This is a genomic window from Achromobacter sp. HNDS-1 (assembly GCF_040084795.1).
GTDB classification, from domain to species: domain Bacteria; phylum Pseudomonadota; class Gammaproteobacteria; order Burkholderiales; family Burkholderiaceae_B; genus Achromobacter; species Achromobacter ruhlandii.
In genome coordinates, this window is the sequence record NZ_CP157584.1 from 4,850,558 (window position 1) to 4,961,126 (window position 110,569).

General features: G+C 67.1%; 104 protein-coding genes and 4 tRNA genes (2 of these 108 cut by a window edge). 71 read left to right on the forward strand and 37 right to left on the reverse strand.

What is annotated here, in order from left to right:
* From paaN to paaK, 4 genes are all read left to right on the forward strand, one after another.
* Positions 1–1,111, forward strand: the 3' portion of a protein-coding gene (gene paaN, locus ABFG95_RS22370; RefSeq protein WP_054416865.1) for a phenylacetic acid degradation protein PaaN. 554 nt of this gene lie to the left of the window's left edge; 1,111 of the gene's 1,665 nt are visible here — the last part of the coding sequence; its start codon lies beyond the left edge, outside the window; the stop codon is at positions 1,109–1,111.
* A gap of 14 nt (positions 1,112–1,125) precedes the next feature.
* Positions 1,126–1,914, forward strand: a complete 789-nt coding sequence (paaG, locus tag ABFG95_RS22375) for a 2-(1,2-epoxy-1,2-dihydrophenyl)acetyl-CoA isomerase PaaG (protein WP_049072391.1) — start codon at positions 1,126–1,128, stop codon at positions 1,912–1,914.
* On the forward strand, positions 1,914–2,387 hold the full coding sequence (paaI, locus tag ABFG95_RS22380) for a hydroxyphenylacetyl-CoA thioesterase PaaI (protein ID WP_049072392.1): 474 nt from the start codon (positions 1,914–1,916) through the stop codon (positions 2,385–2,387). The genes paaG and paaI overlap by 1 nt, the downstream gene beginning before the upstream one ends.
* A 93-nt stretch (positions 2,388–2,480) precedes the next feature.
* Positions 2,481–3,797, forward strand: a complete 1,317-nt coding sequence (gene paaK / locus ABFG95_RS22385) for a phenylacetate--CoA ligase PaaK (RefSeq protein WP_049072393.1) — start codon at positions 2,481–2,483, stop codon at positions 3,795–3,797.
* A 115-nt stretch (positions 3,798–3,912) separates the two neighbouring features.
* Here paaK and ABFG95_RS22390 read toward each other — a convergent pair whose 3' ends face one another.
* From ABFG95_RS22390 to radC, 7 genes are all read right to left on the reverse strand, one after another.
* Positions 3,913–5,319: an MATE family efflux transporter gene (locus tag ABFG95_RS22390; RefSeq protein WP_049072394.1), complete on the reverse strand. Its 1,407-nt coding sequence runs from the start codon at positions 5,317–5,319 to the stop codon at positions 3,913–3,915.
* Positions 5,316–7,046, reverse strand: a complete 1,731-nt coding sequence (locus ABFG95_RS22395) for a hypothetical protein (protein WP_063581892.1) — start codon at positions 7,044–7,046, stop codon at positions 5,316–5,318. Before ABFG95_RS22395 ends, ABFG95_RS22390 begins: the two co-directional genes overlap by 4 nt.
* A gap of 124 nt (positions 7,047–7,170) precedes the next feature.
* Positions 7,171–7,437 (reverse strand): type B 50S ribosomal protein L31, encoded by a 267-nt coding sequence (locus ABFG95_RS22400; protein ID WP_006388310.1) that lies wholly within the window; start codon positions 7,435–7,437, stop codon positions 7,171–7,173.
* 197 nt (positions 7,438–7,634) lie between these two features.
* Positions 7,635–8,483: a tryptophan 2,3-dioxygenase gene (gene kynA, locus ABFG95_RS22405; RefSeq protein WP_054501427.1), complete on the reverse strand. Its 849-nt coding sequence runs from the start codon at positions 8,481–8,483 to the stop codon at positions 7,635–7,637.
* On the reverse strand, positions 8,480–8,602 hold the full coding sequence (locus tag ABFG95_RS22410; protein ID WP_257721421.1) for a hypothetical protein: 123 nt from the start codon (positions 8,600–8,602) through the stop codon (positions 8,480–8,482). Before ABFG95_RS22410 ends, kynA begins: the two co-directional genes overlap by 4 nt.
* A gap of 84 nt (positions 8,603–8,686) precedes the next feature.
* A complete protein-coding gene (gene kynB, locus ABFG95_RS22415; RefSeq protein WP_348994948.1) occupies positions 8,687–9,316 on the reverse strand; it encodes an arylformamidase in 630 nt (209 codons plus the stop codon).
* 90 nt (positions 9,317–9,406) lie between these two features.
* Complete coding sequence (gene radC / locus ABFG95_RS22420) at positions 9,407–10,084, reverse strand: DNA repair protein RadC (RefSeq protein WP_175144369.1); 678 nt, start codon at positions 10,082–10,084, stop codon at positions 9,407–9,409.
* A gap of 51 nt (positions 10,085–10,135) precedes the next feature.
* On the opposite strand from radC, the gene ABFG95_RS22425 reads away from it, so the two are divergent.
* Genes ABFG95_RS22425 through maiA form a run of 3 tightly spaced genes read left to right on the forward strand, consistent with a single transcriptional unit; the run spans position 10,136 to position 12,291 of the window.
* On the forward strand, positions 10,136–10,612 hold the full coding sequence (locus tag ABFG95_RS22425; protein ID WP_080977348.1) for a peptidylprolyl isomerase: 477 nt from the start codon (positions 10,136–10,138) through the stop codon (positions 10,610–10,612).
* A complete protein-coding gene (ispH, locus tag ABFG95_RS22430; protein ID WP_059269614.1) occupies positions 10,612–11,595 on the forward strand; it encodes a 4-hydroxy-3-methylbut-2-enyl diphosphate reductase in 984 nt (327 codons plus the stop codon). Before ABFG95_RS22425 ends, ispH begins: the two co-directional genes overlap by 1 nt.
* 51 nt (positions 11,596–11,646) lie before the next feature.
* Positions 11,647–12,291 (forward strand): maleylacetoacetate isomerase, encoded by a 645-nt coding sequence (gene maiA / locus ABFG95_RS22435; RefSeq protein WP_049072401.1) that lies wholly within the window; start codon positions 11,647–11,649, stop codon positions 12,289–12,291.
* A 58-nt stretch (positions 12,292–12,349) separates the two neighbouring features.
* Here the strand turns inward: maiA and ABFG95_RS22440 are convergent, their stop codons facing one another.
* The 4 genes from ABFG95_RS22440 to ABFG95_RS22455 all read right to left on the reverse strand — a co-directional run bounded on the left by ABFG95_RS22440 (position 12,350) and on the right by ABFG95_RS22455 (position 16,131).
* Positions 12,350–13,804: a DegQ family serine endoprotease gene (locus ABFG95_RS22440; protein ID WP_348994949.1), complete on the reverse strand. Its 1,455-nt coding sequence runs from the start codon at positions 13,802–13,804 to the stop codon at positions 12,350–12,352.
* A gap of 64 nt (positions 13,805–13,868) precedes the next feature.
* Positions 13,869–15,203, reverse strand: a complete 1,335-nt coding sequence (locus ABFG95_RS22445) for an ATP-binding protein (protein ID WP_059269617.1) — start codon at positions 15,201–15,203, stop codon at positions 13,869–13,871.
* A complete protein-coding gene (locus tag ABFG95_RS22450; protein WP_049077578.1) occupies positions 15,200–15,859 on the reverse strand; it encodes a response regulator in 660 nt (219 codons plus the stop codon). Before ABFG95_RS22450 ends, ABFG95_RS22445 begins: the two co-directional genes overlap by 4 nt.
* Before the next feature lie 196 nt (positions 15,860–16,055).
* A tRNA-Thr gene (locus tag ABFG95_RS22455) sits at positions 16,056–16,131 on the reverse strand.
* A gap of 211 nt (positions 16,132–16,342) precedes the next feature.
* Here ABFG95_RS22455 and ABFG95_RS22460 point away from each other — a divergent pair.
* The 4 genes from ABFG95_RS22460 (at position 16,343) to ABFG95_RS22475 (ending at position 20,078) form a co-directional block, all read left to right on the forward strand.
* Positions 16,343–16,418, forward strand: a tRNA-Asn gene (locus ABFG95_RS22460).
* Between the two features lie 341 nt (positions 16,419–16,759).
* Positions 16,760–18,031, forward strand: a complete 1,272-nt coding sequence (gene zigA / locus ABFG95_RS22465; protein WP_269888804.1) for a zinc metallochaperone GTPase ZigA — start codon at positions 16,760–16,762, stop codon at positions 18,029–18,031.
* 29 nt (positions 18,032–18,060) lie between these two features.
* Positions 18,061–19,068 (forward strand): GTP-binding protein, encoded by a 1,008-nt coding sequence (locus ABFG95_RS22470; RefSeq protein WP_049072408.1) that lies wholly within the window; start codon positions 18,061–18,063, stop codon positions 19,066–19,068.
* A gap of 110 nt (positions 19,069–19,178) precedes the next feature.
* A complete protein-coding gene (locus tag ABFG95_RS22475; protein WP_100504087.1) occupies positions 19,179–20,078 on the forward strand; it encodes a LysR family transcriptional regulator in 900 nt (299 codons plus the stop codon).
* Positions 20,079–20,310: 232 nt separating this feature from the next.
* On the opposite strand, the gene ABFG95_RS22480 is transcribed toward ABFG95_RS22475, so the two are convergent.
* On the reverse strand, positions 20,311–20,511 hold the full coding sequence (locus ABFG95_RS22480) for a hypothetical protein (RefSeq protein WP_348994950.1): 201 nt from the start codon (positions 20,509–20,511) through the stop codon (positions 20,311–20,313).
* Between the two features lie 476 nt (positions 20,512–20,987).
* Positions 20,988–21,064: transfer RNA gene (locus ABFG95_RS22485), tRNA-Met, on the reverse strand.
* A 63-nt stretch (positions 21,065–21,127) separates the two neighbouring features.
* Here ABFG95_RS22485 and scpB point away from each other — a divergent pair.
* The 8 genes from scpB (at position 21,128) to typA (ending at position 32,686) form a co-directional block, all read left to right on the forward strand.
* Positions 21,128–22,330: an SMC-Scp complex subunit ScpB gene (gene scpB / locus ABFG95_RS22490; protein WP_278992621.1), complete on the forward strand. Its 1,203-nt coding sequence runs from the start codon at positions 21,128–21,130 to the stop codon at positions 22,328–22,330.
* 35 nt (positions 22,331–22,365) lie between these two features.
* Positions 22,366–24,123, forward strand: coding sequence for a 23S rRNA pseudouridine(2605) synthase RluB (gene rluB, locus ABFG95_RS22495; RefSeq protein WP_059269620.1), 1,758 nt, complete (start codon positions 22,366–22,368; stop codon positions 24,121–24,123).
* Between the two features lie 404 nt (positions 24,124–24,527).
* Entirely contained in the window at positions 24,528–25,031 is a 504-nt protein-coding gene (rimP, locus tag ABFG95_RS22500; RefSeq protein WP_049072412.1) for a ribosome maturation factor RimP, read from the forward strand.
* On the forward strand, positions 25,028–26,506 hold the full coding sequence (gene nusA / locus ABFG95_RS22505) for a transcription termination factor NusA (protein ID WP_006388330.1): 1,479 nt from the start codon (positions 25,028–25,030) through the stop codon (positions 26,504–26,506). The genes rimP and nusA overlap by 4 nt, the downstream gene beginning before the upstream one ends.
* 92 nt (positions 26,507–26,598) lie before the next feature.
* A complete protein-coding gene (gene infB, locus ABFG95_RS22510; protein WP_054495808.1) occupies positions 26,599–29,652 on the forward strand; it encodes a translation initiation factor IF-2 in 3,054 nt (1,017 codons plus the stop codon).
* A gap of 23 nt (positions 29,653–29,675) precedes the next feature.
* The gene (gene rbfA / locus ABFG95_RS22515; protein ID WP_006388333.1) at positions 29,676–30,077 is read left to right on the forward strand and encodes a 30S ribosome-binding factor RbfA; all 402 of its coding nucleotides are present in this window, start codon (positions 29,676–29,678) and stop codon (positions 30,075–30,077) included.
* Positions 30,078–30,116: 39 nt separating this feature from the next.
* Positions 30,117–30,866, forward strand: coding sequence for a tRNA pseudouridine(55) synthase TruB (gene truB / locus ABFG95_RS22520; protein WP_049072414.1), 750 nt, complete (start codon positions 30,117–30,119; stop codon positions 30,864–30,866).
* The gene (gene typA / locus ABFG95_RS22525; protein WP_049072415.1) at positions 30,863–32,686 is read left to right on the forward strand and encodes a translational GTPase TypA; all 1,824 of its coding nucleotides are present in this window, start codon (positions 30,863–30,865) and stop codon (positions 32,684–32,686) included. Before truB ends, typA begins: the two co-directional genes overlap by 4 nt.
* Before the next feature lie 181 nt (positions 32,687–32,867).
* Here typA and ABFG95_RS22530 read toward each other — a convergent pair whose 3' ends face one another.
* Complete coding sequence (locus ABFG95_RS22530) at positions 32,868–33,260, reverse strand: 4-oxalocrotonate tautomerase (RefSeq protein WP_049072416.1); 393 nt, start codon at positions 33,258–33,260, stop codon at positions 32,868–32,870.
* A gap of 105 nt (positions 33,261–33,365) precedes the next feature.
* On the opposite strand from ABFG95_RS22530, the gene ABFG95_RS22535 reads away from it, so the two are divergent.
* Positions 33,366–34,226 (forward strand): LysR family transcriptional regulator, encoded by an 861-nt coding sequence (locus ABFG95_RS22535; RefSeq protein WP_054419932.1) that lies wholly within the window; start codon positions 33,366–33,368, stop codon positions 34,224–34,226.
* Positions 34,227–34,245: 19 nt separating this feature from the next.
* Here the strand turns inward: ABFG95_RS22535 and ABFG95_RS22540 are convergent, their stop codons facing one another.
* A complete protein-coding gene (locus ABFG95_RS22540) occupies positions 34,246–35,190 on the reverse strand; it encodes a LysR substrate-binding domain-containing protein (protein ID WP_068950444.1) in 945 nt (314 codons plus the stop codon).
* A gap of 127 nt (positions 35,191–35,317) precedes the next feature.
* Between ABFG95_RS22540 and ABFG95_RS22545 the strand changes: the two genes are divergently transcribed.
* Together ABFG95_RS22545 and ABFG95_RS22550 are read left to right on the forward strand one after the other, a co-directional pair.
* Positions 35,318–36,301: a tripartite tricarboxylate transporter substrate-binding protein gene (locus tag ABFG95_RS22545; RefSeq protein ID WP_054419928.1), complete on the forward strand. Its 984-nt coding sequence runs from the start codon at positions 35,318–35,320 to the stop codon at positions 36,299–36,301.
* Between the two features lie 83 nt (positions 36,302–36,384).
* The gene (locus ABFG95_RS22550) at positions 36,385–37,809 is read left to right on the forward strand and encodes a M20 family metallopeptidase (protein WP_278992622.1); all 1,425 of its coding nucleotides are present in this window, start codon (positions 36,385–36,387) and stop codon (positions 37,807–37,809) included.
* A 69-nt stretch (positions 37,810–37,878) separates the two neighbouring features.
* Here ABFG95_RS22550 and ABFG95_RS22555 read toward each other — a convergent pair whose 3' ends face one another.
* Positions 37,879–38,505, reverse strand: a complete 627-nt coding sequence (locus ABFG95_RS22555) for a TIGR00730 family Rossman fold protein (protein ID WP_026383125.1) — start codon at positions 38,503–38,505, stop codon at positions 37,879–37,881.
* A 76-nt stretch (positions 38,506–38,581) separates the two neighbouring features.
* Between ABFG95_RS22555 and polA the strand changes: the two genes are divergently transcribed.
* The 3 genes from polA to ABFG95_RS22570 all read left to right on the forward strand — a co-directional run bounded on the left by polA (position 38,582) and on the right by ABFG95_RS22570 (position 43,156).
* Positions 38,582–41,299, forward strand: coding sequence for a DNA polymerase I (polA, locus tag ABFG95_RS22560; protein WP_278992623.1), 2,718 nt, complete (start codon positions 38,582–38,584; stop codon positions 41,297–41,299).
* 117 nt (positions 41,300–41,416) lie between these two features.
* Positions 41,417–42,256, forward strand: coding sequence for a ZIP family metal transporter (locus ABFG95_RS22565; protein WP_049072423.1), 840 nt, complete (start codon positions 41,417–41,419; stop codon positions 42,254–42,256).
* 111 nt (positions 42,257–42,367) lie between these two features.
* The gene (locus ABFG95_RS22570; RefSeq protein ID WP_059269626.1) at positions 42,368–43,156 is read left to right on the forward strand and encodes a dienelactone hydrolase family protein; all 789 of its coding nucleotides are present in this window, start codon (positions 42,368–42,370) and stop codon (positions 43,154–43,156) included.
* An 847-nt stretch (positions 43,157–44,003) separates the two neighbouring features.
* Here ABFG95_RS22570 and ABFG95_RS22575 read toward each other — a convergent pair.
* A complete protein-coding gene (locus tag ABFG95_RS22575) occupies positions 44,004–45,665 on the reverse strand; it encodes a Na/Pi cotransporter family protein (RefSeq protein ID WP_059269627.1) in 1,662 nt (553 codons plus the stop codon).
* A 175-nt stretch (positions 45,666–45,840) separates the two neighbouring features.
* Between ABFG95_RS22575 and ABFG95_RS22580 the strand changes: the two genes are divergently transcribed.
* Entirely contained in the window at positions 45,841–47,232 is a 1,392-nt protein-coding gene (locus ABFG95_RS22580; protein WP_020924538.1) for an L-serine ammonia-lyase, read from the forward strand.
* 140 nt (positions 47,233–47,372) lie between these two features.
* Here ABFG95_RS22580 and htpX read toward each other — a convergent pair whose 3' ends face one another.
* Positions 47,373–48,254: a protease HtpX gene (htpX, locus tag ABFG95_RS22585; protein WP_006388347.1), complete on the reverse strand. Its 882-nt coding sequence runs from the start codon at positions 48,252–48,254 to the stop codon at positions 47,373–47,375.
* A 153-nt stretch (positions 48,255–48,407) separates the two neighbouring features.
* Between htpX and ABFG95_RS22590 the strand changes: the two genes are divergently transcribed.
* Both ABFG95_RS22590 and ABFG95_RS22595 read left to right on the forward strand, forming a co-directional pair.
* Positions 48,408–49,262, forward strand: a complete 855-nt coding sequence (locus ABFG95_RS22590) for a DMT family transporter (RefSeq protein ID WP_049072427.1) — start codon at positions 48,408–48,410, stop codon at positions 49,260–49,262.
* A 36-nt stretch (positions 49,263–49,298) separates the two neighbouring features.
* Positions 49,299–50,150 (forward strand): sulfurtransferase, encoded by an 852-nt coding sequence (locus tag ABFG95_RS22595; protein ID WP_059269628.1) that lies wholly within the window; start codon positions 49,299–49,301, stop codon positions 50,148–50,150.
* A 72-nt stretch (positions 50,151–50,222) separates the two neighbouring features.
* On the opposite strand, the gene ABFG95_RS22600 is transcribed toward ABFG95_RS22595, so the two are convergent.
* Together ABFG95_RS22600 and ABFG95_RS22605 are read right to left on the reverse strand one after the other, a co-directional pair.
* Positions 50,223–50,792 (reverse strand): phosphonate degradation HD-domain oxygenase, encoded by a 570-nt coding sequence (locus ABFG95_RS22600; RefSeq protein ID WP_059269629.1) that lies wholly within the window; start codon positions 50,790–50,792, stop codon positions 50,223–50,225.
* Positions 50,793–50,845: 53 nt separating this feature from the next.
* A complete protein-coding gene (locus ABFG95_RS22605; RefSeq protein ID WP_006388352.1) occupies positions 50,846–51,709 on the reverse strand; it encodes a LysR family transcriptional regulator in 864 nt (287 codons plus the stop codon).
* Positions 51,710–51,869: 160 nt separating this feature from the next.
* Between ABFG95_RS22605 and ABFG95_RS22610 the strand changes: the two genes are divergently transcribed.
* From ABFG95_RS22610 to ABFG95_RS22630, 5 genes are all read left to right on the forward strand, one after another.
* Positions 51,870–53,000: a putative 2-aminoethylphosphonate ABC transporter ATP-binding protein gene (locus ABFG95_RS22610; protein WP_049072431.1), complete on the forward strand. Its 1,131-nt coding sequence runs from the start codon at positions 51,870–51,872 to the stop codon at positions 52,998–53,000.
* On the forward strand, positions 52,978–54,771 hold the full coding sequence (locus ABFG95_RS22615) for a putative 2-aminoethylphosphonate ABC transporter permease subunit (RefSeq protein WP_278992906.1): 1,794 nt from the start codon (positions 52,978–52,980) through the stop codon (positions 54,769–54,771). Before ABFG95_RS22610 ends, ABFG95_RS22615 begins: the two co-directional genes overlap by 23 nt.
* Positions 54,772–54,798: 27 nt before the next feature.
* Complete coding sequence (gene phnX, locus ABFG95_RS22620) at positions 54,799–55,620, forward strand: phosphonoacetaldehyde hydrolase (protein WP_100507349.1); 822 nt, start codon at positions 54,799–54,801, stop codon at positions 55,618–55,620.
* 114 nt (positions 55,621–55,734) lie between these two features.
* Positions 55,735–56,757: a putative 2-aminoethylphosphonate ABC transporter substrate-binding protein gene (locus ABFG95_RS22625; RefSeq protein WP_059269632.1), complete on the forward strand. Its 1,023-nt coding sequence runs from the start codon at positions 55,735–55,737 to the stop codon at positions 56,755–56,757.
* Positions 56,758–56,844: 87 nt separating this feature from the next.
* Complete coding sequence (locus tag ABFG95_RS22630) at positions 56,845–57,975, forward strand: TIGR03364 family FAD-dependent oxidoreductase (protein WP_278992907.1); 1,131 nt, start codon at positions 56,845–56,847, stop codon at positions 57,973–57,975.
* Between the two features lie 66 nt (positions 57,976–58,041).
* Here the strand turns inward: ABFG95_RS22630 and ABFG95_RS22635 are convergent, their stop codons facing one another.
* From ABFG95_RS22635 to ABFG95_RS22645, 3 genes are all read right to left on the reverse strand, one after another.
* Complete coding sequence (locus ABFG95_RS22635) at positions 58,042–59,190, reverse strand: aromatic ring-hydroxylating dioxygenase subunit alpha (protein WP_175145927.1); 1,149 nt, start codon at positions 59,188–59,190, stop codon at positions 58,042–58,044.
* A gap of 375 nt (positions 59,191–59,565) precedes the next feature.
* A complete protein-coding gene (locus ABFG95_RS22640; protein ID WP_049072436.1) occupies positions 59,566–60,576 on the reverse strand; it encodes an acyltransferase family protein in 1,011 nt (336 codons plus the stop codon).
* 216 nt (positions 60,577–60,792) lie between these two features.
* A complete protein-coding gene (locus ABFG95_RS22645) occupies positions 60,793–61,761 on the reverse strand; it encodes a tripartite tricarboxylate transporter substrate binding protein (protein WP_049072437.1) in 969 nt (322 codons plus the stop codon).
* 175 nt (positions 61,762–61,936) lie between these two features.
* On the opposite strand from ABFG95_RS22645, the gene ABFG95_RS22650 reads away from it, so the two are divergent.
* The 12 genes from ABFG95_RS22650 to ABFG95_RS22705 all read left to right on the forward strand — a co-directional run bounded on the left by ABFG95_RS22650 (position 61,937) and on the right by ABFG95_RS22705 (position 72,083).
* Positions 61,937–62,791, forward strand: coding sequence for an IclR family transcriptional regulator (locus tag ABFG95_RS22650; RefSeq protein ID WP_049072438.1), 855 nt, complete (start codon positions 61,937–61,939; stop codon positions 62,789–62,791).
* Between the two features lie 82 nt (positions 62,792–62,873).
* The gene (locus tag ABFG95_RS22655; RefSeq protein WP_049072439.1) at positions 62,874–63,140 is read left to right on the forward strand and encodes an exodeoxyribonuclease VII small subunit; all 267 of its coding nucleotides are present in this window, start codon (positions 62,874–62,876) and stop codon (positions 63,138–63,140) included.
* A 7-nt stretch (positions 63,141–63,147) separates the two neighbouring features.
* The gene (locus ABFG95_RS22660) at positions 63,148–64,059 is read left to right on the forward strand and encodes a polyprenyl synthetase family protein (protein ID WP_049072440.1); all 912 of its coding nucleotides are present in this window, start codon (positions 63,148–63,150) and stop codon (positions 64,057–64,059) included.
* Between the two features lie 52 nt (positions 64,060–64,111).
* Positions 64,112–65,974 (forward strand): 1-deoxy-D-xylulose-5-phosphate synthase, encoded by a 1,863-nt coding sequence (gene dxs / locus ABFG95_RS22665; protein WP_049072441.1) that lies wholly within the window; start codon positions 64,112–64,114, stop codon positions 65,972–65,974.
* Between the two features lie 190 nt (positions 65,975–66,164).
* A complete protein-coding gene (folE2, locus tag ABFG95_RS22670) occupies positions 66,165–66,962 on the forward strand; it encodes a GTP cyclohydrolase FolE2 (protein ID WP_006388366.1) in 798 nt (265 codons plus the stop codon).
* Positions 66,963–66,969: 7 nt separating this feature from the next.
* Positions 66,970–67,884 carry a DUF817 domain-containing protein gene (locus ABFG95_RS22675; protein ID WP_100507353.1) on the forward strand — a complete coding sequence of 305 codons (915 nt, stop codon included), beginning with the start codon at positions 66,970–66,972 and terminating at the stop codon, positions 67,882–67,884.
* A gap of 234 nt (positions 67,885–68,118) precedes the next feature.
* Complete coding sequence (gene rpsF, locus ABFG95_RS22680; RefSeq protein WP_020924524.1) at positions 68,119–68,493, forward strand: 30S ribosomal protein S6; 375 nt, start codon at positions 68,119–68,121, stop codon at positions 68,491–68,493.
* Positions 68,494–68,544: 51 nt separating this feature from the next.
* Positions 68,545–68,868, forward strand: a complete 324-nt coding sequence (priB, locus tag ABFG95_RS22685; protein ID WP_006388369.1) for a primosomal replication protein N — start codon at positions 68,545–68,547, stop codon at positions 68,866–68,868.
* 107 nt (positions 68,869–68,975) lie between these two features.
* On the forward strand, positions 68,976–69,248 hold the full coding sequence (gene rpsR, locus ABFG95_RS22690; protein WP_006218308.1) for a 30S ribosomal protein S18: 273 nt from the start codon (positions 68,976–68,978) through the stop codon (positions 69,246–69,248).
* 14 nt (positions 69,249–69,262) lie between these two features.
* On the forward strand, positions 69,263–69,718 hold the full coding sequence (gene rplI, locus ABFG95_RS22695; RefSeq protein ID WP_020924523.1) for a 50S ribosomal protein L9: 456 nt from the start codon (positions 69,263–69,265) through the stop codon (positions 69,716–69,718).
* A gap of 146 nt (positions 69,719–69,864) precedes the next feature.
* The gene (locus ABFG95_RS22700; protein WP_049072444.1) at positions 69,865–70,704 is read left to right on the forward strand and encodes an RIO1 family regulatory kinase/ATPase; all 840 of its coding nucleotides are present in this window, start codon (positions 69,865–69,867) and stop codon (positions 70,702–70,704) included.
* Entirely contained in the window at positions 70,701–72,083 is a 1,383-nt protein-coding gene (locus ABFG95_RS22705; protein WP_006388372.1) for a replicative DNA helicase, read from the forward strand. Before ABFG95_RS22700 ends, ABFG95_RS22705 begins: the two co-directional genes overlap by 4 nt.
* Positions 72,084–72,155: 72 nt before the next feature.
* Here ABFG95_RS22705 and ABFG95_RS22710 read toward each other — a convergent pair whose 3' ends face one another.
* From ABFG95_RS22710 to ABFG95_RS22730, 5 genes are all read right to left on the reverse strand, one after another.
* Complete coding sequence (locus ABFG95_RS22710; RefSeq protein ID WP_049072445.1) at positions 72,156–73,133, reverse strand: bile acid:sodium symporter family protein; 978 nt, start codon at positions 73,131–73,133, stop codon at positions 72,156–72,158.
* A 134-nt stretch (positions 73,134–73,267) separates the two neighbouring features.
* Positions 73,268–74,248 (reverse strand): 4-hydroxythreonine-4-phosphate dehydrogenase PdxA, encoded by a 981-nt coding sequence (gene pdxA, locus ABFG95_RS22715; RefSeq protein WP_278992912.1) that lies wholly within the window; start codon positions 74,246–74,248, stop codon positions 73,268–73,270.
* Between the two features lie 14 nt (positions 74,249–74,262).
* Positions 74,263–74,571, reverse strand: a complete 309-nt coding sequence (locus tag ABFG95_RS22720) for a hypothetical protein (protein ID WP_068980150.1) — start codon at positions 74,569–74,571, stop codon at positions 74,263–74,265.
* Positions 74,572–74,676: 105 nt separating this feature from the next.
* The gene (locus tag ABFG95_RS22725) at positions 74,677–75,135 is read right to left on the reverse strand and encodes an Lrp/AsnC family transcriptional regulator (protein ID WP_025140268.1); all 459 of its coding nucleotides are present in this window, start codon (positions 75,133–75,135) and stop codon (positions 74,677–74,679) included.
* A gap of 45 nt (positions 75,136–75,180) precedes the next feature.
* Positions 75,181–75,786 (reverse strand): hypothetical protein, encoded by a 606-nt coding sequence (locus ABFG95_RS22730; RefSeq protein ID WP_278992911.1) that lies wholly within the window; start codon positions 75,784–75,786, stop codon positions 75,181–75,183.
* Between the two features lie 137 nt (positions 75,787–75,923).
* Here ABFG95_RS22730 and ABFG95_RS22735 point away from each other — a divergent pair, with 137 nt between their 5' ends.
* Both ABFG95_RS22735 and ABFG95_RS22740 read left to right on the forward strand, forming a co-directional pair.
* A complete protein-coding gene (locus ABFG95_RS22735) occupies positions 75,924–76,169 on the forward strand; it encodes a hypothetical protein (protein WP_006388378.1) in 246 nt (81 codons plus the stop codon).
* Between the two features lie 232 nt (positions 76,170–76,401).
* Entirely contained in the window at positions 76,402–76,632 is a 231-nt protein-coding gene (locus ABFG95_RS22740) for a hypothetical protein (protein ID WP_231891642.1), read from the forward strand.
* A gap of 14 nt (positions 76,633–76,646) precedes the next feature.
* Here ABFG95_RS22740 and ABFG95_RS22745 read toward each other — a convergent pair whose 3' ends face one another.
* Together ABFG95_RS22745 and ABFG95_RS22750 are read right to left on the reverse strand one after the other, a co-directional pair.
* Positions 76,647–77,210, reverse strand: coding sequence for a DedA family protein (locus ABFG95_RS22745; RefSeq protein WP_278992910.1), 564 nt, complete (start codon positions 77,208–77,210; stop codon positions 76,647–76,649).
* Positions 77,207–78,646, reverse strand: a complete 1,440-nt coding sequence (locus tag ABFG95_RS22750; RefSeq protein ID WP_049072449.1) for a PLP-dependent aminotransferase family protein — start codon at positions 78,644–78,646, stop codon at positions 77,207–77,209. The genes ABFG95_RS22745 and ABFG95_RS22750 overlap by 4 nt, the downstream gene beginning before the upstream one ends.
* Before the next feature lie 168 nt (positions 78,647–78,814).
* On the opposite strand from ABFG95_RS22750, the gene ABFG95_RS22755 reads away from it, so the two are divergent.
* From ABFG95_RS22755 to ABFG95_RS22770, 4 genes are all read left to right on the forward strand, one after another.
* Positions 78,815–79,195: a hypothetical protein gene (locus tag ABFG95_RS22755; protein WP_175203617.1), complete on the forward strand. Its 381-nt coding sequence runs from the start codon at positions 78,815–78,817 to the stop codon at positions 79,193–79,195.
* 20 nt (positions 79,196–79,215) lie between these two features.
* Positions 79,216–79,292 (forward strand) — tRNA-Met (locus tag ABFG95_RS22760).
* Positions 79,293–79,518: 226 nt separating this feature from the next.
* Positions 79,519–79,863 carry a hypothetical protein gene (locus ABFG95_RS22765; protein ID WP_049072452.1) on the forward strand — a complete coding sequence of 115 codons (345 nt, stop codon included), beginning with the start codon at positions 79,519–79,521 and terminating at the stop codon, positions 79,861–79,863.
* A 236-nt stretch (positions 79,864–80,099) separates the two neighbouring features.
* The gene (locus ABFG95_RS22770; protein WP_175145921.1) at positions 80,100–81,383 is read left to right on the forward strand and encodes a TIGR03862 family flavoprotein; all 1,284 of its coding nucleotides are present in this window, start codon (positions 80,100–80,102) and stop codon (positions 81,381–81,383) included.
* A 6-nt stretch (positions 81,384–81,389) separates the two neighbouring features.
* Here the strand turns inward: ABFG95_RS22770 and ABFG95_RS22775 are convergent, their stop codons facing one another.
* Both ABFG95_RS22775 and ABFG95_RS22780 read right to left on the reverse strand, forming a co-directional pair.
* Positions 81,390–81,791: a hypothetical protein gene (locus tag ABFG95_RS22775; protein ID WP_054417610.1), complete on the reverse strand. Its 402-nt coding sequence runs from the start codon at positions 81,789–81,791 to the stop codon at positions 81,390–81,392.
* 57 nt (positions 81,792–81,848) lie between these two features.
* Positions 81,849–82,208, reverse strand: a complete 360-nt coding sequence (locus tag ABFG95_RS22780; RefSeq protein WP_054417611.1) for a hypothetical protein — start codon at positions 82,206–82,208, stop codon at positions 81,849–81,851.
* A 171-nt stretch (positions 82,209–82,379) separates the two neighbouring features.
* Here ABFG95_RS22780 and ABFG95_RS22785 point away from each other — a divergent pair, with 171 nt between their 5' ends.
* The 5 genes from ABFG95_RS22785 (at position 82,380) to ABFG95_RS22805 (ending at position 86,422) form a co-directional block, all read left to right on the forward strand.
* A complete protein-coding gene (locus tag ABFG95_RS22785) occupies positions 82,380–82,511 on the forward strand; it encodes an entericidin A/B family lipoprotein (protein ID WP_006388387.1) in 132 nt (43 codons plus the stop codon).
* A 128-nt stretch (positions 82,512–82,639) separates the two neighbouring features.
* Positions 82,640–83,065, forward strand: a complete 426-nt coding sequence (locus tag ABFG95_RS22790) for a hypothetical protein (RefSeq protein WP_049072458.1) — start codon at positions 82,640–82,642, stop codon at positions 83,063–83,065.
* A gap of 4 nt (positions 83,066–83,069) precedes the next feature.
* Positions 83,070–83,483, forward strand: coding sequence for a hypothetical protein (locus ABFG95_RS22795; protein WP_059269640.1), 414 nt, complete (start codon positions 83,070–83,072; stop codon positions 83,481–83,483).
* Positions 83,484–83,584: 101 nt separating this feature from the next.
* Complete coding sequence (locus tag ABFG95_RS22800) at positions 83,585–84,877, forward strand: aspartate carbamoyltransferase (RefSeq protein WP_049072460.1); 1,293 nt, start codon at positions 83,585–83,587, stop codon at positions 84,875–84,877.
* Positions 84,878–85,009: 132 nt separating this feature from the next.
* A complete protein-coding gene (locus tag ABFG95_RS22805) occupies positions 85,010–86,422 on the forward strand; it encodes a diguanylate cyclase (protein ID WP_278992909.1) in 1,413 nt (470 codons plus the stop codon).
* A gap of 141 nt (positions 86,423–86,563) precedes the next feature.
* On the opposite strand, the gene ABFG95_RS22810 is transcribed toward ABFG95_RS22805, so the two are convergent.
* Positions 86,564–87,463 (reverse strand): recombination-associated protein RdgC, encoded by a 900-nt coding sequence (locus ABFG95_RS22810; RefSeq protein ID WP_020924508.1) that lies wholly within the window; start codon positions 87,461–87,463, stop codon positions 86,564–86,566.
* 151 nt (positions 87,464–87,614) lie between these two features.
* On the opposite strand from ABFG95_RS22810, the gene ABFG95_RS22815 reads away from it, so the two are divergent.
* Positions 87,615–87,824 (forward strand): hypothetical protein, encoded by a 210-nt coding sequence (locus ABFG95_RS22815; protein ID WP_006388393.1) that lies wholly within the window; start codon positions 87,615–87,617, stop codon positions 87,822–87,824.
* Between the two features lie 383 nt (positions 87,825–88,207).
* Here ABFG95_RS22815 and ABFG95_RS22820 read toward each other — a convergent pair whose 3' ends face one another.
* The 3 genes from ABFG95_RS22820 to ABFG95_RS22830 form a co-directional block, all read right to left on the reverse strand.
* Positions 88,208–89,884 carry an MFS transporter gene (locus ABFG95_RS22820; RefSeq protein ID WP_100504276.1) on the reverse strand — a complete coding sequence of 559 codons (1,677 nt, stop codon included), beginning with the start codon at positions 89,882–89,884 and terminating at the stop codon, positions 88,208–88,210.
* Between the two features lie 240 nt (positions 89,885–90,124).
* Positions 90,125–91,501 carry a sensor histidine kinase gene (locus ABFG95_RS22825; protein ID WP_100504346.1) on the reverse strand — a complete coding sequence of 459 codons (1,377 nt, stop codon included), beginning with the start codon at positions 91,499–91,501 and terminating at the stop codon, positions 90,125–90,127.
* A 115-nt stretch (positions 91,502–91,616) separates the two neighbouring features.
* Positions 91,617–92,306, reverse strand: coding sequence for a response regulator transcription factor (locus tag ABFG95_RS22830; RefSeq protein ID WP_006393745.1), 690 nt, complete (start codon positions 92,304–92,306; stop codon positions 91,617–91,619).
* A gap of 380 nt (positions 92,307–92,686) precedes the next feature.
* Here ABFG95_RS22830 and recA point away from each other — a divergent pair, with 380 nt between their 5' ends.
* Positions 92,687–93,751 carry a recombinase RecA gene (gene recA, locus ABFG95_RS22835; RefSeq protein WP_054417614.1) on the forward strand — a complete coding sequence of 355 codons (1,065 nt, stop codon included), beginning with the start codon at positions 92,687–92,689 and terminating at the stop codon, positions 93,749–93,751.
* 101 nt (positions 93,752–93,852) lie between these two features.
* A complete protein-coding gene (recX, locus tag ABFG95_RS22840; protein WP_278993057.1) occupies positions 93,853–94,590 on the forward strand; it encodes a recombination regulator RecX in 738 nt (245 codons plus the stop codon).
* Between the two features lie 57 nt (positions 94,591–94,647).
* Here the strand turns inward: recX and ABFG95_RS22845 are convergent, their stop codons facing one another.
* On the reverse strand, positions 94,648–95,565 hold the full coding sequence (locus ABFG95_RS22845; RefSeq protein ID WP_049072468.1) for a LysR family transcriptional regulator: 918 nt from the start codon (positions 95,563–95,565) through the stop codon (positions 94,648–94,650).
* Between the two features lie 181 nt (positions 95,566–95,746).
* Here ABFG95_RS22845 and metE point away from each other — a divergent pair, with 181 nt between their 5' ends.
* From metE to ABFG95_RS22905, 12 genes are all read left to right on the forward strand, one after another.
* The gene (metE, locus tag ABFG95_RS22850) at positions 95,747–98,044 is read left to right on the forward strand and encodes a 5-methyltetrahydropteroyltriglutamate--homocysteine S-methyltransferase (RefSeq protein WP_278993059.1); all 2,298 of its coding nucleotides are present in this window, start codon (positions 95,747–95,749) and stop codon (positions 98,042–98,044) included.
* 166 nt (positions 98,045–98,210) lie between these two features.
* Positions 98,211–102,182: a Pls/PosA family non-ribosomal peptide synthetase gene (locus ABFG95_RS22855; RefSeq protein WP_278993061.1), complete on the forward strand. Its 3,972-nt coding sequence runs from the start codon at positions 98,211–98,213 to the stop codon at positions 102,180–102,182.
* Between the two features lie 142 nt (positions 102,183–102,324).
* Positions 102,325–102,927, forward strand: coding sequence for a DUF2889 domain-containing protein (locus tag ABFG95_RS22860; protein ID WP_049072472.1), 603 nt, complete (start codon positions 102,325–102,327; stop codon positions 102,925–102,927).
* 10 nt (positions 102,928–102,937) lie between these two features.
* Positions 102,938–104,098, forward strand: a complete 1,161-nt coding sequence (gene sucC / locus ABFG95_RS22865) for an ADP-forming succinate--CoA ligase subunit beta (protein WP_006388409.1) — start codon at positions 102,938–102,940, stop codon at positions 104,096–104,098.
* Between the two features lie 25 nt (positions 104,099–104,123).
* Positions 104,124–105,005 carry a succinate--CoA ligase subunit alpha gene (gene sucD / locus ABFG95_RS22870; RefSeq protein ID WP_006388410.1) on the forward strand — a complete coding sequence of 294 codons (882 nt, stop codon included), beginning with the start codon at positions 104,124–104,126 and terminating at the stop codon, positions 105,003–105,005.
* A 247-nt stretch (positions 105,006–105,252) separates the two neighbouring features.
* Entirely contained in the window at positions 105,253–105,951 is a 699-nt protein-coding gene (locus ABFG95_RS22875) for a TerC family protein (RefSeq protein WP_049072473.1), read from the forward strand.
* A gap of 104 nt (positions 105,952–106,055) precedes the next feature.
* Positions 106,056–106,775: a TerC family protein gene (locus ABFG95_RS22880; protein ID WP_049072474.1), complete on the forward strand. Its 720-nt coding sequence runs from the start codon at positions 106,056–106,058 to the stop codon at positions 106,773–106,775.
* Positions 106,762–106,884: a hypothetical protein gene (locus tag ABFG95_RS22885; protein ID WP_049072475.1), complete on the forward strand. Its 123-nt coding sequence runs from the start codon at positions 106,762–106,764 to the stop codon at positions 106,882–106,884. Before ABFG95_RS22880 ends, ABFG95_RS22885 begins: the two co-directional genes overlap by 14 nt.
* Before the next feature lie 9 nt (positions 106,885–106,893).
* The gene (gene hemC / locus ABFG95_RS22890) at positions 106,894–107,838 is read left to right on the forward strand and encodes a hydroxymethylbilane synthase (protein WP_278992631.1); all 945 of its coding nucleotides are present in this window, start codon (positions 106,894–106,896) and stop codon (positions 107,836–107,838) included.
* The gene (locus ABFG95_RS22895) at positions 107,838–108,650 is read left to right on the forward strand and encodes a uroporphyrinogen-III synthase (RefSeq protein WP_278992632.1); all 813 of its coding nucleotides are present in this window, start codon (positions 107,838–107,840) and stop codon (positions 108,648–108,650) included. Before hemC ends, ABFG95_RS22895 begins: the two co-directional genes overlap by 1 nt.
* A 37-nt stretch (positions 108,651–108,687) precedes the next feature.
* Positions 108,688–109,881: a uroporphyrinogen-III C-methyltransferase gene (locus ABFG95_RS22900; protein WP_049077585.1), complete on the forward strand. Its 1,194-nt coding sequence runs from the start codon at positions 108,688–108,690 to the stop codon at positions 109,879–109,881.
* Positions 109,882–109,886: 5 nt separating this feature from the next.
* On the forward strand, positions 109,887–110,569 hold the beginning of the coding sequence (locus ABFG95_RS22905; protein WP_054417619.1) for a heme biosynthesis HemY N-terminal domain-containing protein. Its footprint extends 937 nt past the window's final position; the window shows 683 of its 1,620 coding nt (coding positions 1–683); it begins with the start codon at positions 109,887–109,889; its stop codon lies off the right edge, out of view.

Genomic DNA, 110,569 nt, shown 5'->3' on the forward strand with positions numbered 1-110,569 from the left:
CATCCGCATGGAAAAGCACTTCACCGTGGTGCCGCGCGGCGTGGCGCTGGTGATCGGCTGCTCGACCTTCCCGACCTGGAACGGCTATCCCGGCCTGTTCGCCAGCCTGGCCACGGGCAACACCGTCATCGTCAAGCCGCACCCGGGCGCGATCCTGCCGCTGGCGCTGACCGTCAAGGTGGCGCGCGAAGTGCTGCAGGAAGCCGGCTTCGATCCGGATGTGGTGCTGCTGGCCGCGCACACCGCCGAGGAAGACACCGCGCGCCAGCTGGCGCTGGATCCCGCGGTCAAGATCATCGACTTCACCGGCAGCACCGCCAACGGCGACTGGCTGGAAAACAATGCCCGCCAGGCGCTGGTCTACACCGAGAAGGCCGGCGTCAACCAGGTCATCATCGATTCGGCCGCCGACCTGAAGGGCGTGGCGCGCAACCTGGCGTTCTCGCTGGCGTTGTATTCGGGCCAGATGTGCACGGCGCCGCAGAACATCTACGTGCCGCGCGACGGCATCCAGACGCCGGAAGGCCGTGTCAGCTTCGATGAGGTCGCCGCCGCCCTGGGCGCCGCGGTCGACAAGCTCGGCGCCGACGCCGCCAAGGCCGTCGAACTGACCGGCGCGATCCAGAACGAAGGCATCGTCGAACGCATCGAGAAGGCCCGCGCGCTGGGCCTGCCGGTGGTGGCCGACAGCAAGACGCTGACGCATCCGCAGTTCGAGAATGCCCGCGTGCGCACGCCGCTGCTGCTGCGCGCCGAGGCCGGCAATCCCGCCATCAGCCAGGAATGGTTCGGCCCGATCGCCTTCGTGGTCGCCACCGATTCCACCGCGCACAGCATCCAGATCGCGCGCGACAGCGTGATCGAGCACGGCGCGTTGTCGCTGTCGGCCTACACCACCAGCAACGAGGTGGCCGAGCAGGTGCAGGAAGCGGCGGAAGAGTCCGGCGTGTCGCTGTCGCTGAACCTGACCGGCGCGGTGTTTGTCAACCAGACCGCGGCATTCAGCGACTTCCACGGCACCGGCGCCAACCCGGCGGCCAACGCGGCGCTGTCCGACTCGGCCTACGTGTCCAACCGCTTCCGCGTGGTGCAGACGCGCCGTCACATCTGAGCGGTGGACCGGACATGACCTACCAAGACATCCAATTCGAACTGGCCGACGGCATCGCCCGCCTGACGCTGAACCGTCCGGACAAGCTCAACAGCTTCACCGCCAACATGCACGCTGAAGTGGCGGATGCGCTGACCCGCGTCGAGACCGAGGGCGCGCGCGTGCTGGTGCTGACCGGCGCCGGCCGCGGCTTTTGCGCCGGCCAGGACCTGAGCGAGCGCAAACCCGCGCCCGACGGCACGCCGCCCGACCTGGGCGAGACCGTCGACAAGTTCTACGCGCCGCTGGTGCGGCGCCTGAACGCGCTGCCGCTGCCGGTGGTGGTCGGGGTCAACGGCGTGGCGGCGGGGGCGGGCGCCAACCTGGCATTTGCCGGCGACATCGTCATCGCCAAGGAATCGGCCAATTTCATCCAGTCGTTCTGCAAGCTGGGGCTGATCCCCGACACGGGTGGCACCTTCGTGCTGCCGCGCCTGGTGGGCCGCGCCCGCGCCTTGGGGCTGGCGATGCTGGGCGACAAGCTCAGCGCGCGCCAGGCCGAGGCCTGGGGCCTGATCTGGCAATGCGTGGCCGACGACGCGTTCGACGCCACGCTGGAGAACCTGGCGCAGCATTTCTCGCGCGCGCCGACCAAGGGCCTGGCCTTCACCAAGCGCGCCTTGCAGGCCAGCCTGGGCAACGACCTGGCGACCCAGCTGGACTTGGAGCGCGACATGATGCGCGAACTGGGCCGCAGCGCCGACTACGCCGAAGGCGTGGCCGCGTTCCTGGGCAAGCGCGAACCGCGGTTCAAGGGGCAATGATGAGCAGCACGCACGTTCCGCCCGTCGAGGCGCCGACCGATCCGCAGGAACTGGCGCAGGCCGTGGGCACGGTGATGTACGCCGGCGACGCGGCCTCGCAGGGCCTGGACATGAAGGTCGAGGAGATGGCGCCCGGTTATGCGCGCCTGACCATGCGGGTGCGTCCCGACATGCTCAACGGCCACAAGACCTGCCATGGCGGCTTCATCTTCGCGCTGGCCGACAGCGCCTTCGCCTTTTCCTGCAATTCGCGCAACGTCAGCACCGTGGCGTCGGGCTGCACCATCGATTACCTGGCCCCCGGCTTCGAGGGCGACCTGCTGACCGCGGTGGCGCAGGAGCGCTCGCTGGCCGGACGCACCGGGGTGTACGACGTGACGGTCACCAACCAGGATGGCCGCAACGTCGCCCTGTTCCGGGGCCGGTCCTATCGCATCAAGGGGCAGATCGTCGGCACGCCGGCCGAGGCTTGAACGCGTCAACCAACCAGAGACAAGACCACCGGCCGAGGCGGGCGCGCGGCGCGCCCCCCGGATCGGAGGATGCATTCCAGGAGAGAGATAACCATGTCCAACACCATGAGCAAGCCGGGGCTGGACCCCATCGAGCATGCCAGCCAGGATGAGCTGCGCGCGCTGCAGCTCGAGCGCCTGAAGTGGTCGCTCAAGCACGCCTACGAGAACGTGCCGCACTACAAGAAGGCGTTTGACGAGATCGGCGTGCATCCGGACGACCTGAAGCAGCTGTCCGACATTTCGAAGTTCCCGTTCACCACCAAGAAGGAACTGCGCGAGAACTATCCGTTCGGCATGTTCGCGGTGCCGCGCGAGCGCATCTCGCGCATCCACGCCTCCAGCGGCACGACCGGCAAGCCGACCGTGGTGGGCTACACCCAGCGCGACCTGGACAACTGGGCCAACCTGGTGGCGCGCTCGATCCGCGCGGCCGGCGGCAAGCCCGGCGACACGGTGCACGTGGCCTACGGCTACGGCCTGTTCACCGGCGGCCTGGGCGCGCATTACGGCGCCGAACGCCTGGGTTGCACCGTCATCCCGATGTCGGGCGGGCAGACCGAAAAGCAGGTGCAGCTGATCAACGATTTCCGTCCGGACATCATCATGGTCACGCCCTCCTATTTCTGCAATATTCTGGAGGAGCAGCGCCGCCAGGGGATTGATCCGCGTCAAAGTTCGCTGCGCATCGGCATCTTCGGCGCCGAGCCCTGGACCGGGCAGATGCGCGCCGATATCGAGGCCGAGGCCGGCATCGACGCGGTCGACATCTATGGCCTGTCCGAAGTGATGGGCCCGGGCGTGGCCAGCGAGTGCGTCGAGACCAAGGACGGCCCGGTGGTGTGGGAAGACCACTTCTACGCCGAGATCATCAATCCGGACACGGGCGAGCCCGTGGCAGACGGCGAGCCGGGCGAGCTGGTGTTCACCTCGCTCACCAAGGAAGCGATGCCCATCATCCGCTACCGCACCCGCGACCTGACCCGCCTGTTGCCGCCCACGGCGCGCAGCATGCGCCGCATCGGCAAGATCACCGGCCGCAGCGATGACATGCTGATCGTGCGCGGCGTGAACATGTTCCCGACCCAGGTCGAGGAACTGGTGCTCAAGATCGCGCAACTGGCGCCGCATTATCAGTTGGTGCTGTCGCGCACCGGCAATATGGACGAGCTCGAGATCCTGACGGAAGTCCGCGCCGAGTTCTCGACCCTGTCGGACGCCGAGCGCGCCGCGCTGGGCAAGCAGCTGCAGCATGCGGTCAAGACGCACATCGGTGTCAGCGCCCGCATCCAGGTGTCGGACGCCGGCCACGTCGAGCGCACGCTGACCGGCAAGGCCCGCCGCGTGATCGACAAGCGCCCCAAGGGCTGAGCGCGCTGCGCGTCCCCGCCCGCCGGCAACGGGGCGGGGGCGGCCACACCGCCTTGAAAAAAAGCAGCCCTCGGGCTGCTTTTTTTTGCACTGTCGCTGTCCGTCGGGCGCGCCGTCAGGCCTGGCGCGCCACGTCGCGCACGATGTGGCGGTACCAGAAGTGCAGCAGCGTGGCCGACAGCGCCAGGCCGACCATGGCCATCAGCCACATGCTGCCCGCCCCCTGCGGCGAGCCGGGCACCAGGATCTCGCGCAGCCCGTCCAGGCCGCCGCGGCCCGGTCCGAAGCCGAACCACCAGCCGCCGACCAGGCCGACGCCGGCCAGCGCCACTGTCTGCAGCAGCAGCGGCACCACCGCGACCTTATAGGCCCGCAGCAGGTAGGAGTTGATGCACTGCATGGAGTCGAACAGGTGGAATAGCGGCAGCACCGCCAGCAGCGTGGTCGCCACCGCGGCCACCTGGGAATTATCGGTGTAGGCCGCCAGGATCAGCGGGCGACCGGCCAGCAGCACTACCGCGGTCAGCAGGGCGCCCATCAGCCCCAGCGCCAGGCCCGCCATGCCGGTGCGGTGGGCATGCGCCAGGTTGCCCGCGCCGATCGCCTGCGCCGTCAGGGCGGCGGTGGCCACGCCCAGCGCCATCGGCATCATGTAGCACAATGCCGCCAGGTTCGACATGATCTGGTGGCCGCCGGTCACGAAGGTGCCTTCGCGTGCCACCAGCAGGGCCATGAAGGTGAAGGCCGACACTTCGACCAGGTAGGATCCGCCCATGGGAATGCCCAGGCGCAGCAGTTCTTTCAGCGTCTTCCAGTCGGGCCGGCCGACGTGCAGGTGAAAACGGCGGTAATAGCGGTCGTGGGTGATGACCCACAGGCCCAGCCCCAGGCTCATCCACGACACCACGGCGGTCGCCAGCCCGGCGCCGGTGGCGCCCATCGCCGGCAGGCCCAGGCTGCCGTAGATGAACAGCCAGTTAAAGAAGGCCTTGAAACCGATGGCGGTGAGGTTGATCGCCATCACCAGCTTGGGCCGCGAGACCGAGGTGCCGAGCGCGTAGATGGTGCGGAACACCAGCGCGGCCGGCAGCGCCAGGATCAGCGCCCGCAGGTACGAGGCGATGCGCTCGCGAACGCCGGGATCGACGTCGCCCGACATCGATAGCCAGAAATCCGGAAACAGCATCAGGATGGCGCCCACCGCCGACAGGCCCAACGCCAGCCACACGCCCTGGCCCCAACTGCGGCCGACTTCGCGATTGTTGCCGGCGCCGAAGTGCTGCGCCAGGATCGGGATGAGGGCGTGAACCACGCCCATCAGGCCCACGAAGACGGTGATGTAGATCGACGCGGACAGCGCCATTGCCGCCAGGTCGTTGGCACTGGCGTGACCAGTCATGGCGGTGTCCAGCACGCCGAACGAGATGCCGGCCCATTGGCTCACCAGGACCGGCCACGCCTGTTTGGCGATGTTGCGCAGGGTGGCGCCGAAACCGGGCACCGCCGGTTGGGCGGGCGTCATCGGTTGGGGCCGACTCGCAACAGGCGGAACACTTCTTGGCGGTCGGCGCGGCGTCCGCCCTGCCACAGCACGTCGGCGCTGTCGCTGTAGGCGGCGGTGTTGTCGCGCAAGCTCTGGTTGGTGGTCTGCTGCAGCACCAGCGTGCACTTCGAATCGAACGTGAACGTCAGGTTATTGAAGATCAGGAACGAGGCGCGCTGGCCGCTGCCCAGGCTCAGGCCGCGCACGCATTCGCCCGGCCGGATGTTCTGTTCAATTGCCTGCGCCAGTTCGCCGGATACCGTGCGGTAGCTGCGGGCGTAGTCGACCGCCGGCTGCCACAGCAGCACCAGCAGGATCCAGGTAACGGTCAGGCCGCCGGCCGATAGCACGGTGCCGCGCCACAGCGCCTGGGGCTTGACCCGCAGGCGCCAGACCACCAGCGCGATCCAGCCGATGGTGAAGGCCACGCCCAGGGCGAAGGCGGTCCAGGAAATGACGGGTTCGTAGCCGGTGGTCTGGCGGCCGATGTTGCGGGCGATCTGCGCCGGCCATTGAAAGTGCAGCGCGACCCAGCCGAGCCAGGCCGTGGCCGCCGTCAGCGAAAAACACATCACCGCGAACCAGTCCAGCGTATTGACCACGCCGCGCCGCAAGGTCGGCAGCGAGAACGCGCCCAGCACGGCGCAGGGCACGGCCATCAGCACGTATTCGGAGTCGCTGGCTTCGTCGAGCCCGAACAGCGTCAGCGCCGCGAACACCAGCAGCATCAGCGGCAGCCAGATGTGCGGCGCATAGATCCAGGCGCGCCAGCGCCAGATGGCCACCAGCGCCAGCGGCCAGGTGGGCCACAGGTACCAGGGCAGGTCGCGCAGCGTGCGGCCGACATCGTGCCAGGACGGCACCGCGAACGAGGACAGGTTCCAGCTCTTCCAGTTGCGGATCCAGTATTCGCTGCTGTGGCTGGCGGGGATCCACCAGGCCAGGATCAACGCGGCGGCCAGCAGGGCGGCCCACGGCAGCCAGCGCTTGCACTTCCACAGCGGGCCGCGCGGATAGAACGCCAGCAGGGCGGCGACCATGATCGGCAGGGCGCCGACCCAGCCGCGCGTCAGGAAGCTGGCGGCCAGCGCGATACCCAGGGTGGTGGAGCCGGTGAACGGGCGATCGACGGTGCGCGCCAGCGAGTAGAAGGCCAACGCCTGGCAGGCCATGATGGCCGGCACGACCGTGGTTTCATGGGTGCGCTGCAGGATGCCGACGGTGGCCAGCAGCAGCAGCAAGGCGGCGTCGGCCAGCATGCGGCCGTAGTCGCGCGGTTCCGGCTCGCCGCCGAAGGGCAGCGCCAGCGGTTGGGCCTCGGCGCGGCGGCCGAGCAGATAGGTGCCATACCAGACGCTCATCGCCGTGATGCCGAACCACAGCAGGTTTGGCAGGCGGCCGGCGGTGATGTCGCCGATGAAGGGGCCGAACAGCCAGATGCAGATCGCGCCGATCCAGGTGATCAGCGGGCCTTCCTCGGCATGCGCCAGGTGCCCCACTTGCGGCAGCAGCCAGGTGATCCCACCCTCGCGGATGGCGGTGATCATCGTCGCCAGGCCGACCGCGTCGTCGGTTTTCCACGGGTCGCGCATGAACAGGCCGGCAACGATGTATGCCAGCGCCAGCCCGAGCAGGATCAGCCTGGGCAGTTTTGCGGTGGCCACGGACGTCAGCCGGGCCGGAGTGGAAATGGAAAGTGGGGACACGGGCGTTAATGTAACCGAGAGATCGGGAAGCGCCAGCCCCCGGCGGCCCGACGAGCAGGGTCAGGGGAAAAAAAAGCAGCCCGGAGGCTGCCTTTTTGCTGTGACTCCCGTAGGAGCAACAGGATCAGGAAGCGGACTTGACCGTGCCAGCGGTGCGGGCGAAACGGGCGCGGAACTTTTCCACGCGGCCGGTCTCGACGATGCGCGTCTGGGCGCCCGTGTAGAACGGGTGCGATTCGGAGGTCACGTCGCACTTGAAGAGCGGGTACGTCTTGCCATCGAGTTCGATGGTTTCACGCGTCTGGACGGTCGAGCGGGTGATGAACTTGCTGCCCGTTTGCAGGTCGGCGAAGACGACTTCGCGGTATTCGGGGTGAATGCCTTCTTTCATGGTGCTTTCCTAGGACTCCCAAGGGAGTCATGTCAAAAGTTAGGGTCGCCAGCACGAACCGCTTTCAGGCGTTCTTGCCACGTATCCGAAAAGTAACTGCGCATTCTAGCATGGGAATCGCCGGCAGGGGCGCGCAGTCCGGGCCGCTCTGTCAGGGAGCGCCCGGCTTTTCATCTGGGGACGGATGATGTCGCCGATCACAGATCGGTGCGCAGTTTCCAGATCTCCGGGAACAGCACCACTTCCAGCATGCGCCGCAGATAATCCACGCCAGAAGTGCCGCCGGTGCCGCGCTTGAAGCCGATGACGCGCTCGACCGTGGTGACGTGGCGGAAACGCCACAGGCGGAAGGCGTCTTCCAGATCGGTCAGCTTTTCGCCCAGCTGGTACAGGTCCCAGTAGCGCTCGGTGTCACGGTAGACCGTCAGCCAAGCCTGCTCGACGCCTTCCGAGGCCTGGTAGGGCTGGGTCCAGTCGCGCTCCAGGCGGTCCGCCGGCACCGCCACGCCGTGCCGCGCCAGCAGGCGCAGCGATTCGTCGTACAGCGAGGGCGCCTCGTAAGCGCGCTGCACCTGCGCCAGCAGGTCGGCGCGGTGCGCGTGCGGCTTGAGCATGGCGGCGTTCTTGTTGCCCAGCAGGAATTCGATCTGGCGGTACTGGTAGCTCTGGAAGCCGCTGGAGCGCGCCAGGTAGGGACGCAGGGCGGAGTACTCGGGCGGCGTCATGGTCGCCAGCACGTCCCAGGCGTGGACCAGCTGTTCCATGATCTTGCTGACCCGCGCCAGCATCTTGAAGGCCGGCTGCGGACGGTCCGCCGCCAGGTTGGCGATGGCGCCGCGCAGCTCATGCAGCATCAGCTTCATCCAGAGTTCGCTGGTCTGGTGCTGGATGATGAACAGCATTTCGTTGTGCTCGGGCGACAGCGGGTGCTGCGCGCCCAGCAGTTCGTCCAGGTGCAGGTAATCGCCGTAGGTCATGTCGCGCGTGAAATCCAGCTGCGCTTTTTCCTCGTGGACAATGTCTTCGGGGCGTTGGGCTTGGCTCATGCGAGGCCTCCCTGGCAGGGCGGGGCGGCGCGGCGGGCGGACGCGGGCAGGCTGCGCCAGCCGTTGAACGGCAGGCGGGCGCAGGCGAGCGCCATGCGCGGGTTGAGCGGTGTGGTCATGATCTTGCTTCTCGAATGGGGACGGCCGGACGGGCGGCGTGAACGTCGCGCCGCGTTGCGCACGGCCGGCCCGTGGCCGGTGTTTCAGCCCAATTCGCGCAGGACGGCGCGCACCGGGCTGGCGTCAGCCTGGATCAAAGCCAGCGGCAGTGCGATCAGTTCGTAATCGCCCTCCGGCACATCGTCGAGCACCAGATTCTCCAGTACTCGCATGTCGTGCCGCAGGATGGTGTGATGGCTGTCCAGGGTCTTGCTGGACGCGGGGTCGATGCTGGGGGTATCCAGCCCGATCAGCATGACGCCGCGTTCGGCCAGCCATTCGATGGTCTGGGGCGCGTAGGCCGAGAAGTCGTCCGTCCACCACTCCTGCGCGGCATGCTTGGCGGTACGCACCAGGACGCGCGGGGGCAGATTGTTGGCGGCGTGGAGCAGGTGCTCCGGCGTGATCACGGGGCCGCAGTCGATGGCATGGATGACGCGACAGGGCCCCAGGAAGGGTTCGAGCGAGACCGCGCCGATGGCGGCGGCGCCGTTCTGGTAGTGCAGCGGCGCATCGGCGTGCGCGCCCACGTGGGGCGACAGCGTGATTTCGCTGACGTTGACCGGACAGCCGGGCGCGAGCGACCACTTCCATTCCTGGCGATACGGGGTATCGCCGGGAAACACGGGCGAGGCCGTGGACACGGGAGGGGAGATATCCCACAGGCGTTTCATGGAAGGCGCGGATCGCGAAAGCGGAATTAGGTTAAGCCTAAAGCAATATCGGGCCGTAGTCTAACGAATTCCCGCAGGGCGCGCAGCCCCTCAGATGCGGCCGAGTTCCGCCATCGAGCTGACCGCGTCGCCGGCGACGATCAGGTGGTCGACCAGGGCGACATCCACCAGCGCCAGCGCTTGCTTGAGGTGACGCGTGAAGGCCAGGTCGGCGGCGCTCGGCTCGGCCAGCCCGGAAGGGTGGTTGTGCGCCACGATCAGCGCGGCGGCGTGATGCCGCAGGGCCTCGCGCACGACTTCGCGCGGATACACCGAGGCCTGCGATAGCGTGCCGCGGGCCAGTTCGCCGCTGGCGATCAGCCGCAGTTGGCTGTCCAGGTACAGCGCGATGCAGTGCTCGACACGGCGGTGCGCCAGCGTGACCCGGCAGTATTGTTTGACCCGCGAGGGGTGGTCGAGCGTGCTGTCGCGCGCCAGTTCTTCTTCGATCGCGCGCTTGGCCATCTCCAGGATGGCCGCCAGGGCGCAGGCCTTGGCCGAGCCCAGGCCGGGAACCGCCTGCAGTTCCTCCGGGGAGGCGCCCAGCAGCCCGCGCAGGCCGTGGAAACGGTCCAGCAATTGGCAGGAAAGATCCAGCACATTCAGGCCCGGCACCCCTGTGCGCAGGGCGATGGCCAGCAGTTCGGCATTTTGTAACGCCGAGGCGCCCAGGCGCAGCAGGCGCTCTCGGGGACGGTCGGCTTTGGGCACCCGCGCAGACAATTTCATAAGAGGCTCTAAAATCAGGGTTTATTTACTGTCTGAATACGGTGGCAGATCTTGAGCATCGCCTCTAACGAAGTGAACGTTTTGGTCCGTCCGGACTCCTACCTGACGCTGAACTACCGCATCACGCTGGCCTCCGGGCCGGGCGAGGGCTCGGTGTTCACCGACACCTTCGACGGCCGTCCCGCGACCCTGCAGATGGGTAGCGGCCAGTGGGCGCCGGGCCTGGAGGCCGCCTTGCTGGGCAAGGCCGAGGGCGACCGCTTCAGCGTCACGCTGGAGCCGGCCGACGCTTATGGCGAGCGCAATCCCGACCTGATCCAGCGCGTCACCCGCAAGATGCTCGCCGAGCACGCCGGCGCCGACGCGACCTTCGAGCCGGGCGACCTGGTCGAATTCGCCGCGCCCAACGGCGGCCGCTATTCGGGCGTCCTGAAGGAAATCAACGAGGAATCGGCGCTGTTCGATTTCAACCACCCGCTCGCGGGCGTGCGGTTGCGGGTCGACGTGGCGCTGCTGGGAGTTCTCTGATGAGCCAGGTCGTACCTGTCACCGCCGCCGATGCCGAAGTCGTGCTGGCCCAGCCGCGCGGCTTCTGTGCCGGCGTCGATCGCGCCATCGATATCGTCGAGCGCGCGCTCGAACTGCACGGCGCGCCGATCTACGTGCGCCACGAGATCGTCCATAACCGCTATGTGGTCGAAGACCTGCGCGCCAAGGGCGCCATCTTCATCGACGAACTCGACGACGCGCCCAAGGGCGCCATCGTGGTGTTCTCGGCCCACGGCGTGTCCAAGGCGGTGCGGGCCGAAGCCGAGGCGCGCGGGCAGCAGGTGTTCGACGCCACCTGCCCGCTGGTGACCAAGGTGCATATCGAGGTGGCGCGCATGCGCGCGGCCGGCCGCGAGATCATCATGATCGGCCACAAGGGCCATCCGGAGGTCGAAGGCACGCTGGGCCAGGCCCAGGGCGGCATGTACCTGGTCGAGACGGTCGAGGACGTGGCCGGCCTGCAGGTCACCGATCCCGAGAATCTGGCGTACGTCACGCAGACCACGCTGTCGGTGGACGACGCCGCCGCCGTGTCCAAGGCGCTGAAGGCGCGCTTTCCCAGCATTGTCGAGCCCAAGAAAAGCGACATCTGCTACGCCACCCAGAACCGCCAGGACGCGGTCAAGGTGCTGGCGCCCGAATGCGACCTGGTGCTGGTGGTGGGCAGCCCCAACAGTTCCAATTCCAACCGCCTGCGCGAAGTGGCGGACCGCAAGGGCGTGGCGTCCTACCTGATCGACGGCGCGCATTCCATCGACCCGGCCTGGCTCGAGGGCCGCAAGCGCATCGGCGTGACCGCTGGCGCTTCGGCGCCCGAGGTGCTGGTGCAGCAGGTCATCGCGCGGGTCAAGGAACTGGGCGCGGTGTCGGTGCGCACCATGCCGGGCCTGGAAGAGAACGTGGCGTTCCCGCTGCCCAAGGGCCTGTCGCGCAAGGCCGTGCAGACCGAATCGCTGGAATAGTCGCGGCGCCCCGCCGCGGGCGTCGCGCCGAACAAGAATCGAGGAGACTCCATGCAGTTGTACAGCTATTTCCGCAGCTCGGCCGCGTATCGCGTGCGCATCGCGCTGAATCTGAAGGGCCTGCCGTACGAATACCTGGCCGTGCACCTGCTCAAGGACGGCGGTCAGCAATTGTCGGCCGACTACCGCAAGGTCAACCCGACGGCGCTGGTGCCCACCCTGGTCGACGGCGATGCCGTGATCGGCCAGTCGCTGGCCATTATCGAATACCTGGAAGAGACGCATCCGCAGGCGCCGCTGCTGCCGGCCGACGCGATCGGCCGTGCGCGCGTGCGCGACCTGGCGCTGGGCATCGCCTGCGATACCCATCCGCTGAACAACCTGCGCGTGCTGAAGTACCTCAAGCACACGCTGGGCGTGGACGAGGCCGCCAAGACGGCCTGGTATCAACATTGGGTGCGCCAGGGCCTGGAAGCCCTGGAGGCGCAGCTGGCCGGCTCGGCCGCCACCGGCAGGTTCTGCCACGGCGACACCCCGACCATCGCCGATCTGTGCCTGGTGCCGCAGGTGGCCAACGCGCGCCGCTTCGAATGCGACCTGAGCGCGATGCCCACGGTGGTACGCATCGACGCCGCCTGCCGCGAATTGCCGGCGTTCGATGCCGCCGCACCGGGCAGGCAGCCCGACGCCGAATGAGACGCGGGCCGGCCGGGATGTCTTCCCGGCCGGCCCGCCGCCTGCTCGTCGATCGGGCTCAGCCCAACTGCACCGGCACGAAGATCTTGTCTTCGCCGCGCTGCACCAGCAGCGCCACCGTCTTGCCGGCCTTGGACAGCGCGTCCTTGACCTGGCCGATGTTGTGCACCGGCACGCCATTGAGCGACAGCAGCACGTCACCCGGCTGGATGCCGGCCTTGGCCGCCGGACCCGCCGATTGCTCGATCAGCAGGCCCTGCGTGCCCGAGGCCTCCTGCTCCTGAGGCGAGAGCGGGCGCAAGGCCAGGCCGAGCTGACCCTTCTGCACGTCGCGGCTGTCGCCGGCGGCCTGCGTCCGGTCCTTCGGCACGCCGCCCAGCGTCGCCACGACTTCCTTGGGCGCGCCGTTGCGCCACAGGTCCAGCGTGATCTTCTCGCCCGGCGTGGCCAGCGTGATCAGCGACGCCAGGTCGCCGGACGACACGATGGTGCGGCCGTTGATCTTGCGCACCACGTCGCCGGGCTGCAGGCCGGCTTTCTCGGCCGCGCTGCCTTTCTCGACACTCGAGACCAGCGCGCCGGACGGCGTATCGAGCTTGAACGAGTTGGCCAGGTCCTGGTTCACCTCCTGCACCGTCACGCCCAGGCGCGCATGCTGCACCTTGCCGTGTTCCAGGATCTGGTCCTTGATCTTGTACGCCACGTCGATCGGGATCGAGAACGACAGGCCCTGGAAACCGCCGGTGCGGCTGTAGATCTGCGAATTGATGCCGACCACTTCGCCGCGGTCGTTGAACAGCGGGCCGCCGGAATTGCCGGGGTTCACCGCCACGTCGGTCTGGATGAACGGCACCGACGTGTCGTCCGGCAGCGAGCGCCCCTTGGCGCTGACGATGCCCGCGGTGGCGGTGTTCTCCAGGCCGTAGGGCGAGCCGATGGCCAGCACCCATTCGCCCACCTGCAACTGGTTGACGTCGCCGACCTTCACCACCGGCAAGTTCTTGGCGTCGATCTTGATGACGGCCACGTCGGTCTGCGGATCGGCGCCCAACACCTTGGCGCGGAATTCGCGGCGGTCGGTCAGTTTGACGGTCACTTCCTTGGCGCCCTGCACGACGTGGGCGTTGGTCAGAATGATGCCGTCGCTGCTGACGATGAAACCCGAGCCTTCGCCGCGGATCGGCACTTCGCGCGCCGGCATGCCGCCGCGCGCGCCGGGGATCTGGCCGAAGAACTGGGCGAAGGGGTCGTCGTCATCGGATACCTTGCGCGTGCCGCTGATGCTGATGTTGACGACGGCGGGGCCATAGTCGCGCGTGATCTGGGCGAAATTGGGGGCGACCATCATCGCGGCGCCCGGCGCTGCGGCCGCGACCGGGGAGGCCGTGCTGGCCGGGGCGCTGGCGGCCATCGAAACGCCGCCGAACGTGGCGGCGGCACCCGCGCCGCCTATCGCGCCGGCGGCCAGCAGCGCCAGCACCAGGCGCGAGGGTTTGATCTGCGAAGTCTTCATGTCGGCTCCTGCGTTCATGTGTGGGGACATGGCGCTATCTTCGGGCCTGACACTTAGGTGAATCTTAAGTCGGCGCGCGCGGAAAACTGACTTTGGCCCGCAGGCCGCCGTCGGGCGCGTCCTCCAGCGTGATGGTGGCGCCATGGCGCTGCGCGACGGCGCGCGCGATCGCCAGCCCCAGGCCGCTGCCATGCTGGGTATTGCCCTCGATCCGGTAGAAGCGGTCGAACACGCGGCCGCGTTCCTCGGGTGGAATGCCCGGGCCGTTGTCATCGATCAGCAGCAGGACCTGGTCGGCCGAGGTTTCAAGCCGGATGTCGATGTGGCCGCCGGCCGGCGTGTACTTGATGGCGTTGTCGAGCAGGTTGCGCGCCAGCAGCACCAGGTCGTCACGGCGTCCACGTATCCAGGCTTGCGGTTCGCCGCGCATTTCGACGGCCAGGTCCTTGGCATTGGCGGCGGCCAGGGTTTCGGACAATGCCAGGCGCAAGGCATCGGCCAGGTCGACCGGTTCGGCGGGGAGGGATTCGGCGGTGTTTTCCTGGCGCGCCATGGACAGCAATTGCTCCACCAGTCGCGTGGCGCGCTCGATGCCGGTCGCCAGCCGTTGCTCGGCGAGCTGGCGACTGGCGTCATCGGGGGCGCGGCGCAGCGATTGCAGTTGCAGGGTCAGCGCCGCCAGCGGCGAGCGCAGTTCGTGCGCGGCGTCGCCGACGAATTGCTTCTGCTGGGCGAAGGCGCCGCGCATCCGTTCCAGCAGCAGGTTCAATTCCTGCATCAGCGGCCGGATCTCGTCGGGCAGGTCGGGCACGTTGATCGGCGACAGATCCTCGGGCCGGCGGTCGGCCACCTGCGCGCGGGCGCGCTTGACCGGCCGCAGCGACCAGCTCACCACGCACCAGACGATCAGCATCAGCAGCGGCGCGGCCGCCGCGATCGGCGCCACCGTGCGCCAGGCCAGCGCGCCGGCCATGCGCTTGCGCACTTGCATGTCCTGCGCCACCTGGATCACCTGAAACGGCGTCGCCAGTGAATAGACGCGATAGGTGCTGCCTTCGACCTCGGTATCGGCGAATCCCAGGATGATCTGGTCGGGCAGCGGGCGGCGCGAACGCGAGTTGAATACACGCACCCCGTCCGGTGTCCAGATCTGGATGATGAGGTCATCGGCCATCGGCGTGCCCGAGCCCTTGGCATGGGAGGGGCCCATGCGCAGCAGCCCGTCGCCCGTGCCCAGCGACAGCGCCGTGCGCTGCAGCAGCGAGTCGAAGATGTCGTCGGCCTGCTGCAAGGTGCTGCGATAGGCGATGGTGCCTTGCACCAGCGCGCCGACCGCGATCGCGGCGAGCAGGAAGAACAGCAACCGGGCCCGCAGCGAGTAACTAAGCGGAATGCTCATGTTTTGGGGATGACATAGCCGACGCCTCTGACGTTCTGGATCAGGTTCTGACCCAGTTTCTTGCGCAGGCCATGAATATAAACCTCAACCGCGTTGCTGCTGACGCTGTCCTTCCAGCTGTACAGCTTTTCCTCGAGCTGGGCGCGCGAGAAGATCATGCCTGGCCGGGCGATGAGCGGCTCCAGCACCGCCCATTCGCGCGCGGTCAGTGGCACGGGGGTGCCGTCGACCGTGGCGGCATGCGCTTGCGGATCGATGGTGATGCCGTCGTGCTCGAACACCGGTTCGGCGCGGCCCGCGCTGCGGCGGATCAATGCGCGCATGCGGGCCAGCAGTTCGTCGACGTCGTAGGGTTTGACGATGTAGTCGTCGGCGCCGGCGTCCAGGCCGGCGATGCGGTCGCTGACGGCGTCGCGGGCGGTGGCGATCAGCACGGGCGTGCGGTCCTTGCGGGCGCGCAGTTCGCGTAGCAGGGTCAGGCCATCGCGGCGAGGCAGCCCGAGGTCCAGCAGCACGAGGTCGTAAGGATCGGTGCTCAGGGCCAGGTCGGCCGCATGGCCGTCCTTGACCCAATCGACGGCGTAGTGCTCGGCGCGCAGGCAGTCCAGCACGCTTTCACCGATCATGGTGTCGTCTTCGACGAGAAGGATGCGCATGATAGTCGTCGCCATGGGGGAATCCAACGGGTTGGACGCGCGCGGCGAGACGGGAGTTCCCGCAAGGCCATCTGGCGAACGGGGGGGGCGACGATGCTGGAAGGCGGGGGGATACCGGGCTTCCCTGCGTGTTTTCAGAGAGGGATCACCGCGCCAGAAATGAAAAAGCAGCCCGGGTGGGCTGCTTCTTGAATTCTGGTGCCGGCAATAGGAGTCGAACCTACGACCTTCGCATTACGAATGCGCTGCTCTACCAACTGAGCTATGCCGGCAAGACCATTTGCTTCGTTTCCGGCAAGCCAGAAGTTCAAGCAAAACATCTTTTTCTTCGCAGTTCATGCCCTGTTTATGGGGCCCGATCTGGAAAGACCGAAATCATATCAGAGTTTTTCTGCAATGGGAAACAGGGCGCGCGGTGTGCGTGAAAAAAGATCGGATTTGCACACTTCGAATTTTTCCTTCATAATCTCGTTTCTTAGCAGTTCCCCGATAGCTCAGTCGGTAGAGCGACGGACTGTTAATCCGCAGGTCGCTGGTTCGAGCCCAGCTCGGGGAGCCAAAGAATTCAGGGCCACTCACGCAAGTGAGTGGCCCTTTTGGTTTTGCGCGTGGTTTTTTGCGTGATTTTCCGCGCATCGCTTTCCGGGCTTCCGGGCGTGCATCGCCGGCGCGAATTTTCGGATGCGCGCGCCTGTCGCGCTGTTCCCGCCGCGTGGTTCGGGCGGGTCGTTTGCGTCGTTCCTTTCCCATTCTTCCCTGGTTGCTCCGACCCGCCTGCGGGGCGCGCGAGATCGTCGGCAACGCGACCTTCGCCCGGCTGCATGAGCCGTTTTCGCCTTTGGGGTGTGTTATGTAATAACATTTCTATTTTGGCGTGGAAATTTTTCGGATGGAGTCATCATGCGGACGAGCGATGAGCGTGTGGATGTGGGCGGGAGTGAAAAGGTGGCGGCGGTCCCGGGGCGCGGGCAGGGGGATGGCCGCCTGCCGGTGACGGTGCTGTCCGGCTTCCTGGGCGCGGGCAAGACCACCTTGCTCAATCATGTGCTGAACAACCGCGAAGGGCGGCGGGTGGCGGTCATCGTCAATGACATGTCCGAGGTCAATATCGATGCCAGGCTGGTGCGTGAGGGCGGGGCGGCGCTGTCGCGCGCCGACGAAAAGCTGGTGGAAATGAGCAATGGTTGCATCTGCTGTACCTTGCGTGAAGACTTGTTGATCGAGATCCGGCGCCTGGCCGCGCAGGGGCGCTTCGATTACCTGCTGATCGAGTCGACCGGCATCTCGGAGCCGCTGCCGGTCGCCGAGACCTTCACCTTCCGGGACGAGGACGGCACCAGCCTGTCCGATGTGGCGCGCCTGGACACCATGGTGACGGTGGTGGACGCGTTCAATTTCCTGCGCGACTACGCCAGCCACGATAGCCTGGCCGCGCGTGGCGAAACCCTCGGCGACGAGGATCGGCGCACGGTGGTGGACCTGCTGATCGAGCAGGTGGAGTTCTGCGACGTGATGGTGCTGAACAAGACCGATCTGATCGCGCCGGACGAGCTGGCGCGGCTCGAGGCCATCCTGCGCAAGCTCAATCCGCGCGCCGATATCGTGCATGGAGCCTTCGGCAAAGTGCCGCTGGGCCGCGTTCTGGATACCGGACGCTTCGATTTCGAGGCGGCGGCGCAGGCGCCCGGCTGGCTGCGGGAACTGCGCGGGGAGCATGTGCCGGAGACCCAGGAATACGGCATCGGCAGCTTCGTGTTCCGCGCCCGGCGGCCCTTCCATCCCCAGCGCCTGTGGGACTGGATGCAGGAGGAATGGCCTGGCGTGGTGCGATCCAAGGGATATTTCTGGCTGGTGACGCGGCCGGCGTTCGCGGCTTCGTGGTCGCAGGCCGGCCCGGTCACGCGCCACGGCGCGGCGGGTTACTGGTGGGCGGCCCTGCCGCGCGAGCGCTGGCCCGAGGATGCGGATTCGCGGGCCCGCATCGTCGCCGATTGGGATCCCATCTATGGCGACCGTTGCCAGGAGCTGGTGCTGATTGGCATCGGCATGGACGAAGCGGAACTGCGGGCGCGCCTGCAGGCCTGCCTGATGACGCAGGAGGAAATGTCCCGACCGGCCGACGAATTGGCTACGATTCGGGATCCGTTCCCCATCTGGGGCGCGGCGCAATAGCGAGGGCGGCGCGCAAGCCGGTGCGAGGCATGGGATTGGAAGGCGATAAGCGCATAGGCGTAACGGTGATTTCAGGGTTCCTGGGCAGCGGCAAGACGACGCTGCTCAATCGTCTGCTGCGCGAACCGGCCTATGCCGACGCCGTGGTCATCGTCAACGAGTACGGCGACATCGGCGTGGATCATCACCTGGTGCGTCTGGCGCAGGACAATATCGTGCTGATCGAGGGCGGTTGCCTGTGCTGCGTGGCCAGTGGCGCGGTGGCCGATACCCTGCGCGAGTTGTTCATGCTGGCCCTGAAGCGTCGTATCAGGCCGTTCCGGCGGGTGCTGATCGAGACCAGCGGCCTGGCGGATCCGGCGCCCGTGCTTTTTACGCTCAAGCATGACCGTTTCCTGGCCGAGCGCTACGCCTATCAGGGGGCGATCGTGGTGGTGGACGCGCGGCTCGGGCCGCGCCAGCTGGAAACGCAGCCCGAAGCCTTGCGGCAGCTGGCCCTGGCCGATACGGTCGTGTTCAGCAAATCCGATCTGGTGGATGCGGCGCAATTGCGGCATGTCGAGCAGCTCGTGACCGCGATCAATCCCGGCGCGCGGCGCTGTGTTCAGCGTACCGATGCGCCGGTGGTGGAGGCGTTGCGCGAGGGGCCGGACACGCAGGCGCGGCGTGACGGGGCCGACCTGGCGGGGTGGCTACAGGCATTTGCCAAGCCAATGTCCGGGCGCCATGCCCAGGTGGCGAGTTTCTCGTTGACGCTGACCGCGCCGATCGGTCGCGCGGCCTTCCTGGCGGGCGTTTCGCGCGTGCAGGAACGGTTCGGTCAGGCGCTGTTGCGGATGAAGGGGCTGGTGTGCTTCGAAGGGGAGGCGCTGCCTTGCGAGGTGCATGGCGTGCACGGCGAGTTGTATCCGATCCGTCCGTTGCCGCAATGGCCGGGCGATGAGCGGCAGTCGCGGCTGGTTTATATCGTCCAGGGCGCGGACGTGGCCGAGGTGCGGGCGCAGGCCTGTGCCGCGCTGGGGCAATTCCCCGCGTGACCCGCCGTCGCTCCAGGGCCTGAAATGGTCCGGCACCAGTCCTGCAAGGTGCGGAAAGTGCACGGAAATACGGTATAACCGGAAAGTCTGGTGCAAGAATCGAGACAATCATGGACCGATTGAAAGCGATGCAAGTATTCGTGGAGGTCGCCGACAGGGGTAGCTTGTCGGCGGCGGCGGTCCATCTGGATATGTCGCGCGCGATGGTGTCCCGCTATCTCGCGGAAATGGAGCAGTGGGTCGGCGTGCGCCTGCTACATCGCACCACCCGGCGCCTCAGCCTGACGCCGGCCGGGGCGGAAACGCTGCCCCGTTGCCGCCAGATGCTCGACATGGTGGGCGACCTGCGAAATGCCGTATCGACGCCCGAGGATACGCCGCGCGGCCTGTTGCGCATGACCACCAGCATGTCGTTCGGTTCGCGCCACCTGGCCAAGGTGGTCACCGACTACGTCAAGCTGCACCCGGGCACGTCGGTCGACCTGATGCTGGTCGAGCGCGCGGTGAATCTGGTCGAGGAGCGGGTCGACCTTGCGGTGCGCATCACCAATGACCTGGATCCCAACCTGATCGCGCGCAAGCTGGCCGTGTGCCGGTCGGTCGTCTGCGCCTCGCCCGAGTATCTGCGGCGCGAGGGCGAGCCGGCGCGGGTCGAGGACCTGTCTCTGCGCAATTGCCTGACCCACTCCTATTTCGGCAAGAGCCTGTGGCGCTTCGAGCGCGATGGCGTACCGGTGGACGTGCCGGTCAGCGGCAACATCAGCGCCAACGAGGTTTCGGTGCTGTTGCAGGCTGCCCTTGAGGGTGCGGGCATCGCCATGTTGCCGACCTACTATGCCGCGGAATACGTGGCGCAAGGACGCCTGAAGGCAATCCTGACGCAGGCCCGGCCGCAGGAACTCGGCATCTATGGGGTTTATGCGTCGCGTAGGCAGATGCCCCTGATCCTGCGTTCGATGCTCGATTTCCTGGTGGAAAGGCTCGGTTCGGCGCCCTGGGACCAGCCCTAGGCAGTGTCCGGCGTGGCGCGATTCGGGCGCGTGGCTTGAGGGCGGGGTATATAACGGTATAATTTGGGTGCTGCCTCGACAGGCCGGGCGCTGTGCATCAGGGCTTTTGCCAATGTCCGCTAGCATGTAGTCTTAACATCCAAGAATCGTGGTTCCGGTATATCGGGTTCCGGCTTGCGAGTCGGGGCCGGGCAAGGCCGGGCACCACGAGCTCCAGGGGAGGCGCGCCGGGTTATCCGGATGGCGACCGCAGGCGCGAGGCGCCGGTGGCCGATGCCTGAAGATTCAGGTTCTTGATATCGATTGCCGCAATATCGATTGCCGCGGAAAAAAGTGCCGGGTAGTGGCGCGATCCGCAGGCGTGTTGGCATATTTGCCAGCTTTTCCAGATTTTGCTTGAACGAATTTGTCGTCGACAGGATTTGTCTTTCACGGATTTGTCGTCGGCGGATTTGTCCCCGCCTGAGCCGGGGCATGCGCGCAGCCATTTCGAATGGCGCGATTCTCGCCGCGTGATTCCGCGGCGACGGGCAGTACATACAGGATTCTCGTGAGAAAAACGCAAACCAGCGCTGTCCGTAGCCATTGCGCCCATGGCGGGGTTCAGGCGGCTGTGCGGGCTGCCGCTACGCGTGTTTGCCGTGGTTCCCGTAATCGGGCCGTGGCGCAGGACGCAGGCGTGTCCGTGGCGCAAGGCGGGCGGCTGGTGCGCCTATCTGGTTGCGTACGCGCTGGTTGCGCACGCGCGCTCCCCGGGGGTGCCTTCGGTGCTGTCTTCGGCGCTTTCTCCGGGGTTTTCTGCCCCGGGATTTTCTGCCGATCCGACTCGCTGGCGCCCATTGAAAACCGGCCGCACAAAGTGGCCGCAAATGAAAAAGGCCCGGCGCAATCGCCAGGCCTTGATCAATTTGGTTGCGGGGGCAGGATTTGAACCTACGACCTTCGGGTTATGAGCCCGACGAGCTGCCAGACTGCTCCACCCCGCGTCTGAGAAAAGAATAATAGCCTTATTTTCAACCTAACGCAAGTTAGCCCTTTTTTGAATTTGAATGTCGATGAACGATAGCGAGGCGATACTCGTGCTGGAAACCGCGCTGCTTTGCGCGGTGCAGCCGATGCAACTGTCCGAAATGCGCAAGCTGTTCGGGGACGATGAACAATTCGACAACAGCGCGCTGCGCGCGTTGCTGGAAACGCTGCAGAACAACTGGGCCGATGGCGGCCTGGAATTGGTGCAGTTGGCGACCGGGTGGCGTTTCCAGAGTCGGCCGCACATGCAGCGTTACCTCGAGCGGCTCAATCCGGAAAAGCCACCCAAGTATTCGCGCGCCGTGATGGAAACGCTGGCCATCGTGGCCTGGCGCCAGCCGGTGACGCGCGGCGACATCGAAGACATCCGTGGCGTGACCGTCTCGTCGAATATTGTCAAGGCGCTGGAAGACCGGGGCTGGATCGAGGTGATCGGCCATCGCGACGCGCCGGGCCGCCCGGCGCTGTTCGGCACCACGCGCCAGTTCCTGGACGATCTGGGATTGCGCGCGCTGGACGAACTGCCCGCGCTGGAATCCGCTCATGCCGCCGCTGCGCTGGCCGGCCTGGATCTGGGGGAAGTGCAGCAACTGGCCGAGGCTGGGGAAGAGGGCGAGGGGGCGGCGTCGGCCGACGAGGGCGGTCCCGTCGCCGACCAGGCCGGCGAGCCGCTTGCCGTGGCTGAATCGATGGCCGGCGAGGATGTGCAATCCAGTATTCCGATGACGGAATTGTCTGTTTCGGACGACGATGCCCCCATCGCGACGGGCGATAGCGTAGAATCCTCGCTTTCGCGCACAGAAGAAGACGCGATTCCCGCAGACGATTCCACCGTCCGGGCGCAAGCCGAAAGCTTGTCCGATGCGCCATCCGTGGGCATCGCGAATGCCGGGCGCTTCGAGGAAGACGAGGCGCCGGGTGTGGGTGTCGCCCAAGAGGCGCATGGCGGGTCGCCCGACCATGCCGCAGAGACTGGCAGTACCGACGCAGCCGCCGGATCCGGCGCCGCGGACGAACCTGTCGAGCACGCGGAAAGCGCGAAACCGACCGAACCGATAGACGAGGCTGAACCGCTGGCGCCTGGCGCCGGGCCGTTCGAGCCTGATACCGGCTCCGCCACGGCGGAGCCTGCCGAGCCGGATTCCGGTCAGCCCGAGGCTGATCGCGAACCGGCGTCCCCCGATGACGATGCGCCTGCTCCCGGCAGGCCTCCCCAAGTTTGAAATTCGGAGCTGTCCCAGTGACAACGAATACAGCAATGCAGGACGACAACCCGCGTCCCGATGACGCCGTTTCCAACGGGCCGGCGGAAACCGCCGCCAGCCGCGAGCCGGCCGCCGAAGGCGAGGCCCGCGGCCGTGGCCGCAAGCTGCGCACGCCGTTCCGCCGCCGTCGCGGCGATGCGGCGGCCGAGCAGGCGCCCGCCGCCGAAGGTCAGGCCGCCGCGCCCGGCCAGGCCGAGGGCGCGGACAGCCGTGGCGGCGAGCAGGAAGCCGAGCAGGCGCTGTCTTACCTGGATACCGCCGACCGCATGGAACAGCGGCTGGGCAAGTACCTGAACAGCGAAGCGGTCATGCCCAAGCTGCACAAGGTGCTGGCCGACGCGGGCATCGGCTCGCGCCGCGAGATGGAAGAGCTGATCGTGGCCGGCCGTGTGTCGGTCAATGGCGAGCCGGCCCATATCGGCCAGCGCGTGGCGCCGAACGACCAGGTGCGCGTCAATGGCAAGCCCATCATGCGCACCAACACCAAGAAGCCGCCGCGCGTGATCCTGTATCACAAGCCGGCCGGCGAAATTGTCAGTCACGACGACCCCGGCGGCCGCGCCAGCGTGTTCGCGCGCCTGCCCAAGCTGCGCACCGGCAAGTGGCTGTCGGTCGGTCGTCTCGACCTGAATACCGAAGGCCTGCTGATCTTCACCACGTCGGGCGACATGGCCAACCGCATCATGCACCCCCGCTACGGCACCGAACGCGAATACGCGGTGCGCGTGCTGGGAGAGATGGACGAGGCGCAGCGCCAGTCGCTGGTCGATGGCATCGAGCTGGAAGACGGCGTGGCGGCGTTCGGCGCGCTCGATTACCTGGGCGGCGACGGCAGCAATCGCTGGTATCGCGTGACCCTGCAGGAAGGCCGCAACCGCGAAGTGCGGCGCATGTTCGAAGCGGTCGGCGTGACCGTCAGCCGGTTGATCCGCACCCGTTTCGGTGACGTGGTCCTGCCGCGCACGCTGCGCCGCGGCCGCTGGGAAGAGCTCGATGCATCGTTGGTCACCGCGCTGATGGTGCAGCTGGGCCTGTTGCGCGAAGACGACGAGTCCGGCGGCAACCGCCGCCGCTCCAAGCAGCCGCAGTCGCATGACAGCGCCTTGCCGCCGGGTTTTGGCACCATGGATCGCAATGGCATGAACGGCGCCCGCATCGGCCGCCGCGGCAAGATCCAGGGCGGCCGGGTCGGCAGCGCCGGCCAGGCGGCGGCTTGTCCGTCCGATCCGTTCGGTACCGGTCTGATGATCGCCGGCGGCTATGCCAATGGCCATCCGCTGGCCGGCGAGGCCAATGGCAACCGCAAGGGCGGCAAGTCTGGCGGCGGTCGTGGCGCGGCCGGCGCGGGCGGTGGCAATAACAAGGGTGGCGGACGCGCCGGCGGCAAGGCCGGCGGCGGCAAGGGGCGTGGCGTGCGCGCCGTGGCCGCCAATGGTCCGGCGCCGGCCGCCGCGGAGGCGCCGGCGGGTGCCGGCCGCAAGCCGGCGGGCGCCAAGGCGGGCGGCAAGCCGGCGGGCGCGCGTGGCGGCAATGCCGGCCGCGGCGGTAAACCCGCGGGCGCCGGTCGCGGCGGCAACAAGGCCGAAGGCCCGCGCGCCGGTGGCGGCAACAAGGGGCCGGGCGCGGGCGGCAAGCCGCGGGCGGCGCGCAGCGGGGCTGCTCCCCGAGGCGATGACTGGCAACCGCGTGGCGCGTCGGCCCATGAATCGCGTCTAGGCGTGATGGGCGGACGGGGTACCCGGGGGCGTTAAACCGTCCCCCGAGGCGGCGTCCGCGCGCCGCCGCCGGCTGGATGCGTCCCACATAAACGTAAGCCCGTGACGAATCAGGCGTTTTTCCGGTTTATCTGGTAAAATCAATGGTTTTCATGGCTTCGCGTTCGTTGCGCGTTCCCTGGTTCGCGCCCCGCTTTTGCCGTCTGGCGCGCCGGAATGCCTGTTTGATGGCGTGCATCCTGGCTGTGGCGGTTGGCACGGCGGGTGTGCAAGCAAATGCGGAATGCGAGGCTGGCGGGTGCGCCGCAAGGGCGGCGCGAGCCGAAAATTAGGTCGCAATATAGGGCACTGCCCAGCATTGCTCCTTACGTGCAGTAGGGTGGCGGCTGGGCACTGTGCAATACGGTGGGCTGGGCGTGCAGCCCATTTTTTTTGAGTATATGGCTGATTTATTCGCATTGACCGAAGAGGCACTGGCCGGCATGGACGTCGAACTCGTTGACGTCGAACGTGCCGCGCTGGGCCTTTTGCGCGTCACGATCGATCGGGTCGGCGGTGTGCGCATCGAAGACTGCGAGCAGGTGTCCCGCCAATTGTCGCGGGTGTACGAGGTCGAGAACATCGACTACAAGCGGCTGGAAGTCGGCTCGCCGGGCGTTGATCGCCCGCTGCGCAACGAGGCCGAATTCCGCCGGTTCGCTGGCGAACGCATCGAGATCAAGCTGCGCGAGGCATTGGACGGACGCAAGGTCTTCTCCGGCACGTTGACCGTGCCCGAAGACGCGCCCGCGGCTTCCGACGCCGCGGCTGGGATGCACAAGACCGTGTTCGGTCTCGAATTTGAGGCAAAAAAGAACGAAGTCCAGGTGTTGAATTTCACGGTCGACGATATCGAGCGTGCAAAACTGGACCCCGTTCTGGATTTCAAGGGCAAAAAGCGATGAGTCGCGAAATTCTTCTGTTGGTCGATGCCTTGGCGCGTGAAAAGAACGTCACGCGTGATGTCGTGTTCGGGGCGCTGGAAAGCGCGCTGGCCTCGGCCATGAAAAAGCGCTTCAAGGATGATGCGGACATTCGTGTTGCCATCGATCGTGAAACCGGTGACCACGAAGGTTTCCGCCGCTGGCTGGTGGTGCCCGATGAAGCGGGCCTGCAAGAGCCCGACAAGCAGGAAATGCTGTCGGACGCGGTCGAGATCGTGCCCAACATCCAGGTTGGCGAGTACATCGAGGAGCCGCTCGAACCTATCGAATTCGGTCGTATCGGCGCACAGGCCGCCAAGCAGGCGATCCTGCAGAAGATCCGCGACGCCGAGCGCGAGCAGGTGCTGAACGACTTCCTGGATCGCGGCGAAACCATCGTGTCCGGCACCATCAAGCGCATGGACAAGGGCGACGCCATCATCGAGACCGGCAAGATCGAAGCGCGTCTGCCGCGTTCCGAAATGATCCCGAAGGAAAACCTGCGCGTCGCCGACCGCGTGCGCGCTTTCGTGTTGCGCGTCGACCACGCCGCCCGTGGCCAGCAGGTGATCCTGTCGCGTACCTCGCCCGAGTTCATCCGCCAACTGTTCGAGAACGAAGTGCCCGAGATCGAGCAGGGCCTGCTCGAGATCAAGGCGGCGGCTCGCGACGCCGGCGTGCGTGCGAAGATCGCCGTGGTGGCATACGATAAGCGTATCGACCCCATCGGCACCTGCGTCGGCATGCGCGGTTCGCGTGTGACCGCCGTGCGCAACGAGCTGGGCGGCGAGCAGGTCGACATCGTGCTGTGGTCGGAAGATCCCGCGCAGTTCGTCATCGGCGCCCTGGCGCCGGCCAACGTCGAGTCCATCGTGGTGGACGAAGACAAGCACGCGATGGACGTGGTGGTCGACGAGGAAAACCTGCCCAAGGCGATCGGCGCCAAGGGCCAGAACGTGCGCCTGGCGTCCGAGCTGACCGGCTGGCAGATCAACATCATGACGCCGGAAGAAAGCCTGAACCGCCAGGAAGTCGAGCGTTCGGGCCTGCGCGCCACGTTCATGAACAAGCTGGACGTCGATGAGGAAGTCGCCGACATCCTGATCGACGAAGGTTTCACCGGTATCGAGGAAATCGCCTACGTCCCCATGCAGGAACTGCTGGAGATCGAGGCGTTCGACGAAGACACCATCAACGAGTTGCGCGCCCGTGCCCGCAATGCGCTGCTGACCGAGGCCATCGCCCAGGAAGAGCGCCTTGAGACGGCCCAGGATCTGCTTGAACTCGAAGGCGTGACGCCCGAACTGGCCGCCAAGCTGGCCGAGCGTCAAGTGCATACGCGTGATGATCTGGCCGAACTGGCGACGGACGAGCTGGCGGAAATCGCCGGCCTGACCGAACAGGAAGCCAGCGACCTCATCATGCGTGCCCGCGCCCATTGGTTCGATGAAGAATAACCAAAAGGACACGGGTCTGCGGCGGATGGCCGTCAAGTCCGCCGCAAGTTCACGTTGTTTGTAATAGCTGCATATAGGGAAGAGAGAGCCTAATGTCGAGTAACACCGTCGCCCAGTTCGCTACCGAGCTGAAAATGCCTGCCAATGTGCTGCTGGAACAGCTGCGCTCGGCCGGCGTTGACCTCAAATCGGTGGACGATTCCGTCACCGACAGCGACAAGGCGAAATTGCTCGAATCGCTGCGTCGCGCCCACGGCGCGACCGAAGGCAAGAAGATCACCCTGACGCGCCGCCAGACCTCCGAGATCCGCCAGGCAGATGCCACCGGCCGCTCGCGCACCATCCAGGTCGAGGTCCGCAAGAAGCGCGTGTTCGTCAAGCGTGATCCCTCCGAAATCGCCCTGGAGCAGGCCGCCAGCGCCCGCGCTGAGGAAGAATCGTCCGTCGAGGAAGCACAGCCGGTGTCCGCACCCGTCGTGCCCGAGGCGGCCAAGCCGGCCGAACCGCGCGAAGCCACGCCCGTCCAGGCGCCGGCTCCTGCCCCGGTGCAAGAGCCCGCTGCTGTCGAAGCGCCCGCACCGGTAGAAGCGGCCGCGCCTGTTGAACCCGTCGCGGCCGAAGTGCCCGCCCCCGTTGCGGCTCCCGCCGCCGAAGTCCAGGCTCAGCCTGAACCGGAACCGACGCCGGCGCCCGCTCCTGCCGAGCCCGTGGCCGAAGAGGCCAAGCCCGAAGTCAAGACTGAATCCACCGAGCCCAAGGCTGAAGAAGCCAAGCCGGAACCCGTTGTGCTAGCCAATAAGTCCGAACCATCGTCCGCCCAGGCCGCCGCGCCTGTTGTCGCCCAGGTGCCGCCTGCCGCGAAGTCTGAACCCGTGAAATCCGCCGCCAAGCCGGTCGAGTCCGTTGCGCCCGCCGCCAAGGTCGGGAACCGCGCCGACAATCGCCGCGCCGGCCCGCCGCTCGCCGCCTCCGCCACCGGCGCTGGCCGCGACGAGGCCCGCCGTGCCGCCGAGGCCGAAGCCGCCGCCCTGCGCGAGATGCTGAACCGTCCGCGCAAGGTGCTGCGCGCTCCCGAACCGGAAGCGCCCGCCGCCGCGGCCGCCCCGATCTCGGGCACGCTGCACAAGCCGGCCGGCAAGGGCGCCGCCGCGCCTGGCGCCAAGAAGGATGCCAAGCCCGCCGCGCCCGGCACCAAGAAGACCATCAAGACCGCCGAAGTCGCTTCGACCTGGTCGGATGACGCCTCGCGCAAGAAGCCGGCCGACAAGCCGGCGGCGCCGGCCAGCCGCGACGGCTGGCGTGCCGGCGGCAAGGGCGGTGGCAAGAGTGGCGGCCGTGGTGGCCGCAACCAGCAGAACGACCGCCGCAACGAGCCCGCGCCGCAGGAGTTCATCGCGCGTGAAGTGCACGTGCCGGAAACCATCAGCGTGGCCGACCTGGCCCACAAGATGTCCGTCAAGGCCGCCGAGGTCATCAAGCAATTGATGAAGCTGGGCCAGATGGTCACCATCAACCAGGTGCTGGACCAGGAAACGGCCATGATCGTGGTCGAGGAACTGGGCCACGTGGCGATCGCCGCCAAGCTCGACGACCCGGAAGCCTTCCTGGACGAAACCGCCAGCGTGTCGGAAGCCGAACAGTTGCCGCGCGCCCCGGTCGTGACCGTGATGGGCCACGTCGACCACGGCAAGACCTCGCTGCTGGACTATATCCGCCGCGCCAAGGTCGCCGCGGGCGAAGCCGGCGGCATTACGCAGCACATCGGCGCCTACCACGTGGAAACCGAGCGCGGCATGGTGACCTTCCTGGATACCCCGGGCCACGAGGCGTTCACCGCCATGCGTGCCCGCGGCGCCAAGGCCACCGACATCGTCATCCTGGTCTGCGCAGCCGACGACGGCGTGATGCCGCAGACGCGTGAAGCTATCCACCATGCCAAGGCCGCGGGCGTGCCGATGGTGGTGGCCATGACCAAGATCGACAAGCCCAGCGCCAACCCCGAGCGCGTCAAGCAGGAACTGGTCGCCGAGGAAGTGGTGCCGGAAGAATACGGCGGCGACGTGCCGTTCGTGCCGGTGTCGGCCAAGACCGGCGAGGGCATCGACGCGCTGCTCGAGAACGTGCTGCTGCAAGCCGAACTGCTGGAACTGAAGGCGCCGGTCGACGCGCCCGCCAAGGGCCTGGTGATCGAAGCCCGCCTGGACAAGGGCCGCGGCCCGGTCGCGACCATCCTGGTCCAGAGCGGCACGCTGAACCGCGGCGACGTGGTGCTGGCTGGCGCCAGCTTCGGCCGCGTGCGCGCCATGCTCGACGAGAACGGCAAGCCGATCCAGGCCGCCGGTCCGTCGATCCCGGTGGAAATCCAGGGCCTGACCGAAGTGCCGGCCGCCGGCGACGAACTGATGGTGCTGTCCGACGAGCGCAAGGCGCGCGAAATCGCGCTGTTCCGCCAGGGCAAGTTCCGCGACGTCAAGCTGGCCCGCCAACAGGCCGCCAAGCTGGAATCGATGTTCGACAACCTGGGCGAAGGCACCCAGACCCTGGCGCTGATCGTCAAGACCGACGTCCAGGGTTCGCAGGAAGCGCTGGTGCAGTCGCTGACCAAGCTGTCGACCGACGAAGTGCGCGTGCAAGTGGTGCACGCGGCCGTGGGCGGCATCTCGGAAAGCGACATCAACCTGGCGATCGCCTCGAACGCCGTGGTGATCGGCTTCAACGTCCGCGCCGAAGCCAGCGCCAAGAAGCTGGCCGAGACCAACGGCATCGACGTGCGCTACTACAACATCATCTACGACGCCGTGGACGAAGTGAAGGCAGCCATGTCGGGCATGTTGGCGCCCGAGAAGAAGGAAGAAGTCATCGGCCTGGTCGAGATCCGCGAGGTCTACAGCATCTCCCGCATCGGCAACATCGCCGGTTGCATGGTGCTCGACGGCCTGGTGCGTCGCGATTCGCAGGTCCGCCTGCTGCGCAACAACGTGGTTCAGTGGACCGGCCAGCTCGATTCGCTGCGCCGCTTCAAGGACGACGTCAAGGAAGTCAAGTCGGGCTTCGATTGCGGTCTTACGCTGCGCGGCAACAACGACATCCAGGTGGGCGACCAGCTGGAAGTCTTTGAAATCAAGGAAATCGCGCGTACGCTGTAAGGCGTCGCGAGGCATTGCTTCTAATGAGCCGTCACAAGTCCAAAGCCATCCCCGGTCGCAATTTGCGACTGGCCGACCAGATCCAGAAGGATCTGGCCGGGATCATCCAGCGCGAGATCGACACGACCCGCGCTGGCTTGATCACGCTCTCCGGTGTGGAACTGTCGACCGACTACGCGCATGCCAAGGTGTATTTCACGGTCCTGGGCGCCGAGCCCGAGGCCGCGACCGCCTTGCTGAACGAGAAGGCCGGCTGGCTGCACTCGCAGCTGTACAAGCTGCTGCACATTCATACTGTCCCCACTTTGCGTTTCTTCCACGACGAGCAGATTGCCCGTGGTATCGAAATGTCGATCCTCATCGACCGCGCAAACCGGCCCGGCCCGCACTCGGGCGTGCCCGACGAACCTGAAGACCAGTCCTGATCGGGCTGTCGTCACTGCTTTAATTTCCGGATTCCGACGATGGCTAAACGACGCGGGCTTGCGCTCGACGGTGTGCTGTTGCTCGACAAACCCGTAGGTTTGTCGAGCAACCACGCGCTGCAACGCGCCAAGCGTGCCATGGACGCGGCCAAGGCCGGCCATACCGGCACCCTCGACCCCTTCGCCACCGGCCTGCTGGTGTGCTGCATGGGCCGGGCAACCAAGATTTCCGGCGCGATGCTTGACGCCGACAAGGCCTATCGCGCTACGCTGCAATTTGGCGAGGAAACCGATTCGGGCGACCTGACCGGCAACGTGGTGGCTACCGCCGCGCCCGGCTTCGTGGTCGAGGAACAGGCGCTGCGCGATGCGCTGTCACGTTTCTCGGGCACGATCGAGCAGATTCCGCCCATGTATTCGGCGCTTAAGCGCGACGGCAAGCCGTTGTACGAATACGCGCGGCAGGGCATTGAGCTGGAACGCCCGCCGCGGCAGATTACGATTTACCGCATCGAGCTGCTGTCCCTGAACGGGACGCAGGCAGAGATCGATGTGGCTTGCAGTAAAGGCACATACATCCGGACGCTGGCCCAGGACATCGGGCGCGCGCTGGGCTGTTACGCCCACCTGGCGGCGCTGCGGCGCACGCACGTCGGGCCATTTTCTCTGGAACGCGCCGTTGCGCTGGATGCCTTGCAGGCGATGCCAGACCCGAAGCAGGCATTGCTTGCACTGAACGAATTGCCGGCGGGCTTGCTGCCCGCCACCACCTTAAAGGACTCGCTATGACTCGCGCCTTGCGCAACGTCGCCATCATCGCCCACGTTGACCACGGTAAAACCACCCTGGTCGACCAGCTGCTGCGCCAATCCGGCACCTTCCGCGAAAACCAGGCGCTGACCGAACGGGTCATGGACTCGAACGACCTGGAAAAAGAACGCGGCATCACGATTCTGGCCAAGAACTGTGCCGTTGAATACGAAGGCACGCACATCAACATCGTCGACACCCCGGGGCACGCGGACTTCGGTGGCGAAGTCGAGCGCGTGCTGTCGATGGTCGACGGCGTGCTGCTGCTGGTCGATGCCGTCGAAGGCCCGATGCCGCAGACCATCTTCGTGACCCGCAAGGCGCTGGCCCTGGGCCTCAAGCCCATCGTGGTGGTCAACAAGGTCGACCGTCCGGGCGCCCGCACCGATTTCGTCATCAACGCCACGTTCGACCTGTTCGACAAGCTCGGCGCGACCGACGAGCAGCTGGACTTCCCGGTGGTGTACGCCTCGGGCCTGTCCGGCTACGCCGGCCTGAGCCCGGATGTGCGCGAAGGCGACATGCGCCCCCTGTTCGAAGCCATCCTGCAGCACGTGCCGCAGCGTGACGACGATCCCAACGGCCCGCTGCAGATGCAGATCATCTCGCTGGACTACAACAGCTACGTCGGCAAGATCGGCGTCGGCCGCATCAACCGCGGCCGCATGCGTCCCGGCATGGAAGTGGCCTACAAGTTCGGTCCCGAGGGCCAGGGCGGCCGCGGCCGCATCAACCAGGTGCTGAAGTTCCACGGCCTGGAGCGCATCGTGGTGGATGAAGCCGAAGCCGGCGACATCGTGCTGATCAACGGTATCGAAGACCTGGGCATCGGCTGCACCGTGACCGACCCGGTGACGCAGGACGTGCTGCCGATGCTGCGCATCGACGAGCCGACGCTGACCATGAACTTCATGGTCAACACCTCGCCGCTGGCCGGCCGTGAAGGCAAGTTCGTCACCAGCCGCCAGCTGCGCGACCGCCTGGACCGCGAACTGAAGTCGAACGTGGCGCTGCGCGTGCGCGACACCGGCGACGACACCGTGTTCGAAGTGTCGGGCCGCGGTGAACTGCACCTGACGATCCTGCTGGAAACGATGCGCCGCGAAGGCTACGAGCTGGCCGTGTCGCGTCCGCGCGTGGTGTTCAAGGAAGTCGACGGCGTCAAGTGCGAGCCGTTCGAATCGCTGACCATCGACGTCGAAGACGCCCACCAGGGCGGCGTGATGGAAGAACTGGGCCGCCGCAAGGGCGATCTGCAGGACATGCAGCCGGACGGCCGTGGCCGCACGCGCCTGGAATACCTGATCCCCGCTCGTGGCCTGATCGGTTTCCAGAACGAATTCCTGACGCTGACGCGCGGCACCGGCCTGATGAGCCACATCTTCCACGAATACGCGCCCATCAAGGAAGGCTCGATCGGCGAGCGCCGCAACGGCGTGCTGATCAGCCAGGACAACGGCGACGCCGTGGCCTACGCGCTGTGGAAGCTGCAGGATCGCGGCCGCATGTTCGTGAACCCGGGCGATGCGCTGTACGAGGGCATGATCATCGGCATCCACAGCCGTGACAACGATCTGGTCGTGAACCCCATCAAGGGCAAGCAGCTGACCAACGTGCGCGCCTCGGGCACCGACGAAGCCGTGCGCCTGGTGCCGCCGATCCAGATGTCGCTGGAATACGCCGTGGAATTCATCGACGACGACGAACTGGTCGAAATCACGCCCAAGTCGATCCGCCTGCGCAAGCGTCACCTGCAGGAAAACGACCGCAAGCGCGCCGCACGCGAATCCGCCGTGTAAGGCGAGGCGGGACGTCTGTCCCGCGCGCCTGGCAATCGGAAAAGCCGCACATCCTTCGGGGTGCGCGGCTTTTTTTCGTTCGGGACGCGGGCTTGCCAGCGGCGCTGTTCAAGCGGCCGACGGCCTGCACGCCGCCGGCCGCGCGGCGCAGCGGCCGCCGCCCGTGCGCCGGCACGCGGGCTCAGGCATGCTGGTGCCGGTATTCCTGGGTCTTTCCGCCATACCCGTAGGCCGCCGCGCGCGCGTCGATCACATGCACATAGGAGCATTCGTGCAGCTCGCCCAGGATTTCGCTGAAGGACGCGTAGATCTCCTGGATGAAGCGCGCCTTCTCGGCCTTGGTATTGGTCTCGTCGGTGACGCTGATGTCCAGGTGGAAGGCGTTCCTGCCCGTTTCCGACAGCGGGCGCGCGCCGATGAACCACTGGTCGTGGGGGATGTGCTGCAGCGTGATGGCGATGACCGGCAGTTTCTTGCCGAGCACGGATTGGGTCAATCCGGCGACCGCATCGACTATGCGGCGGTTGCGGCTGGCATCGGGTTGGCCAGAGACGTGGACGACGATGTGGGGCATGACAGGCTCCTTGGTGAGGGGAATGGAGCCAGTGTAGGGACCGCATTGACATCGGAAAAGCGGGAATTTACGATTTCAACCATCGCATAAACCGTTGGATGGCTCATGTCCGGATTCGATCTCGACCAGCTCCGCACCCTGGTGGCGGTGCTGGAAGCGGGCAGCCTCACGGCGGCCGCGCCCAAGGTGTTCCTGTCGCAGTCGTCGGTCAGCGAGCAGATGCGCAAGCTGGAGGAACGGGCCGGCCAGCCGCTGCTGATCCGCGGCAAGGCGGGTGTGATCGCCACTCCCGCCGGCGAGCGCCTGCTGGCGCATGCGCGCGCCATCCTGGCGCTGAGCGACGAGGCCTTTCGCGACCTGCGCGGCGTGGCACTGCGTGGTGAGCTGCGGCTGTGCATCACCGACTACTTCCGACCGGGCGATGTGGCGCGGCTGCTGCGGCGTCTGAACGAGCAGTACCCGCAGGTGCGCATGCACGTCACCATCATGAAGAGCGGCACGATCGAGGCGGCCTACGAACGCGGCGAGGTCGATGTCGGCATCTCGATGGTGATCCAGGAGCGCGGCGCGTCGAAAGGGCGGCCGCAGGGGGCGTTGCTGCGGCGTGAGTCATTGCTGTGGATGGCGGCCGAGGGCGCGTCGGCGCCGCCTGAGCCGCTGCCGCTACTGGCGCTGCCCGAGACCTGCGCGTTGCGCCAGTACGCCGAGCGGCTGCTGGCGCGGCGCGCGGTGCCGTACGCGGTGGCGCACGTGGCCTCGGGCGTGGCGGGGCTGCAGCTGGCGATCGCGGCGGGGCTGGGCGTGGCCTGCCTGAACGAGTCGGCGCTGACGCCCGGCATCGGCCGCTTGCAGGCGCCGGGGCTGCCGTCCTTGCCCGACGTCGAATTCCGCCTGCTGCCGCCCCGGCCGGGCGAAGACCGCTTTATCGGTCAGGCGCGCGAGGCGATCGAGCGGGCGCTGCGTTGAGCCGGCCTCGGCGCGGTGGCTAGGGCGCCTGCCGGTCCGGCGCGCGCATCAGCCAGTGCAGGAACTCGCGGCCCGGGCCGGCCTCGCCCACGAGGGCGCCGATGGGCTGGAACGCGCCCGGCGACTCGATCCGCAGGCGCTGGAAATGGCCGTGCTGCAGATACCAGCCGGCCAGCGTCAGCGGCACCATGGCCAGCGCCTGCTGCGCCTGCATGACCGCGATCAGCAGCGGCATCGGCGGCGCGGCGCTGGCCAGGCGGCAGAGCCGTGGCACCACGCCGGCGCGCTCGAAGAAGGCGGTGAAGACGGCGTGGATCGCCAGTTCGGGACGGGGCTGGATCCAGAGCTGGGACGTCACCTGGGCCAGGGTCGGCGCGGCTTCAGCCGCCAGAAGCGGATGGCCTGGCGTGGCCACAACGACGGCGGCGTCCTGTTGCAGCGGGACGAATTCCAGGCCCGCAGGCACCGCTTCCGGGCGCCGGCACAAGAGCATGTCGAGTGTGCCGGCCGCCGCCAGCGGCAGCAGCTGTTCGCGGCTGCCTTCCTGAAACTCCACCTGCAGGTCAGGGTGGGTCCGCATGTACGCGGGCAGGCGTTCGGCCAACAGGCCGCAGCTGGCCGCCGGAATGGCGCCCAGGCGCAGGCTGCCCGAGGCGCCGCCACGCAGGGCGGCCACCGAGTCGGTCGAGGCGCGCAGCGTCGTGAGCATGCCGCGCGCGCAATCGGCCATCAGTTGTCCGCTGCGGGTGGTGCGCATGCCGCGGGCGTGGCGCTCGAACAGTTCGACGCCCAGCAGGGATTCGATGTCGGCCAGGGCGTGGGTGGCGGCGGGCTGGCTCATGCCGATCCGGGCGGCGGCCTGCTGCAGGCTGCCCAGTTCGGCGATGCCGGCCAGTAGTTGCAGGTGGCGCAGGCGGCCCTTGGCCAGCAGGCGGGCAAGCAGGGTGGCAGGGGCGACATCCATCGCGCGGGGGAATGAGCTATTCAAAACGCGAATATAAGAGTCCATTAATGTATTTGAAATAAGGATATGCCCTGCCCAGAATGGCGTGACGCCGGCTACCGGTTTCCATTCGAGGATGCGCCGTTCCATGAAGTCTCGTCTGTTGCATGCTGTCGTCTGCGCCGCCCTGGTCGGCGCCTCCTCCGTGGCGCTCGCGCAGGGCGCCTATCCCTCGCAGCCGGTGCGCCTGATCGTGCCGTTCGCCCCGGGCGGTTCCACCGACGTGCTGGCGCGCGTGGTGGCCGATGGCCTGCGCAAGGAACTGCGCCAGAGCGTGGTGGTGGAAAACCGCGCGGGCGCCGGCGGCCTGATCGGCACCGAGGCGGTGGCGCGCGCCGAACCCGATGGCTACACCCTGGGCATGGCCACGGTCAGCACCATGGCGGTCAATCCGCTGCTGTACGGCACCGCGCGCGTCGATCCGGCGACCCAGTTGAAGCCGGTCGGCTCGGTGGCGAATGTGCCGGTGGTGTGGATGGTCAATCCGGCGTTTCCGGCGACCGACTTCGCCCAGTTCCTGGCCGAACTACGCGCCCATCCCGGCAAGTACTCCTTCGGTTCGCCCGGCGTCGGCTCGCTCGGCCATCTGAACCTGGCGGCGATGAATGCCGACCTCAAGGTCGAGGTGCTGCACGTGCCGTACCGCGGCATGGGTCCGGCGCTGACCGCCGCCGTGGGCGGCGAGGTGCAGGTGCAGCAAGACCAGTACGCCTCGGCGCAGTCGCTGATCAAGGCGGGCAAGCTGCGCCCGATCGCGGTGGCCGCCCCAACGCGCCTGACGGGGCTGGCGCAACTACCGACGCTGGCCGAGCTGGGCTACCCCCGGTTGAACGCGCTGGGCCAGACCTGGTTCGGCCTGGTGGCGCCGGCCGGCACGCCCGACGCAGTGGTGGGCAAGCTCAACGACGCGGTGCGGCAAGCCATGGCGGATCCGGCGCTGGCGCAGCGCCTGGCCAGCCTGGGCGCCGAGCCCGACACCGGCACGCCGCAGGCCTTCGGTCAGCGCATCGCGCAGACGCTGGCCGCCAACCGCAAAATCATTGAAACTGCGGCCATCAAGCTTGACGAGTAAGCGTTGCACCGCCGCTGGCGTGTCGTCGCCGGCGCGGGTAAATCCTGTAGAACCGATCCTGTAGAACCGCCACTGGAGACACGATGGGAACCATCGACATTCTTGCCCCGTTCATTGACGCGCGCAGCGACCGCTACGCCGAGCTGAGCGACCGCATCTGGAGCCTGGCCGAGCTGCGCTATGACGAGCACAAATCGGCCGAACTGCACATCGCCATGCTGGAAGAGGCGGGCTTTGGCGTTACCCGCGACGCGGCCGGCATTCCCACGGCTTTCGTCGCCGAGGCGGGCACGGGCGGTCCGGTGATTGGCCTCCTTGGCGAATACGACGCCCTGTCGGGGCTGAGCCAGGAAAGCGGGGCCTATGCTTGCCAGCCCTCGCCGGAAACGCCCAATGGCAATGGCCACGGCTGCGGCCATCACCTGCTGGGCACGGCCGCCCATTTCGCGGCGGTGGCGGTCAAGGAATTCCTGGAGCGCAACGGCCTGCCCGGGCGGATCCGCTTCTACGGCTGTCCGGCCGAGGAGGGCGGCTCGGGCAAGACCTTCATGGCGCGAGCCGGCCTGTTCGACGACCTGGACGCGGCGCTGACCTGGCATCCGGCTTCCCACACGGGCATCTTCCATCAATCGTCGCTGGCCAATATCCAGGCCTATTTCCGCTTTCGCGGCGTGGCCGCGCACGCGGCCAATTCGCCGCATCTGGGGCGCAGCGCGCTGGACGCGGTGGAGCTGATGAACGTGGGCGTGAACTACCTGCGCGAGCACATGGTGCCGGACGCGCGGGTGCACTATGCGGTGACCAACAGCGGCGGTATTTCGCCCAACGTGGTGCAGGCCCGCGCGGAGGTACTGTACCTGGTGCGCGCGCCCATCAATTCGCAGGCCGCCGAGCTATATGAGCGGGTCAAGAATGTGGCGCGGGGCGCGGCGCTGATGACGGGCTGCGAGCTGGAGATCGTGTTCGACAAGGCCTGCTCGAACTACATCCCCAACGGCGTGCTCAATCAGGTCATGTATGCCAACATGCAGGCGCTGCAGGGACCCGCGTACACCGACGGCGAGCAGCAGGCCGCGCGTCGCATGTGGGACGCGATTTCTGCCGATGACATCGATAACGCCGGCAAGAATCTGGGCGCGGTGCTGCGCAACCCCACGCCGCTGTTCAGCGGGGTGGCGCCGTACGAGCCCGGCAAGCACGAGATCAGCTATGGTTCGACCGACGTCGGCGACGTCAGTTGGGTGACGCCCACGGCGCAATGCTGGGGCGCGTGCTATGCCTACGGCACGCCGTTCCATTCGTGGCAGATGGTGGCGCAGGGCAAGCTGTCGCTGGCACACAAGGGCATGGTGCACGCGGCCAAGATCATCGCGGCAACCGCGGCCGACCTGTATGGCCAGCCCGAGGCGCTCGCGCGCGCCAAGGAAGAGCTGCTGGAGATGCGCCGCGGCCAGCCGTATGTCTGCCCGATTCCGGCGGACGTGGTGCCGTCGTTCATGCGCAAGTAGGAGCGGGCGGGGCGGCCGCGATTCGGGGCCGCCCGGCGTATGCCGGTCCACGCCGCGGGCCGGCGTGTGTCAGGCCGGCAGGGATGGCGCGTATTGCGCTTCGGTGCTGACTTTCTGGTGGAATTCGACCACCTTGCGCACGACCTTGCGCGGATCATCCTCGATGATGAACAGATCCAGGTCGTGCGCCCCGATCATGCCATTGCCCAACACCTGGCCGCCGAGCCATTCGACCAGGCCGGACCAGTATTCGCTGCCCACCAGCACGATGGGCGCGGGCGGGACCTTGCCGGTCTGGATCAGCGTCAGGGCCTCGAAGAGCTCATCCAGGGTGCCGAAGCCGCCCGGCATCGCCACGTAGGCGAAGCTGTGCATGAAGAACGTGGCCTTGCGGGAGAAAAAGTACTCAAACGACAGGCTGATGGTTTGATACTCGTTGTTGTGGGCCTCGTGCGGCAGGCTGATGTTCAGCCCGATGCTGGTGCCGCCGGTTTCGAAGGCGCCCTTGTTGGCCGCTTCCATGATGCCCGGTCCACCGCCCGCGATGACCGCGAACCCCGCCTCGGCCAGGGCGGCCGAGATGGCCACGGTGGTTTCATAGTGGGGGGAGTTGCGGCTGACGCGCGCGCTGCCGAAGACACTGACCGCGGGCCCGATATGCGCGAGCTTTTCCGCCGCCGTCCGTATCTCTGACATAATCAGCGGAATTTGTTTTTCGGCGGGGGTAGCCGCAGTTGTTGCCGCAGTTGTTGCCATATCTGCCTTTGTAACCATGAAAAAAACCTTATTGCTGGTCGACGGTTCAAGCTACTTGTACCGCGCTTTCCACGCTATGCCTGATTTGCGCAACGCGCAAGGCGAACCTACGGGTGCGCTGTACGGCGTGGTGAATATGTTGCGCAAGCTTGTATCCGACTATAAGGCAGAGTATGCCGCATGTATTTTCGATGCGCGCGGCAAGACCTTCCGGGACGACCTGTATCCGGAATACAAGTCGCACCGCCCGCCCATGCCGGAAGACCTGGCGGCCCAGATCGAACCCATTCACCGCGCCGTGCGGGCGCTGGGCTGGCCGGTGCTGGCCATCGAAGGCGTCGAGGCCGATGACGTGATCGGCACGCTGGCCTGCCGCGCCGCCGAACGCGGCGTGCACACGGTGGTGTCCACCGGCGACAAGGACCTGGCGCAACTGGTCAACAGCCACGTCACGCTGGTCAACACCATGAGCGGCGAGGTGCTGGACGAGGCGGGCGTGGTCAACAAGTTCGGCGTGGCGCCGGACCGCATCGTCGACTACCTGATGCTGGTGGGCGATACCGTCGACAACGTGCCGGGCGTGACCAAGGTCGGCCCCAAGACGGCCGCCAAGTGGATCTCCGAATTCGGTTCGATCGACAAACTGGTCGAGGGCGCCGAGGGCATCAAGGGCGTGGCCGGCAGCAACCTGCGCGAAGCCATTCCCAATTTCCCGCTGACGCGCCAGCTGTTGACGGTCAAGTGCGATTGCGACCTGACCGGGTACGTCGACAGCGTCGACGACCTGACGCCGCGCGATCGCGACGACGCCACCCTGACAGAACTCTACGAACGCTACGGTTTCCGTACCTGGCTGCGTGACCTGACCGGCGACGCCGAGCGCGTTCCGACGGGCGACGCCCGCGTGGCGGCCGAAGTGCCAGCCGCGCCGACGGAACTGGATTACCGCATCATTGACGACTGGGCTGCATTCGACGCCTGGATGGAATTGGTGGACAAGGCGCCGCTGGTGGCGGTGGATACCGAGACCACTTCGCTGGACGAGATGCAGGCCAAATTGGTCGGCCTGTCGATGGCGGTGGCGCCGGGCGTGGCCTGCTACATTCCGGTGGCGCATCGCGGCCCCGACGGCGCGACGCAATTGCCCAAGGCCGAGGTGCTGGAACGCCTGCGTCCGTGGCTGCAGGATGCCTCGCGCGCCAAGCTGCTGCATCACGCCAAGTACGACACGCATGTGTTCGCCAACGAAGGCGTCCGCCTGGCCGGCATTGCCGAAGACACCATGCTGCAGGCCTATGTGCTGGAGTCGCATCGCGGCGTCGGCCTGAACGACCTGGCGCAGCGCTACCTGGGCCGCAGCGGTGTCTCGTACGAGGACCTGTGCGGCAAGGGCGCCAAGCAGATCGGCTTTGATGAAGTGGCGGTGGACAAGGCCGGCCACTACGCCGCCGAAGACGCCGATTTCACCTTGCAATTGCATCAGGTGCTGCGTCCGCAGGTGGCGGCCGACGCCGGACTGGAACGCATCTACCTGCTGGAAATGCAGGTGTCCGCGGTGCTGACCACGATCGAGCGCAATGGCGTCAAGGTCGATGCCGCCGAACTGGGCCGCCAGAGCCACAAGCTCGGCCAGGAAATGCTGCAGCTTGAGCAGAAAGCCTACGAACTGGCCGGCCAGCCCTTCAATCTGAATTCGCCCAAGCAATTGGGCGAGATCCTGTTCGGCCGCATGCAACTGCCGGTGGTGCGCAAGACCGCCGGCGGCGCGCCGTCGACCGACGAGGAAGTGCTGAGCAAGCTGGCGCAGGACTATCCGCTGCCGCAGGTGCTGCTGGAGTACCGCGGACTGTCCAAGCTCAAGTCCACCTACACGGACAAGCTGCCGCGCATGATCAACCCCGACACCGGCCGCGTGCACACGCATTATTCGCAGGCCGCGGTGATCACCGGCCGGCTGGCTTCGTCCGATCCCAACCTGCAGAACATCCCGGTGCGCACCGAGGCCGGACGTCGCGTGCGCGAGGCCTTCATTGCCGAGCAGGGCATGCTGCTGTCAGCCGACTATTCGCAGATCGAGCTGCGCATCATGGCGCACGTGTCGGATGACGCCAACCTGCAGCGCGCCTTCGCGGCCGGCGAGGACATCCATCGCGCCACGGCGTCGGAAGTGTTCGGCGTGGCGCTGGCGGACGTGTCGTCCGAGCAGCGGCGCGCGGCCAAGGCGATCAACTTCGGCCTGATCTACGGCATGGGTGTGTTTGGCCTGGCGTCCAACCTGGGTATCACGCGCGACGCGGCGCAGGCTTACATCGACCGTTACTTCGCCCGCTATCCCGGCGTGGCGATGTATATGGAGAACACGCGCCGCGTGGCGCGCGAACAGGGCTACGTCGAAACCGTGTTCGGACGCCGGCTGCAGTTGCCGGAAATCCGCGGCGCATCCGGGCCGCGGCGCCAGGGCGCCGAGCGCGCGGCGATCAATGCGCCGATGCAGGGCACCGCGGCCGACCTCATCAAGATGGCGATGGTGGCGGTACAGGACTGGCTCGAAGCCGAAAAACTGCAGACCCGCATGATCATGCAGGTGCACGACGAACTGGTGCTGGAAGCGCCCGATGCCGAACTCGAATTGGTCAGGAAGACGCTGCCGCAATTGATGTGCAACGTGGCCGAGCTGCGCGTGCCGCTGGTGGCCGAAGTGGGCGTGGGCAAGAACTGGGAGCAGGCCCACTGAGTCAGGTTCCTGCACATCAGGGGGCCGTGGGCCGTCCGTCGCGCGGGCGGCCCATTTTTGCTTTTATGGCCGTAACAATATAATGTTGCGCTTCCTTCCCCAATAATACGTCCCCCAATGCTGCTGCTCTGGGTCCTGCTCGCCACCGTCACCGGTGGCCTCATCGCCGTCTTTGTCGCCAGCTGGCTGGCCTACAAGGTGTTCGCCCACTACCTGCACCACATGGTCAGCCTGTCCGTGGGCGTGCTGCTGTCGGTTGCGCTCCTGCATCTGTTGCCCGAGGCGTTCGAAAGCGGCGTGGCGGACGCCCATGTGCTGTTCGGGTTGATGCTGGCGTCGCTGATCGGTTTTTTCGTGCTGGAGAAGATCGCGCTGCTGCGCCACAGCCATCACCACGAGGGCGACGGACACCATCACCATCATGGCCATGACCGGCATGAGGCCGGTCGCGGGGGCGTGCTGATCCTGATCGGCAGTTCGTTGCACAATTTGTGCGACGGGGTGCTGGTGGCGGCGGCCTTCCTGACCGATCCGCTTCTGGGCGTGCTGACCGCGGCCTCGATCATCGTGCACGAGGTGCCCCACAAGCTGGGCGATTTCGTGGTGTTGCTCAACGCCGGCCTGGCGCGCCGCCGGGCGTTCGCGCTGATCCTGTTCACCAGCTTGTGTTCAGCCTTGGGCGGCATAATAGGCTACTTCGTGCTGCAACAGGCGCAGGATTGGGTGCCGTACGTATTGGTGGTTGCCGCCAGCAGCTTCCTCTACATTTCGGTGGCCGACCTGATGCCGCAGATGCACGAACGGGTATCCCTGGCCGATGCGGTGCCGCAGTTGCTGCTGGTGGGCGTGGGCGTGGCGCTGATCTACAGCGTGACGACCCTGATGCACCACGGGCACGACCACGAGGCGGACGCGGGCCACGGCGCGGCGCGTACGGAGCACATGCACACGCATTGAACCGTGGCGCGCGGTACCCGGCTTTGCTTACGAACCTGGCCGGTCACCGCGGATGCCCTGAAGGCGAGCCGCGGGATCGGTTCCGCGTTGATCCCTACACAGGAGTTCGCCATGAGTTTTTCCGCCGCCGCCGGCAACGTCGCCCCCACCGTGATCCACACCGATGCGCAGGGACTGGTCCACGGGGATTTCCGGCTGCCCGTGGCCGATGGATCCATCGATGCCTATTACGCCGCGCCCGAGGGCAAGCGCGACCTGCCGGTCGTGCTGGTGATCCAGGAAATCTTCGGGGTGCACGAGCACATCAAGGATGTCTGCCGTCGGGTCGCCAAGGCCGGCTATCTGGCCGTGGCCGCCAATCTGTACGAGCGCCAGGGGGATGCGTCGACCTATACCGATATTCCCAAGCTGATCGCGGAGATCGTCAGCAAGGTGCCCGACGAGCAGGTGTTCGCGGATCTGGATGCCAGCGTGGCCTGGGCCGCGCAGCATGGCGGCGATCCGAAGCGCGTGGCGGTGACGGGGTTCTGCTGGGGGGGGCGCCTGACGTGGATGTACGCGGCGCACAATCCGGATGTGAAGGTGGGCGTGGCCTGGTACGGCAAGCTGAGCACGGGGCATGGGCCGTTGATCAAGCGCTATGCGTTCGATGTGGTGAATGACCTGCATGCGCCCGTGCTGGGGTTGTATGGGGCCAAGGATGCCAGCATTCCGGTGTCGGATATCGAGATCATGAAGACGAAGCTGGCGGCGGGCAATGAGAATGCCCGGCGGTCGGAGTTCGTGGTGTATCCGCAGGCGGATCATGCGTTCATGGCGGATTACCGGGCGAATTATCAGGCGGAGGCGGCCAAGGATGGGTGGGGGCGGATGCTTGAGTGGTTCAAGCGGTACCTTTGAGGGGGGATTTTTCCTCTGGGCGTGATGAAGCCGCTGCGCGTTTGCGTGGCGGTTTTTTTTGGCGATTGTTGCTTCGTGGGGCGTCCGGCGCTTCGTAGGCCCGTCCGGCGCTACATAGGCCGCCCGGCGCGGGTGGCGCGCGGGTGGGCGCGCCTACGATTGCGGTCCGGAGCGTTCGCTCCGGACTTCCCCGCGCTCAACCTCGTCCGCCTTCGGCTCCCTACGGTTTCCGCCGGGCGCATCTGACGGCGCGCCCACCCGCGCGCCACCCGCGCCGGGCTACCGGTTTCGAGGCTAGGGGCGCTGCTGGACCGAGGCGGCATGCGGGAGGGTTGCGGGGCCCGCCAGGCCCGGCTGCGCGGGCAGCCGGCCCTGGCATACGTGGTGTGGGGCGTCGGGGCCGGGTTCGCTGCGCGCGGATGGCGATGTGTGTTTTGCTGGTAGGGTGACGCCGCATGGTGTGGTGCATCGTGATGCGTCGTGCTCACGTTGCATGTGCCGGTGTTTCCGCCTTGCGGCATTGCTGCTTCAATCCGGGGTAGCCCCCAACGGTGGCAGCCAGTGAGGGGGAGCGCGGGCACCCTCAAAAACCTCCCGCCAGGATAGCCGCCCGGCCGCCCGGCTGCCCGAAGGCGGGCCAGGCCCCTCGGGGGGCAGCAAGCGCGCAAAGCGTGCGCGGCGTGGGGGCCGCCCCGCCGCCCGGCCGCCCGAAGGCGGGGCAGCCCCCTCGGGGGGCAGCAAGCGCGAAGCGCGCCGCGTGGGGGCCGCCCCGCCGCCCGGCCGCCCGAAGGCGGGGCAGCCCCCTCGGGGGGCAGCTAGCGCGCAAAGCGCGCGCGGCGTGGGGGCCCTAATTCCCCGCTTCGCGCAGCCGGCTGGGGAGGAGTTCGCCGTGGCGGGCCAGGAGGGGGTAGGCGGCGGCGCCGACCAGGTGGGAGTTGATGCCCTTCATGTCGCGCAGGATGTCGAGGTAGAGGGCGCCGACTTCGGCGGCGTCGACCTGGCCGCCCTTGATCTTCTGCAGGTGGGCGTCGGCCGCCTGCGTTTCGATGGTGCGGAAACGCGACTTTTCACCGGCCAGGGCGCGGGCCTGGCGCAGGTCGTCGTTGACGAAGAGGGCGGCGGCCTGGCGTTGGTTGGCGATCAGTTCGCCCAGCGTGTCGTCGAGGCTGGCGCGTTGTTCGGGAGAGAAGGTCCAACCCTGCTTGCGCAGCTTGGCGATGTGGCTGAGCAGGCCATGGTGGGCGATGTCGCCGGCGTGGCCGATGTTGCTGATGAAGGCCAGGATGTCGTCCATGCGCTGCACGTCGTCGCGCGTCATGTTTTCCTGGTCTAGCGTGGCCAGGTAAGTGGTGATGGCGTTTTCGAGTTTGTCGAGGGCAGCGTCCAGCTGGCGGGCCTGCACCATGCGGTGCCGGTTGTCGCGCTTGAAGCCGGCGCGGGCGTACAGCAACAGGGTTTGCAGCATGTCGGCCATGCGCAGCGCCTCGCGCGCGGCGTTGCCCAGGGCGACGGCGGGCACGTCATGGGCCCATTCATCCAGGTATTGGGGGCGGGACGGATCATTAGGGTCGGCGCGCTTGGGCAGCCAGCGGGTCAGCAACGCGGCGTAGGGCGCCAGCAGCGGCAGGAACACCAGCGCGATGACGGCGTTGAACAGAGTGTGGAAGTTGGCGACGGCGCGGGCCGGGTCGTTGGACATCTCGCTCATCAGCGGTTGCAGCCAGGGCAGCAGCACCAGGCCGGCCAGCACGCCCAGGACGCGGGTCAGCAGGTTGCCCAGGGGCAGGCGGCGGGCGGCGGGATCGTCGCCGGTGACGCCTTCGATCATGGGGTTGATGGCGGTGCCGAGGTTGGCGCCCAGCACCAGCGCGAAAGCCACGTGCGGCGCCACCATGTGGTGGCTGGCCAGCGACATGACCAGCACCACCACGGCGACGCTGGAATGGGCGGCCCAGGTGAAGGCGGCCGACAGCAGCACGGCCGCCACCGGCTGGGTGGCCAGGGCGTCCAGGATCATGCCCAGCATGGGAGCGGTCTGGAACGGCTCGAACAGTTCGACGAGCTGGTGCAGCGACAGCAGCAGCAGGCCCAGGCCGATGAAGACCCGGCCCAGGTCGCGGGTGCGCCCCGGCGGATAGCGGCGGAACATCCAGACGCCCGCCAGGATCAGGATGGGCGCCAGCGAGGTCAGGTCGAACGACAGCAGTTGCACGATCAGCGTGGTGCCGACGTTGGCCCCCAGCATGGCGGCCAGCGCCGGCACCAGGCCGACCACGCCGCCGGCGGCGAAGCCGGTGATCATGAGGCCGGTGGCGGTGCTGCTTTGCAGCGCGGCGGTGATGCCGAGACCGGCGGCGAAGGCCCGCAGGCGGGTGCCGAGGGCGCGGCCCAGCGCGGCGCCCAGGGCGGCGCCGAAGGCGCGCTGCACGCCCGTCTGGACCATGTGCACGCCCCATAGCAGCAGGGCGACGTAGCCGGCGAAGTCAAGCAGGGTAATGAGTCCGGACATCCTGGGGCAGTTCCCTTCTTTTTATGACAAGAAATAATTCTGTAATGATCGCATGCCGGGACGGGCGGGGAAACCCGTATCCGGAATACAGCATACGCCTCGCAGGGCTTTGCTGCGCAGCGCCGGACCTTCCGCGTATCATTGCCAGATCATTCTTGGATGCAGGGGTTTTGCGGTGGCCGTTTCCGTTTTCGATCTGTTCAAAATAGGCATAGGCCCGTCGAGCTCCCATACGGTCGGCCCCATGCGGGCCGCCTTGCTGTTTGCCCAGGGGCTGGAGCGAGACGGCCTGTTGCCCAAGGTGGCCAGCGTGCGCGCCGAGCTCTATGGCTCGCTGGGCGCCACCGGCAAGGGGCACGGCACCGACAAGGGCGTGCTGCTGGGCCTGATGGGCGAGGCGCCCGATACGGTCGACCCGGCCGCCATCGCCGGCATGATCGCGTCGGTGCGGGCCAGCCGCCAGCTGCCGCTGCTGGGCCACTATCCGGTGCCGTTCGTGGAAAAGGAACACATGATGTTCTACCGCCGCGAGGCCATGGCCGAGCACCCCAACGGCATGAAATTCCACGCCTTCGACGCTGAAGGGCAGTCGCTGCGCGAGGCCCGCTACCTGTCGGTGGGGGGCGGCTTCGTGGTGACGGCGGGTGCCTCCAACAGCCAGGTCATCGCCGCGCACGACCAGTTGCCGTACCCGTTCCGCACCGGCCGTGAGCTGCTGACCATGTGCCGCGAAAGCGGCCTGAGCGTGGCGCAGCTCATGATGAAGAACGAGCTGACCTGGCGCGAGGCGGGCGAGGTCGCGGGCGGGCTGGACCGCATCTGGCAGGTGATGCAGGACTGCGTGTCGCGCGGCTGTGGCATCAATTACCCCGAAGCCGATGGCGAACTGCCGGGTCCGCTGCGGGTGCGCCGCCGCGCCCCGGAGCTGTACCGCAACCTGACCCAGCGCGCCGAGCGCACGCTGTCCGATCCGCTGTCGGTGATGGACTGGGTCAACCTGTACGCCATGGCGGTGAACGAGGAAAACGCCGCCGGCGGGCGCGTGGTGACCGCGCCCACCAACGGCGCGGCGGGCATCATCCCCGCGGTGCTGCATTATTACGACCGCTTTGTCCCCGGTTCCAACCGCGAGGGCGTACGCGACTTCCTGCTGACCGCGGCGGCCGTGGGGCTGCTGTACAAGTACAACGCCTCGCTGTCGGGCGCCGAGGTCGGCTGCCAGGGCGAGGTCGGGGTGGCCTGTTCGATGGCGGCGGGCGGTCTGGCCGCGGCGCTGGGCGGTTCGGTCGAGCAGGTCGAGAACGCGGCCGAGATCGGCATGGAGCACAACCTGGGCCTGACCTGCGATCCGGTCGGCGGGCTGGTGCAGATTCCCTGTATCGAACGCAACGCGATGGCCTCGATCAAGGCCGTCAACGCTGCCCGCATGGCGCTGCGCGGCGACGGCCAGCACTACGTGTCGCTGGACTCGGTCATCAAGACCATGCGCGAGACCGGCGCCGACATGAAGACCAAGTACAAGGAAACGGCGCGCGGCGGCCTGGCGGTGAACATCGTCGAGTGCTGAGGCGGGGCCGCCCCCAACAAAAAGCCCCTTGATTGCTCAAGGGGCTTTTTCATTGCCGAGCCGCCTCACGATGAAAGCGCCCCGGGGGGGACGCAAGCCGAAGGCGCGGCGTGGGGGCTTTTCCCAGGCCTGTGCCGGGATCAGATCACGCGGGCGTTCTGCAGCGCGGCGATGCGGGCCGGGATCGGCGGGTGCGAGGCGAACATGGCCGCCAGGCCGCCCTTGCCAGTGATGCCGGAGGCTTCGAACGACTTGGGCAGTTCGCCCGGCTCCAGGCCGCCCAGGCGGGCCAGGGCGCGGATCATGGGTTCGCGGGCGCCCATCAGGTGGGCCGAGCCGGCATCGGCGCGGTATTCGCGCTGGCGCGAGAACCAGGCCACGATGATCGAAGCCAGGATGCCGAAAATGATCTCACAGACGATCACGGTGACCATGTAGCCCGGCCCGAGGCCGCGTTCGTTCTTGAACACCACGCGGTCGATGAAGTAGCCGACCACACGCGCCAGGAACACCACGAAAGTGTTGACCACGCCCTGGATCAGGGTCAGCGTGACCATGTCGCCGTTGGCGATGTGCGCCACTTCGTGGGCCAGCACCGCGGCCACTTCCTCTTCGCTCATGCTTTCGAGCAGGCCGGTCGACACCGCCACCAGCGAGTCGTTCTTGAAGGCGCCGGTGGCGAATGCGTTGGGCGCGCCGTCGTAGATGGCGACTTCCGGGCGGCCGATGCCGGCGCGGTCGGCGAGCTGGTGGACGGTGTCCAGCAGCCAGGCCTCGCGCTGGTTGCGCGGCGCGTTCGGGTCCAGCACCTGGGCGCCGGTGCTCCATTTGGCCATGGGCTTGCTGATCAGCAGCGAGATGATGGCGCCGGTGAAGCCGACCACGACCGAGAAGATCAGCAGCGCCTGCAGGTTCAGGCCGTTGGCGGTCAGGTAGCGGTCTACGCCCAGGATGCGTAGCGTGGCCGACAGCACGAGCATGACGGCCAGGTTGGTAATGACGAAAAGGATGATGCGTTTCATGCTTTTTTTGTTCCTCAGCGAGCGGGACTTGTGCGGGATTGGACTGTGCCGCGGCGCAGCAGTTCCCCGACTGCCGCGCTGCTCCCGGTGACGGAGAGTATAGTATCGCTTTCCCCTATTTCCCCCTCACTTTCACCTGAGCGCTAACCCCCAATGCAGGCACTTTGGATGTTGCTGGCGTCCGCCATGTTCGCCATCATGGGGTCGTTCGTGAAGCTGGGCACCGAGCACGGCGCGACGCTGCCGCAAGTGGTGCTGTTCCGCGGCCTGCCGTCGGTGGTGCTGCTGCTGATCTGGGCGCGCGCCGGGCGCCAGTCGATCGTGCCCACCAGCTGGAAGCTGCACCTGTGGCGCAACCTGTCCGGCGTCACCTCGATGTGGCTCGGTTTCTTCGCCATCGCCCACCTTCCCCTGGCCACCGCGACCAGCCTGAACTACACCGCGCCGCTGTTCATCGCCTGCTGGATGCTGGGGTGGGGCGGGGCGCAGCGCGATCCGGTGCGGATCGCCGCCGTGGCCCTGGGGTTCCTGGGCGTGATCGCGGTGCTGCGCCCCAGCATCAACGAAGACCAGTGGCTGGCGGCCTTGCTCGGCCTGGGCGCCGGCGCCATGTCGGCGATCGCCATGATGCAGATCCGCCAGCTTGGCCGCATCGGCGAACCCGAATGGCGCACGGTGCTGTTCTTTTCGGTGGCGGTGTGCGCCTCCAGTTTCGCCGGCCTGGGTTTCGAGGGCTGGGGCCAGGCCGACTGGACCGGCTACAGCTCGCTGCTGGGCGTGGGCGTGACCGGCCTGTTCGGCCAGTTGGCCATGACGCGGGCGTTCGGCCTGGGCTCGGCGCTGCTGACCGCCGCGCTGCAGTACAGCACCATTATCTTCGCGGCCCTGCTCGGCATGGGCTTCTGGGGCGATACCCTGGATGGCCTGGCCTGGGCCGGCATGGGCCTGATCATTTCGGCGGGTCTGCTGTCGGTCTGGCGCACCATGCGCGATCCCAAGCCAGCCTGATTCCGCGAACCCGACCCCATCAGAGGAGTATTTCCGATGACCATGACCCTGATTTCCGCGGCCGACCTCGCCACGCACCTGGGCGCGGCGGACGTGCGCGTGTTCGACGTGCGCCACGACCTGATCAATCACTCCGCCGGCCGTGAAGCCTATGCGGCGGGCCACATTCCTGGCGCCCGCTATCTCGACCATGAAACTGAACTGGCCGCCGCCCGCACCGGCCACAATGGCCGCCATCCGCTGCCCGAGCGCGGGCAGTTCGGCGCGCTGATGGCGGCGCACGGCGTCACGCCCGAGACCCTGGTGGTGGCGTATGACGCCAGCGGCGGCATGTACGCCGCGCACCTGTGGTGGATGCTGCGCTGGCTGGGTCACGACCGGGTCGCCGTGCTCGACGGCGGCTGGCAGGCCTGGCAGGCGGCCGGGCTGCCCACCTCCACCGAGGCGGCCGCGCCGGTGCGGCCGGGCGCGCCGGTGACGCCAGCGGCGCCGCTCGCGGGCAGCGTGGATGCGCAGGCGGTGCTGGACAACATCGCCCGGCCCGCGTTCACCGTGATCGACGCGCGCGCCGCCAACCGCTATCGCGGCGAGGTCGAGCCGATGGATCCGGTGGCCGGCCACATTCCCGGCGCGCTGAATCGTCCGAACGGCCAGAACCTGCAGGCCGACGGCCGTTTCAAGGACGCGGCGCAATTGCGCGAGGAATTCACCGCCTTGCTGGACGGCCGCGACCCCGCGGCCATCGTGCACCAGTGCGGCTCGGGCATCACCGCGTGCCACAACCTGCTGTCGATGGAAATCGCCGGCCTGGCCGGCTCGCGGCTTTATCCGGGTTCGTGGAGCGAGTGGTGCAGCGATCCGTCCCGGCCGGTGGCCAAGGGCGAGTGAGCGCGCCGGCCGGCCCGGCCGCAAGCCGGGCCTGAAACCGCGCCGTGGTATCCCGACGGTGCGGGGGCGGCCTTACCAGACCGCAGCCAGCTTGACCCGTCCGGAGACGCTTTCGGCGATCTCCAGGAAGTGGTCCAGCGGCGGCGTGGCCAGCCCTGGCACCTTGGCCATGTCGTCCCAGCGCCTCAGGCGGATCGCATCCGGCGCGCCCGGCATGCTGGCGAAATCCACCGCCTGGCCCGCATCGAAGCTGCCCCCCTGAAGCGCCAGGCTGCGTTTCGAATCCTCCGAAAGCGACGCTTCATACTGCGGCTCCACATAGCAGAGGTAGCGCTTGGCCTCCACGTGCAGCCGGATCGGATCCAGCACCGCCGAACTGAACAGCCCGCGCAGGAACGGCAGCACGAAATATTGGTGCTTGTCGTCGATGCCGCGCAGGGTGGGCGTATCTGGGTGGTCGGCGATCAGGTGGCCGAGGTCGTGCAGCAGGCAGGCAGTGATCAAGTGGGCATTGGCGCCATGGCGTTCGGCCAGCGTCGCGGTCTGCAGCGCGTGGCGCAGGTGGCTGACGGATTCGCCATGATAGGAACGGTGCCCGCGTTCCAGGAAAAGCTGTTCGATGTCCTGCAGGGTCAAGGCCATGGTTGTCTCCTGAGTGGCCGCAAGGGGAAGAGGCGGGGCAGTGATCCCACGGATCAGCCGGCTGCCGGCGCCATCTCCAGAAAGCGCGCGATGAGCTGCACCGGTTGGCGCTCGCGCAGGCAGTACAGGTATTCATGCATCACGACATCGGCGCCCTCGATGTCCAGGGCCGCCAGTTCGGGATGGGACGGGATTTCGCGTGACGGGATCAGGCTGATGCCCAGTTCGCACAGGATCGCCTGGCGGATCGATTCGCGGCTGCCGATTTCCAGCGTGCGCTTGACCGTCACGCCGGCCGCCTGCAGGGCTTCTTCGGTCAGCTGGCGCGTCATCGATCCGGGTTCGCGCAGCAGCAGCGCGTGGTCGGCCAGGTCCGCCAGCGCCACCTTGCCGCGCCGCGCCAGCGGGTGGCCGCGGTGCGTCACCACGCGGATCGGATCGGCCGCGATCATGCGCCGGTACAAATGCTTGTCATCCATCAGAAACGAGGACGTGGCAATCTCGATACGATAATCATGCAGCGCCTGCAGCATGCTCTGCGAGTTGCCGATGGCCACGGTCAGGTCGATGCCGGGGTAGAGCTGGTTGTAGCGGCGCACCGTGTCCATGATGTAGTACGGCCCGGTGGCGCCGATGCGCAGGTTGCCCTCGCGCAGGTCGCTGGCGTCGCGCAGCCGGAAATCGATCTCGGTTTCCTGCTGCACCAGCTTTTCGACCATCGGCATCAGGCTGTGCCCGGCATCCGACAGTCGCATGCCGCGACCCTGGCGATGGAACAGCTCGACGCCATAGCGCGATTCCAACTGGCGCAGTTGCCCCGTCACCGTGGGTTGGCTGACGCCCAACTGGGCCGCGGCCTTGGTGACGGTGCCGCAGCGAGCCACGGCATAGAAGGATTTCAGTTCGGCGACGAGCACGTTGGGCAGGGCCTGTAAACGGATGAATCGGTGGACGGATTGCGCAAGACCGCCAGTACACCAAAATAATTTGATGTTTTTATTACTGCATTTACGCGAAGTGTCATAAACACTCAATACGCGCCTTCCATACTGCCTTCGTTCCCAGACCGGAGGCCCCATGGCCCAACAGCTCCAACGCGATACCAACACTGTTCCGACGGGCGCTACGCCCCAGCCCGGAGCGCAGCGCGGGGGCTTTCTTTCGGTCAGCAATCTCGTCAAGCGCTTCGGCAGCCATACGGCGCTGTCGGATGTGTCGCTGGATATCCGCGCCGGTGAACTGGTGTGCCTGCTGGGCCCCTCGGGGTGCGGCAAGACCACGCTGCTGCGCGCCATCGCCGGCCTGGAGCGCCAGGACAGCGGCACCATCCTGCTGTCGGGCCGTGACATCTCCCATGCCGAGCCCCAAGAGCGCGACTACGGCATCCTGTTCCAGTCCTATGCGCTGTTTCCCAACCTGACCGTGGCCCAGAACGTGGCGTATGGCCTGAGCGGCAAGCGCGCCCATCGCAAGCATGTGGCCGACCGGGTCGAGGAAATGCTGACGCTGGTGGGCCTGGCCGGCGCTTCCCATAAATATCCGGGACAGATCTCCGGCGGCCAGCAGCAGCGCGTGGCGCTGGCCCGCGCCCTGGCGCCGTCGCCGTCCCTGTTGCTGCTGGACGAGCCGATGTCGGCACTGGATGCGCGGGTGCGCGAACATCTGCGCATCGAATTGCGCGCGCTGCAGAAGCGCCTGTCGATCACCACGCTGATGGTGACGCACGACCAGGAAGAGGCCATGGTCATGGCCGACCGCATCGCCGTCATGAACGGCGGCGTCATTGAACAATTCGGCACCCCGCGCGAGCTGTATCGCCAGCCGGGTTCTGCCTTCATCGCCGATTTTGTCGGCGAGGCCAACTGGCTGCCGTTCGAGCGTATCGATGCGCACCACGCTCGCGTCGGCCGCCAGGAACTGGCGGTGGACGAGGCGCTGGAGCGCAACGTCGGCAAGCTGTTCGTGCGGCCCGAGGCGGTGCGCGTGAGCGTGGCGCGTCCGGAGCAGCCCAACACCATGCTGGCCGACGTGCTGGACGGTGTGTTCCTGGGCCGCGGCTACCGCCTGGCGCTGCGCCTGGAAGGCGTGCCCGGCGCCACCGTGCACTCGATCGTGTCCCCTGAAACCGGAGATGCCCTGCTGGGGCCTCACGCTGCCAGCCGTTGCTGGGTGGAGCTGCCGCGCCATGCGATTCGCGCCTACGCTTGATCCGGCTGCGAGCCCCGTCCCCGCCGCCATGTCCACGCCCGCCGACACGTCCGTCGCCCCCGTTGCTGCGTCATTGGGCCGCCGGCCGCTGCCCGCCTGGGTCGGCGCCTTCGGGCTGACGCTCGGGCAGGGCGCCCTGGCGCTGGGCCTGGCGCTGTTCCTGGCCCTGCCGCTGGTGGCGATCCTGGCCAAGTCGGTCACCGACGCCAATGGCGACTGGGCCGGCCTGTCGGTGGTGCTGGGCATCATCGGCGCCGACGGTTTCCTCGGCATGGTCGGGCGCAGCCTGACGGTGGGCGTGGTCACCATGATGCTGGTGGTGCCATGCGCCTATGCCTTCGCCTACGCCCTGACGCGCAGCCGCATTCCGGGCAAGGGCCTGCTGCGCACCATCGCGCTGCTGCCGCTGCTGGCGCCGTCGCTGCTGCCGGGCATCGCGCTGGTCTACCTGCTCGGCAACCAGGGCCTGCTGAAAGGCCTGTTCGGCGGCGCGACCATCTATGGCTTCTGGGGCATCGTGGTGGGCGAGGCGTTCTATACCTTCCCGCACGCGCTGATGATCCTGCTGACCGGCCTGACGCTGGCCGACGGCCGCCTCTATGACGCGGCGCGCGCCATGGGCGCCGGGCCGTTGCGCACCTTCATGACGGTGACCCTGCCCGGCACGCGCTATGCGGTGTTCTCGGCCTGCTGCGTGGTGTTCACGCTGACGGTGACCGACTTCGGCGTGCCCAAGGTGGTGGGCGGCGACTACAACGTGTTGGCGATGGAAGCCTACAAGGCCGTGGTCGGCCAGCAGAACTTCCCCAAGGGCGCCGCCATCGGCATCCTGCTGTTGCTGCCGGCGCTGCTGACCTTCGTGCTGGACCGCCGCCTGCGGGCCCGCCAGGGCGCCCAGCTGAGCGGCCGCGCCCAGCCCTACGCGGCCGGCGCCAACCGCCGGCGCGACACGGCCTTCCTGCTGCTGGCAGGCGCCATGGCCGGGTTCCTGCTGCTCATCATCGGCGTGGCGGTGTGGGCCTCGTTCGTGAAGATGTGGCCCTACAACCTGTCGCTGTCGCTGCGTTCTTACGACTTCGACAACATGGATGGCGGCGGCTGGCTGGCTTGGCGCAACAGCCTGGAACTGGCCTTCTGCACCGCGCTGATCGGCACGGTGGTGGTGTTCCTGGGCGCCTGGATGATGGAAAAGGTGCCGGCCCGTAGCGCGTCGTCGCGCGGCCTGCGCGGCGTGCTGGGGATGCTGGCGCTGATGCCGATGGCCGTGCCCGGCCTGGTGCTGGGCCTGGGCTACATCTTCTTCTTCAACGGCGCCGCCAATCCGCTCAATGTGCTGTACGGCACCATGCCGCTGCTGGTGCTGTGCACGGTGGTGCACTTCTACACCAGCGCGCACCTGACGGCGGCCACCGCGCTGAACGCACTGGACCCGGAATTCGAGGCTGCCTCAGCCTCGCTCAAGGTGCCGCGCCTGACCACCTTCCTGCGCGTGACGCTGCCGATGTGCCTGCCGGCCGCGCTGGACGTCGCCCGCTACCTGTTCGTTTCCGCCATGACCACCGTGTCGGCCGTGGTGTTCCTGTACAGCCCGTCCACGGTGCTGGCCGCCGTCGCGGTGCTGAACATGGATGACGCCGGCTTCATCGGCCCGGCCGCCGCCATGTGCACCGTGATCATGGCCAGTTCGGCGGTGGCGGCGCTGCTGCTGCACCTGGCCAGCCGCGCCCTGGTGGCGCGCAGCCAGGCGTGGCGCCGGCCCGCGGCCCTTTGATTTGAATATTCTGCAAGGAAGACCCTCATGACTGTTTCGCCTCTGCCCGTCCGCCTGGAAGCGGTGATTTTCGATTGGGCCGGCACGCTGGTCGACTTCGGTTCGTTTGCCCCGACCAAGGTGTTCGTCGACGCCTTCGCCGAGTTCGGCATGGAGGTCACGCTGGAGCAGGCCCGCGGCCCGATGGGCGTGGGCAAGTGGGACCACATCCGCGCGCTGTGCGACGAACCCGCCATCGCCAATCAATACCAGGCCCGGTTCGGCCGCCTGCCGACCGACGACGACGTCACCGCCATCTACGAGCGCTTCCTGCCGATGCAGCTGGACAAAGTGGCGCAGTACTCGGCGGCCATTCCCGGCGCGGCCGAGCTGCTGCGCGCGCTGCGCCAGCGCGGCCTGAAGATCGGCTCGTGCTCAGGCTACCCCGGCAGCGTGATGCGCCGCGTGGTCGAGCGCGCCGCCGGCGAAGGCCTCGAACCCGATTGCATCGTCGCCAGCGACGACGTGCCACGCGCGCGCCCGGCGCCGGCCATGGCGCTCAAGAACGTGGTGGAGCTGGGCCTGGCGGATGTGGCCGGCTGCGTCAAGGTCGACGACACCGCTCCCGGCATCGAGGAAGGCCGCCGCGCCGGCATGTGGACCGTCGGCCTGCTGCTGTCGGGCAACGCCGCCGGCCTGACGCTGGACGAATACCTGAGCCTGGACGAGAACGGCCGCCAGGCGGCCCGCGAACGCGCCGGCCGTGAATTGTCGGGCGCCGCGCCGCACTACCTGATCGACACCGTGGCCGACCTGCCCGGCGTGATTGCCGATATCGAATCCCGCCTGGCGGCGGGGCAGCGACCCTGAGGCCGTCCACGCCGGGATCCTGACCCAACTTTTTTTCGCAACGCACCGCGGCGGGCATGGGCCGGCCGCGGCGACCCGACTCACCCTTTTTCCGCTCACCCACGGAGTACCCTCATGAAACGCTTCACGCTGCTTGCCCTGGCCGCCGCTTTCGCCGGCATCACCGGCGCCGCTTCCGCCGAGACCACGCTGACCGTCTACACGGCGCTGGAAGCCGACCAGATCAAGGCCTACCAGGCCGCCTTCGAGAAGGCCAACCCCGACATCAAGATCCAGTGGGTGCGCGACTCCACCGGCATCATCACCGCCAAGCTGCTGGCCGAAAAGAGCAACCCCAAGGCCGACGTGATCTGGGGCCTGGCCGGCACCTCGCTGGGCCTGATGGACAAGGAAGGCATGCTGCAGCCCTACGCCCCCAAGGGCCTGGACCAGATCGCCGCCAACATGCGCGATGCCAAGGCCGAGCCCACCTGGGTCGGCATGGACGGCTTTGCCGCCGCCATCTGCTTTAACACCGTCGAAGCCGAAAAGCAGAAGCTGCCCAAGCCCGAATCGTGGCAAGACCTGACCAAGCCGGTTTACGCCGGCAAGATCGTCATGCCGAACCCGGCCTCGTCGGGCACGGGCTTCCTGGACGTCAGCGCCTGGCTGCAGATCTTCGGCGAAGAAAAGGGCTGGGCCTACATGGACGCCCTGCACAAGAACATCGGTTCGTACACGCACTCGGGCTCCAAGCCGTGCAACATGGCCGCCGCCGGCGAATTCCCGATCGGCGTGTCGTTTGACTACCGCGCCGCCAAGCTCAAGGCCGACGGCGCGCCGGTCGAAGCCGTGTTCCCGTCGGAAGGGCTGGGCTGGGAAGTCGAAGCCACCGCCATCGTCAAGGGCACCAAGAACCTGGAAGCCGCGCGCAAGCTGGCCGACTTCTCGGCCAGCCGCGAGGCCAACGAGCTGTACAAGGCCAACTTCGCGGTGCTGGCGATTCCCTCGATCGCCACGTCCAACCCCAACCTGCCGGCCGACCTGACCAAGCGCATGATCAAGAACGACTTCGTCTGGGCCGCCACCAACCGCGATCGCATCATCGCCGAGTGGACCCGCCGCTACGACGGCAAGTCCGAGCCCAAGAAGAAGTAATCGGGCCAACGCGGCGGCCACGCCGCCGCGGCAGGGGAAGCGCCCGGGCGGGCGCTTCCCGCGCAACCTCTTTGCCTCGTTTTCCAAATGAAAAAATTCGACGTAGTCGTGGTCGGCGCCGGCATGCTGGGCATCGCCCACGCCTGGGCCGCCGCCAAGCGCGGCCTGTCGGTGGCCGTGATCGAACGCAGCCGCCAGGCGCATGGCGCGACCATCCGCAATTTCGGCCAGGTGATCGTCACCGGCCAGGCCCCCGGCATGATGCTGTCGCACGCCCAGCAGGCGCGCGAGCTGTGGCTGGACCTGGCATCCCAGGCCGGCTTCCATGTGCGCGCCAACGGCGCGCTGGTGCTGGCGCGCGACGCTGGCGAGGCCGACGTGCTGGACGAATTCGCCCGGACCCGCCTGCAACAGGAAGGCTATCGCGCCGAGCTGCTGTCGGGCCGTGAGGTGGCGAAGTTGTATGACGGCCAGCTGGCGCACCACTGCGCCGCGCTGCGCGGGCTGGACGACCTGCAGATCTATTCGCGCGAGGCCTTGCCGGCCATCACGCACTACCTGGCCGAATCGCTGGGCGTCGAGTTCGTCACCGGCACCCTGGCGCGCGCCGTCGAGCAGGGGCAGGTCGCGACCACCGCGGGCGACTTCGCCGGTGCGCACGTCTTCGTCTGCCCCGGCCACGACTACCTGACGCTGCTGCCCGAACAGTTCGCGCCGCTGAACCTGGAGGTGACGCGCCTGCAGATGTTGCGCGCGGCCTTCGAGACGCGTCCGATGGCGCTGGACCGCCCGCTCTTGACCGGCCTGTCCTGCGTGCACTACGGCGCCTTCTCCGACCTGCCATCGGCGCTGGCGCTGCGCGAGCAGATCCAGGCGCGCACGCCGATGCTGCTGGAAAACGGCATCCATCTGCTGATCAGCCCCACGCCCTATGGCGAGCTGATCATCGGCGACTCGCACCGCTACGGCCAGGATGCCTTCCCGTTCAACGACGAGGCGGTCGACAATGCCATGCTGGACCTGGCGTCGCAGGCGCTGGGCGCGCGGCTGCGGGTGCTGGAGCGCTGGCAGGGCGTCTATGGCACGCACGGCCCCGCGCCGTTCTCCGTGATGCCGGTGGATGCCGCCACCACGGTGGCGGTGATGCATTCGGGCGTGGGCATGACGGTGGGACTGGCGATCGGGGAGCGCACCGTCGCCGCCGCCCTCGGCCGCTGAGCAGCCGCCCCGGCAAAAAGAAAGGGCTCGCGATCGCGAGCCCTTTTGCGTTGGCGGAGCGTGTCCTCAGAGCCGCTCCTGCATGATGCGGCGGTACCACTCATGGAAGTGCTGCATGCCGTCTTCCATGGGCGACTGGTAAGGACCGGTCTCGTTCACGCCGCGCAGCATCAGCGCCTTGCGGCCGGCGTCCATGCGCTCGGCGATCTCGTCGTCCTCGATCGCCGTTTCCATGTAGGCCGCGCGCTGCGCCTCGACGAACTCGCGCTCAAAGGCGGCGATTTCCTCGGGGTAGTAGAACTCGACCACGTTGACCGTTTCCTGCGGGCTCTTCGGGTACAACGTCGACAACACCAGCACGTGCGGATACAGCTCGATCATGTGGGTCGGAAAATACGTGACCCAGACGGCGCCGAAATCCGGCGCATCGCCGTCGCGGAACGACAGCAGGCGATCATGCCATTGCCTGTACACGTCCGAACCCGGCTGGGCCAGCGCGTTGTGCACGCCGACCTTCTGCAGGCTGTACCAGTCGTTGAACTCCCAGGTCAGGTCGTCGCAGGTGACGAAGCGGCCCAGGCCGGGGTGGAACGGGCCGACGTGGTAGTCCTCCAGATACACCTCGATGAAGGTCTTCCAGTTGTAGTTGCACTGGTGCACTTCGACGTGGTCCAGCACGTAATCGCCGAAGTCGAACTCCGGGCGCGCGAACAGCGGCGCCATGTCGGCGGCCGGGTCGCGCGGGCCTTCGAACAGCAGGCCGTGGCAATCACGCAGACGGAATTTCTGCAGGTTCATGCACGGCGTGGTGTCGAACTGCGGCGCGCCCAGCAGCTCGCCCCGGTTGTTGTAGGTCCAGCGGTGCAGCGGGCAGACGATGTTGCCGCCGGTGGCCTTGAGGCTGCCGTGCGAATTGCAATGGCCGGTGACGTCGCCGGCTTGGCCGCCCAGCATCAATGCCTGGCGGTGGCGGCAGACATTTGAGATGAGGTCAACGCCCTGCTGGTTGCGAACCAGCACGCGCCCTCCATTTTCCTGGGCCAAGGTGCGCCAATCCCCGACTTCGGGCACCAGCTTCTGGTGGCCGACGTACAGCGAGGATTGCTTGAAAATGAGTTCTTGCTCGCGGGCAAAGAGGGCTTCGTCAAAGTAAGCACTGACGGGTAGCTGGGTGCGAGCTGGCACAACATGTGCCATCCGACCGATGTCGGTCATGATTCCCTCCGCTCGGATGAATATTTCCCCCAACGCCGCGCCCACTGTGTACTACGTACCAGGTGGGCTGACTGCCCTCAAATGGGGGCCTCTTTCTGGGGCGGCCCGGCGTTAAAAAGCCAGGACGGCTTGAACATTGCCACGTCCCCGGCCGCTTTCGCGGTTTTGCAAACACGGTTTGCAAGGGGCGGTGGCCAAATCCGCAAATCCGTTCTGGCGCGAAGAAAAATCGGTGTCTGGCCGATCAAGTAAGCCGTCCATTGTACCCCAACCCTTTTCCCCACGCCCGTGAAGATCGGTGAAGCTTAGTGAAGATCCGGCCGTGTTGATTTGACCCCGCGCAAAACCCGAATAACCTTGTGCGGCGTAGGTTTTTCAGACCAGCTTGCGGGTGGCGGGATGGCGCCGCAACAGCCAACTGCTGGCGGCGGACAAGGCAAACACCGCCAGGGTCAGCAAAGGCACGACCCAGGCGTCGCGACCCGCGCCGCTGATGGCGCCGGCGCGGTGCGCCACATCCAGGAACACCGGATGGATCAGGTAGACCCCGAAGGTCAGCGGGGCCAGCGATGCCAGCCGCGGCAGCCGGGGCGACGAGACGATGCACTGGAACGCCGCCAGCGACATGAATGGCACGGTCAGGCTGAAGTAATCGTAGAAATAGGTGTCCAGCGTCCGGTTGCTGGACATGGTGTACACACCCAGGGCCGTGGCTGCCACGCTCGCGGCCAGCACCAGGGCCGGACGCGGCACACGTAGTTCGCCATCGAAGATCTGGCGGCCGGCCACGAAATAGCCCAGATAGGGCAGGAACCAGGTCAGGAAGAAACCCGGCTGCGCGCCGAGGGCGCGGCGATAGAGCGCATCGAGGATCGCCAGGCCCAGGATGCCCACCACCCACAGCGAACGCGAGCGCGGCGTGCTGCGCGCATACAGCAGCCGCACCAGCGGCGCGAACAGGTACAGCCCCACAATCATGTAGAGGTACCAGAGATGGTAGTAGGGCTCGCCCTGGGCGACCTTGCGCGGCCAGAAGGAAAAATCGACATGGCCGTCGTCCCACCAGTCCAGGCCGGTGCGCCAGGCCAGGTAGAACAGGCTCCAGAACACCAGCGGCGTCAGGATCCGCGCGGCCCGCTTGCTGTAGAAGCGGCGCGCGTCCTGCGGTCTGGCGGGGTCGAGCAGCAGGGCGCCGCTGACCATCACGAACACGGGCACGCACCAGCGCGCCGCCGAATCATAGATATTGGCGGCCAGCCAGGCGCCCTTGCCGAACGCCGCTGGTTCGCTGACGATCAGGGCGGCGCTATGCAGCAGCACCACCGCCGCGGCGGCGAGCCAGCGGGCGGCATCCAGTCGGGCGTAGCGGTCATCGGTCAATGGCATCGGACTCCCGGAGACGAGTGAAGCGGGGAGGGCGCGACGGCCCGTCCTCGCTTTTCACCTTAGCAGCCAATGCGGCGCCGGTACTGTATCCAGGGGTTAGGGGGCGCATGAAAAACCGACAGGCCCGGGCGGGCGCTGCCGGTCAAGGGCGCCGGGCGCGCCGGCTCGCGGACGATGCGGGTCCGTGAACCTTTTGTCACGAAACGGCGGCCGCCGTCATTGCAGGACGATATTGGCCTGTTTGATCAGTTGCGACACGATGGGCTGCTCGTTCTTGATCTGTTGCGCCAGTTCCGCCGGGCTGCCGGAACGCGGGTCGATGCCCATCTCCAGCATGCGTTTTTTCACGGCGTCGTCCTTGAGCGTATCGGCCAGGGCCGCCTGCAGCTTTTCCAGCGCCGGGGCCGGCGTGCCTTTCGGCGCGACAAAGCTGAACCAGGCCGTCATGTCGAAGCCTGCGTAGCCCTGCTCGGCCAGGGTCGGCAGTTTCGATTCGGTGGCCAGGCGGTTGGGGCTGGTGATGCCGAATACCTTGACCTTGCCGGCCTCGGCCTGCGGCATGCCGGTGGCGACCATGTCGAAGAACAGGTCCACGTCGCCGCTGATCAACGCCGGCAGGGCCTGGGTCGCGCCCTTGAACGGCACGTGCAGGATGTCGATGCCGGCGCGCTCCTTGAACAGTTCGCCCGCCAGGTGCGACGACGTGCCGGCGCCGAAAGTGGCGAAGGTCAGCTTGCCCGGATTCTGCTTGGCGAAGGCGACGACATCGGCGGTGCTGTTGAACGGACGCTTGGGGCTGGACAGCAGCACCAGCGGGCCCACGCCGACCATGCCGATCGGCGCGAAGCCGTCTGGGTCGTAGGGCAGTTCCTTATACAGATAGCGGTTGGTCACCAGGGTGGAGTTGGTGGCCATGAGTATGGTGTAGCCGTCCGGCGCCTCGCGCGAGACGAAGGCGGCGCCGATCGAGGTGCCGGCGCCCGCCTTGTTCTCGACAATCATGGGCTGGCCCAGCGTCTTGGCCATGCGCTCGGCCAGGACGCGGGTCAGCACGTCGGTGGCGCCGCCCGCCGGGAACGGCGAGATCACCTTGATCGGGCGGGACGGGTAAGTATCGGCCTGGGCGCCCAGCGCGGCGACGCTGAGCAGCAAACCCGCCAGGAATGTGTAGCGCTTGCGAATCATGTTTTCCCCTTGAAATCGCGTGCATGAGTGGTTGGCCGGGCCCGGCTCGGCCCGGCCGGTCCGCTTGGGGGCGGGACGGCGCAGGCTTGCCAGGTCTCCATGGATGCATTAAATTCCGTTAATTGGAATTTAGTTTTGTTATTCGGAATAAACTATAAAAACGAAGCGAATAGAAATGCAATCTTTTTCTGACCCCAAGCGCATCCCCCATCCCGCCGCCAAGCCCGATCAGAAGCTGGCGCTGAGCGCGCCCGCGCGTCGCAAGCGCGCCGGCGCCGTGGGCGAGGGCCCGGTGTCGCCGGACTTCATCACCGCGCTGGCGCGCGGCCTGGAAGTGCTGCGCTGCTTCCGGCCGGGCGTGGCGGCGCTGGGCAATTTGGACCTGGCGCGCCTGACCGGCCTGCCCAAGCCCACCATCAGCCGCATCACGTACACGCTGACCGAGCTGGGCTATCTGCGCTATCACCCGGACACCGGCAAGTACTCGCCCGGCTACGGCGTGCTGGCGCTGGGGTTCGGCCTGCTGGCCGGGCTGGAGGTGCGCGAGCTGGCCAAGGCCTCGATGACCGATCTGGCGCGCGAGACCGGGGGCGCGGTGGCGCTGGGCGCGTTCGATGGCGATGCGATGACCTACGTCGAGGCCATCCACGGTTCTTCCGCCCTGTACCTGCGCCTGCCGGTGGGCTACCGCGCCAGCCTCGACAGCGCCATGGGCCGCGCCTACCTCGCCAGCCTGCCAGCCGCCGCCTGCGCCGACGTGCTGGAACGGTTGGGGCCGGCCGCGCCGGCCGCGGCCGCGATCGAGCGCGCCCGCGCCGAATTGGTCGATACCGGCTGCTGCTTCGCCATCGGCGAATGGCAATCGGGCATCAACGCGGTCGCCGTGCCGTTCGCCTCCGTGACGGGCGAGGGCGTCTTCGTCATGAGTTGCGGCGGGCCGGAAGCGCTGTTGCCGGAATCCGCGCTGCGCGGCCAGGTGGCCCCGGCGCTGCGGGCCGCCATTGCGGGACTGGCGGGCGCCTCTGCCTGAGCGTGGCGGCGCATCGGGGCGCGGCCTTGGTATCTCGTACAATTCACGGATTGATCCACCCCTAGTGCCCCCGGAGGCCCGTTTGGCCAAACCTTCACAAGCCGATCCGCAGACCGACGACCGTCCCTTGCCCCAGGATTTCGAAACGGCCCTGGCCGAACTGGAATCGCTGGTCGCGGCCATGGAAGACGGTTCGCTGCCGCTGGAGCAGTCGCTGGCCGCCTATCGCCGCGGCGTGGCGTTGACGCGCGTCTGCCAGGAACGCTTGGCGCAGGCCGAACAGCAGGTCAAGGTCCTCGAAGGCGACTTGCTGCGCCCGCTGGACCCGGCGGCGCTGGATGACGAATAAGAATCGGATGAAGCAAATACAACTCGCTTTCCCGGAGTGGCTGCAGGGCCGCGTGCGACATGTCGAAGACGTGCTCGACGACCTCCTGCCGGCCGCCGACGCCGTGCCCGCCCGCCTGCATGAAGCCATGCGCTACGCCGTGCTCGGCGGCGGCAAGCGGGTACGGGCCGCGCTGGTCTACGCCGCCGGCCAGGCCTGCCCGGTCAGCGGCAGCGTGCTGGCTGTCGAGGCCTCGCTGGACCGCGCCGCGGCGGCGGTGGAACTGATCCACGCCTACTCGCTGGTGCATGACGACCTGCCCTGCATGGACGACGACGTCCTGCGCCGCGGCCGCCCCACCACCCACGTGCAATTCGACGAAGCCACCGCCATGCTGGCCGGCGACGCGCTGCAACCGCTCGCCTTCGAGCTGCTGGCCTCCATGCCGATTGCTCCGGCGCTGATCGTGCAGGCGACGCAGTCGCTGGCGCGCGCGGCGGGCAGCCAGGGCATGGCCGGCGGCCAGGCCATCGACCTGCTCAGCGTCGGCCACCGGCTCTCGCGCGACGAACTGCAGCAGATGCACAGCATGAAGACCGGCGCCATGCTGGCCTGCAGCGTGGCGCTGGGCGGCATCGTCGCCGGCGCCAGCTCGGCCTCGCGCCAGGCCCTGGACATCTACGCCCAGGCCATGGGCCTGGCGTTCCAGGTGGTGGACGACATCCTCGACGTGACCGCCGATTCCGCCAGCCTGGGCAAGACGCCGGGCAAGGACGCGGCCGAAAACAAGCCGACCTACGTTTCGCTGCTGGGCCTGGACGAAGCGCGCGCGTTCGCCGGCGAGCTGCGCGAAGCCGCGCTGGCTGCGCTCGAGCCACTGGGCGACGCCGGCAAGCGCCTGGCCGAACTGGCGGATTTCATCGTCCTCCGAGACCGCTGACCGTGACCCGTCCGGGCTGGCCGCAGGCCGGGCATACGAACCCCATACAAGCATGACGACTGAATTACTGGACCGCATCCAATCCCCGGCAGACCTCAAGCGCCTGGATCGTCGCGAGCTCAAGCGGCTGGCCGACGAGTTGCGCGGCTTCGTCCTGGAGTCGGTCTCCAAGACCGGCGGCCACCTGTCGTCGAACCTGGGCACGGTGGAACTGACGCTGGCGCTGCACCAGGTCTTCGATACGCCGCATGACCGCATCGTCTGGGACGTGGGCCACCAGTCCTATCCGCACAAGATCCTGACCGGACGCCGCGCCGGCATGGCCAAGCTGCGCCAGCTGGGCGGCATCTCGGGCTTTCCCAAGCGCAGCGAATCCGAATACGACGCCTTCGGCACCGCGCATTCGTCCACGTCGATCTCGGCCGCGCTGGGCATGGCGGTGGCTTCGCGCAACGCCGGCGTGCAGCGCCAGCACATCGCCGTGATCGGCGACGGCGCGATGTCCGCCGGCATGGCCTTCGAAGCCATGAACAACGCCGGCGTCACCGCCAACATCAACCTGCTGGTGATCCTGAACGACAACGACATGTCGATCTCGCCGCCGGTGGGGGCGCTGAACCGCTACCTGGCGCGCCTGATGTCGGGCCGCTTCTACGCCGCCGCCAAGAACGTCGGCCGCGCCGTGCTGCAGCACGTGCCGCCGGTGCTGGAACTGGCGCGCCGCTTCGAGGAACACGCCAAGGGCATGGTCACGCCGGCCACGCTGTTCGAGGAGTTCGGCTTCAACTACGTCGGCCCGATCGACGGCCACGACCTCGACGCGCTGGTGCCGACGCTGCAGAACCTGAAGGCGCTGCAAGGCTTGCAGTTCCTGCACGTGGTCACCAAGAAAGGGCAGGGCTACAAGCTGGCCGAGGCCGATCCGGTGCTGTACCACGGGCCGGGCAAGTTCGATCCCGCCGTCGGCATCCAGCAATCGAAGGCGCCGGGCAAGCGCACCTTCACCCAGGTGTTCAGCGACTGGCTGTGCGAGATGGGCGAGCAGGATTCGCGGCTGGTTGCCGTCACCCCGGCGATGCGAGAGGGTAGCGGTCTGGTCGAATTCGAGAAGCGCTTCCCGCAGCGCTACTTCGACGTCGGCATTGCCGAACAGCACGCCGTGACGTTCGCCGGCGGCATCGCCTGCGAGGGGCAGAAGCCGGTGCTGGCGATCTACTCGACCTTCCTGCAGCGCGGCTACGACCAGCTGATCCACGACGTGGCGCTGCAGAACCTGGACGTCACCTTCGCGCTCGACCGCGCCGGCATCGTCGGCGCCGACGGCGCGACCCACGCCGGCAACTACGACACCGCGTTCCTGCGCTGCGTGCCGAACATGGTGGTGGCTACCCCCTCGGACGAAAACGAAACCCGCCTGCTGCTGTCCACCTGTTATCAGTATCCCGGCCCGGCCTCGGTGCGCTATCCGCGCGGCGCGGGCTGCGGCGCGCCGGAAACGGCCGGCCTGGATACGGTCGAGCTGGGCCGCGGCGTGGTGCGGCGCGAAGGCCGCAAGATCGCCATCCTCGGCTTCGGCACGCTGCTGCAGCCGGCGCTGGCGGCGGCCGAAAAGCTGGACGCCACCGTGGCCGACATGCGCTTCGTCAAGCCGATCGACCGCGCGCTGATCCTGGATCTGGCCAGCCGCCACGACGCGCTGGTGACAATCGAGGACGCCGCCATCATGGGCGGCGCCGGCAGCGCGGTGCTGGAAGTGCTGGCCGCCGAAGGCATCGCGATTCCGGTACTGCAACTGGGCTTTCCCGACGAGTTCATCGACCACGGCGATCAGCTGGCGCTGCTGGCCGGGATCGGCCTGGACGCCGCTGGTATCGAGCAATCGATCCGGACGCGCTACGCCACACTGCTGGCCTGATTGCGCGCACCCACGGACCGGCCCGCCGGTTTGGTCCGTGTGGCGAAACAGTGTGTTCCGGCCCCGCCGGCCTACGAATGAAAGGGTTTTCCCTGGCGCTGGCGGGACTTTGGGCGATAATGGCCCCCTCCTAAAGATTCCTGGGTCTGCGTGTTTACGCCACGCTCGTCGCCCAGACTGGTAAGCCGAAATGAATTCTCCGATCGACCCCGCCATCGTGATGCCCGACGTCCAGAGCTCGACGGACACGCGGCACATCCCGATCCAGCGCGTGGGCATCCGTGGCGTGCGCCACCCCATGCTCATCGAGAACGCCGACGGTTCGCCCCAGGGCACCGTGGCCAACTGGACCCTGACGGTGGCGCTGCCCCCCGAAGAAAAGGGGACGCATATGTCCCGCTTCGTGGCGCTGCTGGAAAAGTACCGCAGCACCCCCATGACGCCGACGCTGTTCCGCGCCATGGCGGCCGACATGCTGCCGTTGCTGCACGCCGAGCGCGGCGACATCACCGCGGCCTTCCCGTACTTCATCAACAAGTCGGCGCCGATCTCCGGCGTGCAGAGCCTGCTGGACTACGAAGTGCAGTGGATCGCCCGCGCCCAGGGCGACCAGGTCGAGTTTGAACTGGTGGTGCAGGTGCCGGTGACCAGCCTGTGCCCGTGTTCCAAGGCCATCTCCGAATACGGCGCGCACAACCAGCGTTCGCACGTGACGGTCTCGGCCATCCTGGAGTCGGACATCAGCATGGATGGCGTCATCCGCCTGATCGAAGACGAAGGCTCGTGTGAGCTCTGGGGCCTGCTCAAGCGCCCCGACGAGAAGTACGTCACCGAACGCGCCTACGACAACCCCAAGTTCGTCGAAGACCTGGTGCGCGACGTGGCGGCCCGCCTGAACGCGCACCCCGGCATCGCCCGCTATCGCGTCGAGGCCGAGAACTTCGAATCGATCCACAACCACTCGGCCTACGCCGTGGTGGAAGGCTGAGTCCTCCGTGCGGCATCCGGCGGCCAGCGACTGGCCGCTCATTGCGCGACTGGCGGGATGGGAAGCGCGGCTGGCCGATCACCTGGCCGGCCGCGGTCGTTTGGGCCTCGCGCTCTATGAGTTCTTCCGTTTCGGCGTGAAGCAGGGTTGGGCCTGCCTGTTCGGCGGCCTGATGTGTGCGCTGCTGCTGGGCACGCACTGGTGGTATCCCAAGGACGCCTGGCTGGCGCGCTACGACTTCCTGACGCTGGCGGCGCTGGCGATCCAGGCCGCGCTGCTGGCCCTGCGCATGGAAACCTGGGACGAGGCCAAGGTCATCCTGATGTTCCATGTGGTCGGCACCGGCATGGAACTGTTCAAGACAGCGGCCGGCTCCTGGATCTACCCCGAGGCGAGCGTGCTGCGCATCGGCGGCGTGCCGCTCTTCACCGGCTTCATGTACGCCGCGGTCGGCAGCTACCTGGCGCGGGTCTGGCGCCTGTTCGACTTCCGCTTCCGTGCCCATCCGCCGCTGGCGGCGACCGTGGCGCTGTCGGTGCTGATCTACGTGAATTTCTTCACGCACCATTTCATTGTCGACTTCAGGCTGGCGCTGTTCGGCCTGACGGCGCTACTGTTCGCCCGCACCTGGGTCTATTTCCGCATCTGGCGCGACTACCGCCGCATGCCGTTGCTGCTGGGCTTCGTGCTGGTGGCGCTGTTCATCTGGTTCGCCGAGAACATCGGCACCTTCGCCAACGCCTGGCGCTATCCCAACCAGTCGCAAGGCTGGGAGCTGGTGTCGATCAACAAGCTGGGTTCGTGGTTCCTGCTCATGATCATCAGCTACGTGATGGTCAGCGTGGTCAGCCGGCCCCGCGAGATCGGTGTGGCCGATACGCCGCGCCCAGCGGGGGCGAATAACGCGTCCCCGATTTCCTGAGCGCCGCTGGCTTGCGCCCAGCAGCCCGATCGGCGATAATCGAGAGCTTTCTTGCTCGACCGCCCATGTTTTTTGGGCAGCGGGCTGCCCCTTGCAAGCCATACGCCTCGAAGAAAAAGACCAGTGATAGAGAAAGCACTGGAAAGCCGGAACTGACCGCGAACGCGATGCGCGCGCGAACTGATGACGGTGTCGGGCGAGCGGCAGGCAAGACATCCTCAAGGAGTTTTACTCATGCGTCACTACGAAGTGGTGTTTATCGTTCACCCCGACCAAAGCGAGCAAGTGCCCGCCATGGTCGAGCGTTACCAAGCGCTGGTCACGGGCCAAGGCGGCTCGGTGCACCGCCTGGAAGACTGGGGTCGCCGTCAACTGGCCTACCCGATCCAGAAGCTCGTCAAGGCTCACTACGTCTGCCTGAACATCGAGTGCGGCCAAGCCACGCTGGATGAGCTGGAACACTCGTTCCGCTACAACGACGCCGTGCTGCGCCACCTGGTCATCAAGACCAAGAAGGCCCAGACCGCTCCCTCGATCATGATGAAGTCGGTCGAGCGCGAAGAAGCCCGCAAGGCTTCGGCGGAAGCTGTCGCGGCTCAGGCCGAGTAAGCAGGGCTCAGGCAGAGCCCATCCCATGAAGTCCCCTTGGTGCCTGGCAGGATGAACAAGCTGGAACTCAGCGCCCGCGTTCTCGAATGCGAGCCTTTGCGCCACACTCCCGCCGGTCTGCCAGCCCTGGAAATGGTGCTGGCGCACGAATCCGAGGTCATCGAAGCCGGCCATCCGCGCCGTGTCGAACTGACGATCTCGGCCGTGGCACTGGGCGATCTGGCGTTGCTGTTGCAAGGAACGGCGCTGGGGTCCGAATTGCAGGTGCAGGGGTTTCTGGCCCCCGTGCGCAAGGACTCGGTGAAGTTCAAGCTGCATCTGCAGCAGGCGCGCAGGATCAGCGGCAGCGCAGGACGCGATCCGCTGGTGGCTTGACAGGGAAGGGCAACGGGCGCGCGAGCGCCTTCTGAATACGGATAGGTTACGGGGAGTCGGGCCCGATCAAGGCAGACCCGGTCCCCTCAAACATAGAGGCACATATCATGGCTTTCTTCGGAAAACGCAAGGAAAAACGCAAATTCACGCAGCAGAACCCGCTCTTCAAGCGTCGTAAGTTCTGCCGCTTCACCGCCGCCGGCGTCGAAGAGATCGACTACAAGGATCTGGACACCCTGCGCGACTTCGTGCAAGAAAACGGCAAGATCATCCCGGCTCGCCTGACCGGCACCAAGGCAATCTACCAGCGCCAGCTGGACACCGCCATCAAGCGCGCGCGCTTCCTGGCCCTGTTGCCTTACACCGACAACCACAACTAATCCGGGGCACTGAAATGCAAGTTATTCTGCTCGAAAAAGTCGTCAACCTGGGTAACCTCGGCGAAGTCGTCCGCGTGCGTGATGGCTACGCCCGCAACTTCCTGATCCCCCAGAAGAAGGCCCGTCGCGCAACCGACGCCGCCCTGAAGGAATTCGAAGCCCGCCGCGCCGAACTGGAAAAGATCCAGGCCGAGAAGCTGGCCGCCGCCCAGGCCCTGGGTGAGCGCGTCAACGGCTACCAGCTGAAGATCGTCCAGAAGGCTGGCGTCGACGGCCGTCTGTTCGGCTCGGTGACCAACGCCGACATCGCCGAAGGTCTGAAGAAGGCCGGTTTCGAAGGCATCGAAAAGGCCCAGGTGCGCATGCCCAATGGCCAGCTGAAGGCCATCGGCGAGTTCCCGATCCAGGTCGCCCTGCATGCTGACGTCGTCGTCGACGTCACGGTGCTGGTCGAAGGCGAACTGTCGTAAGCCTGACCCCGCGGTAGAAAAAAAGCCGGCCCGCGCGCCGGCTTTTTTTCTTTGCGCCTTGTTTCTCCTCGCTTTACCCGCCGCCATTTACGTGTAGTCTTGCGGGCTGCACGCTTGTCTCCCACGCTGTTTCGTCCGAGGACCTCTTGACCCCGCCGCCCGTCCATCACAACGCCCCCCCCGGATTGCGCGCCTGGCTCGACAGCGTGGATGCCGAGCGCGAGCCGTCGGTGCGCGATGTGACCATCGACGGGGTGCGCTGCATCATCAAGCGCCGGCGTCCGAGCCTGGCCAGTGGTGTGAGCTATGTGTTGCGCTATGCGCGCGCACTGTTTCTTGGACTGGGGTGCAAGCTGTTCCTGGGCGAATTCCCGCGGCCCGGCATCCTGCTGCGCAACGGCCTGGAACACGAGGCCCGGCGCCTGAAGCAGTTGCTGCAGGCCGGCTGTCGCGTGCCCGAGGTCTGGTGGCAGGAAGAGGGGCTTCTGGTGCTGGAGTTCGTTGGCGAAGACCTGGCCGACCTGATCCGCAATGAAGACACTACCTCGCGCCTGTGGCTGACGCGCGCCGCCGCGACCGACCTGGCTGCCTTCCACGCCCGCGGGCTGTGGCATGGCGGCGCGCAGATTCGCAACATCACCCTGCAGGACGGCGAGCTGTGGCGCATCGATTTCGAAGAGAACATCGGTTCCACGCTGTCGCGGCCGCTGGCCCAGGCCTATGATCTGTTCCAGATGCTGGCCTCGCTGGTGTCGTTGCGTAAATTGCCCGACGACGTGGGCCGGGCGCTGGGTAAACTGGCGCTGGATGTCTATTTCGAATGCAATCCCGACCCCGAGGTCAAGGCCCGCCTGCGCCGCCTGACCCGGGTGCTTTCCTTCATCGCCACGCCGCTGCGGCCCCTGCTGGGCCGCCTGCCGTCGCGCGATGTGCAGGGTTTCTTCCGCGTCGCGGATATCCTGCAGCCGTTATTATTGAAGCCATGAACACACCTGCCGATTCCCAGCTCGAATACCTGCGCGTTCCTCCCCATTCCATTGAGGCGGAGCAGTCGGTGCTGGGCGGCCTGCTGCTGGACAACGCAGCCTGGGACCGCATCGCCGACGTGCTGGTCGAGGAAGACTTCTACCGCCACGACCACCGGCTCATCTGGCACCACATCGCCCGGCTGATCGGGCTGGCGCGGCCGGCCGACGTCATCACCGTGCACGAATCGCTGGTCAGCGCCGGCAAGGCCGAAGACGCTGGCGGCCTGGCGTATCTGAACGCGCTGGCGCACAACACGCCGTCCGCCGCGAACATCCGCCGCTATGGCGAGATCGTGCGCGAGCGCGCCATGCTGCGCAAGCTGGTGTCGATCGCCGACGAGATTTCCTCGGCCGCCATGAACCCGCAGGGCAAGGAAGCGCGCCAACTGCTGGACGAGGCCGAGTCCAAGGTGTTCCAGATCGCCCAGGAAGGCGCGCGCGGCGCCGCCGGCTTCCAGGAAATCCAGCCGCTGCTGACGCAGGTGGTGGAACGCATCGACGAGCTCTACCACCGCGAAAGCACTTCCGATGTGACCGGCGTGCCCACCGGCTTCACCGATCTCGACAAGATGACCTCGGGCATGCAGGGCGGCGACCTGATCATCGTGGCCGGCCGCCCGTCCATGGGCAAGACCTCGTTCTCGATGAACATTGGCGAACACGTCGCCATCGAAGAGGGCCTGCCGGTGGCGGTGTTCTCGATGGAAATGGGCGCGGTGCAGCTGGCCATGCGTATGCTGGGTTCGGTCGGCCTGCTCGACCAGCACCGCATGCGGACCGGCAAGCTGATCGCCGAAGACTGGCCGCGCGTGACCCACGCGGTGCAACTGATGCAGGACGCGCAGGTCTACATCGATGAATCGCCCGCGCTCAGCCCGATGGAAGTGCGCGCCCGCGCCCGGCGCCTTGCGCGCCAGTGCGGCCAGCTCGGCCTGATCATCATCGACTACCTGCAACTGATGTCCGGCAACGGTTCGGGCGAGAACCGCGCCACCGAAGTGTCGGAAATCAGCCGTTCGCTCAAGGGCCTGGCCAAGGAGCTGAACTGTCCGCTGATCGCGCTGTCGCAGCTGAACCGCAGCCTGGAGCAGCGTCCCAACAAGCGTCCCGTGATGAGCGACCTGCGCGAGTCGGGCGCCATCGAACAGGATGCCGACGTGATCCTGTTCATCTACCGCGACGAGGTCTACAACCCGGATTCGCCGGACAAGGGCACCGCCGAGATCATCATCGGCAAGCAGCGTAACGGCCCCATCGGCACGGTGCGCCTGACCTTCCAGGGTTCGAGCACGCGCTTCCTGAACTTCTCCGGCGCGCAGCCGCGCGACATGTATTGAGCGTGCGCAACCGCCTGGCCAGAAAAAAAGCCGCGCCCTCGGGCGCGGCTTTTTCATGCTGGCGTGGCGGAATCATTCTTCCGTTTCGGGCCGCTTGCCGTAGCGCGCGGCCAGCACGCCGCAGACCATCAGCTGGATCTGGTGGAACAGCATCAGCGGCAGCACGATGGCGCCCACCGCGTGGCCCGCGAACAGCACCTGGGCCATCGGAATGCCGCTGGCCAGGCTCTTCTTGGAGCCGCAGAACAGCAGCGTGATGCGGTCGGGCAGGTTGAAGCCGAACATCCTGCCGGCCAGCGCCGACAGGCCCAGCGCCAGCGCCAGGATTACGGCGCAGCACGCCACCAGGCCCAGCAGCGCCGGGATCGGCGTGGAGCGCCACAGGCCTTCGTTGATGGCTTCCGAAAACGCGGTGTAGACCACCAGCAGGATCGAACCCTGGTCGACGAATTTCAGCATCGCCTTGCGCTTGTGCACCCAGGCGCCGATCCAGCGGCGCGCGAACTGACCCAGCACGAACGGCAACAGCAACTGCAGCATGATCTTGCCGACCGCGTCGAACGAAATCGGCGCGCTGCCGGCGTTGGCGACGACCGTGCCAACCAGCAGCGGCGTCAGGAAAATGCCCAGCAGGCTCGAGGCCGAGGCGCTGCAGACCGCCGCCGGCACGTTGCCGCGCGCCATCGAGGTGAAGGCGATGGCCGACTGCACCGTGGCCGGCAGGCAGCACAGGAACAGGATGCCGAGGTAGAGCTCGGGCGTGACCAGCGGTTCCAGCACCGGCTTGAGCGCCAGGCCCAGCAGCGGGAACATCAGGAAGGTGGCCGAGAAGATCGTGAGGTGCAGCTTCCAGTGCGTCAGGCCGGCGATGATGGCTTCGCGCGACAGGCGGGCGCCGTGCAGGAAGAACAGCAGGCCGACCGCGATGTTGGTGATCCAGCCGAACACCACCACGCCCTGGCCATGGGCGGGCACGATGCTGGCGATGATGACGGTGCAGATCAGGTAGAGGGTGAAGCGATCGGGCAGGAGACGGACAAGACGTGACATGGAGGGGGTAGGGGCAATGACGGAAAGCGGCGGCGCGCCAGGGCGCCGGAATCGGGGCGTATTGTAGACCTCGGGCGCGTGCCGCCCTATGGCGGGCCGGGCGGGTGTCCGCCTGCCGGCCCCGCCGTGGGCGGTCAGGGCGTCATGGCCAGGGCCAGGTCGAAGGCGGCGATCAGCGAGGCCGGGTCGGCCACGCCCTTGCCGGCGATGTCGAACGCGGTGCCGTGGTCGACGCTGGTGCGCACGAACGGCAGGCCGACGGTGACGTTGACGCCGTGGTCCACGCCCAGGTATTTCACCGGGATCAGGCCCTGGTCGTGGTATTGGGCCACCACGATGTCGAACTCGCCGCGGCGGGCCCGCATGAAGACTGTGTCGCCGGGCCACGGACCGCTGGCGTCGATGCCCTGGTCGCGTGCCTGACGGATGGCCGGCTCGATGATGTCGATGTCCTCGCGGCCGAACTTGCCGCCTTCGCCGGCGTGCGGGTTCAGGCCGGCCACCGCGACGCGCGGCCGGGCGATCCCCATCTGGCGGCAGGCGCGGTCGGCCAGGCGCATGGCGGTCAGTTCGGCCTCCGGCGTGATGCGCGCCATGACGTCGGCCAGGGCGACGTGGATGGTCACCAGCAGCACGCGCAGTTCGTCGTTGGCGAGCATCATGGCGAAGTCGTCGGTGCCCGAGCGTTCCGCCAGGATCTCGGTGTGGCCGGGGTAGTCGATGCCGGCCTCGTGCATCGACTGCTTGTTCAGCGGCGCCGTGACGATGGCGCGGATGCGGCCGGCCTGGGCGTCGTCGATGGCGGCGCAGACGTAGTCGTAGGCGGCGCGTCCGGCGGCCGCGCTGACCTTGCCGTGGGGCAGGTCGGGCGGCAGGGCGGGACCACAGGCCACCACCTCGATACGGCCGGCATCGCCGCTGGCCTGGCCGACGTTGGTGATCTCGCGGATCTCCAGGCGCGCGCCCAGCGCGGCCGCGGCGCGCCGCAACGCGCCCGCATCGCCATACACCACGCAAGGGGCATTCAGGCCCTGGGCGCAGGCCTTGACGACGAGTTCGGGGCCAATGCCGGCGGCATCCCCCATGGTGATGCCCACGGGCGCAGGGGTGTTCACGATAGGTTCCCGGTTTACTGCCTGGTGTTCTTCGGCGGTTCGATCTCGCCGCACTCGAACGTGACGGTGGCGCGCTTGGAGCCCAGGCCCGTGGCATGGTTGGAGGTGACCGTGGGCTTTTGCAGCTTGCGGCCGATCGACTGGCAGTACTGATCGGCGCGCTGCAGTGCCTGGTTCTTGATTTCGACCCAGGTCAGCAGCTGCGTGCCCGAGCTGTACGTGACGCTGTAGGAATTCTTGCCGGTAGGCGTCACTTCGCTCATGCTGGAGCAGGCGGCCAGGATGGCGAGCAAGGCGGAGGCGAGGGCAAGGCGAGCGAGCATGGTGGATCCGTAGAAGGCGACAAATCACATTACAACATTATGCCGCCCGCATCGGGCGCGCGTCACGGCATCGGGAGGGCGGCCGGGCCGAGGGCGGCGGCAGGGTCAGGGCGCGCCGACGGCGCTGCGGCGGTCGACCTTGCGGCTGAGCACGATGGAGGTCTGCGTCTGCTTGACGCCATCGATCAGGCCGATGCGGTCGAGCAATGCGTCCAGCTGCTCATGGGTTTCGCAGCGCAGGAAGATCAGGTAGTCATAGGGGCCGCTGACCGACGAGACCTCTTCGACTTCGGGCATCTTTTCCAATTCGCGGATCACCGCCGCCGGCGTCTTCGGCAGCACGCTGATGAAGCAATAGGCGCGCACCGCGGCCTCTTCCAGCAGGCGTCCCAGGCGCACGCCGTAGCCGGCCACGATGCTTTCGCGTTCCAGCCGGGCGATGCGCGCCACCACGGTGGTGCGCGCCAGCCCGAGCTTGCGGGCCAGAATGGCGGCGGGTTCGCGGGCGTTGGCCTGCAGCAGGCTGAGCAGTTGCCGGTCAATGGCGTCTAGGCGTTCGTTCATGCGCCCGACCATACAGGGGCGACGCGGCGCGCGTCAATCGGCGCGTCAACCGTCGGATTCGGGCGGCAGGCCGCCGCGATAGACGCGGCCATCGAAGGCGAAGCGGGTGATGGTTTTCGACGCCGCGTCGAAGACCCGGTCGCGGCGCGCGGCGTCTTCCGGGCGTGGCGGCGCCAACGTGAAGCGGCACAGGTCGGCGCCGCTGTCGTAGCGCGCCGTGCGCACCAGGTCGCTGGCGCCGGATTCATGCACGTGGTGGGCGAACTCGCGCAGTTGCTCCATTTCGTGGAACGCGCCGCGGTCGCTGACCAGCAGCATGCCGAATTTGGTTTCCTGCTCCGGCGCCGGGATCGGGGAGGGCGCCGGGGCGGCGGCGTCGGGCGCGCCATAGTCGAAGCGCGCGCCGGCCTCGCGCATGGCCGCCAGCACGCCCTGCCAGGCCGGTTCGTCCAGGGTCAGGCGGGCCGCCATGGCCAAGAGGCGCGGGCGTCCGAGCGCGCGGGGTTCCGGGCCGCCAATGTAGCTGGACCAGGACACCGCCTCGTCCAGCCCGGCCAGTTCGGCCATCTGCGCATCGCTGTAGCCCAGCCGCTCCTGCAGGCGCCGCAGCGAGGCCGCGTCGGGAGGCACATAATTGTCGATCGTCTTCATGGGCGCGCTCCGGTTGCGCCACGCGCCGTCGGCGCGCCGCGCTACGCTTCATGCTAGCGCGCGCGCCTGGTCTTGCCCAGCGGCCCGTCGTGCCCGTGCTAGGATTTGCGCCGACTTTATCGCCAGGAGGCATACCCATGGACACCCAGGAACAAATCGCCGTCATCGTGCACACCATCTCGCACCAGGGCGGCCGTATCGACGCGCTCAATTCGGCGCTGCTGACGATGCTGCATCTGGCCAAGGCCTCGCCGGGCCTGCGCGAAGCCATCGAGGCGCAGCTGGAACAGAACTACTCCAGCCTGCTCGCCCGTTCCGAGAACCCGCAATACGTGGCGGGCTTCGAAAGCGTGCGCGACCAGATCGTGGCGGCACTGAAATAGGCGCGGGTGACGCCCGGAGTTACCCACAACTTCTGTGGACAAGCCTTGGGATAGCGCGGGCATAGAAAGCCTTTTTCCTTTATTTACAATGGCTTGCAAAGCGCGCTCAAAGGCAGCCCCAAAACCGCGCCTGGCCGCCCCCGCGACGGGAAGCGGCAGAGGTCACGCAAGCCGGGTAATATGCCGCCCCATGCGGAATCAGTATCCATTGGAAAACCGGAACCGTGGCCTGGTGGCCCGCGTTTCGGAAGCGGCAAAGCTGGCGGCCTTCGACCCCGGCAAACTTTCTCCCGAGGCGCGCCAGAGCTGGGAACGCCTGGGCCATGGCTTCAAGGCCTGGCACGACTTCGACCAGCGCCACCCCGTCCTGCGGCGGCTGGCCCTGCTGCCCTTCATCGGCCGGCTGTATCGCGCGGCCCGCCGCCGCCACGTGCTGCGGGCCAGCGGCAAGCTGGTGTTCTGACGCAAGTCGTCGCGTCAGCGACGCCGCCGCGCATACAGCCAATAGGCCAGCCAGACCGCCAGGCCGATCGCCATGGCCACCGCCAGCTTCGTTTCCACGCCGTGAAGGCGGCCGAGCAGGGACTCGATGGTCTGTCCGAACAGATAGCCCACCAGGCTGAAACACACCGCCCAGATGGCCGCGGCGATGGCGTTGAGCGCCAGGAAGCGCATGGGCGAAACCTGCGATACGCCCAGCGCCACCGGCCCCACCGTGCGCAGGCCATACAGGAAGCGTAGCGCCAGGATGAATCCGTGCGGATAGCGGTCGATCGCCGCCAATGCCTTGCCGAACGCCGGCTGGGCGCGGATCCGCTGGACGTAGCGGTGTTCGCGGTAGCGCCGGCCCAGGTAGAACAGGCCCTGGTCGGCGATGAACGAACCGGCGAACGCGCACAGCATTACATAAGGCAGATGCAGCAGGCGTTGGTGCGACAGGAATCCCGCCAGCACCACCACGCTTTCGCCTTCGAGCAGCGTGCCGCCCAGCACGGCCCACAGGCCGTAGTCGACGATGAACTGGTGCAGCTGCGGGTTCATGGCTGGCGCTCGGCAACGATGCGCGCCAGCGTGGCCAGCGCCCGCGCGATCTCTGGTGTGTGGCGCTGGCCGCAACTGATGCGCAGGAAATGGTTGTAGCGCGTGCTGTTCGAGAACATGGCGCCGGGCGCCACGCGGATGCCCTGCCGCAGCGCGGCCTCGAATACCTCCAGCCCGGAACGGCCATCCGGCATCTCCACCCACAGCAGCATGCCGCCCGTGGGCATGCTCAGGCGCGTGCCGCGCGGGAAATGCGCGGCGATGACTTCGGCGGTCTGGTCGCGCTGCATTTTCAGTTGTCGGCGCAGCCGTGTCAGGTGCCGGTCGTACGCGCGCGAACCGAGGTATTCGGCCACCGCCATTTGCGCCAGCGGTTCGTTGGGCCGGCTCTGCGCGAACTTCAGCATGGCGATGCGCGCTTTCCAGCGCCCGCCCAGCAACCAGCCCAGCCGCATGCCCGGCGCGAGCGTCTTGTGCAGCGACGAACAATAGATGACATTGCCAGTCGGATCCCAGGACTTGGCTGCCGCCAGCGGCGTGTCGTCATCGTTCAGGGCGCCGTAGGTGTCGTCTTCGATCAGGGGCACCTGCTGGCGCTCGCACAGGGCCACCAGGCGGGCCTTTTCGGCGTCGGGCATGACACAGCCCAGCGGATTCTGGAAGTTGGGCACCACCACCACCGCGCGGATGTTGCCGTGGGTCTGGAAGGCCAGGTCCAGTGCCTCGATGGACAGGCCGTGTTGCGGACTGGTGGGGATTTCCAGCGCGCGCATGCCCAGGCTTTCCAGGATCTGCAGCAGGCCGAAGTAGGTGGGGGATTCGACCGCGATGGTGTCGCCCGGACGCGCCACCGCGCGCAGCGCCAGGTTGAGGGCCTCGATGCAGCCGTGCGTGACGATGACGTCGTCGGGCGTGGCATTGATGCCGTTGGCCAGGGCGCGCCGCGCCAGCACCGTGCGCAACAGCGGATGGCCTTGCGGCGGCACCGGGCTGACCAGCACTTGCGGCGACTGCCGCAGGGTGCGGATCATGGCCTGCTTGAGTTCCTCCATCGGATACGCTTGCGGCACCGCGGCGGCCAGCGCGAAGTTGGCGCTGACGGGGTGGGCTTCGCACTTCGCCACGAAGTCCGACACGCGGTCATGGATGCCGACATACTGGGCGGTGCCCAGCGCCTGGCGGATGTCCGGCTCGTTGACCGGCGGGATACTGTTGCGGCGCGGCTTGAGGACGAAATAGCCGGAGCGGGGGCGGGCCTCGATCAGGCCATCGTCTTCGAGCAGCCGGCAGGCCTGCAGCGCGGTCGAAAGGCTGACATGGTGGGTGCGTACCAGGGTGCGCACCGACGGCATGCGCTGCGCCGGGGCCAGGACCCCGGTCTGGATGGCGCGCCGGTAGTGGTTCGCCAGGCGTAGATATAGCGGTTGCGGGTCCATGCGCCGATCATGCTCCCCGAGGGTAGGTTGAGGTAGGCACAGATTTCCGCAAAGTACACCATAACAGTGCCAAAACTGATAGCCTGCATCGGTACAGAAAGGCAAATTGTGTGGCTGTTGCGCAAAGCAGGGCGGGCGCAGACTGTGGGCATCAGATTGGAGATGACCATGGCCCTTTTTTCCGCACCCGACCCGCATTCGCAACGTTTCGATCTCCCGTCCGGCGCCAGCCGCCAGCTGCGCCTGCGGGGCGGCGCAACGGTCATCTGCGTCAGCGGCCGCGTGCTGGTGGCCGAGCCCGCCTACCGCTCGGAACTGCCGCCAGGCACGTATTTGCCGCCGCCCACGCGCCTGCATGCGGGCGAGAGCTTCTTCCTTCCGGAGCGGGGGACGCTGACCGTGACGGCGCTCGGGAAGGCGCAACTGATCTGCCTGCAAGCCCCCGGCGCAAAGGCGTGGATCTTGGCCTTCGCCCGCTGCCTGCGGCGCCTTGTGGGCAAAAATAATCCGCCGAATCGCCTCGGTGCGCTGCACAACATTTCAAAATGATGTATGATTCACACATCAGACGCGGGGTGGAGCAGTCTGGCAGCTCGTCGGGCTCATAACCCGAAGGTCGTAGGTTCAAATCCTGCCCCCGCAACCAGATTCAAGCAGCATCGGCGCCCGGCGCGGTCCGCAATCCAGGCCCGCCGCCCGCCCAGCAGAAAAAACCGCGACGCTCGTCGCGGTTTTTTTTCGTCCCGCGCTTGCCTTGCATCAAGCCATCGTTCCAGTCCGGAGTTTCCCGGGGGGCGCCGGCCGCACAGGGGCCGGGCGCTGCGCTACCATGGCTCAAGCGCGCGCGTCCGCCGCGCACACGAGGAGGGTCCATGGGCACGGCAAAATACGATCATCCCGGCTACGTCGCCGATACCGGCACCGAAGGCAAGTATCACGTGGGCATCTGGTGCCCGCACGGCTATCCCGCCCACATCCATATCGGCCGGCCTGCCGAGCAGGGCGATCCCCGGGCGTTGTTGCGGCTGCGCATTCCAGATGGGGTGTTCCAGTCCCTGCCGGATGATCCCGAGACCCTGTGCCGCCGCGCCTTGGGGCAGGCCCTGGGCGCGGGGCTGCTGCGCTCGGTGGCGGTAGATGGCGAATACCAGGAATTGCGCTTTCAGCTCGATGCCGAGCCCTGGCCGGGTCCCATGCAGGCCGCGGGCAACGCCTAGGCCCCGCGGGTCAGGAGGCCGGTTACCCACAGCGACTGTGGACAAGCCTTGGGATAGGCGTTGCGCATGTCGCGATATCGCAGCAATATCAAAGGCTTGGCCGCAGCGATAAAAAAATGCCCCGCGCGGGGCATTTTTTTATCCGACGCCGGCCGTGGCAGGAGGCGTGGCCGTCCCATGCGACAATCGCAGCCCCGGCGGTTCGTCCCGCCCTGGTCATCCTGAATCCCGTTTCCATGCCTTCCGATCCGCATTCCTCCCATCGCGCCCAGAATCCGTGCGGCAGGCGCGTGGCCGTGATCGGCGGCGGACCGGCGGGGCTGATGGCGGCCGAGAAGCTGGCCGCGCGCGGCGCGCAGGTCGATGTGTACGACGCGATGCCGTCGGTGGGGCGCAAGTTCCTGATGGCGGGCCGTGGTGGCTTGAACCTGACGCATAGCGAAGCCGCGGCGCCGTTCCTGGCGCGCTATGGCGAGCGGGCCGCGCTGATCGAGCCTTGGCTGCGCGAACTCGATGCGACCGGCTTGCGCGACTGGGCGCGGCAACTCGGCATCGAGACCTTCGTGGGCTCGTCGGGCCGTGTTTTTCCCGCGGAGATGAAGGCGGCGCCGCTGCTGCGGGCATGGCTGGCCCGGCTGCGCGCCAGCGGCGTGCGCTTTCACATGCGCCATCGCTGGCTGGGCTGGCCGCCGGCCATTGCGCCTGGGGCGGCCGAACTGCATTTCGATACCCCCGAGGGCGCACTGGCGCTGGCGGCGGATGCCGTGGTGCTGGCCCTGGGCGGGGGCAGTTGGGCCAAGCTGGGGTCGGACGGCGCCTGGTTGCCGGGGCTGGCCGCGCACGGCATCGCCACGGCGCCATTGCGCGCCGCCAACTGCGGCTTCGAGGTGGCCTGGTCCCAGCACTTCCGCCAACGCCATGCCGGGCAGCCGGTCAAATCCGTGACCTTGCGTTGCGTGGGGGAGGCTGGCCCCGGGCCGGCGCGCCAGGGCGAATTCGTGGTCACGGAAAACGGCATCGAGGGCAGCCTGGTTTATGCCTTGTCGGCGTCCTTGCGCGACCGGATCGAGTCCGCCGGCCACGCCCTCGCGCTGTTGGACCTCGCGCCCGGCTGGACGCAGGAAAAGGTACTGGCGGCGGTGACCCACCCACGCGGCGCGCGCTCGATGTCGAGCCATCTGCAGAGCCGGCTGGGGCTGACGGGTGTCAAGGCGGGCCTGTTGCGCGAGTGTGCCGGGGCGGAGGACTTCCGCGATCCCGAACGCCTGGGCCGGCTGGTCAAGGCGCTGCCATTGCGGTTGGAACGCCCGCGGCCGATGGACGAGGCCATCAGCACGGCGGGCGGCGTCAGCTTCGAGGCGCTGACGCCCGGCCTGATGCTGCGGGCCGCGCCGGGCGTGTTCTGCGCGGGGGAAATGCTGGATTGGGAGGCGCCGACGGGCGGCTACCTGTTGACCGCCTGCATGGCCAGCGGCGTGGTCGCCGCGGCGGGTGTGGCGGATTTCCTGGCGGGACGCTGAGCCGCGTCAGGAGCCGCGCGGATAGGACGACGCGCCCTGCGGCGGGCGTGGCGCGAGATCGTTGACCACATGGCCGACGACCGCCGGGCCATCGGGCTGCGTGATGATGCCGATGACGCGGGTGACGGCGCTGGCCGGCACGCTGGTGCCCTGGCCGGGATCCTGCACCAATTGCCAGATCCTGGCGTCGCCCGGAAGGTCGCTGGCGGGCGCCTCGTCCGAGGCGTCCAGGCAATCGCGGGCGAATATCGACCAGTCCGAGGCGCTGCAAGGCAAGCCGTGCGCGGTGGCCAGCCGGGCCAACGCCAGAGGCGCATCCGCCTGGCTCGCGGCGTGCTGGGCGGCGGCGCCCAGCGAGACATCCAGCGACAGCAGGCGGAGAAACTCTACGACATTGTCTGTATTCATACTGCGGTCTCCCTCTCTTGTTTGCGCTGTTCTGGGTGGCGGCCAGGGGGCGTTGTGTCAGCCGGGGCCTTGTCCAAGCATCGCGACCAGCGACTGCTTCAGGCGTGCGGAAAAAATAGGTACTGTATGCGAGACGCCGCTGCGGTCGACACCTTCCTTGAGTTGCACCGACTGGCCGAGGAAGATCTCGGGCGCGCCGGCTATCTCGTTGTATCGGGCCAGCAGGTCGTCGACCTGCTCCTGGGCGTCGGCCAGGGTGCTGCTGGCCGCGAGCTGGCCGGCGGCGTGCGCCTGGAGGATGCGATGCAGATCGTCGATGAAGAGGGCCAATGCCGCCTGTCCGCGGCACTGTGGCTGCTCCCAGCCCCAGGCGACAGGCGAGCCGCCGCTGTTTTCCGATACGTGTTTCTTGGTCATTAGCGCATCCTAATCCATTGCCGCCAAATACGCGACAGCTGCGCGAAAGCCGCGCGCGGCGCGGTCATGTGACCGCCTGGTCGGCGGCGGGGTTGGTCACCGGCATCTGCGCAAATGGCGGCCTTTGCGGTATGCTGGCGTCGGTTTCCACGCCTCGATAGGAGATGCTCCATGAAGAACAAAGTGATTCTCGTCATGCTGCTTTCGATTGCCGCCATGTCGGCGGGCTGCAATACCGTCGCGGGGGCTGGCAAGGACATCCAGCGCGGTGGTGAAAAGATCGAGGGCGCCGCGACCAAATAAGGGTGCCGGGCGTTCCACGCGCCCGGGCGCGTTCAGGGCCACGCGGAAATGTTGCGGCATTTCGGGCGTGGCCTTTTTGCGGCCGCTGGCATAATCGCGGGAATCCGAATCCGATGGCAGGAAGAATCATGCGCAAGTCTGTGTGGGTGGGCGTCACGTTGATGGCTTTGCTGGGCGGGTGCGCCAGCACCGGCGTGTACGAGTCCGAGACCGTGCTGAAAGAGACGTTCAGCGTGGACACCAACTACCAGGCGGCGTTCCGCCGGGCCGGCGAATACGTGCGCACGTGCCACGTCAATGTTCAGCACCCCTACAACGTCGCCTACGCCTGGAAACACGTCCTGGGCGAGAAGGGCGCGCCCGACGAGGTGCAGGTCTACAAAGTGGGCGAAACCGCCAAGATCCTCGAATTGATCGCGGCCGAGTCCGACGGTCCGGCCAAGGCCAAGGTCACCATCACGGTCCTTGGCCAGGGTCGCTGGGACGCGGCCGAGATCGCCGCCGCGCGCGCCTCGATTCAGAGCGCCACGCCGGTCTGCCGCAAGGGCGACTAGGGCCATGGACCCGCGCGCCCAGCAGCTCCGCGCCGCCGGCTCGCCGTTCGCGCTTCTGGCCGGCGCATTCCGCCTGCTGGGCTGGCTCAACGGGGGCGCGGCGCTGGGCCTGACGGCATTCGCGCTGGGCATGGTGGGCGGCGATATCGCCGCCCCCGATCTGCAATTGCCGCTGTTGTCGTTGCTGGCCGGTCTGTTGCTGGCTTGCCTGGGGGCGGTGTTCGCCTACCTGGCGCAGGTCAGCCTGTTGCGCCAGGGCTACAACGGCCGCCTGACCCGCGCGCACCTGCCGGCGCAGGCGCTGGCGCTGCTTTGTTACCTGGCCAGCGCGCTGGCTTTCTGCGTCGGTTGCTGGCTGGCCGCCGGGCAGGCCACGACGGACGCGGCGCCACACATGACGACTTACGCTCGGCGCTGAATTTCGAGGGTAAACCCGTGTGCGCAAAAGTGTTGGACATGCACTGGCGCAGGGAATAATATGCGCAGTGCGTATATAAACCCCTCTCTCCGGGACCTGTCATGACCATTTCCCAGCAAGCCTTCCTGCGCGACGCCATGCGACGCCTGAACCTCACGCGCGACGTGTTCGCGACCCGGATCGGCGTCAAGCGCCGCGCACTGGATACCTGGCTGCTGCCGGAGGGATCGCAGGAGTTCCGCGCGATGCCGGAAGTGGTGCAGCGTTTCGTCAGCGAAATCGTTCAGAACGGCGTACTGCTCGAAAAATATACGCAAAGCGTACAAGACGGGCCGCTGCGCGAGCGGATCGCGGTAGAGGGCAAGCACCAACTGCTGTCGGTGGACCAGTTCACCCGGGAATCGGTCGAGGACCTGTTCCGCGTGGCCGACATGATGCAGCCCATCGCCCGCCGGCAGAAAGTCTCGCGCGTCCTGGAAGGCGCGGTGCTCGGCAACCTGTTCTTCGAGGCCAGCACCCGTACCCGGGTCAGTTTCGGCTCGGCCTTCTGCCGCCTGGGCGGCTCGGTCTGCGACACCACCGGCTTCACCTTCTCGTCGATGGCCAAGGGCGAATCGATCTACGACACCAGCCGCGTCATGAGCGGCTATGTCGACGCGATGGTGATCCGCCATCCCGACCAGGGTTCGGTGGCCGAATTCGCGCGCGCCACCAACATCCCGGTGGTCAACGGCGGCGACGGCCCCGGCGAGCACCCGAGCCAGGCGCTGCTGGACCTGTACACGATCCTCACCGAGTTCTCGCGCCTGGGCAAGCTGCTCGACGGCGCGCACATCGCCATGGTCGGCGACCTGAAGTACGGCCGCACGGTGCATTCGCTGATCAAGCTGATGGCGCTGTACAAGAACGTCAAGTTCTCGCTGGTGTCGCCCAAGGGCCTGGAGATGCCGTCCTACATCATCGAGCAGGCCAGCCGCAACGGCAACATCATCGAACAGAAGACTTCGCTGGCCGAGGGCCTGGCGGGCGCCGACGTGATCTACGCCACGCGCGTGCAGAAAGAGCGCTTCGCCAACGAAGAGAACGAGGGCTACACGCCGGACTTCCAGATCAACCGCGCCATCATCGACGCCTATTGCGGCCCGGATACCATCGTCATGCACCCGCTGCCGCGCGACAGCCGGCCGGGCGCCAACGACCTGAGCGTGGACCTGAATCATGATCCGCGCTTGGCGATCTTCCGCCAGACCGACAATGGCATTCCCATCCGCATGGCCATCTTCGCCGTGCTGCTGGGCGTGGAAGGGCTGGTGCAGCATTCGCTGCGCGATGTGACCTGGCAGCATCCCTCGCACATCGGTCCGGACGACTCGGTGTTCCACGGCCTGGAATAGGGCGCCGCGCGAGGCGGCGCGGCACGGCCGTCATGACGGCCGCCGCCGGCGATTTCAAGCATAATCCGCGCTGGTTTTTCCCGCCGCGTGTCGTTCCGAGACACGCGGGGGAATCTTCGGTCGGAAGGTCCTATGTCTTCGAGCAGTCGCGCAGTCCCGTCTTCTCCTGATCCCGCCGGGCAGGCGTGCTATCTGAGCGCCTCCAACGCCCAGGCCTGGCAAGCCGTCTATTCCTCGGTCGATGCCTACACCCGCGGCCAGGTCGCGGCGGTGGTGTCGGACAGCGCCAACGAACTGGTCGACGCCTTCTATTCCACCCTGCTGGCCGATGCCGAGGCCGGTCCGCGCCTGTCGCACGAGATCGTCGCCACCCGCCTGCACCAGGGCATGAAGGGTTGGCTCAGGGGCCTGCTGTGCGTGCGCGAACAAGGCGATATCGCGGCGTTGATGGCGATCCAGAAAAAGGTCGGCGAAGTGCATGCGCGCGTGCATATTCCGATCCATCTGGTGATGGCCGGCGCCCGCATCCTGAAGAACGAGATCGCGCAACGCCTGCGCGCCAGCGACCTGGATGGCGTGGCGGCTTCGATCGCGACCCAGTACGTCTGCAACCTGTTCGACCTGGCCATCGAGCAGATGAGCCGCGCCTTCATGCGCGACATCAACCGCGGCGCGCGCAATGACGAGGCCTACCGCCTGTTCGCGCTGGGCCAGAACATTTCGACCGAACGCGAGCGCCAGCGCGCCGCGCTGCTCGAATGGAGCCAGGCGGTGCTGATCGGGCTGCACTATCGCGCGCCCGAGCAGGTGCTGCCGCGGCTGGCGGCCTCCGAGTTCGGTCTGTGGTTGCAGCACAAGGGCGGCGTACTGTTCGAGAGCGCGCCGGCCCTGCGGCAGATTACCGAGGCGGTGGCGCGGCTGGATGACGTGGTGCTGCCGAGCCTGTTGCTGGTCGGGCCGGAATCCCTGCCCGACCAGGTGCGCGAACTGCAGGAACTGGTGGCGCGCATCAAACACCTGCTCAATGGGCTGTTCGACATGGTGGCCGAGATCGAAAGCGGCAGCGATCCGCTGACCAATGTGCTCAACCGCCGCTTCCTGCCGTCGGTGATCGGCCGCGAAATCCTGATTGCCACGCGCGAGCGGTCGACGTTTTCGGTGCTGCTGCTGGACATCGACCATTTCAAGGCGATCAATGACCAGCACGGCCATGCGGGCGGCGACCAGGTGCTGCGCCAGTTCGCAGAAGTGGTGCACCAGTCCTGTCGTTCGAGCGATTTCGTGTTCCGCTACGGCGGCGAGGAGTTCCTGGTGGTGCTGGTGGATACGGGGCGCGAGGCCGCGCTGGCCGTGGCCGAGAAGCTGGGCGCCGAAATCCGCCGCCATGTCTTCTCCATTCCGGAGGCGGGCGGCCTGCGCATCACCACCAGCATCGGCGTGGCGACCTTCGACGGGCATCCCGACTACGCCTATCTGATCGACCGCGCCGACAAGGCCTTGTACCAGGCCAAGCAGTCGGGCCGCGATCGCAGCGTCGCCGCCTGACGCGCACACGGCTGTCCTGCCCGTGGCCGCGCGCCGCCGCGCCGATTCAAGCGGCATGCAAGGCGCCATGCGAATGGCAGCGCCATGAAAAAGGCCGCTCCCTCACAGGAGCGGCCCTTGCCGCGGACCAAGGCGCAAGGCTCAGATCTTCTTTTCGCCGCCCAGTGCTTCCACCAGCTCGGCCAGCATCTTGGCCAGCTCGCCGGTCATGAGCATCATGTCGGAGTCGAACTTCTCGTCGTCATTGGCGGCGACGGTGTCGTTGCCTTCCTTGAGCACGTCCAGCGGCGCGACGCGCTTGACGTCCAGGCCTTCGGTCAGCACGAACGAGATGCGGTCGGCCCAGGTCATGGCCAGGCGGGTGCACTGCTTGCCCGACTGGATGTGGCGGCGCACGTCGTCGGCGTCGATCGAGTGCTTGACGTAGCGGATGGCCGCGCCGCTTTCACCGGAGGAGCGCAATTCGGTGTCCTGGTCGATGCTGAAATTGGACGGCGCTTCATCCTCGGCCAGCCAGCCCGTCATGGCGGAGGCGGGCGATTGGGCCACGTACAGGTTCTCGAGCGGGAACGGATCCACGCATTTTGCCAAGAGGCCGATGACTTCATCGGCCTTGGCCGAGGCGGCGGCGTCGATCACCAACCAGTGGTTCTGCGGGTCGATCCACACGCGGGTGTCGCGGTACACGCTGAAGGCGCGCGGCAGGAGTTCGTCGGTGACGCGCTCCTTGATTTCCTTCATCTGCTTGCGGCCCGGCTTGTAGCCTTGCTGCTCTTCGATTTCCTGGGCGCGCGCCTTGGCGACCTGGTTGACCACGGTGCTGGGCAGCAGCTTTTTCTCGGCGCGCAGATTCAGCAGGATCTGTCCGCCCACGACGTGCGCCAGCCCGCCATTTTCGCGCGGCGGGACCCAGCCCAGGCTTTGCATTTCGAGGTTGTTGCCGGCCTGATAGGCATGCCGCGCAAGCGTTTCTTCAAGCTGCTCGCCGGTCAGCGTCCACGGCGAGGAGAGACGGTAAATCTTGAGATTCTTGAACCACATGAGCGTCGGCCAAAAGGGTTGATTCTATACGACGCCGGCTGCTTTGCCGTAGCGTCGCAATAGGATGGGGCCAGGCGACACGTTCTGTCACTGACAGGGGGACGGCCTTGCGGTAATGTCCGCGTCACCCCTGTGCAATAGGAGAAGAAGCATGAAGATTGTCGGTGCCATCCTGATCGTGCTGGGCATTGCCGCCCTGGCCTACAAGGGCTTTAGCTACAAGTCCGAGGAAACCGTGCTGCAGGTTGGCTCGGTCAAGGCCACGGCCGAAACCGAGAAGTCCGTGCCGATTCCGATGTGGGCCGGTATTGCCGCGATCGTGGCCGGCGTGCTGGTCATCGGGGTCGGCATGCGCCGTTGAGGCGCATCCCCCGGGAAACCGGAGGCGGCCGCTTGCGGCCGCCTTTTTTTGCGCCGGCGGTACCCCGCCAAAAAAAGCGGCCCGGCTCAATAGAGGCCGGGCCGGTACGGGAGCACACAATACCGCGTCATAAAAGGCTCGCGGGGAACGCGGTATCGGTGTCAGAACACTAGCCCTGCAATCGCCTGGCAGGGGGATCAATCGCCGGGCGAAGAGGCGCAAGGCCGTAATCTGAGGCGCCAGTCTAACGGCGGGGGTCTGACAGCGTCCTGAATCGGAAGCCCTTTGTGTCCGCCATTTTTCGCGCGCAAAAAAAAAGCTCCCAGGGGAGCTTTTGAAAGGCCGGGCAGGCGCAGCAGTCCCGCCCGGCGGGGGATGGTCGGTCAGGCGTTGATGTCGTTGTCCTTGGATTCGCGCACGAACAGCGTGCCGATGACCAGGGTCATCACCGCAATGATGATCGGGTACCACAGGCCGTCGTAGATGTTGCCGGTGGCGGCCACCACGGCGAAGGCGACCGGGGGCAGGAAGCCGCCGAACCAGCCGTTGCCGATGTGGTACGGCAGGCTCATCGAGGTGTAGCGGATGCGGGTCGGGAACATTTCCACCAGCATCGCCGCGATCGGGCCGTAGACCATGGTCACGTAGATCACCAGGATGGTCAGCAGCACGACGACCATGACGTTGTTGCTCTGCGCCGGGTCCGCCTTGGCGGGGTAGCCGTGGCTGCGGATGGCGGCGGTCAGGGCCTTGTCCAGTTCGGCGGCCTTGGCCTTGAAGTCGGCCGGGGCCATGCCCTTGCCGTCGAACGAGGCGAACTCGTCGGTGCCGATCTTGACCTTGGCCACCGAGCCGGCCGGGGCGGCTTCGTTCTTGTAGTTCACCGAGTTGCGGGCCATGAACGACTTGACCACATCGCACGAGCTGGTGAACGAGGCGGTGCCCACCGGGTTGAACTGGAACGAGCAGGTGGTCGGGTCGGCAATGACCGTCACCGGCGCGGTTGCCTGCGCCTTTTCCAGCGCGGGGTTGGCAAAGTGCGTCAGGCCCTGGAAGATCGGAAAGTAGGTCGCCGCGGCGATCAGGCAGCCCGCCATGATGATGGGCTTGCGGCCGATCTTGTCCGACAGCGCGCCGAAGATCACGAAGAACGGCGTGCCGATCAGCAGCGCGATCGCGATCATGATGTTGGCGGTGTTGGCGTCCACCTTGAGCGTCTGCGTCAGGAAGAACAGCGCATAGAACTGACCCGTGTACCAGACCACGGCCTGGCCGGCGGTCAGGCCCAGCAGGGCGAGCAGCACGACCTTCAGGTTCTTCCACTGGCCGAACGATTCGGCGATCGGCGCCTTCGAACCCTTGCCTTCGGCCTTCATCCGCTGGAAGGTCGGCGATTCATTGAGCTGCAGGCGGATCCACACCGAGATGCCCAGCAGCACGACCGAGATCAGGAACGGAATGCGCCAGCCCCAGGCCTTGAAGTCGTCTTCGCCCATGAACGAGCGGATGCCCAGGATCACCAGCAGCGACAGGAACAGGCCCAGCGTCGCGGTGGTCTGGATCCAGGAGGTGTAGAAGCCGCGGCGGCCATGCGGCGCGTGTTCGGCGACGTAGGTCGCGGCGCCGCCGTATTCGCCGCCCAGCGCCAGGCCTTGCAGCAGGCGCAGGACGATCAGGATGGCGGGCGCGGCGATGCCGATGCTGGCATAGCTGGGCAGCACGCCCACCAGGAAGGTGGACAGGCCCATCAGCACGATGGTGACCAGGAAGGTGTATTTACGTCCGACCAGGTCGCCCAGGCGGCCGAACACCAGCGCGCCGAACGGACGCACGGCGAAGCCGGCGGCGAAGGCCAGCAGCGCGAAGATGAAGCCCGCGGTCGGGTTCACGCCGGAGAAGAAGTGCTGGGCGATGATCGCGGCCAGCGAACCGTAAAGATAAAAGTCGTACCACTCGAACACCGTGCCCAGCGACGAGGCAAAGATGACACGGCGTTCATCCTTGGTCATCGGGCGCGGATCCGCGGATGGACCGCGACCTGCCATGGTAGTTGTGCTCATGATGTCTCCTCGATTTTTCTGGCCGGCGGTTTTCCGCCGTGCTTGACCCTCCGCCGGCGAGCCGACATCGAGCTATGGCAAGGTTGGAGCGCGAGGCTGACGAGGTTCTGACGCGACCCTTACCTGAATCTTAAAATTGAAACAAAAAGTAATTTCTCCCTGGGAGGCTAGGGATAATCCTAGGGACGGAACGAGGAACTCCTGGCGCCACATCGCCGCATTCGCGCAGGGCGGGCGCACCTAGTCGCCGAGGTCGTCGACCGGCTCGGCGTAAAGCGGGAAGACCACGCGGATGCGGGTGCCCGGCAGCTCGGAATGGGGCGTCGGATGGTCGCTGATGAGCACCGTCGCCTGGTGCTTCTGGGCGATCTCCCTGACGATCGCCAGGCCCAGCCCGCTGCCGTCGGACAGCGTGCCCAGCACCCGATAGAAGCGGTCGAAGACCCGCTCGCGCTCCTCCGGCGCGATGCCGGGGCCGGAGTCCTCTACCTCCAGGATGCCCTGGCCGCCGTGGCCTTGCACCCGCACCGTGATGTGGCCGCCGCGCGGCGTGTAGCGCAGGGCGTTGTCGACCAGGTTGTTGAGCAGCTCCGCCAGCAGCAGCGGGTTGCCGTTGATCAGCACCGGCGTCTCCGAGCCTTCGAAGCCCAGGTCGGTGCCCAGCGACAGCGCTTGTGGCACCCAGTGCATGGCCTGCTCGTAGGCGATGGCGTTCAGATCGGTGGCGGCCAGGCCGATGGCGCTGGGGTTTTCCGCCCGCGCCAGCAGCAGCAACTGGTTCACCAGGCGGGTGGCGCGCTCGGAGCCGGTCACCAGCTGGCGCAGGCTGGCCTGCATTTCCTCGGGGCTGGCATCGCGCAGGGCCAGCTCGGCCTGGGTTCGCAGACCGGCCAGCGGCGTCTTCAACTGGTGCGCGGCATCGGCGACGAAGCGGCGCTGCGCCTGCACGTTGGCCGACAGGCGGTCGAGCAGATCGTTCATGGCCGCCACCAGCGGCGCGATCTCGGAGGGCGCGGCGCGCTCGTCGATGGGCGAAAGATCGTCCGGTCGGCGCGCCCGCAGCCGCTGTTGCAGCGCGTTCAGCGGCGCCACGCCGCGCGACAGTCCGAACCACACCAGCAGCACCGCGATCGGCAGCACCACGAACTGGGGAATGATCACGCCTTTGATGATGTCGTTGGCCAGTTGGGTGCGCTTTTCCACCGTCTCGGCCACGATCAGCAGCGCCGGCTGGGTATTGGGCAGGTTCAGGTCGACCCAGGTGAAGGCCAGGCGGATACCGAAGCCGCGCAGGGTGTCGTCTTCGTATTGCACCTCGCCGGGGCGCGGCTGGCCGACCGACGCGGGCAGGGGCAGGGCGCGATCGCCGCCCAGGTATTCGCCGCGGCTGCCCAGCGCCAGCCAGAACACGCTGTCGGTTTCATCGGCGCGCAGCACCTCGCGCGCCGGGTCGGTCATGCGCAGCACCGCGCGGCCGTCCTGGGCGTGGACCTGGCGCGTCAGCACGTGCAGGTTGTTGGCCAGCGCGCGATCGTACGGCACGTTGGCGATGTTCTGCGCCACCACGTAGGTGATGGCGACGCTCATGGGCCACAGCAGAAACAGCGGCGCCAGCATCCAGTCGAGGATCTCGCCCAGCAGCGAACGTTGCGGCGGCGCAAAGCTGGGGCCGCGGGCCCCGGCCCGCATCACATCCAGCGCTTCCTGGTTGAGCGCCTCCGGCTGTGGCGGTTCAGCTTGCGAGGTAGGCCGCACCCTGGTCCCGTTCGAGGCAATAGCCCAGGCCGCGCACCGTCACGATCTTCACGCCGCTGGGCTCGAGTTTCTTGCGCAGGCGGTGCACGTAGACCTCAATGGCATTGGTGCTGACTTCCTCGCCCCATTCGCACAGGTGGTCGACCAGCTGGGTCTTGCTGACCATGCGCCCGCTGCGGGTCAGCAGGATCTCCAGCAGGCTGACCTCGCGCGCGGACAGGTCCAGCGTCTGGTCGTCGACCATGGCAACGCGCCCGGTCTGGTCGAACACGAGACGGCCGTGCTTGAGCAGCGTGGCGCCGCCGCCGGCGCCGCGGCGGGTCAGGGCGCGCACGCGGGCTTCCAGCTCGGACAGGGCGAAGGGCTTGGCCATGTAGTCGTCGGCGCCCAAGTCGAGTCCCTTGACGCGTTGCTCGATACTGTCGGCGGCGGTCAGGATCAGGACGGGCAGGGCGGAATTGCGGGCCCGCAGCCGGCGCAGGACCTCCAGGCCGGCCAGTTGCGGCAGGCCGAGGTCGAGGATCAGCAGGTCGAAGGCCTGGGCCGCCAGCGCCGAATCGGCCGCCAGGCCGTCGCGCACGGCATCGACCGCGTAGCCGTTGTGACGCAACGAGCGTGACAGGCCGTCGGCCAGGATGCTGTCGTCTTCCGCGATCAGGATGCGCATGGGCAGTCGAAAAGAAGAAGGGCGCCGGGTGAGCGGCGCACGCGTGCCGCCCTCGGTGGGATGCCGGGGCGGCGTGCCGGGAGCGCAATGGGGACATAGCGCCAGTTTTTTCCTCGATTCTGTCATACGGCACCGGGCTTGCCCACTCAGGGAATACGTGGAAAACTGTGGCACACTGTTTTTTTGTACAGTACAATCCGATGCCATAATCTGCGCTATCGCTTTACCGATCACGCTTGAGCGCCACAGTTTGCACTGCCAGTTTTCTGGCAACAGCTGTCAGGCAACGGCCCGATCACCCCTTGCGACAACCCGTGCGCTGACCGACACCCCGTGCCGCGCCCCGATACGTTACAGACCCAGACCTGACAGGACACTACATGGACGACAAAACCACCAAGGCCGCCGCTTCGGAAAAAGCCAAGGCGCTGGCCGCCGCGCTCTCGCAGATCGAAAAGCAGTTCGGCAAGGGCTCGATCATGCGCTACGGCGACAACGAGGTCTCGCATGACATCCAGGTGGTGTCGACCGGCTCGCTGGGCCTGGACATCGCGCTGGGCGTCGGCGGCCTGCCGCGCGGCCGCGTGGTGGAAATCTACGGTCCGGAATCCTCGGGCAAGACCACCCTGACCCTGCAGGTCGTGGCCGAAATGCAGAAGCTGGGCGGCACCTGCGCCTTCGTCGACGCCGAACACGCGCTTGACGTGCAGTACGCCTCGAAGCTGGGCGTCAACCTGGCCGACCTGCTGATCTCGCAGCCGGACACGGGCGAGCAGGCGCTGGAAATCACCGACGCGCTGGTGCGCTCGGGCTCGGTCGACCTGATCGTGGTCGACTCGGTCGCGGCGCTGGTGCCCAAGGCAGAAATCGAAGGCGAAATGGGCGATTCGCTGCCCGGCCTGCAGGCCCGCCTGATGAGCCAGGCGCTGCGCAAGCTGACCGCCACCATCAAGAAGACCAACTGCATGGTCATCTTCATCAACCAGATCCGCATGAAGATCGGCGTGATGTTCGGCAACCCCGAAACCACCACCGGCGGCAATGCGCTCAAGTTCTACGCCTCGGTGCGCCTGGACATCCGCCGCATCGGCTCGATCAAGAAGGGCGACGAGGTCGTCGGCAACGAAACCCGCGTCAAGGTGGTCAAGAACAAGGTCGCGCCCCCGTTCAAGCAGGCCGAGTTCGACATCATGTACGGCGCCGGCATCTCGCGTGAAGGCGAAATCATCGACCTGGGCGTGGCCGCCAATGTGGTGGACAAGTCCGGCGCCTGGTACAGCTACAACGGCAACCGCATCGGCCAGGGCAAGGACAACGTCCGCGAATACTTGAAGGAACACAAGGAACTGGCCATCGAGATCGAGAACCGGGTCCGCGAGAACCAGGGCATCGTCAGCCGCGCCGCGGAATTCGTGCCCACCGCCGAAGACGACAGCGACGAGTAATCGCGTCGTCGCGTCATCGGATAGCGCCGGGCTCGCCAGCCCGGCCGCCAGCGGCAGGCTCCCTTCCCGGGAGGCCTGCCGCTGGCACATAGAGGAAGCGCATGAGCTGGAAACCGTCCGTCACGTCCGCTGATCGCCTGCGCGCCAGGCTGGACGATGAATTCGAGACCGTGGCCAAGCCCGAGGGGCTGCGCCGCACGTCTGACCTGCGGCGGGCTGCCGAAGCCTCCGCGGCGGCCGGCCAGGATCCCGAGGGCGCGAGCGCCCCGGCGTCGCAGTGGCAGCGCAGCTCCGAACGGCGCGCGGCCAGCGGACGCGGCCGGCGTGGCAAGGACGGCGAGGGCGATGACACGGGCGAGGGCGCGCGGACATCCGAAGACAAGCCCCGCACGCCTCCCAAGGGGCCGTCGCTGAAAATGCGCGCGGTGGGTTATCTGTCGCGACGCGAGCATGCCCGCGATGAGCTGGCGCGCAAACTCGCGCCCCATGCCGAAGACCCCGATGAGGTCGAACGCGTGCTGGACGCGCTGGAAAAGGAAGGCTGGCTGTCGACCGAGCGTTTTGCGCAAAGCCTGGTGCATCGCCGCGCGTCGCGCCAGGGGGCGGCCCGCATCGTGCAGGAATTGCGCCAGCACGGCGTGGATGACGCCCAGGTGTCCGAGCTGCGCGAGCAATTGCGCGCCACCGAATACGAGCGCGCGCTCGAGGTCTGGCAGAAACGCTTCGGCGCCAGGCCCGAGGACCGCGCCGCCTATGCCAAGCAGGCGCGCTTCCTGGCCAGCCGCGGCTTTGCGCACGACGTCATCCGCCGCATCCTGGGCGCCGGCGACGACGACTGAGCGGGCCGCGCGGCGAAGGCCGGTGCCGGCCCGCCCTTGCCCTTTTTCCTGTTTTTCCTATTTCGCCGACTTGATGCCGGTCAGCGTCTTGAAGCAGACATCGCGCGTCAGCGTCAGGAATTCGTCGATGTACGAGGCGTCGGTGTCCTCGCTGCGCACCGTCGCGTACAAGGTGCGCCACACGCCTTGCGGCCCCAGCCGGCACTGGCGCAGCCAACCCTGGTTCATGTATTCGGTGAGCGCCCAGTTGGGCAGGGCGGCCACGCCGCGGTTGCTGGCCACCAGCTGCGCGATGATGGGCGTCAGCTCCGCCTTGCGGATGGCGGCCGGTTCGACGTCGGCGGGGTCCAGGAAGGCCGTGAAGATGTCCAGGCGCTGCTTGTCCACCGGGTACGTGATGAGCGTCTGGTCGGCCAGTTGATCCGGCATGACGAACTTGCTGCCGGCCAGCGGATTCGATTCGGACACGGCCAGCACCAGTTCGTACTTGAACAGCGGCAGGTATTCGACGGCGTCCAGTTGCTGCGGGTCGGACGTGATGACCAGGTCCAGGTCGCCGCGCACCAGCGCGGGCAAGGGCGCGAAGGAGAACGCCGCCGACAGGTCCAGCGCCACGTCGGGCCATTGCGCGCGGAATGCGTCCAGCGACGGCATCAACCATTGGAAGCAGGAATGGCAATCGATCGCCAGGTGCAGCCGGCCGGTGCGGCCGGCGGCCAGCCGCTGCAATTCCCGTTCGGTGGCGCGCATGCGCGGCAGCACCTCGTCGGCCAGGGCCAGCACGCGCAGGCCCGCGGTGGTCAGGCGCGCGGGCCGGGTGCGGCGGTTCAGCAGCGGCGTGCCGAGCCGGGTCTCCAGGTCGCGCAACTGGTGCGACAGGGCCGACTGGGTCAGGTGCAGGCGATCGGCTGCTTCCTGCAGGCTGCCGCCTTCACGGATGGCGGTCAGGGTTTCGAGATGGCGGATTTCCAGCATGGGAGGGCGATAGGAAAGGCAGACCGGCACGGTCGGGGCTGGCCACGGAGGTGGGCGGCAATGAGCTTATATTTTATGAGGTTTTTTCATCTTATAAATGTAGACATTGATTTTGATTCATTTTTGTTTGGCGTCAGAATAGCTGGCACTTGAATAAATTTTGTCTGATGACGGGATTGCCATGACTACGATTCATAATTTGGGGTTTCCCCGCATTGGGGCCCAGCGGGAACTGAAGCGCGCCGTCGAAGCCTATTGGGCGGGCAAGCAGACTGGCGAGGCTTTGGAGCAGACGGGCCGCGAGTTGCGCGCCCGGCACTGGAAGGTGCAGGCCGACGCTGGCGTCAAGTTCGTGCCCGTGGGCGATTTCGCCTGGTACGACCAGATCCTGGAATGGACCACGCTGCTGGGCGCCGTGCCGGCGCGTTTCGGCCAGAAGGACAACGAGCCGGTCTCGCTGGACACGCTGTTCCGCATGGGACGCGGCCGCGCCCCGTCGGGCAAGCCCGCCGCCGCCTGCGAAATGACCAAGTGGTTCGACACCAATTACCACTACATCGTGCCGGAGCTGGTGCCTGGCCAGACCTTCCGTATTGCGCGTGAATCGCTGTTCGAGCAGGTCCAGGAAGCGCAGGCGCTGGGCCACGCCGTCAAGCCGGTGATCCCGGGGCCCCTGACCTGGCTGTTCCAGGGCAAGGGCGACGCTTTCGGCGAGGGCGCGGCCGATGCGGCCAAGCTGCAACTGCTGGCCAACCTCGTGCCCGTGTACGAAGAAGTGCTCGCGCGCTTGGCCAAGCTGGGCGTGGAGTGGGTGCAGATCGACGAACCGATCCTGGTGCTGGACCTGCCGCAAGCCTGGCGCGACGCCTTCAAGCAGGTGTACGCCACGCTGTCGGCCAGCCCGGTCAAGCTGCTGATCGCCACCTATTTCGACGGCCTCAAGGACAACCTGGGCACGGCGCTGGGCCTGCCGGTGGCCGGCCTGCACGTGGACCTGGTGCGCGCGCCCGGGCAACTGACCGAGGTGTTGGCCGGCCTGGGCGCCGACAAGGTGCTGTCCGCCGGTATCATCAATGGCCGCAACATCTGGCGCACCGACCTGGACGCCGCCCTCGCCACGCTGGCGCCGGTCAGGCAGCAACTGGGCGAACGCCTGTGGCTGGCGCCGTCGTGCTCGCTGCTGCACGTGCCGGTGGATCTGGCCAACGAAACCGAGCTGGACGCCGAACTCAAGAGCTGGCTGTCTTTCGCGGCGCAGAAGCTGGAAGAACTGAGCCTGCTGGGCCGCGCGCTGGACGGCGCGGCCGATGCCGGCGTGCAGGAGGGTCTGGCCAGGCAGCGCGCGGCCCTGGCCGCGCGCCGCGCGTCGACCCGCATCCACAACCCCGCCGTGGCGCAGCGCATGGCGGCCTCGGCCAGCGTGTCGCGCGACCGCGCGCCGTTCGCCGGCCGCATCGCGCGCCAGCAGCAAGAGCTGGGCCTGCCGGCCTATCCCACCACCACCATCGGTTCCTTCCCGCAGACCGCCGAGATCCGCGCGCTGCGCCGCGACTGGAAGTCGGGCGCGCTGACGGACGCGGGCTACGAGACCGCCATCCGCAAGGAAATCGAGGAGGTGATCCGCTTCCAGGAAAAGGTCGGCCTGGACGTGCTGGTGCACGGCGAACCCGAGCGCAACGACATGGTGGAATACTTTGGCGAGCTGCTGGCCGGCTTCGCCTTCACCAAGAACGGCTGGGTGCAGAGCTACGGCTCGCGCTGCGTCAAGCCGCCGATCATCTTCGGCGACGTGGCCCGGCCCGCGCCGATGACGGTGGGCTGGTCCTCGTACGCCCAGTCGCTGACCGACAAGCCGGTCAAGGGCATGCTGACCGGGCCGGTCACCATTCTGCAGTGGTCGTTCGTGCGCGACGACCAGCCGCGTGAACAGACCTGCCGCCAGCTGGCGCTGGCGCTGCGCGACGAGGTGGTGGACCTGGAGGCCGCCGGCATCAGCGTCATCCAGATCGACGAACCTGCCATTCGCGAAGGCTTGCCGCTGCGCCGCGCCGACTGGCAGGCGTACCTGGACTGGGCGGTGGACTGCTTCCGCCTGGCGACCGCCGGCGTGCGCGACGAGACGCAGATCCACACGCACATGTGCTATTCGGAGTTCAACGACATCATCGAATCGATCGCCGCCATGGACGCGGACGTGATCACGATCGAAACGTCGCGCTCCAACATGGAGTTGCTCAAGGCGTTCGAGGACTTCCGCTATCCGAACGACATCGGCCCGGGCGTCTATGACATCCACTCGCCCAACGTGCCGGAGGTGGACTGGATGGTCGGCCTGATGCGCAAAGCCGCCGCCCGTCTGCCCAAGGAGCGCCTGTGGGTGAACCCGGATTGCGGCCTGAAGACCCGCGCCTGGCCGGAAACCGAAGCGGCGCTGATCGGCATGGTGCAAGCCGCCCGCGCGCTGCGCGAGGCCGCCTGACGCGAGGCGGCCGGCCGGTCGGGCGTTTGCCCGGGCCGGCAATCCGGAACCCCTGTGTTGCGTGCGGGATGCACACCACAGGGGTTTTTTGCGTCCGGGCTTGAACGATTTCGCGCCTTGTGGGTCAATACGCAAACATCCCTTCTGCCGGATTGTCGCCGTACCTATGATTCTCCAAGGCCCCTATCGGCCGGATCTGCTCCGAGCGGAGACGCTGCCCGATATTCTGGAAGCCACGATCCTGCGGTATCCCGCCGCCATCGCCATTCATTGGCTGGATCAATCCCTGACTTACGAGGCGCTCGGGCGCCGTGCCGACCTGGCGGCGCACCACCTGATCGAGGCCGGCGTGCGTCCCGGCGATATCGTCGGCCTGTGCCTGCCGCGCGGCGACGATCTGCTGGTGATGCAGGCCGCCATCGCCAAGGCGGGCGCGGCCTGGCTGCCGTTCGAATCCGACACGCCGCCCGACCGCATGCTGGTTTGCCTGCAGGACGCCGGCGCGCGCGGGCTGGTGGCCGGCGGCGAGGTGCAACTGGACGGCATGATCACCTGGACCACCTGGCAGTTGTCGGTGCCGGTCGAGGGGGCGCTGCGCCGGCGCGACGGCCTGCTGCCGGAACATCCGGCCTACGTCATCTACACCTCGGGATCCACCGGCAAGCCCAAGGGCGTGCCGATCAGCCAGGCCAGCATCTGCCATTTCCTGCGCAGCGAGAACGAAGTGCTGGGCGTGCGCCATGGCGACAAGGTCTACCAGGGTTTCTCGGTCGCCTTCGACATGTCGTTCGAGGAAATCTGGATCAGCTACCTGGTCGGCGCCACGCTCTGGGTGGCGCCCAAGATGCTGACCACCGATCCCGAGGCGCTGCCCGACGCGCTGGTGCGCGAGGGCGTGACGGTGCTGCACGCGGTGCCGACACTGCTGGCGCTGTTCGCGCGCGACGTGCCTGGCCTGCGCATCGTCAACCTGGGCGGCGAGATGTGCCCGGAGTTCCTGGTGCAGCGCTGGGCCACGCCCGGACGCCGCCTGTTCAATACCTATGGTCCCACCGAGACCACCGTATCGGCCAGCCTGGCAGAGCTGCTGCCGGGCCAGCCCGTGACCATTGGCACGCCGCTGCCCAACTACGGCATGCTGATCCGCGGCGAGGACGGCGCCGTGCTGCCGCAGGGCCAGACCGGCGAGCTCTGTATCACCGGCCCCGGCGTGGCCGGCGGCTATCTGGGGCGGCCCGAACTGACGGCCGAGAAGTTCCTGGCCAATCCGCGCCCCAGCGGCGAGCATGACACCCGCATGTACCGCAGCGGCGATCTGGCGCGCATCGACGAGAATGGCCAGATCCAGTGCCTGGGCCGCAGCGATGACCAGGTCAAGGTGCGTGGCTTTCGCGTCGAGCTGGGCGAGATCGAAGCCGCGCTGTACCGGCAGGCCGGCGTCGGCGCGGCCGCCGTGGTGCTGCGCGACCTGGCGGGCATCGACCAACTGGTGGCGTTCCTGACACCGGAAGGCGATGCCCGGCTCGACCCGCACGCGCTGCGCGCGGCACTGGCGGCCGAACTGCCCGCCTACATGATTCCGGCCCGATTCGAGCTGGTGGCCGAAGTGCCGCGCCTGACCTCGGGCAAGATCGACCGCAAGGCCCTGAAGGCGCGCGAACTGGCCACCGCCTCCGAGCCCAGCGGCGAGGACGACACCCCGGTCTCGCCCGCCGAACACGCCTTGTTCGAGGCGCTGCGGCCGCTGTTCCCGGGGCAGCCGCTGCGGCTGGCGAGCGATTTCTTCCGCGACCTGGGCGGCCATTCGCTGCTGGCGGCGCGGCTGGTGTCCTCGCTGCGCAAGCATCCACAGTTTTCCGCGCTGACCATGCACGAGCTCTACCAGCATTCCGTGCTGGGCGCGCTGGCGGCGCGGCTCGACGCGCTGGCGGCCGAATCGGCGGCCGCGGCGGCGCCGGCGCAACAGGCGCCGATCGAACGCGCGCCCGAATGGCGCCGCTGGACCTGTGGCCTGGCGCAACTGGCGGTGCTGCCGCTGTTGATCGGCGTGCGCATGCTGATCTGGCTGACGCCGTTCTTCACCTATCACTACTTCACTGGCGACGAGGGGGATTCGGTGTGGCGCGCGGTGGCCCTGTCAATCGCCAGCTACCTGGCCTGCAACCTGCTCAGCTTCGGCGTCGCGGTGGTCTGTAAGTGGGGCATCCTGGGCCGGCTCAAGGCGGGCCGCTATCCGCTCTATGGCTGGACTTTCTACCGCTGGTGGCTGGTCGACCGCATCCTCGACATCCCGCCCGCGTACCTGCTGGCGGGCTCGCCGCTGCAGGCCTGGTACCTGCGGGCGCTGGGCGCGCGCATCGGCCGCGATGCCGCCATCAGCCGCATTTCGGTGCGCGCCCCCGACCTGCTGGCGGTGGGCGATGGCGCCAGCATCGGCGCCGCGGTAAACCTGGAGAACTTCGAGGTGCGCGGCGCGCATTGGGAAGTCGCGCCCATCACGCTGGGCGAGAATGCCTACATCGGCTCCTACGCGGTGGTGCAGGGCGATGTCGTGATCGAGGCCGACGGCCGGCTGGAAGGGCTGTCGTCGCTGCCCGCGGGGGCCCGCATTGGCGCCGGCCAGATCTGGACCGGCGCCCCGGCGCGTCACGACCCGCAGGCGCGGGCCCCAGAATTGCCCGAGCGCCCGGCGCGGGAAGGCCGCTGGGCGCGGCTGGACATGCTGGCCTATGCGGCCGGCGGCACGCTGATCGCGGCGCTGTTCTTCATGCCGGTGTTCCCGAGCTTCGTGCTGATCGACTGGATCGACGCGCGCTGGCTCGACCTGATGGGGTCGCGCGTATCCTGGCCCTACGCGTTCCTGGTCTACCTGTTGCTGGCGCTGCCGGCCAGCGCCTTGCTGCTGTTCCTGACGGTGCTGGTGTCCGCCCTGTTGCGCTGGACCTTGCTGCCGCGTCTGGCCAGCGGCCGGTGGCCGGTGTATGGCCAGATCTACCTGCGGCGCTGGCTGACCAACCAGATCCAGGAGTCCAGCCTGAGCGTGCTGCACGGGCTGTACGCATCGATCTACGCCGGCACCTGGTACCGCCTGCTGGGCGCCAAGGTCGGGCGCGGCACCGAGATATCGACCGCGATGGGCATCGTGCCGGACATGTTGACGCTGGGCCGCGACAGTTTCATCGCCGACGGGGTGATGCTGGGCGACGAGGAAGTCGATCGCGGCTGGATGACCATGCGGCCCACCGTCATCGGCAACCGCAGCTTTGTCGGCAACGGCGCCTATGTGCCGGACGGCTCGGTGCTGCCCGACGACGTGCTGATCGGCGTGCAGAGCCGGGCGCCGGCCAACGCCCGCATGGCCAGCGGCCAGACCTGGCTCGGCAATCCGCCGCTGGCGCTGCCGGCGCGCGAACAGGCGGCCGGCTTTCCCGAGCACCTGACTTTCCGCCCGAGCCTGGGCCGCAAGGTGGCGCGCGGCGCGGTCGAGCTGATGCGCATGATCCTGCCGCTGGCGGTGGTGATCGCGGTGGGTTACCTGACGGTCATGAAAGTCATCCCGATCGCGGTGCGCGACGGTTTCGTGGCGGCGTTCGACGAGCTGATGCTGGCGGGCGTGCTGTACGGGGTGGGCACGTTCCTGTTCCTGATCCTGCTGAAGTGGCTGCTGATCGGCCGTTACCGGCCGCGCGCCGAGCCCATGTGGACGCCGTTCGTCTGGAAGAGCGAGGCTGTCACCAGCCTGTACGAATCCATCGCGGTGCCCAACTTCTTCAACTTCCTGCGCGCCACGCCCTGGCTGCCGTTGGCCCTGCGCTGCATGGGCGCGCGCATCGGCAAACGTGTGTTCATGGATACCACCGACGTCACCGAGTACGACTGCGTATCAATTGGGGACGATTCCGTCATGCACGCCTGGTCGGGGCCTCAGACGCACCTGTTCGAGGACCGCGTCATGAAAATCGGGCCGGTGCGGATCGGCAATGGCGTCAACGTCGGCCCGCGCAGCACCATCCTGTATGACACCCGGGTCGAGGACGGCGCCCGCCTGGGGCCGCTGACCCTGGTGCTCAAGGGAGAGAGCATTCCGGCCGGGCAAGCCTGGATGGGCAGCCCGGCCACGCCGTGGACGCGGCGCTGAGCCGGCGGACGCCCGCCCGCCGGCCGCCGGGGCGGGCGCGGCGCGCATTTTGACGGTCGGGGCAGGGCGGGCTGCGCTATACTTTGAAGGTTTTGTTGCCGCGCACCATGCGCCGGCCGTCTCTGCCCCGCAGGCCCCAAGCATGCCCTTGCCACCGCCGGATTGTCCTCGCCAGCCGCTGCACACGCGTTCCATACGCGTGCAGTCGTATGCGCGCGATGACGGCAACTGGGACCTGGAAGCCGAGCTCATCGACGTCAAGGCGTACGATTTTCCCAAGCGCGACGGCGAGATGTTCAAGGCGGGGCAACCCATCCACCATATGCACCTGCGCATCACCATCGATGGCGATTTCACCATCGTGGCCGCGCGGGCCGTCTATGATGCCGCTCCCTACGGCGAGCACTGCATGGCCATCGAATCCGCCTACGCTGACCTGGTCGGCATGAACCTGCTCAAGGGGTTCCGCCGTCAGGTCAAGGAGCGCTTCGGCCATGTCGAGGGCTGTACGCACATGACCGAGCTGTCGCAGGTGCTTCCCACCGCGGCGGTGCAGACCATGGCCAACCGCCGGCGGCAGGAAAGCAACCCGAACCGGCGTCCATTCCAACTGGACGGCTGTCATGCCCTGAGCACCGACGGCCCGGTGGTGGCTGAGCACTATCCCAAGTGGTACACCGGGGGTAGCGCTGAGGCATCGGCCGATTCGACCTCCGATTCACCTTCTCTTTCTCATACGTCCTGACAGGTAACACATGAAAATCCACGAGTATCAAGGCAAGGAACTGCTGAAGCAATTTGGCATCCCGGTGCCGCGCGGGATTCCCGCTCTTTCCGTCGACGAGGCCGTGGCTGCCGCTGAAAAGCTGGGTGGACCGGTCTGGGTCGTCAAGGCACAGATCCACGCGGGCGGCCGCGGCAAGGGCGGCGGCGTGAAGCTGGCGCGCTCGCTGGACGACGTGCGCAAGCTCGCCTCCGAAATCCTGGGCATGCAGCTGGTCACGCACCAGACCGGCCCGGAAGGCCAGAAGGTCCGCCGCCTGTACATCGAAGACGGCGCCGACATCCAGAAGGAATACTACGTGTCGCTGGTCACCGACCGCGCCACCCAGAAGGTCGCCTTCATCGCCTCCAGCGAAGGCGGCATGGACATCGAGGAAGTGGCTCACTCCACTCCCGAGAAGATCGTCACCGAATACATCGATCCGCTGACCGGCCTGTCGGCCGAGCAAGCCACCAAGATCGCCAACGCGATCGGCCTGCCCGCCGACTCGACCGCCCAGGCCGTGGACGTGTTCCAGAAGCTCTACAAGTGCTACATGGACACCGACGCCTCGCTGGTCGAAATCAACCCCCTGAACCGTGACAGCAAGGGCAACATCATCGCCCTGGACGCCAAGTTCAACTTCGACTCCAACGCCCTGTTCCGTCACCCGGAAATCGTCGCCTACCGCGACCTGGACGAAGAAGATCCGGCTGAAATCGAAGCCTCGAAGTTCGACCTGGCCTACATCCAGCTCGATGGCAACATCGGCTGCCTGGTGAACGGCGCCGGCCTGGCCATGGCCACCATGGACACCATCAAGCTGTTCGGCGGCGAGCCGGCCAACTTCCTGGACGTCGGCGGCGGCGCCACGGCCGAGAAGGTCACGGAAGCCTTCAAGATCATGCTCAAGAACAAGAGCGTGAAGGCCATCCTGGTCAACATCTTCGGCGGCATCATGCGCTGCGACGTCATCGCCGAAGGCGTGATCGCCGCTTGCAAGGCCGTCAACCTGAACGTGCCGCTGGTCGTGCGCATGAAGGGCACCAACGAAGAACTCGGCAAGAAGATGCTGGCCGAGTCGGGCCTGCCGATCATCAGCGCCGACACGATGGCCGAAGCCGCCACCCGCGTCGTCGCCGCCGTCAAGTAAAGAGAAAAAATCCAAGGATTCACAAATGTCGATTCTGATCAACAAGGACACCAAGGTCATCACCCAGGGCATCACGGGCAAGACCGGTCAGTTCCACACTCGCATGTGCCGCGAGTACGCCAATGGCAAAGCCGCCTTCGTGGCCGGCGTGAACCCCAAGAAGGCCGGTGAGGACTTCGAAGGCGTGCCGATCTTCGCGTCGGTCAAGGACGCCAAGGCCGACACCGGCGCCACCGTGTCGGTCATCTACGTGCCGCCCGCCGGCGCTGCCGCCGCCATCTGGGAAGCCGTCGAGGCCGAGCTGGATCTGGTGATCTGCATCACCGAAGGCATCCCGGTCCGCGACATGCTGGAAGTCAAGAACCGCATGAAGGCCAAGGGCAGCAAGACGCTGCTGCTGGGCCCGAACTGCCCCGGCCTGATCACCCCGGACGAAATCAAGATCGGCATCATGCCCGGTCACATCCACCGCAAGGGCCGCATCGGCATCGTCAGCCGCTCGGGCACTCTGACGTACGAAGCCGTGGCGCAAGTCACCGAGCTGGGCCTGGGTCAATCCAGCGCCGTCGGCATCGGTGGCGACCCCATCAACGGCCTCAAGCACGTCGACGTCCTGAAGATGTTCAATGACGATCCCGACACCGACGCCGTCATCATGATCGGCGAGATCGGCGGTCCGGACGAAGTCAACGCCGCCCAGTGGGCCAAGGACAACATGAAGAAGCCGGTCGTCGGCTTCATCGCCGGTGTCACCGCCCCTCCCGGAAAGCGCATGGGCCACGCCGGCGCGCTGATCTCCGGCGGCGCCGACACGGCCGACGCCAAGCTGGAAGTCATGGAAGCCTGCGGCATCCGCACCACGCGCAACCCCTCCGAAATGGGCAAACTGCTCAAGTCGGTGCTGTAAGGTTGTGTGCATGAAGAAGGCCCGCCTCGGCGGGCCTTTTTTTCGTTCCAGCCTAGGGAAATCCCGCGTCCATGATGCGGCCGGCGAAACATACGGAAAGCTGAACGAAACTATAATGAAAGAAATTCTGCACGTACCCAGCAAGAATGCCGTCGGGCTCGCACCAAGACGGTCAGTACGTCTTTTTGTCTTTTCCACCCATTCATTTGGTTTGTCCTAGGGGGATCACGTCCTAGGAAAGAGAGGTATGGAACTCAGTTCAGCGGCATTCTGGTTAGCGTTGCTCCAGATCATTTGGGTCAACATTCTGCTGTCGGGCGATAACGCCGTGGTGATTGCGCTGGCCGCGCGCTCGCTGCCGCCGGCGCAGCAAAAGAAAGCGATCGTGATCGGCTCGGCCGCCGCGATCATCATGCGTATCGTGCTGACGCTGGTGGCCGCCAAGCTGCTGATGCTGCCGTGGCTCAAGCTCATCGGCGCACTGCTGCTGGTGTACATCGGCGTGACCCTGTTGCTGCCGGAAGGCGAGGAAGAGGGGGACGGCAAGACCCATGGCAATCTGCTGACCGCAATCCGCACTATCATGATCGCCGACCTGGTCATGAGCCTGGACAATGTGGTGGCCGTGGCCGCCGCGGCGATGGGCGACACCACGCTGCTGGTGCTGGGCCTGGCGATCAGTATTCCGCTTGTGATTTTCGGCAGCACGCTGCTGCTCAAGGTCATCGAACGCTTCCCGCTCATCGTCTGGGTGGGCGCGGCGCTGTTGGGCTTCATTGCCGGCGAATTGCTGGTGGGTGATCCCGCCCTGCAGGAGCCGGTGGCGCGCATCGATGCGGCATTGGGCGTGACCCAGCACAGCTTCGCGCTCATGTGCGGCGCGTTGGGCGCGGTGCTGGTCCTGGCGATCGGCAAAGTTTTGCTTCTGCGCCAGAAAGCTGACTGAAAGCTGAACTACAATAATAAGTTGTTCCAAGCCCGCCGCCACGGCGGCGGGCTGGCCGGCACGGGGCCGGCCTTTATTTTGATAAATGCCTTCGGGGGTTCAAATTGCTTGAGTTTTTCCAGACGCTGAGTTGGGCAGCGGTATTCCAGATCATCCTCATCGACATCCTGCTCGGCGGCGACAATGCGGTGGTGATCGCGTTGGCCTGCCGCAACCTGGAGCCCAAGCAGCGCATGCAGGGCATTCTGTGGGGCACCGCCGGCGCCATCCTGCTGCGCGTGGTCCTGATCGCCTTCGCGCTGACCCTGCTGTCGATCCCGTTCCTGAAGGTGGTGGGCGGCCTGCTGCTGGTCTGGATCGGCGTCAAGCTGCTGGTGCCCGAGGATGACGCCCATGGCAATGTGAAGGGCGGCACATCCATCATCGCCGCCATCAAGACCATCATCATCGCCGACTTCGTGATGAGCCTGGACAACGTCATCGCCATCGCCGGCGCGGCCCAGAATGCGCACGCTGATCATCAGATCGGTCTGGTTATCTTCGGCCTGGTCGTGAGCGTGCCCATCATCATCTGGGGCAGCACGCTGGTGCTGAAGCTGATCGACCGCTATCCGCTGGTGGTGACCTTCGGCGCGGCGCTGCTGGGCTGGATCGCGGGCGGCATGCTGGTCACGGACGTGTTTGTCGAAGGTCAATTCGGCGTCCAGCCCACTGCGGTTAAAATCGGCGTAGAAATCTTCGGCGCCTTGCTCGTTGTTGTCCTTGGACGGTGGCTGGCAAGCCGCAAAACCGCCTCCAAGGAATCCGTACATGAGTCTGCGTAGATCCGCCGATCCCCAGCAAACCGAATCAGGCCTGAGCCTCCTGCAGGGCCTGTTCGTGCTGGCCATCCTCGGGGTCGTGGCGACGGTCATCGTCTCAAACTTCGTTTGATGGCGCGACGTGTCGCTACCGCAACGCTTGGTCATCGCGACCCGCGCCAGCCGGCTTGCCCTGTGGCAAGCCGAGCATGTGCGCGATCGGCTGCGCACGCTGTATCCGGCGTGCGCGGTTGAACTCCTCACCCTGACGACCCGAGGCGACCAGATCCTCGACCGCACCCTCTCCAAGGTGGGCGGCAAGGGGCTCTTCGTCAAGGAACTCGAAAACGCCTTGCTCGACGGCCGCGCCGATCTGGCCGTGCATTGTCTGAAGGACATGCCGGTCGATCTGCAGGCGCCGTTCGAGCTGTGCGCCGTCCTCGATCGCGCCGATCCGCGCGATGCCTTCGTCTCCAATCGCCATGCCACGCTGGCCGACCTGCCGGCCGGGGCCGTCGTGGGCACCTCCAGCCTGCGGCGCGAGTCGCAGATCCGCGCGCGCTTTCCGCAACTGGTGGTCAAGCCCCTGCGCGGCAACCTCGACACCCGCCTGGCCAAGCTCGATCGCGATGAATACGATGCGATCGTGCTGGCCGCCGCGGGCTTGAACCGGTTGGGCCTGGCCGACCGCATCCGTTGCCTGCTCGATCCGGCGGATTGCCTGCCTGCGGCCGGGCAGGGCGCGCTGACCATCGAGATCCGCGACGACCGCGACGATCTGCGCGCCTGGCTGGCCCCGCTGAACGATGCGAGCGCCACCTCGATCGCGTTGGCGGAGCGCGCGGTGTCGCGCCGGCTGGGCGGTTCCTGTCAGGTGCCGCTGGCGGCCTACGCCGAAATCGAGGGCGATGGCCTGCACCTGCGCGCGCTGGTGGCCTCGCCCGACGGCACGCGCATGCTGCGCGCCGAAGGCAGTGGCCCGGTGGCCCAGGCGCAGGCGATCGGCGAGGCGGTCGCCGCCGAGCTGTTCGACGCCGGCGCCCAGGCCATTCTCGACGAACTGCTGCAAGACTCCGCGCCCGAGTGATGGACGGGGCCACCGCCCAAGCGCCGCGCGTGGCCGTGCTGACACGGCCCGCCGGTCGCAATGAGGCGCTGGCGGACCGCCTGCGCGGGGCCGGCTGGATGCCCTGCATCCTGCCCGCGCTCGATATCCAGCCTCTGGCCGTCGCCGCGGCCGACTTGCCGCGGCCGGCGGACTACGATCTGGTGGTGTTCGTCAGCGGCAATGCCGCCCGCTTCTATCTCGATCAACTGGCGCGGGCGGACGGCCAGGCACCCTGGCCGACGGGCGTGATGGCCGCCACGGTTGGCCCGGCCAGTGCCGCGGGCCTGCGCGAGCTGCCGGCTTTTGGCGCGAATACAACAGTCCTGCATCCCGGCGACCAGGCCGCCAGCCATGATTCGGAGGCGCTCTGGGAGGTGCTTTGCGGCCTGCCACGGCTGCCGGCACGGGTCTTGCTGGTGCGCGGCACGCAGGGGCGCGATTGGCTGGGTGACCGGCTGCAGGCACATGGCGTTGCCGTGACACGTCATGCGGCCTATGTGCGCCGCCCCGCGCAATGGAACGAATCCGCCTTCGCCCCCCTGCGGCGCTGGGCCGCGCAGGGCGTGGCCGCCACCTGGCTGATCACGAGCGGCGAGGGCGCCGATGCGGTGGAAGAGCAACTGCGAGGGGCCGGACTGGCCGACTGGTGGGGCCGCTGCGGCTTCGTGGTGACCCATCCTTCACTGGCCCGGCGCCTGCCGCGGCATGCGCCTGACATGGGCCCGCAAGCAATGGTAAAAATCTGCTTGCCCAACGACGAGTCGATTTTCCAGGCTTTTGTTGCTGCTTGATTCGTTGCTTCGGACGGACACCGAATACAATCGCGTCATGACAGACAAGACTCCCGCTACCGATCCGGCCGTTCATGCGGCCGCCCCGGGCGCCAGCGCGCCCGCATCGGCCCCGGCCGATTCCGTCAAGGCCCGTCCGGCCAAGCGCGGCAGTGGCCCTCTGGTCACCGCGCTCATCATCGTCATCCTGCTGGCTGTCGGCCTGGGCTACGCCCTCTGGCAGCAACGCACCCAGTTCGTCGCGGCGGGCCGCGAGGTCGCTTCGCGCCTCGACACGCTGACGGCCGATGTGGCGCAGGCTCGCAAGGACACCCGTGAGGCCCTGGCCCTGGCGCAAGCCCAGGCTGGCCGCCTGGGCGACCTCGAGGAAAGCGTGCGCGAGACCCAGAGCCAGTACAACGCCTTGCAACAGGCCTGGCAGAACTTCAACGACAGCGCCAGCGACGAGCTGCTGGCCAACGACGTCGAGCGCCTGCTCACCATCGGCAGCCAGCAACTGCGCCTGGCCGGCAACGTCTCCAATGCCATCGTCGCGCTGGAAACGGCGCAAGCGCGCCTGGCCCGCGCCGACCGTCCACGCTTCTCCAGCCTGCAACAAGCCATCAATGGCGACCTGGACCGCCTGCGCGCCGTATCCACCGTGGATATTCCCGCCCAGTCGGCCCGCATCGAGCGCCTGACCGCGCTGGTTGGCAAGGCGCCGCTGCTGGTGCCGGACGCCGCCGCGCCCGGCATCGCGCCCGCCGGCGAGACCCGTCCCGCCACGCCCGCGCCGGTCGCGGTCGATCCGCAGGCGGCGCTGCCCGCCGACGCGCCCTGGTGGCAACGCTGGCGCGCCGAAGTGGCCTCCTGGCCAGGCCGCGCCGGTTCGGCCCTGGCCCATGAGCTGGGCGGGCTGATCACCATCCAGCGCGTCGACGAGCCCGCCGCGCTGCTGCTGTCGCCGGAACAGGCTGACCAGGTGCGTGGCACGCTGCGCCAGCGCCTGCTGACCGTGCAACTGGCCATGCTGATGCGCCAGCCGACGGTCTGGAAGAGCGAACTCGACAATATCGGCGCCACGCTGGCCAAGTATTTCGACAACCGGTCCCCCGACACCGTCGCGGCCCAGAACCTGGCCCGTGAACTGGCGCAGACCGACATCGCCGTGCGCATGCCCGATGTGTCCGACAGCCTGAACGCCGTGGCCGCGTTGCGCGCCGCCGGCTTCAAGACCAGCGACCAGGATTGAGGCCTATGCGTACCTGGTTCTGGACTCTGCTGCTCGCCGTCATCGCCGTCGCCCTGGCGGTGGTGCTGCGTTCCCATTCCGGCAACGTGCTGCTGCTGGTGTGGCCGTGGCGCATCTCGATGTCGCTGACGCTGGCCGTGCTGCTGATCGTGGCCGCCTTCGTGGTGTTGTATGTGGGCCTGCGCCTGCTGGCCTGGCTGCTGGCCATTCCCGACCGTGTCCGCGCCTGGCGCGGCAAGCGCGCCCAGGCGCGCGATCACGAATTGCTCGAGCGCGGCTGGATCGGCCTGCTGGAAGGGCGCTACTCGCACGCCGAGAAGGACCTGACCCGTCTGCTCGAGCAGACCAAGGTGCAGACCCGCCGCGTGCTGGCCGCCTTGTCGGCCGCGCGGGCGGCGCATGGCCTGGGTGAATTCGACCGCCGCGACCGCCTGCTGGCGACCGCGCAGGAACAGGCTGGCACCGATCCCGGCCTGGTCGAAGCCACCGCGACCGTTTCGGCCGACATGCTGCTCGACCAGGGCCGCGCCGAACGCGCCCTGGCCGTGCTGGCGCCGCTTGCCGACGGCGGCGCGCGCCACTTGCACACCATGCGCCTGCTGCTGCGCGCGCACACGGCCCTGCGCCACGACGAGCAGGTCTTCACGCTGGCCCGCGGTTTGTTGCGCCGTAACGCGCTGGCGCGCAG

Excerpts from the sequence above, each read along its gene's own strand:
- paaG (WP_049072391.1), top strand. The coding sequence starts at position 1,126 with ATGACCTACCAAGACATCCAATTCGAACTGGCCGACGGCATCGCCCGC.
- paaI (WP_049072392.1), top strand. The coding sequence starts at position 1,914 with ATGAGCAGCACGCACGTTCCGCCCGTCGAGGCGCCGACCGATCCGCAG.
- paaK (WP_049072393.1), top strand. The coding sequence starts at position 2,481 with ATGTCCAACACCATGAGCAAGCCGGGGCTGGACCCCATCGAGCATGCC.
- ABFG95_RS22390 (WP_049072394.1), bottom strand. The coding sequence starts at position 5,319 with ATGACGCCCGCCCAACCGGCGGTGCCCGGTTTCGGCGCCACCCTGCGC.
- ABFG95_RS22400 (WP_006388310.1), bottom strand. The coding sequence starts at position 7,437 with ATGAAAGAAGGCATTCACCCCGAATACCGCGAAGTCGTCTTCGCCGAC.
- kynA (WP_054501427.1), bottom strand. The coding sequence starts at position 8,483 with ATGAGCCAAGCCCAACGCCCCGAAGACATTGTCCACGAGGAAAAAGCG.
- ABFG95_RS22410 (WP_257721421.1), bottom strand. The coding sequence starts at position 8,602 with ATGACCACACCGCTCAACCCGCGCATGGCGCTCGCCTGCGCCCGCCTG.
- kynB (WP_348994948.1), bottom strand. The coding sequence starts at position 9,316 with ATGAAACGCCTGTGGGATATCTCCCCTCCCGTGTCCACGGCCTCGCCC.
- radC (WP_175144369.1), bottom strand. The coding sequence starts at position 10,084 with ATGAAATTGTCTGCGCGGGTGCCCAAAGCCGACCGTCCCCGAGAGCGC.
- ispH (WP_059269614.1), top strand. The coding sequence starts at position 10,612 with ATGAGCCAGGTCGTACCTGTCACCGCCGCCGATGCCGAAGTCGTGCTG.
- maiA (WP_049072401.1), top strand. The coding sequence starts at position 11,647 with ATGCAGTTGTACAGCTATTTCCGCAGCTCGGCCGCGTATCGCGTGCGC.
- ABFG95_RS22440 (WP_348994949.1), bottom strand. The coding sequence starts at position 13,804 with ATGAAGACTTCGCAGATCAAACCCTCGCGCCTGGTGCTGGCGCTGCTG.
- ABFG95_RS22445 (WP_059269617.1), bottom strand. The coding sequence starts at position 15,203 with ATGAGCATTCCGCTTAGTTACTCGCTGCGGGCCCGGTTGCTGTTCTTC.
- ABFG95_RS22450 (WP_049077578.1), bottom strand. The coding sequence starts at position 15,859 with ATGCGCATCCTTCTCGTCGAAGACGACACCATGATCGGTGAAAGCGTG.
- zigA (WP_269888804.1), top strand. The coding sequence starts at position 16,760 with ATGCGGACGAGCGATGAGCGTGTGGATGTGGGCGGGAGTGAAAAGGTG.
- ABFG95_RS22470 (WP_049072408.1), top strand. The coding sequence starts at position 18,061 with ATGGGATTGGAAGGCGATAAGCGCATAGGCGTAACGGTGATTTCAGGG.
- ABFG95_RS22475 (WP_100504087.1), top strand. The coding sequence starts at position 19,179 with ATGGACCGATTGAAAGCGATGCAAGTATTCGTGGAGGTCGCCGACAGG.
- scpB (WP_278992621.1), top strand. The coding sequence starts at position 21,128 with ATGTCGATGAACGATAGCGAGGCGATACTCGTGCTGGAAACCGCGCTG.
- rluB (WP_059269620.1), top strand. The coding sequence starts at position 22,366 with ATGCAGGACGACAACCCGCGTCCCGATGACGCCGTTTCCAACGGGCCG.
- rimP (WP_049072412.1), top strand. The coding sequence starts at position 24,528 with ATGGCTGATTTATTCGCATTGACCGAAGAGGCACTGGCCGGCATGGAC.
- nusA (WP_006388330.1), top strand. The coding sequence starts at position 25,028 with ATGAGTCGCGAAATTCTTCTGTTGGTCGATGCCTTGGCGCGTGAAAAG.
- infB (WP_054495808.1), top strand. The coding sequence starts at position 26,599 with ATGTCGAGTAACACCGTCGCCCAGTTCGCTACCGAGCTGAAAATGCCT.
- rbfA (WP_006388333.1), top strand. The coding sequence starts at position 29,676 with ATGAGCCGTCACAAGTCCAAAGCCATCCCCGGTCGCAATTTGCGACTG.
- truB (WP_049072414.1), top strand. The coding sequence starts at position 30,117 with ATGGCTAAACGACGCGGGCTTGCGCTCGACGGTGTGCTGTTGCTCGAC.
- typA (WP_049072415.1), top strand. The coding sequence starts at position 30,863 with ATGACTCGCGCCTTGCGCAACGTCGCCATCATCGCCCACGTTGACCAC.
- ABFG95_RS22530 (WP_049072416.1), bottom strand. The coding sequence starts at position 33,260 with ATGCCCCACATCGTCGTCCACGTCTCTGGCCAACCCGATGCCAGCCGC.
- ABFG95_RS22535 (WP_054419932.1), top strand. The coding sequence starts at position 33,366 with ATGTCCGGATTCGATCTCGACCAGCTCCGCACCCTGGTGGCGGTGCTG.
- ABFG95_RS22540 (WP_068950444.1), bottom strand. The coding sequence starts at position 35,190 with ATGGATGTCGCCCCTGCCACCCTGCTTGCCCGCCTGCTGGCCAAGGGC.
- ABFG95_RS22545 (WP_054419928.1), top strand. The coding sequence starts at position 35,318 with ATGAAGTCTCGTCTGTTGCATGCTGTCGTCTGCGCCGCCCTGGTCGGC.
- ABFG95_RS22550 (WP_278992622.1), top strand. The coding sequence starts at position 36,385 with ATGGGAACCATCGACATTCTTGCCCCGTTCATTGACGCGCGCAGCGAC.
- ABFG95_RS22555 (WP_026383125.1), bottom strand. The coding sequence starts at position 38,505 with ATGTCAGAGATACGGACGGCGGCGGAAAAGCTCGCGCATATCGGGCCC.
- polA (WP_278992623.1), top strand. The coding sequence starts at position 38,582 with ATGAAAAAAACCTTATTGCTGGTCGACGGTTCAAGCTACTTGTACCGC.
- ABFG95_RS22565 (WP_049072423.1), top strand. The coding sequence starts at position 41,417 with ATGCTGCTGCTCTGGGTCCTGCTCGCCACCGTCACCGGTGGCCTCATC.
- ABFG95_RS22570 (WP_059269626.1), top strand. The coding sequence starts at position 42,368 with ATGAGTTTTTCCGCCGCCGCCGGCAACGTCGCCCCCACCGTGATCCAC.
- ABFG95_RS22575 (WP_059269627.1), bottom strand. The coding sequence starts at position 45,665 with ATGTCCGGACTCATTACCCTGCTTGACTTCGCCGGCTACGTCGCCCTG.
- htpX (WP_006388347.1), bottom strand. The coding sequence starts at position 48,254 with ATGAAACGCATCATCCTTTTCGTCATTACCAACCTGGCCGTCATGCTC.
- ABFG95_RS22590 (WP_049072427.1), top strand. The coding sequence starts at position 48,408 with ATGCAGGCACTTTGGATGTTGCTGGCGTCCGCCATGTTCGCCATCATG.
- ABFG95_RS22595 (WP_059269628.1), top strand. The coding sequence starts at position 49,299 with ATGACCATGACCCTGATTTCCGCGGCCGACCTCGCCACGCACCTGGGC.
- ABFG95_RS22600 (WP_059269629.1), bottom strand. The coding sequence starts at position 50,792 with ATGGCCTTGACCCTGCAGGACATCGAACAGCTTTTCCTGGAACGCGGG.
- ABFG95_RS22610 (WP_049072431.1), top strand. The coding sequence starts at position 51,870 with ATGGCCCAACAGCTCCAACGCGATACCAACACTGTTCCGACGGGCGCT.
- ABFG95_RS22615 (WP_278992906.1), top strand. The coding sequence starts at position 52,978 with ATGCGATTCGCGCCTACGCTTGATCCGGCTGCGAGCCCCGTCCCCGCC.
- phnX (WP_100507349.1), top strand. The coding sequence starts at position 54,799 with ATGACTGTTTCGCCTCTGCCCGTCCGCCTGGAAGCGGTGATTTTCGAT.
- ABFG95_RS22625 (WP_059269632.1), top strand. The coding sequence starts at position 55,735 with ATGAAACGCTTCACGCTGCTTGCCCTGGCCGCCGCTTTCGCCGGCATC.
- ABFG95_RS22630 (WP_278992907.1), top strand. The coding sequence starts at position 56,845 with ATGAAAAAATTCGACGTAGTCGTGGTCGGCGCCGGCATGCTGGGCATC.
- ABFG95_RS22635 (WP_175145927.1), bottom strand. The coding sequence starts at position 59,190 with ATGACCGACATCGGTCGGATGGCACATGTTGTGCCAGCTCGCACCCAG.
- ABFG95_RS22640 (WP_049072436.1), bottom strand. The coding sequence starts at position 60,576 with ATGCCATTGACCGATGACCGCTACGCCCGACTGGATGCCGCCCGCTGG.
- ABFG95_RS22645 (WP_049072437.1), bottom strand. The coding sequence starts at position 61,761 with ATGATTCGCAAGCGCTACACATTCCTGGCGGGTTTGCTGCTCAGCGTC.
- ABFG95_RS22650 (WP_049072438.1), top strand. The coding sequence starts at position 61,937 with ATGCAATCTTTTTCTGACCCCAAGCGCATCCCCCATCCCGCCGCCAAG.
- ABFG95_RS22660 (WP_049072440.1), top strand. The coding sequence starts at position 63,148 with ATGAAGCAAATACAACTCGCTTTCCCGGAGTGGCTGCAGGGCCGCGTG.
- dxs (WP_049072441.1), top strand. The coding sequence starts at position 64,112 with ATGACGACTGAATTACTGGACCGCATCCAATCCCCGGCAGACCTCAAG.
- folE2 (WP_006388366.1), top strand. The coding sequence starts at position 66,165 with ATGAATTCTCCGATCGACCCCGCCATCGTGATGCCCGACGTCCAGAGC.
- rpsF (WP_020924524.1), top strand. The coding sequence starts at position 68,119 with ATGCGTCACTACGAAGTGGTGTTTATCGTTCACCCCGACCAAAGCGAG.
- priB (WP_006388369.1), top strand. The coding sequence starts at position 68,545 with ATGAACAAGCTGGAACTCAGCGCCCGCGTTCTCGAATGCGAGCCTTTG.
- rpsR (WP_006218308.1), top strand. The coding sequence starts at position 68,976 with ATGGCTTTCTTCGGAAAACGCAAGGAAAAACGCAAATTCACGCAGCAG.
- rplI (WP_020924523.1), top strand. The coding sequence starts at position 69,263 with ATGCAAGTTATTCTGCTCGAAAAAGTCGTCAACCTGGGTAACCTCGGC.
- ABFG95_RS22705 (WP_006388372.1), top strand. The coding sequence starts at position 70,701 with ATGAACACACCTGCCGATTCCCAGCTCGAATACCTGCGCGTTCCTCCC.
- ABFG95_RS22710 (WP_049072445.1), bottom strand. The coding sequence starts at position 73,133 with ATGTCACGTCTTGTCCGTCTCCTGCCCGATCGCTTCACCCTCTACCTG.
- ABFG95_RS22720 (WP_068980150.1), bottom strand. The coding sequence starts at position 74,571 with ATGCTCGCTCGCCTTGCCCTCGCCTCCGCCTTGCTCGCCATCCTGGCC.
- ABFG95_RS22725 (WP_025140268.1), bottom strand. The coding sequence starts at position 75,135 with ATGAACGAACGCCTAGACGCCATTGACCGGCAACTGCTCAGCCTGCTG.
- ABFG95_RS22730 (WP_278992911.1), bottom strand. The coding sequence starts at position 75,786 with ATGAAGACGATCGACAATTATGTGCCTCCCGACGCGGCCTCGCTGCGG.
- ABFG95_RS22735 (WP_006388378.1), top strand. The coding sequence starts at position 75,924 with ATGGACACCCAGGAACAAATCGCCGTCATCGTGCACACCATCTCGCAC.
- ABFG95_RS22745 (WP_278992910.1), bottom strand. The coding sequence starts at position 77,210 with ATGAACCCGCAGCTGCACCAGTTCATCGTCGACTACGGCCTGTGGGCC.
- ABFG95_RS22750 (WP_049072449.1), bottom strand. The coding sequence starts at position 78,646 with ATGGACCCGCAACCGCTATATCTACGCCTGGCGAACCACTACCGGCGC.
- ABFG95_RS22755 (WP_175203617.1), top strand. The coding sequence starts at position 78,815 with ATGGCCCTTTTTTCCGCACCCGACCCGCATTCGCAACGTTTCGATCTC.
- ABFG95_RS22765 (WP_049072452.1), top strand. The coding sequence starts at position 79,519 with ATGGGCACGGCAAAATACGATCATCCCGGCTACGTCGCCGATACCGGC.
- ABFG95_RS22770 (WP_175145921.1), top strand. The coding sequence starts at position 80,100 with ATGCCTTCCGATCCGCATTCCTCCCATCGCGCCCAGAATCCGTGCGGC.
- ABFG95_RS22775 (WP_054417610.1), bottom strand. The coding sequence starts at position 81,791 with ATGAATACAGACAATGTCGTAGAGTTTCTCCGCCTGCTGTCGCTGGAT.
- ABFG95_RS22780 (WP_054417611.1), bottom strand. The coding sequence starts at position 82,208 with ATGACCAAGAAACACGTATCGGAAAACAGCGGCGGCTCGCCTGTCGCC.
- ABFG95_RS22785 (WP_006388387.1), top strand. The coding sequence starts at position 82,380 with ATGAAGAACAAAGTGATTCTCGTCATGCTGCTTTCGATTGCCGCCATG.
- ABFG95_RS22790 (WP_049072458.1), top strand. The coding sequence starts at position 82,640 with ATGCGCAAGTCTGTGTGGGTGGGCGTCACGTTGATGGCTTTGCTGGGC.
- ABFG95_RS22795 (WP_059269640.1), top strand. The coding sequence starts at position 83,070 with ATGGACCCGCGCGCCCAGCAGCTCCGCGCCGCCGGCTCGCCGTTCGCG.
- ABFG95_RS22800 (WP_049072460.1), top strand. The coding sequence starts at position 83,585 with ATGACCATTTCCCAGCAAGCCTTCCTGCGCGACGCCATGCGACGCCTG.
- ABFG95_RS22805 (WP_278992909.1), top strand. The coding sequence starts at position 85,010 with ATGTCTTCGAGCAGTCGCGCAGTCCCGTCTTCTCCTGATCCCGCCGGG.
- ABFG95_RS22810 (WP_020924508.1), bottom strand. The coding sequence starts at position 87,463 with ATGTGGTTCAAGAATCTCAAGATTTACCGTCTCTCCTCGCCGTGGACG.
- ABFG95_RS22815 (WP_006388393.1), top strand. The coding sequence starts at position 87,615 with ATGAAGATTGTCGGTGCCATCCTGATCGTGCTGGGCATTGCCGCCCTG.
- ABFG95_RS22820 (WP_100504276.1), bottom strand. The coding sequence starts at position 89,884 with ATGAGCACAACTACCATGGCAGGTCGCGGTCCATCCGCGGATCCGCGC.
- ABFG95_RS22825 (WP_100504346.1), bottom strand. The coding sequence starts at position 91,501 with ATGCTGGCGCCGCTGTTTCTGCTGTGGCCCATGAGCGTCGCCATCACC.
- ABFG95_RS22830 (WP_006393745.1), bottom strand. The coding sequence starts at position 92,306 with ATGCGCATCCTGATCGCGGAAGACGACAGCATCCTGGCCGACGGCCTG.
- recA (WP_054417614.1), top strand. The coding sequence starts at position 92,687 with ATGGACGACAAAACCACCAAGGCCGCCGCTTCGGAAAAAGCCAAGGCG.
- recX (WP_278993057.1), top strand. The coding sequence starts at position 93,853 with ATGAGCTGGAAACCGTCCGTCACGTCCGCTGATCGCCTGCGCGCCAGG.
- ABFG95_RS22845 (WP_049072468.1), bottom strand. The coding sequence starts at position 95,565 with ATGCTGGAAATCCGCCATCTCGAAACCCTGACCGCCATCCGTGAAGGC.
- metE (WP_278993059.1), top strand. The coding sequence starts at position 95,747 with ATGACTACGATTCATAATTTGGGGTTTCCCCGCATTGGGGCCCAGCGG.
- ABFG95_RS22855 (WP_278993061.1), top strand. The coding sequence starts at position 98,211 with ATGATTCTCCAAGGCCCCTATCGGCCGGATCTGCTCCGAGCGGAGACG.
- ABFG95_RS22860 (WP_049072472.1), top strand. The coding sequence starts at position 102,325 with ATGCCCTTGCCACCGCCGGATTGTCCTCGCCAGCCGCTGCACACGCGT.
- sucC (WP_006388409.1), top strand. The coding sequence starts at position 102,938 with ATGAAAATCCACGAGTATCAAGGCAAGGAACTGCTGAAGCAATTTGGC.
- sucD (WP_006388410.1), top strand. The coding sequence starts at position 104,124 with ATGTCGATTCTGATCAACAAGGACACCAAGGTCATCACCCAGGGCATC.
- ABFG95_RS22875 (WP_049072473.1), top strand. The coding sequence starts at position 105,253 with ATGGAACTCAGTTCAGCGGCATTCTGGTTAGCGTTGCTCCAGATCATT.
- ABFG95_RS22885 (WP_049072475.1), top strand. The coding sequence starts at position 106,762 with ATGAGTCTGCGTAGATCCGCCGATCCCCAGCAAACCGAATCAGGCCTG.
- ABFG95_RS22895 (WP_278992632.1), top strand. The coding sequence starts at position 107,838 with ATGGACGGGGCCACCGCCCAAGCGCCGCGCGTGGCCGTGCTGACACGG.
- ABFG95_RS22900 (WP_049077585.1), top strand. The coding sequence starts at position 108,688 with ATGACAGACAAGACTCCCGCTACCGATCCGGCCGTTCATGCGGCCGCC.